Source organism: Pseudoalteromonas sp. H103 (assembly GCF_001469205.1).
In the GTDB taxonomy this organism is placed as follows: domain Bacteria; phylum Pseudomonadota; class Gammaproteobacteria; order Enterobacterales; family Alteromonadaceae; genus Pseudoalteromonas; species Pseudoalteromonas carrageenovora.
Genome location: NZ_LOFG01000007.1, coordinates 1 through 87,065, shown reverse-complemented (window position 1 = coordinate 87,065; position 87,065 = coordinate 1). Strand labels below are relative to the sequence as shown.

Sequence of the window (87,065 nt, the reverse complement as noted above, 5' to 3'; positions counted from 1 at the left end):
TATTCCTATATTCCTATATTCCTATATTCCTATATTCCTATATACAAATTAACTTAAAAAAACCATTGTAAACCCATACTATTTTGCTTTAGCCATTTTGATGATGCTTTAAAATCAGGAAAAAAACGCTCAACATGCTGCCAAAATGCTTTGCTGTGGTTTAGGTGTCGTAAGTGCGCTAACTCGTGAACAATTACATAATCAATAGCATGGTAAGGCGCTCCGATTAAATGCAAATTAAAGGTTAACTCGCGTTTGCTATTACAACTTCCCCACTTTCGCTTATAAATAGCGATTTTTAAACGCATTGGTAACTCTTCGCCCATTTTTTCGCAAAAGTACGCTAAACGCATTTCTATATATGCCGTTAACTGCTCTTTTAGGTATTCTTCAAGAAGTTGTTGATATTTTTGTCGAAGATTTTTAACGCGTGAAGAATGAGTAATGAGCAAATTGTTATCACACTTTATGACCTCTGACTTAACAGCCTGCTTAAATTCAATATTTACAGCTCTATCAAAAATTAAAACTTGCTTATCTCTTAGCGGGGACTGTCTGGTATCAGTAATATAAAGCTGTTTAGTTAATTGGGCTCTTACCCACGCCTGCTTATTAAAAAGCCATTTTTCTATTTGTTTATTACTAACAAACTGAGGGGCATACACAGTCACCTTTTTATTATGTACTTTAATTGCAACCGTTTTTCGTCTGGTGCTTTTTTTTAACTGATACTCAAACACTGTTATTCTCATACACTATTTGCGATGGACAAATCCGTACGCAATTAATAAAACATCGTAAAATGCGCGATTATCTTAATTAAATACACTAACCCATTACTTTACTAAGAATTACCCGATAAAAAATTTAAATAAACCCAAATTTAACCAATCTGGTGCAATAGAAGATCGACATTTAAATAGTTACCACAGACTAAAAAACTATCTTCTGATAAATAAAAGAAAACAGAAAGTAATAAATTCGTTGTTTTAATCAGTTCGTTGAATTAAGAGTTTATTAATTAATTAATTAGATTAAAATAAAAAAATAAAGATTATATTTTGAGCCATTATGTTATCAGCTTTTTTTATCACAGACCAAGACCCTAGCTTAATCATTAATGGCGTTTACGATCCTCTTTTAGTAACTATGTCGTTACTAATTGCTATTTTTGCAGCCTTTTTCACCATTCGGCTTATAGACCTAGCAAAAGAAACTCATTTTCCTAGCTACCAACGCTTGGCAAATATAACCGCTGCTGCTGTTTTTTCAGCTGGTATTTGGAGCATGCACTTTATTGGTATGTTGGCATTTTCGCTGTGTACAAATATAGATTATGATCCAACAATTACACTGCTCTCTTTTATCCCTGCGTTTGTAGCATGTCAGTACGCAGTATCAATGCTTGTTAATAGTAAGGGTAACTTGAAAGTATTATCAATTTGTTCTGTTTTACTCGGGGCTGGTATTGGCACAATGCATTATAGCGGGATGGCTGCAATGGAACTAGCGCCTTTACTTAGGTATGACCCACTCACTTTTGGGTTATCGATTATTGTTGCTGTAGGCCTTTCTTTTATCGCTTTGTACAGCCGCTTTAACCTTGAACGCGTATTCCCTTCGTTATCATCTCTTCAAAATAATTTAGTTAGCGCTATTATTTTAGGCTTTGCAGTAGCGGGGATGCATTATATGGGAATGGCAGCCACCCGATTTGTAGCAACATCCCCACTCGTATACGACGATGTTAACGCAAACGCGGGATTAACCTTTATCGCCATCGCAGTCGCTACTGCAACTATAGCCATTACAAGCGTGGTTGGTGTGATCAATGGTATGGTTCGCTTTCGCATGTTACTAGAAGAAAAATCAGCAGATGAGTCGCGATTAAATGCAATTTTAGGTACCGCTATTGATGGTATTGTTACTATTGACCATGCTGGTATTATTTTAAGTTTTAATGAGTCAGCCAGTAAAATTTTTGGCTGGCAAGAAAACCAAGTTCAAGGCAAAAATGTGAAAATGCTCATGGACGACAACATCGCTAAGCACCACGACGAATACCTCTCAAACGCCCATAATGTTGATTTGGGGAAAGTGATTGGTGTTAACAGAGATGTATATGCAAAGCATATGAACGGCCAAGTATTCCCTATTCGCTTAGGTATTGGCGAGGTAAATCAGCCCGGGCATAACCCGCTTTACGTTGGCTTTATTACCGATTTAACTGAGCAGCGCGCCTTACAAAAGAGCTTAGAAGAGAAAGAGCAAAAATACCGCTCATTAATGGATAACATGCCGGGAGTTGCGTTTAGGTGCAGGTTTGATGACAACTGGACTATGTTATTTATTAGTCCAAATATAATTGAGCTTACAGGTTATAACCCTAATGAGTTTACAGAACATTGTATCGAATTTAATGATTTGGTCTTAAAAGCAGATCAAAAGCATATTATTGATGAAGTCACTCAAGCTGTTGAAACAAAGTCTCAGTATTCTATTGAATATCGAATTAGACACAGAAATGGCAAAATTTTATGGTTGTTAGATAAAGGGAGTATTGATTTTGATTCTCAAGGCAACCCAAAATGGATTGATGGTGTATTAGTTGATATTACTGAGCGCAAAGAATACGAAGAAAACTTAGAGCAAGCTAAATTTAAAGCAGAAGAAGCCGCCCACGCTAAACAGTCTTTTATGGCTAATATGAGTCATGAAATTAGAACACCTATGAACTCAATTATAGGCTTTAGTGATTTGTTAATGGATACGCCGCTAGACCAAGAACAACAAAAGCATTTAGTAACAGTAAATAATGCAGCCCGCTCATTACTCAGACTGCTAAACGAAATTTTAGATTCTGCTAAATTAGAACGCGGAAAGCTGACTATAGAACCTGTGCATTTTAGTTTAAAACCTGTCATAGACAGTATTATTTCTACCTTTTGGCTTGAGGCTAAAAAGAAAGATTTAAACTTAACGCTTAAGATAAAAGACTCTGTAAGTAGCACCTATTACGGCGACCCCGATCGGCTAAGGCAGGTACTCACTAATTTAATTGGCAACGCTATTAAATTTACAGAAAAAGGCTCTGTAACCGTTACTGTTGGAACAACACAAAATCAGCATTTATTTTTTGAGGTACAAGACACGGGTATTGGTATAGCAAAAGATCGTGTTCAAGCCGTATTTCAGCCTTTTGAGCAAGCCGATGGAACCACAACACGCCGATTTGGTGGCACTGGTCTTGGAACAACAATAAGTAAACAATTAGTTGAGCTTATGGGCGGAAGTATTAACCTAGTAAGTGAGTTAGGTAGAGGAACATGTTTTTACTTTTCGCTACCATTGAGCGTAGGTGATGAAAATAAAATAGACTTTTTTGATGGCCTGCATACTCAACTACCTGCACTAAGAGTGCTTGTTGTAGATGATATAGAGCAAAATACAGAGCTACTTTCAATATTACTGTCACGCGATCAACACCTCGTTACCAAAGCATCTAATGGCCTTCAAGCGGTTGAAGTATTCGAGCAGCAAGATTTTGATGTAATATTAATGGATATCCACATGCCTGAGTGTGATGGCATTCAAGCAACACAAAAAATTAGAATAATTGAAAAGCAAAGACAGCTCAAATATACCCCTATCATTGCGCTTACAGCCAGTGTGTTACACCAAGATAAATTAACGGCTAAAAAAGCAGGTATGAATGGCTTTGCCAATAAGCCAGTTGACATAAATCAGCTAAATCAAGAAATAGCCCAAGTGCTTGGCTTGGGTATAGCAAAAGAAATAGTAATTTCACAAAATGACCCTGAATCTCAACACATTGATTTTGACAAAGGTTTAACGCTTTGGGGGTCAAAGTGTAAACAACTTACTGAGATTAAAAAGTTCATTAACAATAACAATGAACATTTTGAAGTGCTGTTCACCGAGAAGCTATCAGATATAAAAGATGTACACAGCCTAATACACACACTTAAAGGGGTTGCAGGTAATTTAGGTTTAACAACTTTAATGAAGTTATTAGCATCCCTAGAGCAACAACAAACTGATGAGCTATTAATTAGTACCCTCGAAGATATTAAAAATGAGCTCGCTGTTATTTCTAAGCTGCTTGATAATAACGATTGCTCAGAGCCTGAAAAACCTCAAAGCAACACAGATGAAAATACACTCAGCACCACTGAAATAGAAACTTTGTGTAAAACATTGAGTCAAGATGCACAAAATGCTGAACTAAATGATGATCTGCTTGCCAAATTACAGTGTAACGTACCGGCAAACTTGCAAGATGAAGTTAATGAAATCGTTGATGCATTTGACGATTTTGATTTTGATAGTGCGCAAACAAAGCTTGAAAGCTTACTTAAAAACCTAACAAAAAAATGAGTATTTAAATAATGGATTTTTCTACAGATAGGCCTCGTATATTAATTGTTGACGATGAGCCTGCAAATCTAAAAGTGATGCGTGAAGTGTTAGGTAATAAGTACAGAATGTCGTTTGCTAAATCTGGCGATGCTGCGCTCGCTTTACTTGAAAAAGAACTCCCTAAACTTATATTGCTCGATATTATGATGCCAGATATGAATGGCTTTGAAGTATGTCAAAAAGTTAAAGCAAACCCAAAAACATCACACATCCCTATTATTTTTGTAACCGCTCTTGGTGATGAAAGCGATGAGTTTAAAGGTTTTGAATTAGGCGCTGTAGATTACATAACAAAACCTATAAGCCCCGCAATAGTAAGAGCCCGCGTTAAAACACATTTATCACTCGTTCAAGCTGAGCAGCTTAAACAAGCACATGTTGATTTAGTACATCGTTTAGGCCGTGCTGCAGAGTACAAAGATACAGATACTGGCGAGCATATCGTGCGCATGAGCCAGTACAGTAAAGTACTCGCTTTAGCATTAGGTATGGACGAGTCTGAGGCCGAGCTGTTACGCCAAGCAGCCCCTATGCACGATGTAGGTAAGATCGGCATACCCGACGCCATTTTATTAAAGCCTGGGCGCTTAACCAGTGATGAGTTTGAGCACATGAAACAGCATGCTGTAATAGGTGCAAAAATTCTTGCCAATTCGTCATCTCCACTTTTACAACTCGCGCACACACTTGCTATAGAGCATCACGAAAAATGGGACGGTACAGGTTACCCTCATGGCATCAAAGGTGAAGATATATCAGTTGAAGGACGTATTATAGCTATTGCTGATGTATTTGATGCCCTCACATCAAAACGCCCTTATAAAGAAGCATGGAGCGTAGAAAAAACCATCGAGCATTTAAAATCTCAAGCAGGTAGTCACTTCGATCCTAATTTGATCAATTTATTTATTGAAAAGCTTGATGATATTATTGCGATTAAAGAGGCAAGCCAAGAATTAAGCTAATTACCCTTGGCACTATGAGAGCCTAACTCAACATTATTATAAATACGCTTAATACAGCTATAATCATGAGAAGTAATTTCATGGCTATTATTACTGTCGTCTTTAAAATACATAGAGAAAGTAACACCGTGATCAGCTAGTACCGTTTTTATTTGTAACTGCTCAAAGTGCTTTAACCACGCTATAAATTGCTCTGCGTTTACAGCAAAAGCAATTCCTTTGCTGTACCCCTCTCGTTCAAACAATGCTAAACGCGCGGTTTTGTTTTCATCTTCGAGTGTTAAAGGCCCTTTGCCATCTTCATTCCAAAATGCCAGTTCAGGTACAACATAAAAGCCTAATACATGTTCGTACCATTTTATTGCCGCTTGTAAGTTATTTACATTTAAATGGCAATGATCGATCCCTTCAAGTAGAGGTGTAGCCATGTTATTGGCCTATCTCAGACTTGAGCTGCTCTAAAAAAGCATGCATGTATTGTGTACGCCTTTGTGCCTCGGCTTTTGCAGAAGGTGTGTTCATACTTTTTGCAATATGCAGTAGTTTTATAAAAAAGTGATCAAGCGTATATTTTTTATCATCGGCTTCACGTTTAATACAAAAAGGGTCATTTGGGTTATACAGTAATCGGTTAATCGAACCACCCACTTTCATACACCGACTGACACCAATTGCACCTAATGCATCCATTCTGTCTGCATCTTGCACTATTTGCGCTTCTACGGTTTTAATTGCAATGTTGGCACTAAAACTATGCGCTGCAATCGCATGGTGAATATCATCAAACAGCGACTCGTCGTAATTAATTGATTTTAAAAACTCAATCGCTTTATTGGCAGCCATCGTAGAGGCTCTTGCGCGATCCGGGTGATTTTTAGCAACTGCCACGCAATCGTGCATCCAAGCTGCAGGTAACACAACATGCATATTTGCCTGTTCGGCATTACATAGCTGCACAGCAACACGTACAACCCGTTCAATATGTGTAATATCGTGGGCAACATCAGCATGAATTAATGATGTTATAAACGTCCTACATTTTGAATTAAGTATTTCTAAATCGGGGTTTAAAGTTACATCGGGCACGTTAACATTCCAAAAACTAATTAATATCTGATTTATCCGTACTTTACCGTGCTTTATGCCCCCCTTGCAAAACATTCATTGTATGTTGAGCCCTGCTTGACTAAAATACAGCGCTTATTTATTACTACTGAGAAGCCTTATGTCATCTGCCGTTTACCTACAAGCTGGTCGCGAAAAATCATTAAAAAGAAAGCACCCTTGGCTATTTTCAAAAGCCATCAAAAAAATTAAAGGTAAACCGGGTCTGGGCGACACAGTTACTATTCACGATAATGAAGGTAAGTTTTTAGCAACCGCAGCTTATAGCCCTCACTCTCAAATAAGAGCGCGTGTATGGAGCTTTGACGAAAAAGAAGTAATCGACCAACACTTTTTTGAACGCCGCTTACGCAGAGCACTTGATGCACGCGAACACGTTATTTCTGAAGGCGGCTTAACAGGCTTTAGGTTGTGTGCCGCAGAGTCTGACTATTTACCAGGTGTAACCATAGATAAGTTTGATAACGTATTAGTATGCCAATTACTAAGCGCGGGTGCTGAGCGCCATAAAGGTGAAATAGTCGGCGCACTTATGGCTATTTTCCCAGGCGCTAGTATTTATGAGCGCTCAGATGTAGATGTACGTACCAAAGAAGGCCTTGAGCCAATCAAAGGCGTACTTTGGGGCAGCGAGCCTAAAGAGCCCGTACTTATTGAAGAAAACGGTTTAAAACTTGAAGTTGATATTATCGAAGGTCATAAAACCGGTTTTTATTTAGATCAACGCGATAGCCGTGCCGCCCTTGAGCGTTTTGCAAAAGATAAAACCGTGCTTAACTGTTTTAGCTACACAGGTACATTTTCGTTATACGCGCTACGTGGTGGCTGTACTCACGTTACAAATGTTGATGTATCTCAGCCAGCGCTTGATACTGCAAAGCGTAATGTAGAACATAACAATTTAGACTTAAATAAAGTCGATTTTGTGAAACAAGATGTATTTAAGCTATTGCGCCAATACCGCGATGAAGGCAAGCAGTTTGATACTATTGTGATGGATCCGCCAAAATTTGCAGACAACAAAGCGCAGCTAACCGGTGCGTGCCGTGGTTATAAAGATATAAACATGATTGCTATGCAAATATTAAAACCAGGCGGCACGTTATTAACGTTCTCGTGCTCGGGTTTAATGGAGCAAAACTTGTTTCAAAAAGTTGTGGCTGATGCAGCACTTGACGCAGGAAAGGAGCTGTTAATTATGGAGCGATTAAATCAAGCAGCCGACCACCCTATCGCTGGTAGCTACCCTGAAGGCTTTTACTTAAAAGGCTTAATTTGTAAGGTGTATTAAATAGCGCTTTAAAACGGCGTTAGTGGATTGCTTAAATCCACTAACGTTTTTTGTTTAGACGCCTAGTTTAGTTAATTAAACTGAACAATCTTCAAACCGGCAGTAATAGTGCCATCATCTTCCTTACTAGCGCGAATAACCTTTGCAGTGGCATTAAGCGAAGCAATACTAGGATGGGTAGATTCAATATTTACTTGTAGTAAAGTGTCTAACTCAAGCAAGTCATCTAAATGTAGCGATAACCCCGTTGCACTCAAATCTACACACTCTGCGGTATAATTTAACCCTGCTATAGGCTCTATAGTAGTTAAATTTGCAGGCGTGTTCACCTGCATACGTCTAAAATCTCGCTTATCGTCAGTAAACATAGGTTACCTCTAAACAACCGTGTTAATTTCTTCCAACAAAGCACCCATAGAAAATGGCTTTACAACATATGCGTCGCAGCCAGCGTCAAAGCCCGCTTGTTTTTCAGATGGGGACTCAAGGCCCGATACCATAACAACAGGAATATTTTTTGTCTCAGGGGTGTGCTTAAGCATTCGACACGTATCATAGCCATCAAGGCCAGGCATACATACATCTAGCAAAATTATATCAGGCGGATTAGCAATCGCTGATGCAAGACAGCTTTGCCCTGAATCTGCGTAGCTTACGTCAAATTTCGAAGTCAGTGCTGTTTTAAGCATTTCATAATTGAAATACTCGTCATCTACCACTAATAATCGCTTTGTTTTATGTTCAACCGATGAGGACATAACTATGTCGCTTCCTTCTCAAAACAAAAATAAATCCCTCTATTAAGGTACTAAGCTTAATAGAAAATGCAAGTTTTATTCTATCTCTTTTATCGCATTTATAACCCGCTTCGCAGATATTGGGTAAGGCGTGCCTAGCGTTTGTGCAAACAACGAGACCCGTAACTCTTGTTGCATCCAAAAGATAGTCGTTACCTCATCAGGTATTGGCAGTCCTTTAGGTGTTTTATTTACTAACTTTTTGTATTCTTGCGCTACTTTTTCTAGTTCTAAAACACATAAGCGATCTCTGTTAGGATCTACCGGAAGTTTTTCTAAACGCTTCTGAATCGCTTTTAAATACCGTATTAAGTCTGTTATTTTGTCTGCGCCATGAGCACTTACAAATCCTTTAAAAATAAGCGACTCAAGCTGAGATTTAATATCACCATGCGCTGTGATCATCGTTAAATCTACGCGGCCTTTCATTTTTTTATGAAGGCTATGTGCAATACTCAATACTTGCTCTACTTGTGTGGCAATTAATACCACTGCATCACCGAGCTCACCGCGTATTTGTTCTTTTACCGCTTCAAACGCCTGTTCGTCACGTATATCGCCATGCTTAACAAGCAAGCTATCAACCCCTGCGGCAATACAGTCATCAATTAAATCTGCAATTTTACCAAATGGATTAAAGTACAAACCAAGTTTGGCTTTATTAGGTAAGTTTTGTTGTAAATACTTAATTGGCGAAGGCACGTTTAATAAAACTAACCTGCGCAGGCCTTTTTGATGAGCCTGCTGCGCTTTTACTTCACTATCAAATAACTCAACTGCAGCAGCTGATTTTTTATCCACCAGCGCTGGGTATGCTTTTATCTCGTATTGGCCTTGCTTTTTAACGTACGAGGCTGGTAACTTGCCAAAATCCCATTGCGTTAAGTCTGTTTTTTCAATACCTTTGTCAGCTACTTTTGATAGTGTATCGGTTACTTTACCTTGCAGCTGCGCTTTTAGTTTGGCTAAATCAAGACCACGCGCAAGTAGCTTGTCGTGCTCATCGCGCACCTCAAATTGTAGTCGTAAGTGTGGAGCAAGTGCGCTTAAGTCCCACGCTTGTGCATCTACTCTTACGCCCGTCATTCTGAGTAATCGGGTAGTAAGCGCCTCTATTAGGCTGCCTTGTAGTGGCTCAATTGCCGCAAGCACTGCATCAGCATAATTAGGTGCAGGTACAAAATTACGGCGTAGCGATTTAGGAAGCGATTTAATTAAACCGCTAATTAATTCGTGTCTAAAAGCGGGTATATGCCAATCAAAGCCACTCTCTTGTACTTGGTTTAATAGCGCAACAGGTATTTGCACTGCAACACCATCAACGGCTTGGCCCGGGTCAAAATGATAAGTAAGCGGTAAAATAATGTTGTCTTGTTGCCACGTATCTGGGTAATCAAACTCAGTAATATTACTTGCACCGTGCTGCATAAGCTCTTCACGGCTCATATGTAAGTAGTGTTTATTTTGCTGCTTTTGAGTTTTATACCACTTTAAAAACGCCGCACGGTTATTAATTTCTTTCGGTATTTTTTTATCGTAAAACTCATACAGAGTTTGCTCATCAACTAAAATGTCACGGCGTCGAGATTTATGCTCAAGTACTTGTATGTCTTCTATCAGCTCACGGTTAAATGCTAAAAACTGCTCATTTAAGCCCAGCTCTTGCTCAACAAGTGCAGTACGTATAAATAGCTCACGGCTCACTTTTGGATCAATATTGCTATAAACACAGCGGCGTTTATTAACAACTAATAAACCATAAAGAGTTTGCTGCTCAAACGCGATAACCGCACCTGGCTTTTTCTCCCAATGAGGCTCTGAATAGCTACGTTTAACTAAGTGCTGAGCAAGTGGCTCTACCCAAGTAATGTCTATTTTTGCATTAATACGCGCGTATAATTTACTGGTTTCTACCAGCTCCGCCGACATCATCCATTTAGGACTCTTTTTAAATAAACCTGAGCCCGGAAAAATATGGAACTGACTATTACGCGCACCTTTGTAAATTTGTTTTTCGTCTTTAAAGCCAATATGGCTTAGCATGCCGCTTAATAACGCTTTGTGCACTAACTCGCCATCAGCCGCTTGACTGGTGGCTTTCATGCCCATTTCATTACATACAGTGCTAATTTGATAAACAATGTCTTGCCACTCACGAAGACGCATATAGGCTAAAAAGTCTTTTTGGCATAACTTTCTAAATTGACTATTGGTCAGCTCGCTTTGCTGTTCTTCTAAGTAATTCCACAGGTTTAAAAATGCAATAAAGTCAGAATCTGGAGCGTCAAAGCGGCCATGTTTTTCATTTGCTGCAGCGCGTTTTTCTTGTGGGCGTTCTCGAGGATCTTGAATAGATAACGCCGCGACAATAATTATTACTTCGCGAAGTGCACCAAGTTTATGCGCTGTTAGTACCATTTTTGCTAAACGAGGGTCAACGGGTAAGCGGCTGAGCTCTCGACCAGATTGTGTGAGACTCGTTTTATCACGATTTTTTGCAGGTTTTATCGCTTGTAGCTCTTCAAGTAGCGTTAAACCATCGTTGATATTACGGCTATCGGGTGCTTGAACGAACGGAAACTCACTCATATCACCAAGACCAAGTGCTAACATTTGCAAAATAACAGACGCTAGATTAGTACGTAGTATCTCTGGGTCGGTAAACTCTGGGCGCGATAAAAAATCATCCTCAGAGTACAAACGAATACAAATACCTGCCTCAACACGTCCACAACGCCCCATACGCTGATTTGCACTGGCTTGTGAAACTGGTTCAATAGGTAAGCGCTGTACTTTAGTACGGTAGCTATAACGGCTAATTCGCGCAGTACCTGGGTCTATTACATAACGAATACCCGGCACGGTTAACGAGGTTTCGGCAACGTTGGTGGCTAAAATAATATGACGACGTGAATGCGGTGCAAAAATACGGTTTTGTTCAGCGTTAGACAAACGTGAATAAAGCGGTAAAACATCGGTGTGTTTTAAATTACGCTTGCTAAGTGCATCGGCAGTATCACGTATTTCACGCTCACCGTTTAAAAATATGAGTATATCGCCGGGGCCTTCTGCGCAAAGTTCATCAACCGCATCAAAAATACCTTGTAGCTGATCGCCCTCGGCTTCCATGTCATCTTTTTTAATATCAGAGATTGGGTTGTAACGCACATCAACAGGGAAAGTACGACCAGATACTTCAATAATAGGTGCATCATTAAAATGCTTTGAAAAGCGCTCAGGGTCGATGGTTGCAGAAGTAATAATAACTTTTAAATCAGGGCGTTTTGGCAGTAAGTTTTTTAAATACCCTAAAATAAAGTCAATGTTTAAACTGCGCTCATGCGCTTCATCAATAATAATGGTGTCATATTGATTTAAAAAACGGTCTTGTTGTATTTCAGCAAGCAAAATACCGTCTGTCATCAGTTTTATGTAAGTGTTATTAGAAACCTGATCGCTAAAACGAATTTTAAAACCAACTTGTTGGCCAAGTTCGCATTTCATTTCCTCAGCAATTCGATTAGCAACACTTCGCGCAGCTAAACGCCTAGGTTGAGTATGGCCAATAAAGCCATCAACCCCACGGCCAAGCTCTAAACACATTTTAGGTATTTGTGTTGTTTTACCTGAACCGGTTTCGCCAGCAATAATAACAACTTGGTTGTTTGCTATGGCGTCTTTAATTACATCCTTTTTTTGACTTACCGGTAATTGCTCTGGGTAAGTCACTTTAGGCAAACCAGCAAGACGTTTTTCGCGGTTTTCTTGGCTACGGGTAATATCGGCCGCTATTTTTTCAATGGCATTGGCTTGTTTGTTTTCATTACTTATTTTTTTTACGCCGTGTAGGCGCTTTTTAAAAATAAATTGATCTTTTTTTAAGCACGTTTTTAGCTCGCCAAACAACTGACCTAGGTTTACCACCCGCACACCTTATAAAATTAATAAAAGAGCGTTAATTGTATCAAACTAAACGCGCTGGGTTAATGCTACAAAGTGCATAACTATAGACTTAATAAGTTATTCGTCGTTAAAAATACCCACGTAAGTTGCTTGGGTGTTCGATTTACTGGCGCGATACATACCTGAGGTATTAAATGGCAAACTAATATTGCCTTTGGCATCTACAATAATCACCCCACCCGTACCACCTATGGGTGCAAGCACTTGATTAATAACTTCATCACCCGCTTGTGCAATGGTTTTATTTTGGTATTTAACACGCGCACATATATCACTCGCTACGTTGTATCGAATAAAGTATTCACCATGCCCCGTTGCCGATACTGCACACGATTCGTTTTCAGCAAATGTACCTGCACCAATTACGGGGGCATCGCCTATACGGCCAAACCGTTTAGCTGTCATGCCGCCCGTAGATGTACCCGCGGCTAAATTGCCGTTTTTATCAAGTGCAACAGCGCCAACAGTGCCCATTTTATATTCTGTAGGAAGTGCTTTATGTGCTGCTTGGTAATTTTTGCTAGTTGCCTTGGCTTTATCTAGTTTTTGTTTGGCTTTTAAAAGTGCTTCATAGCGATGCTCAGTATCAAATATATTATTTTCGATAAGCTCAATACCCTGCTCTTTGGCAAACTCTTCAGCGCCTTGACCGCTAAGCATTACATGTACTGAGTTATCCATTACTAAGCGCGCTAACTGAATTGGACTTTCTATGTGCTTAATACCCGCAACAGCGCCCGCTTCACGATTTCGTCCATCCATTATTGACGCATCTAGTTCGTGGTTACCATCGTAAGTATAAACAGCACCTCGCCCTGCATTAAAATAAGGTGATTGCTCCAGTACTTCTATCGCAGTAGTTATTGCATCTAAGCTCTCACCGCCCTTTTCAAGTACCGCATAACCGGCTTCTACAGCTTCACTTAATTTAGCTCTGTAGGCTTTTTCTTGCGCGGGCGTAAATTTTGCTTTTTCAATTGTGCCCGCACCACCATGAATCGCAATAGCAAACGGCGCTTGCTCGCTCAAAGCACTATTACTTAGGGTTAAACACGCACTGGCAATAATTGATAATACTAATATTTTTTTCATGGTGATCTCTTTTTGTATTAAGTGTTAAAAACAATGTGAATGGTTACAACGGAGATTTCAACTAATGTACGTTTAATGGCATAAAAAAAGCGCCTTAAGGCGCTTTTTAAAATTTAACGTGTTTGTAATTAAGCTTGTTTAGCTTTTAAACGCGCTAAACGTGCTACTTGGTGAGTAGACGTTAAGAAAGAGTAGATAGGTGCTAGGTAACCACGCTTACGAAGCTCTAAGAAGTCAGCATCGCTTAACTCGTTTAGCTTTTTCTCATCGATAAGGTAAATACCGTTGATGTCTTTTTTCTCGCCTTTAATATCTACTGTTAGCGTTTGCGCTATTAGTAGTTCTTTGTCAGCGAGGAATTTAGTGAACGCTTCAGTTACTTGAGAAAATTCAATAAACGATACTAGCGCTTCTTTACGACGTTTTAGGTAATCAGTTTCCTCACCATTTTCAAATAAAGCATTACCCTCTTCTTCACCAACCAGTGAGCTTGCTTCGTCAATTACGATACCGTATTGATCTTGATCTGGGTGTTTAACTAAGCCAAGTGGGTAACGAGTAGACGCCATAGGTGCAAATGCAGCAGTCCATTTACCGTCTTCTACAAAAAGGTTTTCGCCTGGCTCTAGGCCAAACATAGCTACTGCTTGAAAAGTGCCAGCTTCGTTATTTTTAACGAATGACATAGGGAACTCATTTGCTACGCGTGCAAACTCATGTGCAACTACAGGCACTAAATGTTGAGTTTTCATAAATTCTACGTTGATGCCGTTTTGAATTTTAGTGTTGGCATGTTTTTCGTTGTGTAAAGGCTGTACTTGTTGCTCCGCCATGTTACTGCTCCGTTATTTTTAATTTATATATTTCATTGTTAATGCCTTTAGGCTAATGCTTTTGAAGTAAAAAAGGAAGGGAAACTTTTATGACAACCGTCATGAAAAAATAAAATATAACTAAATCTGTGCGTTGCTAAAAAACGTACAGCTAAAACTTATAAAATACGATTAAAAACAACACACTGAGCGAGCACTTTTCATACAGTAAAAGTAAAACCATTAACATTGGTTAACAGTAATATGGCAGCTTTATGCTTTGCACTGTATTAAATTTAGGCAAATAAAAAGGCAGCTTAAATAAGCTGCCTTTTCTGGGTAGTTTAAAGCACTTAAATTAAGGTGCCCAATATACCTCAATATTAATGCTTGGGTGGTTAAGTACAGCGCGAAGAGGCATATCATTTACCTCCCCCCCTGCTTTTGCTTGCTTATAAACAGCGAGTTTTTCTTCACCGCTTATCAGTAGCTTAACCACTTTAGAATTTGCTATTGCATTTAACGTAAGAGTCATACGCTCGGTAATACTACCGGTTACGTCACTTTGTATTGCGTTAATTGCACATACTGTTTGCTCAGTTGTTAAACCGTGCTCTAAACCTTCTGCGTGTGGAAATAAAGACGCAGTGTGACCATCAGGGCCCATACCTAATATAGTTACATCATATGGCGCCTTTAAAGCACTATAAGCGGCTTCACATACTTGTGTGCCCTCTTTTGCAGTAGCGGCAGAGTTTTTCATTGTAATGAAGTTTGCTGCACTGCCATAGTTTTGAAGTAACGTGCTATTTATAAATGCTTCGTTACTTTTTTCATGGTTTGGCTCAACCCAGCGCTCATCAACCATGGCAACATCAACGTTTTGCCAATCTAAATCAAGAGTTGATAAATGCTTATACGCAGGTGCCGGTGACGAGCCGCCAGAAACCATGAGCACTGCACGGCCATCATTTTTAATACCATCACGTAATGATTGCTCAAGTGTTGCTGATAACTCAGCAGTTAACGCGTCTTTATTATCAAAAAACTTTTCAACAATAGTTGCCATAACTTATACCTTATCGCCGGTGTTAAACCATACATGGTTGTTTTCAGCCAATAATTCATCAGCATCATCAGGACCCCAGCTACCAGCACGGTAAAGCGCAGGTTTGCCTTTGTCTTGCCAGCGGTCAATAATTGGATCAATCCACTTCCAGGCTTGACGAACTTCATCTCGGTGAATAAATAACGACGGGTTATTTGCAGCCGCATCAAGCATTAAACGCTTGTATGCATCTGAGTGGAAACCATTGCTGTAAGCTTGAGAAAGCTCAATGTTCATTGTTACCGGCTCTAGTTGCATTTCAAGATTATCAAGACGCTTAGACATAAGCGTTAATTGAATCGTCTCTTCAGGTTGCAAGCGAATAACAAGGCGGTTTGGCTCAATATTACCTACGTTATCTTCGTAAATATTGTGAGATACTTTTTTGTATTCAACCACAATCTCAGCACAGCGCTTAGCCATACGTTTACCTGTACGAAGGTAAAAAGGAACACCAGCCCAACGCCAGTTATCAATGTGAGCACGAATAGCAACAAAGGTTTCTGTTTTACTTGAACCTTCATTTAGCTCTTCTAAGTAACCCGGTACAATTTTACCGTTTAGGTCGCCTGGTACGTATTGACCGCGTACAATATTGCTATCAACATCGCCATCTAATAGCGGACGAAGTGCTTCTAACACTTTTAGTTTTTCGTTACGAATACTGTTAGCGTTAAGCTTATTAGGCGATTCCATTGCCACTAAACAAAGTAGCTGTAACAAGTGGTTTTGTACCATGTCACGCAGTGCACCGGCTTTATCGTAAAAACCAGCACGGCTTTCAAGGCCTACAGTTTCAGATAAACTAATTTGAATATTATCAATAGATTTAGCATCCCACATATTTTCAAATAATGAGTTTGAAAAGCGTAATGCCATTAAATTTTGAACCGTTTCTTTACCTAAGTAATGGTCAATACGGAAGATTTGCTCTTCATCAAAAAACTCTGCAATTTTACCATTAATAGCTTCAGCTGAATCGCCGCAGTAACCAATTGGCTTTTCAACAACGACACGAGACGTTGGGGTAATTAAGCCTTTAGTTGATAAGATTTCACAACATGTGCCGTACACAGCCGGTGGAAGTGATAAGTAAAATACGCGAGATTTAGTGCTATCGTGCTCATCTAAAATACCTTTTAGCACGTCCCAGTTATCGTCTGCTTCAGTTACGTTACTGACTACTGGCACTAAAAATGTAGAAAATGCTTTCCAGTCTTTAGCGTTAAATTCGCCTTTGCTTAAAAATTCTTGTAGTGCTTTGTGCGCTGTTTCTACGTATTCGGCACGTTTAGCTTCTTCACGTACTGTTGGTAGGATACGTGAGCCTTCAGGTAAGTTACCTTCTTGATATGCTCTGTACATTGCAGGTAGCAATTTGCGTAACGCAAGGTCACCACCGCCCCCAAAAATTATAATATCAAAAGGATTAAGCATAGTTACTCTCTACGTTGTGATACCCAATGCATTTGTCTGCGCGGGTATGCCTATTTATTGCTAGATTAGGTGGCTCTTATAGCGTGATTGTATAACAGCCTGCTGAATTGTTGTGTTGTACGGACTTTTTATTATTTTAATTTTCGCTTGTTAAATGAGCCTTAGGGGTCCTGTATTTCCTCTCACAAAAATACAGACCCTAAGAACTCCAGCGCTACCCGTTCAAAGGTACTCGGTTTGCTTATCTTGAGATAAGCTAAATTGTTACTGCGTACGATGCTGCTTGTAGTACGCCATTAATCCGTTTGTTGAGCTATCGTGTGCGTGCTTAACGCTATCATCGGTAAGCTCGCTTTCAATTTTAGATGCTAAACCTTTACCTAGTTCAACACCCCATTGATCAAACGAACAAATTTCTAAAATTATGCCTTGGCAAAATATCTTGTGCTCATACAGAGCTATTAATCTACCCACTGTTTTTGCATCTACAGTGTCTAACAGCATAGACGTAGTTGGGCGATTACCCTTATGAATTTTATGATTTAATAATTCATCAATTTGCGCCTGCGATTTACCCTTAGCGGTTAAATCTGCTGTCACTTGTTTTGCATCTACACCACTCATCATCGCTTCTGTTTGCGCTAAAAAGTTAGATAGTAAAATATCATGGTGTTTATCAACATTTACTTGTGGCTTAACAGATGCAATAAAATCAGCAGGTACAATTACATTACCTTGGTGCAAACATTGATAAAATGCGTGCTGTCCGTTAATCCCTGTCATGCCCCAAATAATTGGCACTGTTGTATATGGTACGGTTTCACCTGCAAAATTAACATGCTTACCATTACTTTCCATTTCACCTTGTTGCAAATACGCAGGCAACATATGAAGCGCTTGGTCGTAAGGTAAAATAGCTTGTGCTGTATACCCTAAAAAGCTGGTATTCCAAACACTAAGCAACGCCATTATAAGTGGTATATTTTGTTCAAAAGGAGCCGATTTAAAGTGCTCGTCTACTTCAAAAGCACCTTCTAAAATGGCTTCAAAAGCGTCATAACCTAAATATAAAGCAATGGGTAAGCCTATCGCACTCCAAAGTGAAAAGCGACCACCGACCCAATCCCACATAGTGAATACGTTTTCATCCGCGATACCAAAAGCGGCTGTTTTTTCTAAATTTGTACTTACCGCAACAAAATGCTTAGCAATAGTGCTGTCATCTTTTGCTGTTTGTAAAAACCAATCAACGGCTGTTTTAGCGTTTGTCATGGTTTCTGAGGTAGTAAATGTTTTTGACGAAATAACAAATAATGTTGTTTCAGGGTCAATTGCCTTTAATACCGATGAAATTTGTACGCCATCTGCATTTGATACGTAATGTACGTTTAGAGTATCGTCAGCAAGCGCTTTTAGCGCCTCTGTTGCCATTTGCGGACCCAAGTTTGAGCCGCCAACACCAATACTTACCACGTCTTTTACTGCTTTACCTGTGTAACCTAACCACTGGCCACTACGAACTTTTTCAACAAATACTTTAATTTTTGCTAATTCGTCATCTACTGCTTGTGTTACGTTTTCGCCATCAACCACTAACGGTGTATGCGCACGATTACGTAATGCAGTGTGAAGCACTGAGCGATCTTCAGTAATATTTATTTTTTCGCCGCTGAACATTTTATCGCGCCATGAAGCAATATCACACTCTTTAGCAAGTGACATTAAGTTGGCAAAAACGTCGTTATCAATAAGTTGTTTAGAGTAATCGAATAATACGCCTGGTATTTGAGTCGAAAATTGAGAAAAGCGTGTGTCATCTTGTGCAAATAACGTTTTAAGATGTGTTTGTTTCATCTTTGCAGCATTTAGCGATAATGCTTGCCAACTTGCTAATTGCGTTCGGTTAGACATGTAAGTACCCTCTAATTCTTTCAATCAATTGATTTTAAAATGCTTTTTATAAAAGCAAAACTCTTATTACTGCTTTTTCATACTAAAATTAAACGTCAATAGTATAACTAAAAATGCAAAAAAAGTGCTGTTTTTATAATTTAAGGTGCAGATGATAACGCAATTTTTAGCTTTTGACACCGGTATCATAAAAATTTTATAAATTAATTATCCCTTAATTTTAAAGGCACTGATATAGCTTAAACCCAAAAAATGAAATATTAATGACTTTTAACGGGTGATTGTATAATTATCTAATAAGTATGCATAAATAAAAAAGTCGGCCCTAAAGCCGACTTATTATTAACCGCTGCTGTTAATTGCTCAGTGCCAAGCCACCATTTAAGTTATAAACGGTTTTATACCCTAGTTGCATTAAGTTGTTAGCCGCTATTTTTGAGCGGTTTCCGCTTCGGCACAATAAAATGTATGTATTGTTTTTATTGAGCTGGCCTTCAAATACCGCATTGGCCATTCTGCTAAGAGGTATATTTAACGTGTTTGCATTGGGAGTGTTAAACAAGTGAGCTACGTTGGTAGCACCGTGTTCGTATGGTTCTCGTGTATCAATTAAATAGGTGCTATCCGTGCTAAGCATTGCTTTTGCATCTTTAAAACTCAGTTGTTGCGTATCAATTTCTGGCAGCGCGTTTACATAACCACATAACTGGGTGTTATTAACTTGTTTTAGTGCATCGTATTGCTGCTTTTGCAATGCAAACTCATCAATTGAAATATCGTTATTTTTTAAAGCACTTAATAAAGGTGTTTGCTTTTGCTGTACAGCCCAGTTCATAGCAAAACACTGTTGGTAGTCGTGCCCTGAACAAATAATACTCTTATTAGTTAGCTGCTTGCTTAATGTTAAAATAGACTGCGCCATAGCTTTAGCATCGCCCCCTTTAAGCGATGTGTTGCCAAGCCCCGCAGGTAAAATTAAATCGCCACAAAAACAGTACCGCGTTTCACCCGCGCTATTTTTTAGTAAATAACTGACGCTGTCTTTGCTGTGCCCTGGTGTTGCTACTTTTTCAAGCACGTCATTTGTTAGTGTTATTGTTGCTAGGTTTATAGGCCAACCAAGCGCATCAACTTCACCTTTTACAACTCTATGAGCTAATACACTCGTTAGTAGCAGTGTTGCAGACTCTCGCTCTTGATGCTTATGAGTATTAAGTACCGCAGCCACCTTTAAGTTTTGAGTATTCGCTATTTTTTCAAATCGAGGAATTAGCTCAATAATTGGGTCGATAATAACTGCGTGCTTATCGTCGCTCACATACAACCAACTACACGCGCCCTGATGCCTAAATTGAGTTAATCCCAGTGCGCACACTTCTTGTTGTGGTGTAGTACTGTCAGACACGATTAAACAGTTTGCTTGCAGTATTTGTTTTAAAGCACGAATACGCTCACAAGCATAAGTTATATCTTGCTGCGTGGCTGCTGGGCCAAACGAGAGCCTAATTGCATTTTCGCTTTGCCATTTACTTGCGCCCATTGCATCAAGTACAAAGCTTTGCGCAGCACCTGTACTACACGCAGATCCCCCACTTACACGAATACCTGCCGCGTCAAACAAATCAATCACTTCTTTTGACGTTAAATCGTTTACAGCAAAGTTTAATGTTGTTGGCACTGAATGCTCAAAACTATGATTAAACGTTATATCGCCAAATGTATTTTTTAATGCTTCGTGTAACTCACTGCGATAGCTATTTAATGTATCTAATGATTTAAAAGTATCGTCGGTTTTATCGAGTAATAAGCTAAAAAGCTTATTTAACCCAGCAATACCTGGCAGGTTTTCGGTGCCTGATCGCATACCGCTTTCTTGCCCGCCACCGGCTATAAATGGCGTGTAAGCACTGCCACTTTTAATGTAAAGTAGGCCAATTCCTTTAGGTGCATAAAGTTTATGCCCAGAAAACGGCGCGTAATCTATCGTTGTATCGCTAAGCGCAAGCGCTTGCTTACCAAGAGCTTGAACGCAATCAACCATCCACGATACATTGTTGTTACGGCTGCGAATTGTTTGCTCAATTGCTGCTAAATCTTGATACACGCCAGTTTCGTTATTAACCGCCATTGTGCAGATCATCAATGCGTTATTGATATGCTTTGCAATAAAATCTAAATCTAAAATACCGTTACTATCTACCGGAATAGCAAGCACTTGGGCGTTTATTTCAAGTACGTTATTCCAGTGTTTTAATGTATTTGGTACGGCTTTGTGCTCTGTAGCACCATATAGCAATACTGGGTTTTTAATAGTGTGTTTTTTAGCATTGATAAGCGTAGATACCACCGCTGTTTGAATGCCTTCTGTAGCACCTGAGGTAAACAAAATATCGCCATTTTTAGCACCAATGACGGCGCGAGCTTTATCGCGTGTTTGCTCTAATAAGTGTTTAGCTTGAATACCACTAATATGCGGGCTAGAAGGATTACCAAAACATATTTGCATAGTATGGGACACCACATCAGCAATGCATGGCAACACTGGGGTCGTTGCATTTGCATCAAGGTAAACTTGTTTTAGTGGTTCATCGGGCAATAAAAACTCAGACATTAAAAAACGCACCTTTATTACTAAAAAATATATCTTATTACCAATAGTACATAAATTTATGGGTAATGAGTAATAACTCTTTAGCAACTTAGGTGCGTTTACTATTCTTTTTTATACTAAAAATCTGTTTGTAGCGTTATTCTGCCAGCTCTTTGGTTATTTCTTCATGTGTTGATGACCACGCATTTATTAACGCTTTTACAAGCGATGCTAATGGAATGGCAAAAAATACGCCCCAAAAACCCCACAAGCCACCAAAAAATAACACTGCAACAATTATAAATACTGGGTTTAAGTCAACCGCTTCCGAAAACAACAGCGGCACTAATACATTGCCATCGAGTGCCTGGATGATCCCGTAAATTATTAAAATGGTCCAAAACTGCGTTTCAAGGCCAAATTGAAACAATGCCACAGCGGCAACCGGGATCGTTACAAGCGCGGCACCAATAAATGGAATTAATACCGAAAAGCCAACTAGCACACCTAAAAGTGCCGCATAACGTAAATCTAAAACAGTAAACGCTATAAACGACACACCACCAACAATTAAAATTTCAAACACTTTACCGCGAATGTAGTTCATTATTTGCTGATTCATTTCATTCCAAACCTGCAAAATTAAACGTCGTTGCTGTGGTATAAGTTTAGCGGCGCTACCTGTTAGCTCTAACTTATCTTTAAGCATAAAAAACACCAGTAACGGCACAAGTACCAAATAGATAAGCCAAGCCACAACATCTTTTAACGACGTAAGCGAAAACGATAAAACCACTTGGCCAAACTCAATTATTTTGTCTTCAACGGTTGCCACAATAGCCTGTACTTGTTCAATATTAATTAAACTTGGGTATCGCTCAGGTAATGCAATTAAGTACGACTTACCTTGCTCTAGCATATGCGGGGTTTCTTGCACTAAGTTACTGGTTTGTTTCCAAAGCACTGGCCCAATAACTAAAATAAGAGTCAGCATAATGCTTATAAAAATTAGCATTACTATAACTGTAGCGCCAAAGCGCTTTACACCAAAGCGCTCTAAATGCACTACCGGCCAATCAAGTAAATAAGCAATTACCAATGCCACTAGTACCGGCACAATTAACGAACCAAAAAAGTAAAGTAAAGCAACTGAGGCTAATAATAAAAATAATAAGGTAACCGAATGAGGATCCGAGAACTTCCTTTCGTACCATGCTTTTACGTATTCAAACATGTAATGGCTCCACTAATAACAACCCACGTTGTTTATCAAAATTGTAACGGTAAGCATTTTTTTGCAAAAAACGTTCTATGTCGTTCGCACTTTCGCCTTTATTTATACTAAAAATAATGCACTGTTTTGATGACTCCGCACTTTTTAGCGCAAGTTTAAACTGCACAAATTGCTGCGGACATTTAAACTTTTTTAAATCGCGCTCTAACATAACGCCTCTACTCGCGTAGTAAATGAATAATAAGTCGCATATTGTCGGTCAATATACTTATAAAGCATGAACAGCAGTAACTTTTTCTTAAAACAATTCATGCAATAGTTTATCCTTATGAAATAGTTAGCAGTAAGGATAAGTTAATGTCTGGAACGCATAATAAAGCGCATCTACCAAGTAATCCAACACTCAAAGAGATTAATTGGTTTAAAAAACAGATTAATTGGGGGGAGCTACCGCCTTTTTATCATTTAGTTGCGTCTTCTGTTAGTGAATCAGAGGGAGTGTTAGAACACGGATTTGATAACGCTGTAAAAAACTTACTCGATAAACGTAATTGGAACTTAGACTTACTTGATGGTTACGAAGATAACTTTGGTGAAATACACACAAAACACAAACCACGCATAGCACTGCACCAAGTATTTACCGATAGAGGTTTTGAGCTGTGGGCTCAGCCTTATGCAAAAGATGTTATTGTTGATCAATACATTAAAGATAACCGTTTTATGGAATTTAGAGTGTGGGACCCACATTCAATGAAAAACCTAATAAGAATAAACCAACTCCATAAATTTATAGGTTTTTATTTTGAACGCGGTGACAAAGCCGATAAAGCACTTATTTTACATGCACATAAAGTGGTACATAAAATTATTACTTTTTTACAGCGCGAATTGAACGTTGTAAAGCTTGATGGAGTCACAATAAAAGAACTCTACCAATTGTGCGAAAAAGACAGCCGCGCAAGCAGTGACGAAATAGATATTGCCAAAATTGCCATTGGCGAACCAATAAACAAGGAATAAAATGCAGCTAAAATCAGCATTTATCACTTTATGTAGCGCCGCACTCACATTTAGCTTATTAGTGAGCGAGCCTTTAAAGGCACAAACTAACTTTACGCTTCCTGACTTAGGAACATCCGCATTACAAGCACTGCCACTTGAAAAAGAGCAAGCCATTGGCGAAGTCATGATGATGCAGATACGCGGCTCGTCGCCGGTTATAAACGACCCCGTGCTTGACGAATACCTAACAACTATTGGCCGAAAGCTAGTCGCTAATGCTAACGATGTACGTTTTCCGTTTTCGTTTTTTTGGATTAATAACTCAGAAATAAACGCCTTTGCATTTTATGGTGGACATGTAGGTGTGCACACAGGGTTAATAGCGCAAGCCGATAACGAAAGCCAATTTGCATCTGTACTTGGGCACGAAATTGCCCACGTAACACAGCGCCATTTAGCACGCAGAATTCAACAACAACAAGATAATAGCGCAATGACAATTGCCGGAATGATCGCCGGTATATTAGCAACCGTTGTAGCTCCGGATGCAGGTATTGCTATTATTTCAGCAAGCCAAACACAATCTGCGTTTAGCCAACTAACGCATAGCCGCTCGGCAGAGCAAGAAGCCGACCGTATTGGCATGCAAACACTTAACAACGCAGGCTTTGATGCACGCGCATCAAGTGAATTTTTAACAAAGCTCGCCGCACAAATTCGTTACAAATATAAGCCACCTGCATTTTTGCTGACTCACCCGTTACCTGAAAGCCGTGTATCAGATGTGCGTTTACGCGCCGAGCAATACCCTAAGCGCCATATAAACCCAAGTCTTGAGTTTAATTTAGCCAAAAGCCGCGTGCTTGCACGCTACGATAACAAACCTGAAAAAGCTGAAGACTTATTTAGAAAACTACTACGCGAAAATAACTACAGCAATACAGCCCTTAAGTACGGTTTAGCTATAAGTTTACTCGATCAAGATAAGTTAGACGAAGCGGCGCCAATCCTTGATGAGTTATTAAAAAACGATCCTAAAAATTTATTTTATATCGACACCCATACAGATTTACTAATAGCGCAAAAAAAGGCTGATGAAGCCGTTAAGTTTTTAGCCGATTTAAATCAATACCGCCCTAATAACCAAGTTATTACCCTTAACTACGCAAATGCAGCACTTGAAGCTGAGCAATATGAGCTTGCCGAAAACACGCTTAAAAGCTTTTTACTAGAAAAGCCAAACCATAACTTAGGTAAACAATTACTTGCTGATGCGTATAAAAAGCAAGACAAACTTGCTGCCTACCACGAAGCAAACGCCGATGTACTATCGCAATATGGCGCATATATTAAAGCCGCAGACGAAGTACAAAAAGCACTTAACTTTGTGGAGCCTACAGAACTTGTTAAGCAACAACGCTTAAAAGCACTACTTACCCAATACCGACGTTTACAAAAAGAGCTTGCAAGACTTTAAGTCTGCAAGCGCTTGCCCTAAAATAGAGGCAATTCACACTTTGGATACATTTTATGTCTGTTACTATTTATCATAACCCGCGTTGTTCTAAATCACGCGAAACGCTAGCCCTATTACAAAATAACAATGTAGAGCCAAGTATTGTCGAGTATTTAAAAACACCTCTTTCGCATGAGCAAATTACAACGCTTGTAAGCCAGCTTGGTTTTGATTCAGTTCGCCAGCTTATGCGCACTAAAGAAGACGCTTACAAAGCGCTTAACTTAAAAGATGAAAACAGCGAGCAAGCTTTAACCGACGCCATGGTACAAAATCCAAAGCTAATTGAACGCCCTATTGTGGTTAATAACAATAAAGCAGCTATTGGTCGCCCACCAGAAAACGTACTAAGCGTTTTATAATGAGCGAAACCATTGTGGTACTTTACCACTCAAGCCATGGCTCTGTAGAGGCTATGGCTCACGAAATAGCTGAGTCCATTGAGCAACAAGGCGCAACGGCCTTACTGCGTACATTTGTAGCTAAAAATCCGCACGACATTGTTATTTCAAAAGATGAGCTGATAAATTGTGATGGCCTTGCCTTTGGCACGCCCACACGATTTGGCATGATGGCCTCTCAGGCTAAAAGCTTTTGGGAAACCACCAGCGACTTGTGGCTAAAAGGGCAATTAATAGATAAGCCAGCTTGTGTGTTTTCGTCATCAAGCAGTATGCATGGCGGCAATGAAGCCACATTACTTAATTTATCTTTACCACTTTTACACCACGGTATGATGCTACTTGGCGTACCATACGATGTACCTGAGTTACTTGCCACGCAAACGGGTGGCACACCTTATGGCGCAAGCCATGTTGCAGGTATTAGTAATTCAAACACGCTCAGTAAAGACGAAATTAAAATATGCCAAAGCGTTGGTAAACGCCTTACTCACATTGCGAGAAAACTTAAATGAATACCGCTGACAACCCAGCTAAAAAGCCTATTACTATAAAATTTCAGCGCGCTGCACTCTTTGGTTATGTAGGTTTGCTAATTTTAATTCCATTGTGGATGTATTTTGTACCACCTTTAAATGGTAATGCGAGCTTAGTGTCAATCTTTGTGCCCATTATTCCTTTATTACTGCCGTTAAGAGGCATAATTCAAGACAACACCTACACCTATGCGTGGGCTAACTTTATTGTAATGCTTTACTTTATTCACGGGTTAACCATGCTTTGGGCTGCGCCTGATGAGCTTATATGGGTATTGTTAGAACTGATATTTGCATCTTCTATGTTTATTGGTTGTACGTATTATGCAAGGCATCGCGGACAAGAACAGGGGTTAAAAATTCGCAAACTTAAAGAAGAGCTTGCTGAAGAAAAAGCCGCAAACGAGCACGGTAAATAACGCACAAATATCAATCAAGCACCATAAATTAAAAAACGCGCTTAAATTACTTTAAGCGCGTTTTTTATTAACTTTTTAAAAGTGACTAAACCAAATCACTCAAGGCCGCTAGCGCCACTATACTCGCAAGCCCAATTTGAGCCACTAAGCTTAATAACGAAAACCCCCTGAGTACAAACAAACCCCACGGGTGCTTAATGTGCGGATATAACGCGCAGCGTTTTAAACTGGCCGCAAAGAAAAAACAAATCACGGCTATCATGGTTAAACCAAGCGTTAATTCACTTTTAATTGTAATTGCTTCATCAAAAAAGAAGAACAACTGTAATGGAAATAACAACGTAACCACAGCGTGCAACACGTGAACTTTTTTAATTCGGTCAAACTGCCCTTCTGGGGAAAGTTCTTTAATACCAAAATCGCGCTCTAAGCATTTAACTAAGTTATTAGCTTTAATACTTACCGCGAGCCTGTAGCAGCTTAAGCCTTCTTTATTACGAGCTCTAAAATCGTATCCGGCTTTAATTAATAGCACCATCAACGACTCATTTTTAGCGAGTACAGCGTAATGTAATGCTGTGTTTCCTAAGTTATCGACTGCTTTTTTATCTTGCTTTGCGAGTAAGGTTTCTACTACGTTTACAAAACCTTTTTCAGCTGCCCACATAAAAGCCGTTTTATTGTTTTCATCAGCCAGCACACCAGTTGCGCCTTGCTCAATAAAGCGCATAGCCATAGTTTGTTTAGCTGTTTTTTTACGTAAATGAGTAAGTAAGGCTTTTTCAAGCAGCACAACCGAGTCAACATCCGGCGATACTTGAGTTAGTAAGGTAAAGTAGTCTTTCCCAGATGCTACCTTCTCGCTGGCAAGCTCAGAAAGCTTATCTAAATCAGCAATTGATTCTGGTATAAAAGCACTTAAGCGCTCTCTAAAATCAACTTCCTTCCAAAGTGCTAAAGCATCCTCTGCAGAGAGTTTACTTTTATTATTTAACGCATGCTCAATGAGCGTAAAGTAGCGTTTGCTAAATAATAAATCAACTAAGGATAACGGTGTTTTGATGGTGCTTTGCGCGGCAACACTTGCATATTTTTCGAGGCGCTGACATAGCATAAGCACTAAGCTTTCTGGGGTGTATTCATTATCGTAATAATGGCTTTTAACCGCACCAATATAAGCTTGAGCGTCTTCATCATATTCGCAAATATGTTGAAAATAACATTCTTCAAATGGTTCTAGCGGAGTTAACCATGCTAAATAATAAATAGGCGGCAACACGGTGGTGCATACACCATCATCTTCATTTGTAGAACGACAAGCAGGCCAAGCTTCCAAAGCATCTAAAATAAAGGCACCGTTTTGTTCTACAAGTCCTTTAATAAGTAATGGGTATTCCTTTGGCCAAATCAGTACATTTTCCATTAAAACAACACAACTCCAGTGTGGCTTGGGGGTGGTAAGTTATATCAGTTTTTAGCTGACACCACGCTTAATCAAAGTGTCGATATTCTAGCACACCTTTATTTAGCTGCGAGCCTAAAGTTGCTCAATAACATCAATCCTTTACTTGCATATATAAAAACGGCCAACTACATAAGTAATTGGCCGTTTTTGAGGTTGGAGTTGGGCTTAATCAGAGCCAGACACACATTTTATTTGCTTTTTAATTCGCTAATAACTTGCTCCAAACCTACTTCAGAAATACGTTGGATAATCTCTTTTTGTTTAGCACTTAATAACGAGATACCTTCGGCTACAATATCGTAAACTTTCCACTCGTTATTTTTACCTAAACGAAGCTTAAAACTTAAATCGATAGTTGGCGCATTTGGTTCAATAATTTGTGTATTTACCGTAGCATATTCAGAATCGCTTTTAGCATTGTTATGCTCAAATACAACCTGTTGGCCTGTGTATTTCATTAATGCACCAGCGTAAGTGCCTGTTAAATAATGCTCCACTGCATCAATAAAGCGCACTGCTTGTTCGCGCTCGATACCTTTAATGTGCTTTCCAAGTAATTTAAACGACACAAATTTAACATCAATATGCGGCATTAAACGCGTTTCAACAATTTTCGACATTGCTGCCTTACTTGCATTACCTTGCGAATTTACTTTACCAATATCTGCAAATAATGAATTAGCAACAGATTCAAGGAGTCGATCAGGTGCTTCTTGTTGCTGTGCAAAAACCGAACTGCTTATAAATGCAGTAGCAATAAGTAAAAGTTTAATTAGTTTCATGAGTGTTATGTCTGTGTGATTAAGATGACTGTAATTTACGTGATCTACCCCAGTATAAAAAGCATTAAATAGGCAACTTATTAATGCCTAATCAGCACCAATAGAGTAAAGCATTTAAATTCAGTATGTTAACTCATACTGGTTAACAGCCCATAAACAACCGGCATTTTGTCCTTATTGTAATTGTTAACAGGTCGCCCTTATCATTTATTTAATATTTTCAAACAGACAAACATTTGGCACCTATGAAAACGTCACTTAAAACATTTTTTATCTCTTTTGTATTAGTAATATCACTCTTTGGGAAGTCTGCTTTTGCACAATCAGATCATGGTTATGCTGTTGATTTTCTTAAAGGCGAAGGGAACGTTAACGGCGTTAAGCTGGCTTATCAGTATCATGCCCCTGGTATGCAAAACCTAATTGGTGACGCACGCTTTTATTTTGAAACCAGTGCAAACATATGGGAATACCGTCACGGCGATAAAACACAATCTAATGTTGTGTTGGCTATGTCGCCAGTGCTCCAGTTTCCGGCGTTTAGCTTTAACAACACCCCGTTTTATGTGGAGGCAGGCATTGGTGTATCACTTATTGATGAAACTAAATTTGCGGGTAAAAACATTAGCACCCATTACCAGTTTGAAGACCGTATAGGGCTTGTCGCCGACTTTGGTGAAACCAATGTAGCACTGAGAGTCATTCACTATTCAAATGCCGGTTTTAAAGAGCCAAATCCAGGCCTTAATTTTTTAACGTTTTCGGTAGCTAAGCGCTTTTAAGGCTCAAATTGATATGAGTATTTAGATAGTGCTACATCTAAAATTAATATCAATAAGTAATAAATACAAAAAAAGCCCTGAATAATCAGGGCTTTTCAATATTAAAATTTATATTGCGGTATTAACCTACTAACCAGTGCGCCATAAGGGCAATAACAGGCAGCGTAATAAGCGTTCGTAAAATAAATATAACGAACAGCTCAAAAATATTTACCGGTATTTTACTACCTAAAATAAGCGCACCTACCTCAGACATATAAATAAGCTGAGTGACACTCATAGCAGCAATAATAAAGCGCGTTACGTCGCTTTCAATTGTACCAGCCGCCAATATTGACGGTATAAACATATCAGCAAAGCCAACCATAATAGTTTGCGAGGCAGCAGCGGCCTCGGGTACTTGTAGTAGCTCTAAAAATGGCACAAACGGCATACCAAGGTACTGAAATATAGGCGTATGCTCAGCAATAATTAAAGCAAATGTACCTACAGCCATAACCACAGGTAACACACCAAATACCATATCAAGTGCGTTATGTACGCCCTCTTTAATTGTGCCTTTAACGCCTGTTGAGTTATCTGCTTTGGCAAGTGCTACATCAAGTGAATGGCCAAATAAGGTTTTATTACCAGGAATTGTTTCTGCATCTCGGTCGGGCTCACTGCCATCAATAAGTACATCTTTTTTAAAGCGCAGTGGCGGTAAACGAGGCACAATAATAGCGGCAACTATACCCGCTAAACACACAGTGGCGTAAAACGGCGCAAATAAGTACTCAAGCTTTACTTGCCCAAGCACCACTAGACTAAACGTAATTGATACCGCTGAAAACGTAGTACCAATAATTGCAGCTTCACGTTGTGTGTAGTGTTTTTGATCGTACTGCCTAGCCGTCATCAAAATACCCACACTGCCATCACCTAACCACGAAGCGGTACAGTCAACAGCACTTCTACCTGGCACACCAAATACAGGGCGCATCACTTTAGTCATCAAGGTGCCGGCAAGCTCTAACAAGCCAAAATTAATTAATAGCGGTAATAATAAACCCGCTAAGATAAACACCGAAAACAACACAGGGAGTAAATCATTTAATACCAGCGCACCAGTATTAGCAGAAGTAATCATTTCGCTACCCACACTTAAGTGAGTCATTAAAACAAATGCCATACCAAATAAGCGCACAATTAGCCAGGTCCAGCTCACATCAAACAAATGTTTTAACAAAGGCGAGTTACAAATAGCTGCGGGTTTAAACGCTTTAGTAATTACAGAAATAACCCCTGTAATACAAATAATTAAGGTAATAATAGCTTGAGCAGAACCAAACATCATGGTTTGCACAGCTTTAGCCATAACGGCAATAGGAATGGTCATTCCCTGAGAGGTAGAAATCGGTGTCATAAATAAAAACACACCAATTAACGACGGTACTAAAAAAGTAAACCAAGTGCGCCACGTGCAATGTGAACGATGAGGTAACTGAGACATATTTTTTAACCTATAAAAACTACAAAAAGAGCTTAGCGCTCTTTTTGTAGTAAAAATTTATTATTATTTAAATTTTAATGCCGCGCTGAATGAGTGCTGCTTCTAATGCTTGTTGTAAACCATTCATAGTACCTGGCTCAAGCGTTTCACCTTTGTCATCCATCCACGTTAAGCTAGTACCGCCTTCTTTAGTTTTGCTAACTAAAATTTGGTACTGACCTTCATCTATAGGTAACTGAGCAACTTCGTCGCCCCAAATAGAATCCCATACACTGCTTTCTGGCGCTTTATAATCGGCTGTAATTAAACCTGTATCTTGGTTAATTTCAACAATTGTGAACGATAGGCGCTCTAAAAACCCTGAGAATCTGTCAAATACAGCGTCGTACGATTGCTCAGTAACAAGTGCTGCATTGCCTTTATTATCAAAGCCCATTTCTAGTGAAATAATACCTTGGCGTTTACGCATATCAACTTCAAGTTGGCGGTAACGGTAGTCAAACTCGCTCACTACTTGGTTAAGAGCACGCACTTCTAACTGCTGTTTTAATAAGTCAGTTAACGTGTGTTCGCCTTTAAAATCTATAAGCTCTACACGCAAAGAGGCAGTACGTTGGTGCGATTTTTCTTCAATAGTAAATCTGAATTTTTCTAAATCATCATTTACTTCATCGCCCCACCACCAAAAGCTCTCTTCGGTTTTTATAATTGAGTACCAATCGGTTTCAATTGTACCTAGTAGTTTGTCTTCTTTAGTAGCTGCTGCGTTGTTCTCAGCAAGTACTGATTTAATTGTATCCCAAAGAAATTCGTCTAAATCAACAATGCCGTCGTTTTTATCAAAGTAAATACGTGCTTTTTTATCACCTTCTTCAACCCAGCTACCTTTAGCGATAGTAAGCACTTGTGCTGGTGGACGATAATTTGTTGCTTCTGGATTGTTGTCGTATTGACCTACATCCATTTTATAAACTGGGTCTTGAGCTGGTTGAGATAACGACTCAGGTGCTTTTACTGGCTCATGAGTACGGTAATTACGCTCATTATGTGCTTCATTAATAAATACACTACACCCTGATAAACTTACCAATACACTTACTGCAAGTGCTTTTGGGATCCAATACTGCACAGATATTTCTCCTTAGCATACCCTTTAATTGTTTTAACAAGTATATGAGTGGGTGATGCTGATTTGGTTCAGTGTAAAATCAATATTAACTTTACATTTATTATTTGGCTGCCTAATTGCAATAAAGTTCAGCACTTTGAATTAGAAAAAATCTAAGCGCAATTAAGCAAATTTTAGCTATGGTACTTTCCCATGCCAGTAAAAACAAGAAACACCGCACTTTAAAAGCGCTTAATTAGCCCGCATTGTAGTTTAGAGCACTTTTTGTGTTAAACTTCGCCGCCGTGCAACGTATTGTATGTGCATCGGGCTATATCAACTCGGTTGTTATATTTCAAAAAACGTAGGTATTAAACTTCATGACTGCATTTTCAAATCATCAAATTGTTTTAACTGCTATTGGCGAAGATAGGCCGGGAATTGTAAGTGAACTTACGCAACTTGTAAGTGATTGTCATTGCAACATAGTAGATAGCCGAATAGCCATTTTAGGCAGCGAGTTTACCTTTACCATGCTGCTAAGTGGCGACATGTCGGCCATTAGCCGCATAGAGCACACCTTGCCAACTAAAGGCATGGAGCTGGGCCTACTGACCATGATGAAGCGCAGTACAACTCGCCACACCGAAAGTGAATTTTGCGCCGGTTACACGCTCGAATATACAGGGATAGATACCCCTGGCACATTGAGTAAAGTAACGCGCTACTTTGCCGACAACAACATTAGCATTTGCTCTTTAAAGTCAGATACATATGATGAAGAAGTCGATACTAAAATGCGCTGTGAAATTGAATTTAATATTCCGGTTGATGTAGACATTGACCAATTTAAAATTAGTTTTGAAAACCTTTCTCACACACTTAACGTAGATTATATTTTTAAACGTATTCGCTAAGGAGCAAAGCATGAACAAAATTAGCCCACTACAAGCCGGTGATACCGCACCCGCTTTTAGCCTACAAAACCAAAACGACGAAACAGTCACATTAAGCGAGCTGCTAAAAGAGCAACAGGTACTCGTGTACTTTTACCCTAAAGCCTCTACACCGGGGTGTACGGTTCAAGCCGAAAACTTACGTGACCAACAAGCAGAGCTTGCTAAATTTAACACCCGCGTTGTAGGTATTAGCCCAGATCCAATTAAGCGCCTTAAAAACTTCGAAACTAAAAAAGAGCTTAATTTTGATTTACTAGCCGATGAAGATCACGCCATTGCAGAAGCATTTGGCGTATGGGGCTACAAAAAATTTATGGGTAAAGAATACGATGGTATTCACCGCCTTACATTTTTAGTAGGCCAAGATGGTAAAATTAAACACTTATTTGATAAGTTTAAAACCAAAGATCACCATCAAGTGGTGTTGGATTACTTAGCAGCAGAATGAGTTAGCTGTAAGCTGTAAGCTGTAAGCTGTAAGCTGTAAGCTGTAAGCTGTAAGCTGTAAGCTGTAAAAATATACAAAAGCGTTGCTCTAGGGCAACGTTTTTTTGTGTTAACTGCTATATACTTTGTTTAAGTAAAGTATGCTCAAGGTATGAATAGGCAGTCAATAGTTTTGATGTATGAAGTCAAGATTTGACCCCTTTGGGTTTCTCATGCTTTTCTCTATGGATAGGCTTTCTCGATATTCAGCAGCTTCTGCTTTCAGCGTCCAATGAACATCTAAAATACCACTCACTTCTACAGCTTGTTTCACTTCAGATATCGTTGTTTTAAAAAACTCTTTTCTTGAGTTAATCTTATTAACTGAGCATAAGTTGAAACGACGATGAAGTTCTTTTTCCAAAGTTGGTGCGTCCTCACTAAATATCATTGCATGAACATCAAAAGAAAATGGGACAGATGCATCTCCAAGCTCTTTAACACGGTCCATTGGTTCTAACCTTCGAGTCATACCTATTTTAAACACTTCTTCACCAAAACTACCAATGTTACTGATGACATATACATGACCACGTCTAGTTTGTTGTGCCATAGAAATAGCTCTTTGTCCTTTATCCTCAGCTTCTTTTAATTGATTTTCTAAATCAAACAACTTGGCTTCATAGTCAGCTTTTTGTTCATCATTGGCAGCTAAAAGCTCTTCCCTCACTTTTTTTAGCGCTTTTTGAATTAATCGTTCTTCCTTCTCAGCTTCTTTTCTTGCTTTTTCGATATCCCGTAGCGCTTTTTCCTCTTCACGTATCTGTGCCCGAATTTCAGCTTGTTCTTCTCGTTCAATTCTTTTAAGTTCACTGACCGCGACTGCCCACTTAAGCTCTGTTAAACGAGCGTTTAAATACTTTTCATTAATCCGCGCACTACGAAACGGTACGCCATTGTGATTTACTAACGCAAATGCATCTAAAATTTCTTGGTTTATCTTCCCAAAATTGTCGTGTTTTACTTTGGATAATGCACTATCTACTTTGCCGTTAAAAGCATCAACCACAAAATGTATTGCGTATGTTTTTCTATGGTGCTCGACATAATCGCAATCGCCTGCAAAACCATCTTTAACCATTTGGCGGATGTTTTGGCGTATTAATTTTAACTCGGCTCCAGCCTCTTTATGGCTAAATTCATCAGCTAAATCATCTAAAACTGAGTGATTTGGTATTATGTAGTCGTCTTTATAGCCATCGATAGTATTTCGCATAGCTTTAATTGCTTGTTCATAGATATCTGCTTTTTCTTTAGCCTCGTATGCATCACCAGCAATTTCTTTAGCTTGCTGAACTGCAAATGATGTAATTCGATCTGCCTCTTGATTAGCCTCAAGGCGAATTTTCTCAGCTTTTTCTTTTGCTTCTTTAAGCTTTTGGTTCCCTTCGGCTTTATACCCTTTCAGGGTTTCTCTTGTAATAACAGCTTCTAGTTCAATGTCATTCGCTAAATCCATTGCATTTTGTTTTATAGTCTTTGCTTCCAACTCAGCTTCTTCTAGAAGGTCTTTAATATAGTTTTCTACTTGAATAATTGGGCTGTATTTATCAAGTAACTCTTTATTTTTAATTGATGTGTTCTTAATTTCTGCTCTTGACACATCAAGCTTGTCATTCAATGAATCTATATTTTTTTTAGATTGCTGCTTTAGGTTTTTAACCGTGCTGTACCAGCTAAAACAAATGATTAAAACTACAAATGCGAGTATTGAACTAAGAAGTTCCATATCTAAATCCTTTTATTAAATTAACTACAGACCGTATCACAGATTAGCTGTACTTGATAAATGTATAGCAATACAAACCCACTCTTAAAAGCATTTAAAAATAATGGGGTTGGTAGTTTAATAAGAGTTCTCTGTTTAAAATTAAGTGGCTAATTACCAATCTATTTGATAAAAAGATAAAAAAGGGAGAATTTAATTTTGAGTAAGGCAATCAAGTTTAGAGTGTATTTAGTCGCATTGATCATATGTTTTATTGGCTTTATGTTTTCACCAGCGAGTAGCCAGTTTTATACAAACCCGTTTTATATTGGCAGTTTTATTTTTGCAATCGCGCTAATTGTGAATGTTATTAATTACTTTTGCCCAAATTGTAAGAAAAACCAGGTAATGCAATCAGCTACTAGCTATCGCCTGCCAAAAAATAAATGCTATCACTGCGGGGAAGAAATTAATTAGCCTTTACGGATGGCGCTTCGCTTATCCGACCTACGTGTCTAAATAAGCTGGTGTGGTGGTTTATATAAAGAGTGAGTAATGGAGTTGTGGTGTTGGGTTTCGTTTCACTCAACCCAACCTTGTATCTACGTAATATAACTTAACGCCGAGCAGCTTATCGCTTACAGCTAAACACTTACAGCTGCTCTTGCGCTTTAGCTAATCCCTAAATACTTATGTACTTGTATTGATAGGCGCCAGTTTTTGGCAATACAGGTGTCGATTGCGAGTTTAGTTGCTGATACTTTTTGGCTTATTGGTTGTAAGTATACAAGTTTAGGGTTAACACCTGTTTTAGCAAATAATTCTTCAAGCTCTTCTACGTGCTTTTGCATGGCTACTGGGTGTTTAATTTCGTTTGCACGCTTCATGGCGCTGGTAAGTACTTCGTAACCGCCGCGCATGTTTATTTTAGGCGATACAGTAACCCATGTTTGCTCAGGGGCAAGTATTTCAAACGTGCCGCTGGTTTCTATTTGTGTAGTAAAGCCTTGTGCATGTAATAAGTTACATACTGGGTTTAAATCGAACATGCATGGCTCGCCGCCAGTAATTACTACGTGCTTTGCGGTATAGCCACGTGATTTAAATAGCTCGAGTACTTGATCTGCGCTGGCATCGGCCCAGTGATCTGAGTCGGCTTTTTTTTCTACTGTTTCATCAAGTGATACTTTATATACGTTGTCTACATCCCAGGTTTGTTTGGTATCACACCACGAGCAGCCTACAGGGCAACCTTGCAGGCGCAAAAATATTGAGGGTGTGCCAGTAAAACTTGCTTCACCTTGGATGGTTTCAAACACTTCATTAATTTTGTACAAAAGAGATCTCACTTACTACCTAGTAGCCAAATTGCTACTATTAAAGACGAAAAAGCGCTGTGCAAAAATTGTTATTTAAGCTGCGGCCGTGTAGTATATCGCGCCCTGATATAAACCTCTATTAAAACTAAGAGCAAAACAGATATGACGCAAAAAGTAGTTGTTATTTATTCCGGCGGTATGGACTCATTTACCGTATTAAATAAAGCCCTGCAACAAGGCCATGATGTATATGCCCTCTCATTTGACTATGGTCAGCGTCATGTAAAAGAGCTTAAAGTGGCTGCGCAAGTATGTGAAAAGCTTAATGTTCCGCATAAAATTGTGGATATTTCGGCAATTAACCAACTTATTGGTGGCTCATCATTAACTGATGATATTGAAGTACCTGAAGGCCATTACGAAGAAGAGAGCATGAAGAGCACAATTGTGCCAAATCGTAATATGATTTTGCTCTCGCTTGCAGTTGGTTACGCAGTATCACTTAAAGCAAGCCAAGTTTATTACGGCGCTCATTCTGGGGATCATGCTATTTACCCCGATTGCCGTCCTGAATTTGTGCAAAAAATGGATGATGTATGTCGTATTGCAAACTACGATGCAGTAGAAATTTTTAGCCCATATTTAAATAACACCAAAATTGATATTTTAACCGATGGTATAAAAATGGGCTTAGACTACAGCCAAACATGGACCTGTTATAACGGCCGTGAAAAAGCCTGTGGAAAATGTGGCGCATGCCAAGAACGTTTAGAAGCCTTTAAGCTTAATAACGTTACTGACCCGTTAGAATACGAATAACGCTTACTAACACACGCGCTAAACGCAAAAAGGCTATCATCTCGATAGCCTTTTTTGTTATTGCTGAAAGTTAAAGCCAACGTTTAACTTTGTTTTTATATTCAGTAAATTCTTCACCAAATAATTTAATAAGCGCTCGCTCCTCCGGAATTATCTGAAAAAGCGTTAAATACACAACAAAGCCAATAATACATAAAAGCGCCCATAGCGAACTCAGCCATATACCCCACCCTGCTAAAATAAACGCAAAGCCAACATACATAGGGTTGCGTGAAATTTTATAAATACCACTGGTTACGAGTTTTGATGCTTGCTCAGGCTTATTGGGGTTTACCGTAGTGCGCGCAAGTTTAAAACTCACCACCCCTGCAATACAAAAAATACAGCCAATGATTACCAGGCTTGCCGCTAAATAGGTAATAAACGCGGTAAAATCAATAACACTATAGTGCGCAATTAACGCCATAATGCCTGCAAAAAATAGCACAACAATAACCGGAGGGATTTTATTATTTAACATAGCAACTCACTGTATTATTTATAAAAATGTAATTAACCTTAACGCTGGTTAAGAGGTTTTCAGTGAAAACAAAGCGAATCTACGCGCCAATAACTAGCCTGCTGCAAGTAAACTCAATGCAATTAACACTCAAAATAACTGCTAGAAATAGGTTTATTATTCACCGTTCAAGTTAATTACTTTAATGGTGACTCTTTAACCATTTAACAACACCTTAAGTGTATAAATGATGAACACGGGGTGATACGCTCAGACAAATAAAGTTACAATTGTCAGGTTTAACCACTCTAAAATGCGGTTATACTTTACACAAATTAAGCGATGAATATAAAAGGAAGTGGTTATGTCAGGCACTACAATGATAGTACTTATTGTGCTTATTTCGGTTGGCTCTGGGGTTATTTACGATATGTATAAAAAACATTTAGAGTTTAAGCATAAAATGCAAGATAACAATCAAGACGCAAACAAACAGCTTGCCGAAGTAAGCGCACAAGTGGTTGCTTTAAAAGAGCGTGTGCAAACGCTTGAGGCCATAGTGACAGACTCAAGCTACACCACTAAAGAAGAAATTAACCGCCTTTAAAAACTATATAAATGGGCGTTTTCTGGCTGCTCTATACCATGAGCAGCTAAAAATCCATCTATAGCTTGCCCGCACCCTTGTGGCGCACGAGAGCTGTCTATTTCAAAGTTTAATTGATTAGCATGTTGCTTACCCATCGAACACAGTGCAACGGTCTTTGGCGAGCGCATAGCAATACTAAGCTCCCCTATTTGCTCAACATTTACATGTTTGCTAAATCGTGCGAATCCTTTGTACTTAAATTGCTCGTTTACGTATTCATTGCTTGTCGCAACAAGGGCTGCAATAAACCCATGTAAAAAGCTATTACTTGACGAGTCAGGCGTTAAAAACGAAATCGTTTTATTATTAAATTCGCTTAATTGGCAGTCGTTACATAACAGTTCAACGGTGTATAAGTGTTGCTCAGCTATTTGCTGATGGCTTTGTAATGTAACGTTTGCACCTGCGAACACAATACGTTTTAGTAACTCATTAACTGATGTTTGTACACAGCTACCTTTTACAAGCTCTGGATTTTTCGCCATAACAGGTAAGTCGTGATGATTATTAAAAGGTGTACTCGTTGCATCGTGTTGCGTTAACTGAAAAAGCTCTCTTACTTCGTGCTCACGCGCTATTTTAAGCGCTAAAAAAGCAGTTTGTATTAGCTCAGAAGTAGGTAAGTTTTCTTCAACAAGCCAGCGCCTACCAAATAATAGTTTTTTAGATTTACTATCACCTGGGTAGCTACTTGTTTTGTAGTTGTCGGGGCTGAGTACTGCCACTTGTAGATAAATTTGTTCATCTTTTTGTGCAGCAAGCACTCTAAAGTGAGCCGAAAAATCAATATTTTCCAGTACTTCATTTACGCTTTTAAGCGTATGCTTGTAGCGTAAAAAATGCTGTGGTACTACCCAGTTACTATTAGCTAATTGCACTAATGGAGCATATGAAATAGGTTGCTCGTAACTGTGTTGCCATTTTTGCTCATCACTGAGTAAGTGATTAATGTGACTCTTTTTATCTGACATAAATAAACCAAATAAACACGCGCATTGCGATATAAACTATGAACATATTACGTCGTCAATGTCGTAATTAGATCACATGTACGCCTCACTTTAAGGCTTTTTTAACTATCACCGAGTCCTTGATAGTCTGTTATAACTTTTTGATAATAAACCGCATCTTTATTGAGCATTTTATTATAATGATTTATTAGCTGCTGCTTATACGCTTTGTGCTGTGCATGATTAAGATTCCACATGCTTTGCCCTGTATTACTAATTTCATTTTGGCTGTTAAAACTAACCTCAATGACCTCATAAAAGCGCTTATTATCGTAAACTATTTGCTCACTTATAAGGCCTAAGCCGAGTGTTTTTAAACCTATTCGCAATTTATAAGTATGATGTACAGGGCATAAAATAAAGCGCACATGCTCAAGGTTATCTAACGCATTATTAGCAATAATTTGCTGCATTAAACTTAACAACAACTCACCGCCAATACCTGCTATTACAACTACTTGGCTTTTATTTTTGGCAATTTCAATTTTGCCTACATCCTGACATAAGACCTGCCACTGCGGTTTTTTATCACAGGTTTTTTGTAATTTATTAATAGATGATAATTGCGCACTTAAGTCGTCCATTAAAGTGGCGACTATATCAACAAATATGACTTGATTTGCAGCTGCACGTTTTAATAATGCCATGCCTAAATAACCATGATCGCAGCAGCAATCCCAAATAATATCGTGATGCTGCGAAATTAATTTATCAATGGCGGTTAGGCGTTTACTGAGCTTCATTTAATCGTTTAATTGTGACGTTTTGTATATCAGTGCTTTTAAGCTTTTATTGCTATCAACTTCAATAAAACGCGCCGTTGGAGCAAGGCGCTCTACAAATTCTATTGCGCCTTGAGTGTGCTCGTTTATTAATGCTTTAAAGTCTTCTTCGCTAAGCTCTGGGCTGTTAGCGCACAATAAAAGTTGAGTTGTATCGCAAAGTAGCTCAGGTAATCTGCGCAATACTTTTTGATAATCTTTGGTAAGAATAAAGCTGCCTTTTTGAAAGCTTGGCGGATCAACAATAATTAAATCAAACGGGGCTGCTTTTTTTAATTTACCAAAAGATTTTAAAATATCATGAGGTAAAAAACTAACGCCGCGCTCAAAACCATTTAACTGATGGTTTTGCTTACCGACTTTAAGTACTCCTTTGCTCATATCCATGTTCATCACATGGTCTGCCCCGCCTTGCATAGCTGCAAGCGAAAACCCGCAGGTATACGAAAACAAGTTAAGTACTTTTGCATGCTTGCTATTAGCAGCAACAAACTCACGGCCGCTTCGCATATCAGGAAATATCCCGGTATTTTGACGGCTTTGCAAATCAACTAAAAACTTAATGCCGTTTTCACTTACAACATGCTGATTAGGCAACTGTCCATAAACCACCGTATTTTGGCTTTGCACGCCAGCACGCTGTTGATATACAAGCGATGAAATAAGCTCAGGTTGATGCTGCTGTGCCCACTGCCAAAGCGTACTGGTGAGCTCGTTTAATGTTTGTTCATCAATTTCGTCGTACGATACTAAAAATAAACTAGGCGGGTAAAAGTCTAAATTAATATGGCTTAGCTCTTCTACGCTGTGGCCTCGCCCGTGAAAAACACGACACAGTTCGTTGTTTAAAATTGGCGCATCTTCAAGCGCTGTAATAAGGGGAGTAAAGTTTGCTGTCATTTTTAATTAATCAACTGTTGTTGTAGTTCGTGTATTTCATCGCGAACTGAGCCCGCTTTTTCAAATTCTAAATCGCTTGCGTAGGCATGCATTTTGGTTTCAAGCTGCTTAATTTGCACCGCAATTTCTTTCGCGCTAAGTACCTTTTTAGACTCTTTACGAATAAATTTAAGGTTATCTTTAGGCGCGGCTTCTTCGCCAACATCCATAATATCGGTGATTTTTTTAATAAGTGCTTGTGGCTCAATTCCGTGCTCAATATTGTAAGCGTGTTGTATTTCGCGTCTACGCTGCGTTTCTTCAATCGCTTTGGCCATTGATTTAGTCACTTTATCGCCATATAAAATAGCACGTCCATCTAGGTGACGTGCAGCACGGCCAATAGTTTGTATAAGTGAGCGTGCTGAGCGTAAAAAGCCTTCTTTATCTGCATCAAGTATGGCAACTAAGGCCACTTCTGGCATATCTAGGCCTTCTCGTAATAAGTTAATGCCTACTAACACATCAAACACACCCGCTCGTAAGTCGCGTATTATTTCTACGCGCTCAACGGTGTCTATGTCTGAGTGAAGGTAACGTACTTTTACGTTATGCTCGCTTAAATAGTCGGTTAAATCCTCAGACATACGTTTAGTAAGTGTTGTTACCAGTACGCGCTCTCCTTTTTCAACACTTTTGTATATTTCTGAGAGTAAATCATCAACCTGATCGCCTACAGGGCGTACTTCTATTAAGGGGTCTAGTAATCCAGTTGGGCGAATAACTTGCTCTGCTACTTCGCCTGCGCTGCGCTCAAGTTCAAAGTCGCCAGGCGTTGCCGATACATAAATAGTTTGCGGGGCAATGGCTTCAAATTCTTCAAACCTAAGTGGGCGGTTATCCATAGCCGATGGCATTCTAAAGCCATATTCAACGAGGTTTTCTTTACGGCTTCTATCGCCTTTATACATAGCGCCAATTTGCGATACGGTAACGTGTGATTCATCAATAATCATTAATGCATCATCAGGCAGGTAATCAAGTAGTGTTGGCGGCGGATCGCCCGGTGTGCGCCCTGACAAGTAGCGGCTGTAGTTTTCTATGCCTGAGCAATAACCAAGTTCGGTCATCATTTCTATATCGTATTGGGTGCGCTGCGCTACGCGCTGCTCTTCTACTAATTTATTTACACTAAGTAACTGCGCTCGACGCTCTTTTAGCTCTTCTTTTATTTTTTCTATGGCGCCAAGAATTTTGTCACGCGGGGTGACGTAGTGTGTTTTAGGGTAAATAGTGGCGCGTACTATGTGTTTTTCAATTGCACCAGTGAGGGGATCAAAAATACTTAGACGTTCTATTTCGTCATCAAACATTTCTACGCGTACAGCAAATGTATCTGATTCAGCGGGAAATATATCAACCACTTCACCGCGCACGCGATACGTACCACGGCCAAAGTCTATATCGTTACGGGTATACTGAATCTCTGCAAGGCGGCGGAGCATATCGCGTTGGTCTACTTTTTCGCCCACTTTTAAAAGCAGCATCATTTTCATGTACGACTGCGGGTCGCCCAAGCCATAAATAGCCGAAACCGAGGCAACAATAATAGTATCACGTCGTTCAAGCAGTGCTTTTGTAGCACTTAAACGCATTTGCTCTATGTGCTCATTGATTGATGCATCTTTTTCTATAAACGTATCACTAGAAACAACATATGCCTCTGGCTGATAATAATCGTAATACGATACAAAGTACTCAACCGCGTTATTAGGAAAAAACTCTTTCATTTCTCCGTACAGCTGCGCAGCCAGTGTTTTGTTATGTGCCATTATTATTGTTGGGCGATTTAAGTCGCTAATAATATTGGCCATAGTAAACGTTTTACCAGTACCTGTAGCGCCTAATAGTGTTTGATGCGCAAGCCCTGCTTCTAAACCTTCTTCAAGTTGTTTAATAGCCGTAGGTTGATCTCCAGCGGGCTTAAACTGTGATACTAGTTGAAAATGATCGCTCAATTGTTGCACTCCTGTAACGATTCGCCGCTTAGCGTGTCTAGCTCTTTCATAAACCATTTGTACGCGACTATAGCTGTAAATAAATTACCTAACGCAGCGCCAATAAATAACCCAAATAAACCGGCTATTTCGTTGCCTACATAAGCAAATGGTACATAAAATATAAATAAACGAATGACACTTAGTACCAACGCATTCATTGGCTTGTGTAATGCATTAAACGATGAATTAGATAATATGATCACCCCTTGTAAGCCATAACTTAGCGGGATTGTATAAATAAACAGTTTAATTACGTCTATAACGGCTTGTTCTTTACCGAACAACTGGCTTATAACACCTGAAAATACAATTAGTAATACGTAAATTGCAAATTGCCATATCATCACGAATTTTAATGTGCCTGTGTAGGCTTCTTTAACGCGGCACAATTTGCCCGCTCCAAAGTTTTGACTGACAAAAGGCGGTAATGTCATAGATAGCGCAAGCACCAATATACTTGCGATAGATTCTATTCTGCTCCCTACTCCAAATGCTGCAACAGCTTCTGGTCCGTGGTGCGCAACCATAGCGGTCATTACGGCCATTGCAACGGGTGTTAGCATGTTTGCACCTGCAGCAGGTAAGCCAATTTTTAATATTTTACGAATTGCGCCTATAACCGTTTGCTTGCCCGCTTTGAGGCTCAACAAACGCTTTTTAAACATTAATATATACAAGATAATAACCACTGCAACGGCCCATGCAATGACACTTGCAATGGCCGCGCCTTCAATACCCATGGCCGGAATAGGCCCAAAACCAAATATAAGTATGGGGTCAAGTACCGCATTTATAAGCCCTGCTCCACCCATTACAATACTCGGTGTTTTTGTATCGCCACTTGCACGTAACACTGAGTTGCCAATCATTGGGGTTATTAAAAACACACTGCCTATAAACCATATGTTCATGTATTCGTGAATAAGTGGAAGTACCTGCGAGCCTGCGCCTAGCAAAGTAAATATAGGGTCAGTTAATGTATAACCAATAAACGAGAGCACAATAACCAGTACAACGCCTACCATTAAAGACACACTGGCATCAAAACGCGCTTCGTCAATTTTGTTACTACCCAGTGCTTTTGCTATTACAGCCGACGTACCAATACCTAAGCCTATCGCTAAACTTATTACGGTAAAAGTAACAGGAAAGGTAAAACTTACTGCAGCAAGTGGCTCGGTGCCTAATAAGCTAATGAAAAAAGTATCTACAATATTAAACATCATTAACGTGATCATGCCGAATATCATCGGGATGGTCATCGTTTTTAATGTAGGTAATATAGGATCGTTTAGTAAATCTGGGCGAGTCGGAGTTTTTGAAATTGCACGCATGAAATAAATAAGCCTCTTTTTACTGAGCTGAACATTTTAAAGCATCAAGGCACTTCAAGCCACGGATTTATCAATACAATTGCCTTAATGAAAGAACTAAACATTCTAAAAAATAGTAAAGGTGAGTTTTTACATCTTTTTGTTAAAATAGAGCCTAAAGCCACTAAAAAACAATTAAAACACATTTTTGTAACTTTTATTACAAACACCGCGCAGTATCTGGTGATTTTTTACACAAAGCCTAGGGTTGATTTATCGTTACGAAAAAAAACCCTCATCGAGTTGCATCCATTCCGCTCCAAATCATAACCAATTGTTTTATAATGAATTAAAAATAATGATTTAAAAGCTTGAAATCGTTGTAGCGCCCTAAAACATTGGTGCCGCTGATGTTCTTAAAGTTTCATAAACAGAGTTATCCACAGAAACCGTGGATAACTCATTCAAACCCGCATTTATAAAGGCTTTGAGAGAGCCACAGTTTTTAATCAGGTCTTACCATTTGTGTATATCTTATATGTGACATTTTTATAGACTCGGCTTAAAAACAATCTTCCGCTAATTTTTACTCTTAACAAAGTTATACTCATGTACAACTATAAACGTTCAATATTAAGCCAAGTTATTGATTGCACTATTTTTGAGCGAGCGTATTAAACGCCCTATTTATACAATTTAACTACTTTGTTATTTACCAATGAAAATATTTAAAAGAATTTAGTTAGAGGCATATTTATAAAAAATAAAACTAGCCATGCAAATAACTGCAAAAAATATCCTGCTATAAAAATGGCTTTTTTATGTTTTTGGGCATCTTTTTAATAACAAGGTACTTTTATGGCGTGTTTAATTTAACCAATTTAATAAATTAAAAACCTAAAGCTTCGATAAAATGCGCAATGATATTATTAAAATCTTTAAAAAATTACTTTAATGGAGCTATAAAACACGCAGATCGAACATAAAAACAACGAATAAACCTCTTTTTTAAATTTATGACTTTTATATGTTGACACTTTGCACCTCCATCATTAATATTTCGCCCCGTTGAAAGGCAAGACGCTTCCCCCTTAGCTCAGTTGGTTAGAGCGACGGACTGTTAATCCGCAGGTCCCCCGTTCGAGTCGGGGAGGGGGAGCCAAGTTTTTCAACCATAAACGATTCCCCCTTAGCTCAGTTGGTTAGAGCGACGGACTGTTAATCCGCAGGTCCCCCGTTCGAGTCGGGGAGGGGGAGCCAAGTTTATGTATATGATGTAGTTCCCCCTTAGCTCAGTTGGTTAGAGCGACGGACTGTTAATCCGCAGGTCCCCCGTTCGAGTCGGGGAGGGGGAGCCAAATCATCATAATATCACTATTTTAGTTCCCCCTTAGCTCAGTTGGTTAGAGCGACGGACTGTTAATCCGCAGGTCCCCCGTTCGAGTCGGGGAGGGGGAGCCAATTCTAAGAATTTCATAGACATCTAAGCTTAATTCCACTACTCTTCTGATTATAACTAAAGCATTAATTAAGTTTTTGATGCGCTGTAACTTAGTTTATTAATCAAGGACTTGATTCCTTCCCTTTTGAATTATTAAAAGACTGAAAACATGGCTGGATTTAAAAAACTTATTTTTATACAAATAATCTCATGGCTATTGTGTGTAGCAGCAGGAAGCTACTTCATATCTATAAGCTTTGACAGTGCAGTAAGTGACGCCCAAAAAAACGCACAAACTACTGTAACTAAGTATATTAATGGCCTCACTTTAGACGAAACCTCTGCTCAAAATGTAAAACAATCAATCGCAGATGGTAACACCTTTTCAAGCTTTACTTTAAGAGACTACCAAGGTGCTGAAATTTTCAGCATAAACTCCCCTACTCGCTTACCTATGTTTGCTGAGTTTGTACAATCTAGTTTTAATTCTGTCCGCCCTCAGTTTGCGATAAACGACGCTGCAGATATAAAAGTTGAGTTTACGCTAAATATCCAACACTTAGCTGAGCAGCTACAAATTTCTTTATTTATCGTGATTGCAATTTCAGCAATTTTGGTAATTATTCCAATTATTTTGATGCAGTCGATTTTTTATCAGTTAAATAAAAATATCAGCACTACTGTTTCGGATATTATCGATATATACATCAACCAAAATCAGGTAGACGAAAACCTAGACACTGCACTTGATAGTTCAAGGCTTAAAACTTTAGGGAAAGATTTAGTACCTAGCTTTAATCGCTTATCGCACTTTCTAAAAACCAAGAGTGAAGATATACAAAGCGCTGCAATGACTATTAAACATGAAGCATATAAAGATGTAATTACCGCCCTTGGTAACAGAAATATGTTTGTTGAGTACTACGAAAAAAACATTGAAAACACCGAGCAAAGTACCTTTGGCTCTTTAGCCATGATCCGCTGTAGCGAATTACAAGCAATTAACCAAAGCCGTGGCTACCAAAAAGGTGATGAATACGTAAAAGGTGTTGCTGATATAATTAAACACATAAGTGGCACCTACACTGGCAGCCAAGTATTTAGATTAAACAGCTCTGACTTTGCTGTTGTATTGCCCCACACTCCTTTAAAAGAAGCCGAGCGTTTTGGTGAAAACCTACAATCGCGCTTTACACAGTACCAACAAAATCAAGAGCTAAGCTCAGTTGCTAATACCGGTGTTGTGGGTTACGAAAAAGGTAAACCATTAGGTGAATTGCTGTCTGTTGTTGATAACGCGATGAGTATGGCGCAATCAAAACAAGTTAACGCATGGCATGTACAACGAGAAACCGATTTAGTAAATAATATAAGCGCAGGATTTGGTAATCAAAACTGGCGTAAGGTTATTAACGAAGTTATTGAATCTAAGCGCGTACATTTAGTAATGCAAAACATTATGCCACTAGGTAAAAGTATTAAAGCGTATGCCGAAGTGCAAGTACGTTTTAAAACCGAAGATAACCAAGTGCTACCAACGGCCTCTTTTTTAGCTATGGCTGAAAAACTTGATATGGCCATTGAGATTGACCGCCTTATTATTGACTCATCACTTGAGAAAGTAAAAAGCCGAAACCTATCTGAAAAGTTTTTTGGCTTAAACGTTACGGCCTCAAGTGCACATAACGACCAATTTGTTATTTGGCTAGAGCGCCGCTTATTAAAAGATACACATATAGCCTCTAAATTAGTATTTGAAGTGAGCGAGTTTGGTCTTCAGCAAAATATTAAAGCCAGTAAGCGTTTTATTGATATGGTGCATCGTGTGGGTGCGCGTGTAACGGTTGAGCGCTTTGGTGTTGGTTTAACATCGTTTAAATTTTTCCGCGATTTAAAACCTGACTTTATTAAAATGGACGCCAGTTATACCCGCGGCCTAGAAGATGACAAAAACAATCAGTACTTCATGCGCTTAATGGTCGATTTAGCGCACCGTATTGGAGTGAGTGTTTTTGCTGAAGGTGTTGAGAGCCAAGAAGAAAAACACATCATTGAAACCTTATGCTTAGACGGCGTTCAAGGTTATTACATAGAAAAACCTAAAGATATCTAACCTCCCCTTCTAAAACAAAAAAAGAGCACATGTTGCTCTTTTTTTGTTTTTAATATTTTATCCTAACCTTAAAATCACATAAATTTTACAGCTTTGTGATCGAAGCGTTATTTTCCGCTGTTTATTTAACTGATAACGACTCGCATATGTTGTTTATCGGGGCAGAAAAAAGGATAATACGCGGGACTTTAATAGCGCGAGGCACACATGACAGAATATGTCTTGTTATTGATTGGAACCGTTCTAGTTAATAACTTTGTATTAGTACAATTTTTAGGCTTATGTCCGTTTATGGGCGTATCAGGTAAGCTTGATACAGCGATAGGTATGTCTTTGGCAACTACGTTTGTGCTTACACTTGCCTCAGTGACGAGCTATTTGGTTAATCAATATATTTTAATCCCGCTAGATATCGAATTTTTACGTACCATGAGCTTTATTTTGGTAATTGCGGTAGTTGTGCAGTTTACTGAAATGGTGGTGCGCAAAACCAGCCCTACACTATATCGTTTATTGGGTATATTTTTACCGCTTATCACTACAAACTGTGCAGTGCTAGGCGTTGCTTTGTTAAATATCAAAGAAGATCACTCATTTTTACAATCAGCAGTGTATGGTTTTGGTGCTGCGGTTGGCTTTTCATTAGTACTTGTATTATTTGCAGCGCTGCGCGAACGCCTTGCTGCTGCTGATGTTCCTACACCTTTTAAAGGTGCCTCTATTGCTATGATAACCGCAGGCTTAATGTCGATGGCGTTTATGGGTTTTACTGGATTAGTGAAGTTTTAATATGACCTTGTTTTATGCCTTGATAGCGCTTGGCTCGCTAGCGCTGATTTTTGGACTCATTTTAGGTTTTGCTGCCATTCGTTTTCGTGTTGAAGGCAACCCTATTGTTGAGCAAATAGATACTATTTTGCCGCAAACTCAATGTGGTCAATGTGGCTACCCTGGCTGTAAGCCTTACGCAGAAGCCATTGCTAATGGTGATGAAATAAATAAATGCCCTCCTGGTGGCGAAGCGACGGTAAAAAAATTGGCTGATTTAATGGGCGTGGAAGCTAAACCGCTTGCTGGCGGAGAACAAGCCGACCCAATTAAAACAGTAGCCTACATTCGAGAAGACGAATGTATTGGCTGTACTAAATGTATTCAAGCATGCCCTGTAGATGCCATTGTAGGTGCTACTCGCCAAATGCACACCGTACTTATTGATGAATGTACTGGGTGTGATTTATGTGTAGAGCCCTGCCCTGTAGATTGTATTGATATGCTGCCGGTTGCCGAAACAAAACAAAACTGGAAATGGCAGTTAGATGCTATTCCTGTTACGCAAATAGATTAGAGGTTTGAGTGGAAAAGTTACTTGAACAAATTAAAAAAGGCACCGTTTGGGCATTTCCTGGCGGCGTGCATCCACCACAGCAAAAAACACTTTCAAATAGTGCCCAAATTGCTCGCTTGCCCCTGCCAGACAAACTGGTAGTCCCGCTTAAGCAACATATTGGCGCTAACGGTAAATTAATCGTTGAGAAAGGCCAACACGTATTAAAAGGTCAACCGCTTACAACACCTGCGGCTAATTGGTCGGTGCCCGTTCATGCTCCAACGTCTGGAACCATTACCGACATTGCACCTATGCCATCTGCACACCCTTCAGCGCTCCCTGAGCTGAGCATTATTATTGAACCTGATGGCAACGATGAGTGGTGTAGTCTTAATCCAGCGATTAACCCTGCTAAGCTTAGCCACGATGAATTAGTAGATATAATTCACCAAGCGGGTATTAGCGGTATGGGCGGTGCGGGCTTTCCTACTTATGTAAAAGCCGATATTAAGCAACCTATCGAGTTTTTAATAGTAAATGCTGTTGAGTGCGAGCCGTATATAACCGCCGATGACGTATTAATGCGTGAGCATGCCAAGCAAGTTGTGCAAGGCATAGAGCTAATGCAGCAAATATTAAACCCAACGCTTTGTATTGTCGGTATTGAAGACAACAAACCCGAAGCCATTGCCGCTATGACACAAGCAGCAGAGCACAATGCTAATATTGTTATTCAAACAGTGCCAACGGTTTACCCTTCAGGTGGTGAAAAACAATTAATAAAACTACTCACCAATCGAGAAGTGCCAAGCAGCGGTATTCCGGCCGACATTGGTATTTTAGTGCATAACACGGGTACTTTATTTGCGGTGCAGCAAGCTGTATACGAAGGTAAACCACTTATTGAACGAGTAATTACCGTAACGGGCAATACTATTCATAAGCCCGGCAATGTGTGGGCATTACTAGGCACTGAAATAAAGCATTTACTTGATTGCCAGGGGTTTTCCCCAGTGCCACAACAACGCGTTGTAATGGGCGGCCCTATGATGGGCTTTACCTTGCCCACTGTACGTATTGGTGTAGTTAAAACGACTAACTGTATTTTAGCCCCTGATCATAAAGAGCTGGCAGAGCCTGGCCCCGAAAAAGCCTGTATACGTTGTAGTGCCTGTGCAGATGCCTGCCCTGCTTCGCTATTACCGCAGCAATTGCAATGGTTTGCCAAGTCAAAAGAGTACGACAAACTACAAGAACATAACTTATTTGATTGTATAGAATGTGGTGCGTGTGCCTACGTGTGCCCAAGTGAAATCCCTCTTGTACAATACTATCGCGTGGCCAAGGTTGAAATTAAAGAACAACAAGCCGAAAAAATTAAAGCAGATAGAGCAAAAGAGCGTTTTGATGCCCGTAAAGAGCGCTTAGAGCGTGAGCAAGAAGAGCGTCAAAACCGCCATAAACGTAAACCGGCCGCTAAGTCTGACGATGAAAAACAAAAAGTAGCAGATGCACTAGCTCGTATTAAAAACAAATCAGATAACGGCGGCGAAAAATCAGCGGTTGCTGCCGCTATTGCACGCGCTAAAGCTAAAAAACAACAAGGCGAGGAGTTAGAGCCGGATAATACTGAAGTAGCAAAAGAGCGCGCACTTCGAAAAGAGCAAGCTCGCAAATATAAAGAGCAAAAGTCACAAACAGATGACTCAGGTGATACTGCACCAGTTGATGATAAAAAATCAGCTGTAGCTGCTGCAATTGCTCGTGCTAAAGCTAAAAAAGCAGCGCAAGCACAAGATGAGCAAGTTAATACTGATGATGCCAATACTGCACCAGTTGATGATAAAAAATCAGCTGTAGCCGCCGCAATTGCTCGTGCCAAAGCTAAAAAAGCAGCGCAAGCACAAGATGAGCAAGTTAATACTGATGATTCCGATACAGCAGCGCCTGTTGATGATAAAAAAGCGGCCGTAGCCGCCGCAATTGCTCGTGCTAAAGCTAAAAAAGCAGCCAAAGCACAAGATGAGCAAACTAACACAGATGATGCCAATACAGCAGCGCCTGTTGATGATAAAAAAGCGGCTGTAGCCGCCGCAATTGCCCGCGCAAAAGCTAAAAAAGCAGCTAAAGCTGCTGAGCAGACTGATCAACCGAATGTGCCAAGTACCAACGAAAAACCAGCCGATAACGTTAAATCTGAAGAGTCACAAACAGACTCTCCAGCAGATAACAAAAAAGCGGCTGTAGCTGCGATTGCCCGTGCAAAAGCTAAAAAAGCGGCAAAAGAGGCACAGCAAACACAAAGCAATGAAGATACTGAGCAAGTGACGACAGCAGAGCCTGAAACGCCAAGCGAAACTAGCCCAGAACAAACCGCCGCCCAAAAGAAAAAAGCCGCAGTGGCCACAGCTATTGCTCGCGCTAAAGCCAAAAAGTTACAAAAAGAAGGAAATGATCAGTCATGAAATTAACCATGGCCAGTTCGCCGCATAATCATAGCCATAAATCGCTAACACGATTAATGCTAACCGTTATTGCTGCGTGTATTCCTGGGCTCATTGCTCAAGTTTTCTTTTTTGGGACTGGTGTACTTATTCAGTTAGTGCTTGCACTTGTTGCTGTAAGCGCATTTGAAGCTGCCATAATGTTAATGCGTAAACGCCCTGTTTGGCCTGCATTGAGTGATGGTAGTGCTTGGCTTACTGGTGTGCTATTAGCACTGAGTATTCCGCCGCTAGCGCCTTGGTGGGTAATTATTATTGGTTGTTTATTTGCCATTGTAATTGTTAAACAGCTTTATGGCGGGCTTGGTTTTAATTTATTTAACCCTGCAATGGCCGCATATGTTCTGCTTTTAGTATCCTTCCCAGTGCAAATGACAGCCTGGCTACCTGTCAGTGATTTAATAAATACGCCGATTGGATTTGTTGATCAATTAAGGCTCATATTTACCGATTTTACGGCCTCAGGTTTTAGCCTAGATCAAATGCGTGCTGGGATTGATGGCCTAACAATGGCGACACCTCTTGATACTGTTAAAACAGATATAGCACACGGTTTAACCGTTACCGAGAGTATGCAAAAGCCACTATTTAATGAATGGGCAGGCCTTGGTTGGATGTGGGTTAATTTAGGGTTTTTAGCGGGTGGTTTATACCTTTTAAAAACCAAAATAATTAACTGGCATATTCCTGTTAGTTTTATTGTAAGTTTAGCGATATGTAGTGCAATAGGTTACATTGCGGCGCCTGGTACAGAGCCTGGTACAGTATTCCACTTATTAAGTGGCGCAACCATGATGGGGGCATTTTTTATTGCCACTGACCCAGTATCTGCTGCAACCACAAATAAAGGTCGCTTAATTTATGGCGCTCTCATTGGCTTATTAGTGTATTTAATTCGTACTTTTGGTGGCTTTCCTGATGCAATCGCATTTAGCGTATTATTGATTAATATTGCTGTGCCGCTTATTGATTACTACACGCAACCACGTACCTATGGCCACGGAGCAGTAAAATGATTATTTCATCAATGGCTAAAAATGGCGCTATTTTAACGGCTTTTGCACTAGTAACAACGGGTTTGGTTGCCTCGATAAACGCACTCACCGCAGATAAAATTGCAGAGCAAGAGCAGCTACAACTTACAGCGCAACTACAAGAAGTACTCGACCCAAAATCGTACGACAACGAACTATCTACAGATTGCGTTATATTTACTGATGAAACGCTTGGTCCATACGCTAATCAAGTTATTTACCGTGCTCGAAAAAATAATAAACCCGTTGCCGTCGTTATTCGCCACGTTACGCCAAATGGTTACAGTGGTGATATTAACTTACTTACAGCCGTTTTAAGTGATGGCTCTATAGCTGGTGTACGCACAACTAAACACGAAGAGACACCCGGCCTTGGTGATAAAGTAGAAGTAAAAAAATCACTGTGGATCACAGCCTTTAATGATTTAACCGTTGATGGCGAAGATGATGCACGCTGGGCAGTTAAAAAAGATGGCGGCCAGTTTGATCAATTCACAGGCGCTACAATCACACCACGTGCAGTTGTAGGCTCTGTTAAAAACGCAGTTTTGTTCGCACAACGCAATTTTGACGATATTTTTGCAGCGCCAAATGCCGAATGTGTAGAGGTAAAAAAATGAGCGAATTAAAAACATTATACAAAGAAGGGGTCTGGGTAAATAACCCTGCCCTTGTTCAGCTTTTAGGGCTATGCCCGTTACTTGCCGTTACCTCAACAGTTACCAATGCACTTGGCTTAGGACTGGCTACTTTATTAGTGCTTGTAGGCTCAAATATTACTGTATCGGTTGTACGTAACTGGGTACCTAAAGATATTCGTATCCCTGTATTTGTAATGATTATTGCAGGCTTTGTAACTATAGTTCAGTTACTTATGAACGCTTACACCTTTGGTTTGTATCAATCGCTTGGCATATTTATTCCGCTTATAGTAACAAACTGCGCCATTATTGGCCGCGCCGAAGCATACGCATCTAAAAACCCTGTGCATTTATCAGCATTCGACGGCCTAATGATGGGCTTAGGTTTTATGGCTGTACTTGTAGTGTTAGGTACAATGCGCGAACTAATAGGCCAAGGCACATTATTCGACGGTGCCGATTTACTATTAGGTCCATGGGCACAAAGCCTGCGCATAGAAGTGTTTAGTTTTGATAACCAGTTTTTACTCGCCATTTTACCGCCTGGTGCTTTTTTAGGGCTTGGCCTACTTATTGCGGCAAAAAATGTAATTGACGCACAAATAAAATCAAAACAAGTAACGCCGCCTGAGGCTGAAAAAGGTCCACGCGCACGTGTTACTAGCTTAACTTAAGGGGAAAACGCATTAACTTATTTAAAAGCTAATGCGTTTTAAGTTGCATGAATAAAGAAAAACGTCATCAAATACTTTCTCGCCTACGCGATGATAATCCACACCCAGAAACCGAGCTTGAATACTCAAGCCCGTTTGAGTTACTTGTAGCAGTCACACTCTCTGCACAAGCCACCGATGTAGGTGTTAATAAAGCCACGCGTAAATTATTTCCGGTTGCTAATACGCCACAAGCCATTTTAGATATTGGCCACGATACACTGCGCGATTATATTAAAACCATTGGGTTATTTAATTCAAAAGCCGCAAACGTGTATAAAATGTGCCAAATACTGGTTGATCAACACAACGGCATTGTTCCCGAAAACCGCGAAGCCTTAGAAGCCCTACCCGGTGTTGGCAGAAAAACCGCAAATGTAGTGCTCAACACAGCTTTCGGCTGGCCGACCATTGCCGTAGACACGCATATTTTTCGTGTTTCAAACCGCACCAAACTTGCTATGGGTAAAGATGTTGTAGCTGTAGAACAAAAGCTTGAAAAGGTTGTACCTAAAGAATTTAAAGTAGATGTACACCACTGGTTAATACTACACGGGCGTTACACCTGCGTAGCGCGTAAACCTAAGTGCGGCAGCTGTATTATTGAAGACTTGTGTGAGTTTAAAGAAAAAACGGACTAACCTCGAATAACTCTATTTTGGGTATTTTGAAAGTTAGACAGCTAATTAATTAGCTGTCTGTCGATTCTACATTATTTATAAATTGAGCCATATTTACTAAACGCTCACCTACAATAAATGCAATGGTGCGTTTAACCCAAGGCGCTTTAATATTTGTGTAGTTTAGTTTAGCTAATACACAGCTTGTGACTATTAAAAGTAGTAGTGATGACACGCTGTAAAACCAAACCATGTGTTGCTCTAGGTGTGCAAATAAGTCAATTTCAAATAGCACATCAAACCCAATAAACACATAAGCCATATAAAAAGGGGCAGACATTAATAACAACTTAGTTAGTTGTAATTTATGTGAGCAAAGGCGGTAAACGTCTTTTTGAAGTTGGCTAATTGGTTTTGCATAATTAACGTTAGCAATATGCACTATTTGGCCGATATTACCTGCAAGGCCAGCAATGGAAAATACACTCAGTATCAACGCAGATATTGAAGGCGCTGAAACACTAAAGTTATTTGCAATATACTGCCCCAATAAAACAATAATAAAAAAGAAGGCTGCGCTTTCAATAATACGTGCCCACTTCATAGTATTAAGCTCTTTCATTTGTTTATTCACTTTTGTTTCGCTCAGCAGTGATTGGTTTATTGTAATGGCCGATTCGTTAACACTATTTTGCTGCTGCCATGTGTTTTTAATGTTATCTAAATTCATTTTAAGCCCCCTGTTTTTCAAATTGATTTTTTAGTGTTTCTTTAATGCGGCCAATTCGCGTAGCGACGTTGGTTTTACTTATGCCTAAACTCGTCGCTATGCTTTGATGGGTTTCGCCTTCTAAATACAGTAATACTATGGCTTTATTTAACTTATCGAGTTTTCCTATAAATTCATAAAGCTGCTTAACGTCTTCGCTTTTATCGTCTTGTGCTGAAAAATCCGCTATATGCACTATGCACTGCTCACTTTCATTGGCTTTATCTTCTCGTTTACTGTCTTTGCGGTAATAGGAAATTGCCACATTAAGCGCGATTCGGTACATCCAAGTAGAAAATTTATAGTCTTTGTTGTAATTGTCATAAGCCAACCACATGGTGGTGAGTATTTCTTGCGCTAGGTCTTGCCGATCATCTTGATTTTGACAGTACGAATTCACAATTTTATAAACAATGCCTTTATGCTGCTCCATTGTCTGCGCAAATAGCGCCTTATTATTAGTAGTCATTCACTGATAAATCCATCGTTTAAATTAATCTCATTACGTATTTGCCTTATCGCAGTTTCATTGTGTTTAATTTCTAATGTATCTGTTTTTAAAAGCGACAAGGTGCAGCGTTATGGCTAATGCAACACAGCCTGTACACATTTATATAAACATTTTAGCTGCACGATAGTACTCACATAATCGTCTTATCTAGTTATTCGCAGTATCTCTGAATTAATCACAACTATTTAAAAAATAATTATTTGAGGGAGTAATAAGCTAAGTAAAAGAGCAAAGCGAGGAGTTAGCTCTTTTCTTCTGCCTGCGATTAAAAGGGGACTCCTAGTTAAAAGATTTTTTTAATATAGCAATAGTTAATATTATTGTATCTCTGGTTATCAAATATGACTCAGGCTAAAGGTGGTAAAAAACATACAACCTGCTATTAATAGTGAATAATAATTTAAGAAGGTTTCTGTGTTAGCGCTGTAAGAAACCACATAACTTCAAGGATGTATTTTGCAAATAATCATTCAAAATTTCAGCCAAATAAGTGGTCATTATTAAATTTAGCTGTTGTGCTTATACTGGCGGGTGCATTTTATTATTTGGGTCAATTTTCTGTATTTCATTCGATTATTTTAAGCCTAATTTGTTTTATTTCATTTTTAACCTTATTAATTTTAAAGCGTTGGAAAGCATATATTAACTATTTAAAAGCAATAGGAGATGAGATAGAGCGAGACAGATTTCACTTAGGTGAACACATAGTATCTATGGTTCCTTACATGAACTTACAAATAACAGTTCATGCACGTGTGGATGAATCAGCTTTATTTATCAAAAAAGCAAATTGTTATATTTCAATTAATCTAAAAGATATTTGCTCATTTGAGCCAACTGAATATTTCGGACGGCCAATCGCGAAAGTAATTTTGGCCGATAATAAAAACTTAACTCCCGCACTCTATGTACCTTGGTCTGAAGAAATGGCGCTAACTCAAAGTAAAGTACATGGGTAAACGCCTTTGTTTGCTTATCATGCCTTAAAGGTATTAAGCGTTACACTCTAAGACGATACTAAGATTTATAGCGGTTTAACTCTGATACTAAGTGCGTACTTTTAAATACCACCAAATTAGAGGCGCCAGTATCACTATTTCAATACCAACATTTAGCCACTGTTTTGCTACCGAGCCATCTAACATAATGCCAATAAGCCTTGCAATTAAAAGCCCTACGAGTAACGAGGACAGTGTTGCCGCTATGCTAGCTTGCCAAGGTGCGAGCTGAAAATGAAATTGCAGTAATAAGCCAAAACCAATAAATAACCCCCACCAAATTCTGCGCTCTACGGCCTTAAAAATATCGTTAGGAACTGGCTTATTGCTTATCAGCTCAGGATTGACAGCTAACACTATGCCAAAAATAATTAATACGGCACCAACAACCCTAAAAATGACTATATTATCCATGATCAATCCCTCAGGCTGGTTGATTGATCAACTGTTTGAGCAATCGATTGCTCAACAAGCTCCTGAGGTAACTCCTTTGCTTGGCTCCACTGCTTTGGCGATTGCCCATACATACGTTTAAATTCTCGGCTAAATTGTGATGAGCTAACATAGCCTACAGACATAGCCGCCGAGCTTACGTTCATACCCGCTGCAATTTTCATCGCGGCGGTATTTAAGCGCATAGATTTAATAAATTGAATCGGCGACATACTCGTCGCATCCTTAAATTTTCGATGCAAAACTGCCCTACTTACGCCAATTTTTGCTGCCATATCGTCTATGGTTATGGTTTCATCTAATCGAGATGCCAAATAATCAATTGAGCGTGCTATGTCGTTTCCTACGCCAAAGGCTTGGTGCACACTATTACCGGCCTGTCCGTTTAATATGGCGTAATATAATTCTCGCAGTCGCCCTTCACCTAAAACCGCAATATCTACAGGGTTGCCTTCAAGTTGCAGCAATCGTAGTAATGAATCGGTAAATGAGTCATCCCATGCTGCGAGTGTAAGCCCTTGCGATTTGGGGCCTGATGCGTGTTTTTTTACACCTTGTGCAGCCATGGTAATAGATAATTCGGTCATCACTTTTGTATCTAGCGATACAATAACGCCTAGCAAGGGGTTCTCAGGTGAAGCCGTGGGTGTACCCGCTTCTACCGGCATAGACATAGGACAGCACATATAATTATTTTCATCGTATATAAAATGCTTACCATCGAGTATGGCTTCTTTAGCGCCACTGACTATAGCAACAATACACGGCTCGTATACCGCAGGTGCACAGCGCATAGCCTGCGTTACTTTAAACAACTGAACACCTTTAATACCCGTTTCTATTAGCCCTTGAGCATAATTTTCATCGCAGTTTACCTCGTTAAAAGACAGGTTGTTTTGTATAAGTTGCTTAATGTGGTGTTTGCTCATTCACCCATACCCTTTAAATATATAATAATTCTAATCTAGCATCGTAGATACACATTCTCAATGCAGCGATACAAATAGGCATATTTTAAAGAGGATATCGCCTAGTTACACCTGGTAGCGAGAGTTATATTACCTAACAAGCACTTTAGAGCAATACGCATAGCCCTGTACTGCATATTTATACTTAACTATTGATAGGAATTTAACTAATGAGCGCAACTAACCCATTTGGCCCTTCTGGCTGGACTCCCGACCAACTCAGTTCTTTAGTTGGTAAATGCTATCTAATAACTGGAGCAAATACAGGCGCAGGCTTTGAAGCAACCCGACTATTACTCGCTAAAGGCGCAAAAGTAGTTATGCTCAATCGTAATCCTTTAAAATCAGATGAAGCTATTGCTAAGTTAAAACAGGAGTTTAGCAATAGTACCGATGTGAGCTTTATAAAAATGGACCTAGCAGAGCTTGCCTCTGTGCGTCATGCAGCCAACGAGGTATTACAAACTGTGCCACACATAGATGCACTTATTTGTAACGGTGCTATTGCGCAGGTCGCGACTCAGCAATTTACTAAAGACGGCTTTGAAAGTCAGTTAGGGGTTAACCACTATGGGCACTTTTTATTGTGTGGTTTACTTTTTAACAAAATAGAGCAATCTAGCGGGCGTATTGTTGTAGTGGCCAGTGAAGGCTACAAAATGGGGCTTAAAACGATTCAATTTGATGACATGAATTGGAATAAAAACTACCACCCAAATAAGACCTACTGCCACAGTAAACTTGCACAAATGATGTTTGCTTATGAGCTGCAAAACAAAATAGCCGCCGCCAATAAGAATGTGCAGGTGTTTGTGTGTCACCCAGGTGCAGCTAATACCTCTCTTATTGGCGATAATGTTAACTTTGCAACCCGATTTACCTGGTCACTAATAGTAAAAATGGGCTTAGCACAATCGGCAGAGCAAGGTGCATACCCTGAGGTTATGTGTGCCACCGAGCATAACCTAAAACAGCGTGCGTATTATGGCCCATCAGGTAGATGGAATTGGAGCGGCCCCGTAGGAATATGCAAACTTGAGCCGTTTGCTTTAGATCAGCCTGTGCTAAGCAAATTATGGGCAGTTACTGAGCAGCACACTGCTTTTAAATGGACAATATAATTGCTAATAGCGAACGTGTGTAGGGTGTAAAAGTAATGAAAAAACCATTAGTAATCGGCCTAATACTTTTACTTTCCCTAACCGGCTGTAAAAGTACCAATAACCTCCCTGTGCAGTATAAACCTAATGATGAGCTGGTAGTACTTGCCCATGAGTTAGGCAGAAGCGATTTGGCAATGCGATATTTTGCCCAGCAGCTTAAACGTGCTCATTATAAAGTATGCAGCCTAAATTACGCCTCTTTAGGGCAAAGTGTTGAGGCTGTATTTATGCAAACAACCACACAAATTAATGCCTGTATTGCTAACGCGAGTAAAGTACATTTTGTAGGCCACTCCCTAGGAGGCTTAGTTATTAGAGCCTACTTGCAAAATAACCCTCGGGTATTTAATGGTAATACACTTGGAAATGTCGTGTTAATTGGCGCGCCTAACAAAGGCAGCGAATTAGCTAATCATTTAAATGGTTCATGGTTAATGCATATAGCCGGAGGTGTAAGCCAATCTCTAATTACAGGCAGTAAGAGTTTGGGCAACACCATAAATGAGCTGGACATTGATTTAGGCGTAATAGCCGGTACTAAAGCATCCCCCCTGACACAGCATTATTTTAAAGGTAAAAACGATGGCTTGGTGTCTGTAGAATCAGCCAAGCTGAGGGCGTGTTGATTTTTGCGGATTGAAATTTGTTCAATCTAGGGGCGATTAAATCGCGGCGCGAGGTTTGTAACCTAGTGGGCTAAGTAAAAACCAAGTAACAAAGAGTTTATCGCCCCTAGGCAGAACCCAAAGGGCAGCGCATGTTTGGCATTTATGCAGCGTTATCGCCTATTTATGGGGAATAACCACACTTCACAGGCTCTGCCTTGCCTAAAAACCAAACACACTGCTGCAAATTCAACCATCAAATACCAACACGCCCTACTAATATGCGTAATTTTATTACCCTTGATGTAAGCCACACGGGAATGCGCTACAGCCAACAAGTAATACAAAACACACTTTATTTTTTGCAAACAGGTACATTTTTATCCCCAACACAAAGAACCACTGCCCTTTATTAACCACCTAACTGCCGCTAATTTTAGGTAAAAAAAGCAAGCCATGCGGCTTGCTTTTACTGCCCGTACAGGCAACACACTCTCAATTTTTACTTTTTAAAAACGGTAGCTAGCACCTAGTGTTATACGACGGTCTGTTAGACCTTGGAAACACAATAATGCACTTTCGTTTACACAAGACTGGCTAATTTCAGACTCAGTAATGTTTACAGCTTCTAAGCCAATATTTAGCTGCTCGTTCACATCGTAGCTAATACTTGCATTAAGCTGTCCACGGTCTTCTTGAACCACAGGGAAACCCCAAGGGAAGCTAGACGTACTACCAAAGTCGTTTGAGCGGTAACCTTCGCGCCATGTGTAACGCATACGCGCTGATAAACCATACTTTTCGTAGTATAGGGTAAAGTTATATGCGTTTTCAGATAGATTTAATAACCCTTGAATTTCGCTTACTTCAATACCAGGTGTACCTGTGCTTGCTGCAAATACATTACTTGCTCTTGAAGTTGCTGTGTTTACTGTTTCACCACCCGAGAACTCTTGAATAGTGTAGTTAGCTAACACACCAAAACCAGAGGCCCAACCTAAGTCTTTCTCAAAGCCTGCAAGGTCATACTGGAACGCAAACTCAATACCTTTTTGAGTTGTTTCGCCGCTGTCGTTAACTTTTGTTTCTGTACCAACACACACACCACGGCCGTTTTCAGGGCCAAATACGTTAATGTCTGCAATTGGATTAAATATGCCGCCGCCTTCACATGGGTCTGTTAAATCGCGGTAACCTGTAACTGGGTCCTCTACTGGCGACGTTAACTGATTAACATGCAATTCTTTACGTGTTTTATGGAATATACCAACACTAAATACACTTGCTTCTGCAAAGTACCATTCTGCCGATAGGTCATATGACAACACTTCTTCAGGTTTTAATGCAGGGTTACCAAACTCAACTTCGTCATTAGGGCTGGTACTATAAGTAACAGAAGTAGATAAGTCATTGTAATCTGGACGACGGATATCTTTACCTACACCAAAGCGTACAAGCACATCTTCTGATACATCAGCTACTAGGTTTAATCGTGGTAAAATAAAGTCATAGTCTGATTCATTAGTAATACGAGTTACAAGCTCATTACCACTGCCATCTTGTGTTATCGAGTTACCAGTAGACTCAACGTCTGTTTGGATGTAACGCACACCAAAGTTACCGCGAATCATTTCGTATTCAAAGTTAGCTTGCGCGTAAAATGCATGCGTAACTTCTTCTATATCAAAAAAGCCTGCAGAGCTTGATGTTGGCGCATTTAATGTTTTGCTTGAACCATGAGCAGTCATGGCGTTTTGTAATGTTTCAAGTACAGCATCAGGGTCTGATGCAACAAGCTCTGGGTCAATTAATAAAAAGTCAGCAATGTATAAAGAACGCCCATCAGCTTCATTAAAGTTATCTGGGCCAGCTACTAATAAATCTGCAAATAAATCACCTGTTGGGCTATCTGCCATTGTTCTTAGGCCAACGCTTGATGTAATTTCGTTTTGCTTACTTTGTGATTTACTGTAACGGTAACCAAAATCAACAGAGGTTATAATTGAATCTGTGTAATAAGTTGAGTCGATACGAAACGCATCTTCTGAGTTTTCAACCGTATCTTGGCCAATATTTACATCACGCAGTACTACGTTTGCAGGGTCTAGTAATTGCTCAACCGTAGGTGCGTATTCTGCCCCTTGTGCAATACCAAAAGCGAGTGCACCGCCTGATAAATCGTACTCAAATGGCACACTATTATCATTGCCGCCACCAGCGTCTAGTGGCGCATTAGGATTAATAAAGTTAAGTGTTGTATTAAAGCTAGGTGTTGTTGTGTCTGAAGATGATGATGCAATTTCAGCACTTACAAACCATTTATCACCTTGCCATTCACCACCTAATCTAAATATATCGCTGTCGGTAACACGCGAGTTTGTATCGCTTGAAAAACGAAGATTTGGATCGTCATCATCGTTATCTAAATTTACAGGAATAACACCACGAAGTGCTGCTTGAATCGAACCCAAGTTAGTTCCGCCAAGTGAGCCTAAGTTAACAGTTTCAAAAGCGTCTGGAACAGAAATATCATTAAGTGCACTTACACCAGAAGCTTGAACACGTGAGCTTTCTTGACGACGCTCTTGATCGTTTACCACCGCGTCAAAATAAAATTTAGTGTTATCGTTTGGTGCCCATTCAATAGTACCTACAAAGTTTTTAGTTTCGTATTCGTAGTTATCATAATCTTGAACAAAAAATTGAATTGGTAAATAGTCAAACGACTGTGCACTGGCTACACCACTATCAGAAGTAATAACGTTATCTCTATCTGCACGTGGGCGAAATGCCGTTACGTCTTGCTCTGCGTAGCTGCCACTTATCAGTACACCAAATTTACCGTAATCATCAGTTTCCCAGTTATCAGCAAACGTACCGGAAAAACGAGGCTGTAAACCACTGTCTGTACTTAGGCTGCTATTTTCGCCTTGTACTCTAATAGTGGCTAATTGCTCACCTAAATGAAGTGGACGAATTGTTTTAAGGTTGATTGTGCCACCCACAGAACCTTCAATGGTTTTAGCCTCTGGAGACTTGATAACTTCCAAACTTGATATAATTGATGCAGAAACATCTTCAAAGCTAATACCACTACGACCTGAGCCAGAGCCCACTGTAGATACCCCGTTTATTTCAGTACGGTTTGCATCTGTACCACGAATTTGTACACCGGTACCCACACCTGCTTGGCGTGTAATTTGTATACCAGTTACGTTTTCTAGTACTTCTGCTAAGTTTTGATCAGGTAGTTTACCAATATCTTCTGATTGGATAATTTCTACTAGGCTGTCTGCCGAACGCTTTTCAGCAAGGGCATTAGTTAATGATTGGCGGATCCCCGAAACTTCAATGACTTCAAGATCATCTTTTGCTTGTGGTTGAGCTTCTTGTGCCTGTGTTGACAAAGAAAAATTCAGTGCAGTGGCAGATATAACCGCCAGAGTAATTTTAGATAACTTGTGACTCATAGTTTTTTTCCTGTGTGTGTGAAATGCTATGTTTAACTCGCTACGCTTATCTTTGGTAAAGCCTTTACTTATTACAAATCATTAACTCAATATTTACACCAAATCACAAAAAGGTCAACCCGCTGGTAAGTTAGATTTTTTCATATTACGCCAAACCTAACTTACCAAATAAAATACAGTCGTTTTTAACAAAAGAAAAGGCAGGTCAAAAAACAATCTAAACACATGTTTTTAAATAAAAATTAGAAAGCTAAAAATATTTAATAGCCACTCGGGAAGGCTTAAACTCTTATTATTAGTAGCCTTAAATAAAATATAAAATAACTATAAAAATCTTTCTGCTCATTAAATAAACGCATAAAATTGGTTAACCAAGCTTGTACATTATCATACAAATCTTTTTATATAACCTCTGTGCAGCTTAAAAATGTACCCTTTCTGCCCGATGAAATTTATATAAATTCTTCTTAGCATAAAGCCATCATTAAAAATTTAAACGTTAAAAGCAGCGCTCATTCAAATAAGCACAATGACCGTCTAGAATCCGCTTGAGATAGGTTTATTACCAAAGTCTAGGGTGTTGAAAATAAAAGACTGTAAAACTTCACTGGTTTAAATCGAGAATATTTAGGGCGTATTTTACAGGGGGGATGCTCAAGCTTAAGTAATGGAGGATAAAAGTGACTTGGTATTGTGATTTACTTATAAGCGCGCGGTAGTTAAAACTAGTTTAAATTGCAGGCATTAAAAAAGGCGGTAAACCGCCTTTTTTAATTTTTTACTTTAGCCATTTACTAAAGCTTAAAACTCATACCTAAGAATAGGCGTGGGCCGTAATCATTTACTTCACCTAAGTTATCTTCCACAAAGAAATCTTGTGATTTAGGTGCACTGAACAAGTTAATTGCTTCAGCTTTGATTCTAAAGTGTTTATTAATTTTATACGATGCGCGCATTTCCCATACACCTACAGCATCAACATAACGTAAGCGTGTGCCATTGCTTGTATAAGGTTGGAAATACTCACTACGGTATTTGTAAATAACTGCAGTATCGAAGTCGCCAATTTGGTAGTAAAGTTGGCTACTAAATACATGCTCAGAAAAACCTGGTACAGAGCCTGCTTCAACTATTCCCTGCGTTAATTGCGTTGTATTACCCTCTAAGTCAGTTGTGAACGTGTCGCCATAAAGACTGTCCTCAAACTCAAAGTCAGTATCTGCGAAGTTATAACCAAACTTTACACCAAGACCGTTGTCCCAACGGTATGAAAACGATGCTTCAAGGCCTACTATTTCGCTTTCATCGTCTGATGTAACAGAGTTAGTAATAGGCAGAGATACACTTTCGCCGTCTATTGTAAATTCTTCTAGAACAGTTTGTTTCTCAAAACCACCTTGAAACTGCTTATAATAAAGGCTTAGCGCTATAATCGAGTCATCATTAGGGTACCATTCAACTGCAGCATCATAGTTCCATGACATTAAAGGTTGAGTTGATGGGTTACCCGAACCATTAACACCAACTAATAAATCAGAAAGTGACGTAGCTGCACCATCTTCATTACTACTTGTTGAAAATTCACGGTTATAGCTTAAATCTGAAGGGTCAGCGCGAGACATACCACGGTAGATACCCGCACGTATTAGTATATCTTCGCTGTAATCAACAACTAGGTTAAAGCTGGGTAGATATTTTGTATAGCTAGAGCCACTTTCTATTTTATCAAGTGTTGTTGGATCTGATACTAGTTCAAGAAATCCTGTGTCTGCATCGGTGCCTACATAGTAATCTGCTCTGAAGCCAACTGATGTTACTTCAGTATCAACTATACGAAGACCAAAGTTACCACGAATAAACTTACCAAACATTTCTGTATCGTAGCTAGCCATTAAATAAGCAGAAGTTGTCTTTTCTGTTACATCAACAGTACCCGTATTTTGGTAATCTACATCTGGGTAGCCAAACTCACCATTGTAATCAGAATCTGTTGCAGCTACTGCTTGAGAAAAACATACATTATCGTAAGTCGCCCAAGAAGAGCCTGTACCACTTGCAATCACGTTACCATCACTATCAACATTAGTTACAATATCGCCATCAGACACGCTAGATAAAAAGCCTGATTCAGGGAAGTCAATTTGACAACCTTGAAGAATTTCAAGTGCAGTATCATCGCCTATTGTGTACTCAACTCTTGAGCCATTACCACCGTTTCCAGTGCCACCAAATTGTATGAAAGAAAGCTCAGATGTTCTGATACCCCCCTCAATTTTAGTGAACATGCCACTATCTAATTCATAATCAAAATCTAAGCGCGCTGATTTTATAACATTTTCGCGAACGTTTTCACGATCTAAGCGTGTTCTTAAGCTATCAGTAAAGTTAGAAATATCTGTAACATCAAAATCAGTTAATGTGAAATGAGGAATTTCATCACCCATATCCCATGTAAAATAGTTACGATCAGATGTTCTGCCACGGTTAGATATTTGCAGCTCTTCACGGTCTGTTTTTGAATAGGCTAAATCAAGGCTCACTGTTAGTCGGTCTGTTACATTATGCTCAATGTTTAAACCGTAGCCTTGGTAATTCTCTTCGCGAGAAAATTGCTCACCCGATGATTCAATTCGCTCTTCACCTTCCCAATGTAAAATACCGCCTACATCGTTAGTAACTAGTGTCGGGCCTGTTACACCTGGCGTTGCACGTTTTTGTAAAAAGATTAGGTCATGACGTGCTTCTTTTTGAGTACGGTCAGATATTTGCGTATCAAAGTTAATATCCCACTCAGCTGACGGTTGGTATTGCAGTGCAAAAAATACAGCGTCACGTTCGTCAGATGTTTCGTTTTGACGGTAACTACGGCTACTTCCAGTCCAGGCGTATGGAGTGCCATCACTTATTGCTTTACCTGTTTCAGGGTCTATATCAGTGTCATAGCCTTGGTTACTACTGCCACTAACTTGATCTTCACAATCACCTGCACTACTGCGGTAAAAACCTTCATTCGTATTAGTTGGGTCATTTAAACATGCCCAAAGCGAAGAACCTGATGGGCTTGAACTTCTGTATTCTGCCTCTGGTTGGCTTATATCTTGTCGTTGAACACCAAATGAAACACCTACCGCTTGGCCGTTATCAAACTCAAACTGATCAACATAGCTAAACGTACCGCGGTAGCCCATATCACTTTGAAGTGAATTATCTACATTACTTTCATCTGGGTTGTAGTTTAATTTTACTTCCCCCGATACTCGCTGCTTACCAAAATCCAATGGTGTTACAGTCTCAAGTGCAATAACACCTGCTACACCGCCCTCTATCATTGATGCGTCTTGCGTTTTATAAATAGCGACTTTTTTAACAAGCTCTGATGGAAATTGTGAAAAGTTTACTGAACGGTCACCACTACCATTAGTCGCTTCACGACCATTGATATGGGTTGCACTTAAAAATGGACCAAGACCACGAATAGTGATCTCTGTTGCACCACCGTTTTCACGGTGCGATGCAGCGCCCGTAATTGATTCTAAGGCTTCACCAATAGATAGTGCAGGTAAATCGCCGATATCTTCTGATGATAAACCATCAACAACCGTAGTTGCTTCTCGCTTTATAGCTATTTGGTCTTGTATTGTTCTACGAGTACCGGTAACACTTATAATTTCTACATCTTCTTCAACTTCTGTCGTTTTTCCCTGCTCTTGTTGTGCACTTGCTGTAAATGCGCAAGAAGTGGCCATACCTGCTATGACCGCTGTTCTTACCCATTTAGCAACAGGCCTTAATGCAAACTGCCCTGTAATAGAATTATTATTCTTTATTGACTTCAACGACATGTTAATTCTCCGCTGGTTGTTGTTGTGTGATTTAAGTGTGTTAGCTTGTTATGCTTTTGTATATTTTATGTGTCCACCGACGTTAATATACTCAAACACTTATACATGATCAACCAATTTAAGATTTTAATATTACCATAAGGTATACCAATTAAAGATAACCTGCATTACCGCCATGTCAGATAGGTTTAAACTGTTATTCATAGGTGTGTTAGTAAAGCACTAAAAGCAAAAAAGCCCCATATGGGGCTTTTTACTTTACTAGAAAGCTATTAATCGTTTTGAATTACCCATGTTGAGCCTGCGCCCACTTGGCTGGTTTGTATGTAATGAAGCCCTTTAGCGCCAGCAACAGCTTGCGCACCTGCTGGATCAGTTTCAATCAACGTACTTGCTACGGTTACATACTCAAGTACCTCTTTATCATTCACTGCTGGGTCTTGATCAATTGCCCCGTCGGTATCGAATGAGCCATTACCGTTAAGGTTTCTAATGGCTACCCAATCATCGCTGTCATCACCTGAAACTCGACTATCCATATAGCCAAAGTTATTGCTAAATACAGAGCTGTCGTGGTTAATTAAATCACAGTCGTATTCAAATGCATGGTCGCTATCTAGCCTATTTGGATAGAATAGCCCTAAAGAAAACGCACTTTCAGGAGTCGGGGCGTCTTCTGCAGCTTCTTCACCTAGGCCATTAGCAATTAGGTTCCCGTTAAAGTTAATAACAAAGGCATTTTTAGTTAAGCCATATAAAACAGGGGCATTTTCTGCGGTTAATTCATCACAATCCCCTGTCGGTGCTTTAGAGCCAATCTCAGTACTAAATACGATGGGTTGCTGTGAGTTTAATACGGTGTTGTTTGTTACCGTTAATGTGAAATCACCCGCAGCGTCTAATACAGATTGGTTACCAGAGTTTGGCACACCGCCATCGGCTTGAGAGAATGGGTTAGCTGTAAATACAATGCCACCCGCTTCTTTGTTGCCAGAGCGAATTCCCGCAATATAGTTATTACTGACAGTATGACCAAGCTGTGTCATCATCACGCCAGCGGGCCTATCACTTGAGCTTTCTATATCAGTGGTGCGAATAACTATGTTGTCTGTAACTGCATTAAAGCCACCATCTTCAAGTGATATACCGCCATTAGCATTTACAATTGTATTGCCTTTTATAGTTGCACCAGACGTTTGCACACGCATTAAACGACGACCCGTTACAAAATTTTCTATCCGGTTGTATTGAATAGTAAAATTTGCGTCGTCAGCGGCGCCTGAGCCTGTTGTACTACCTGCATTAATTAAATATAAACTTGATTGCCCAAAGTTTGGATTGTTACTATCACTAAATAAATTATATTGAATTACGTGATCTGAACTTGAAGATGACATTTTAATCACAGAGCCTTTTTCGGCTACAATTCGATTAGAGAAGGTATTTCTCTCTACTAATGCACTTTGACCTTTTATCATCAGCCAATGGTATTCAGAGTTATTAAGTGTATCTTCTTCTCCATCCATTGTGTTGTGCGAAAAGGTAAAATTATCGCCTTCTGAATAAATAACGGCAGTTTCCTCAGATTCACAAAACTCGCCTGCTTTTGTATCAATGTTTTTAAATGTAAGACCTTCTAAACCAGCGCCATCGACCCCATCAGCCACGTGTACACATAATTCTCCGCTAATTACCGGCACTTGCCCTTCTACTGCTCGCAATGTCACTGCACTAGTGAGTAAAATTGCATCCATATCTGCGAATACACCGGTATTTAAACCGATAACAGAACCATCGGCTAATCCAGAACTAATAGCTCCTAATAATGCTTCAGGGTTGCTCACAGTTTGAGTGTAAATCACACTATCAAGTGATTGGGTTACTGTACTTGTAAAGCCATCATTATCGGTATAAGTAGCTGACACCGAAATAATAGCGCCTGCATAATTAGTTGGTGTAAATGTTTTGCTATTAGTATCTGTAATTTCAACACCGTCGGCGGACCATGTGTATGTTACGTTAGACTCTTCAATACCATTGTTATCTGTGATTTGTGCGCTTAGTTCATTACCCGCTAAGTAAGGAGCAACGCCCATAATCGCAATACTTCCCGCCTCATCAACAGCAACGGCTGAAACAGCAATCGTTTCTTCAGACATATTATCTTCAGAGAAACCATTATCGTCGGTGTAAGTAACTTGAACGGTGAGTTTTTTACCTAGTAATGCTTCTTCAACTACGTAGGTAATTTGCGTTGCATTATTAATAGTTTCACCATCTGCAAACCACTGATAGGCGATAGTGCCTGAAGCCCCATCAGCATCATTAATTTGAGCTGTTAGTGTATTGCCAATTGTAGGTGTACCACTAATTGTTACTTCACCTTGTGTATTTGTTCTATCAACCGCTTGAGTGGGCAATGATGTTGGAGATTCTGAAAATCCGCGGTCATCTTCAAATGTAGCGGAAACAGTGATCACACTTGCAAATTGCGCCTCAGTTAGCAAAAGCGTTGATAGTACTTCATCTGCAATTGCAATATCATCAGCAAACCATTGATAAACAACCGTGTCGCTATCAAAACCATTGTCATCTACAACACTTGCGGTCAATTGCGAACCAACTAACGCATCACCAGAAATAGTCACACTTGCAGGAAACACCATGGCTGCCACATCAGCTGTTGGGTCGGTAATATGAGATTCGTTCACTCCACCATCATCTGTATATAGTCCCTGCGCTGTAATAGGTAAACCTATTTGCTCATCGGTTAACATGAATGATGCGCTATTAGCACCAACAATGGCTTCTCCATCTGCATACCAATAATAAGTAACTTCGCCTGATATACCATCAGGATCGCTCACTGCTACGGTTAATGTTTGCCCACTTGTTGGGGTTCCTGTTAGAGCTATAGAGCCCAAGTTGTTGTCATTGTTGTTTGAATCTGTATCACAACCAACAATTGCTGCTGCAATAGCGCAAAGTGCGAAGTGTTTTAATTTCATGGTGGTTCTCTTTAAGCAAATTTATGGTTCAAATATTTGGCTAATTATTGTGTGTGTTACCAAATAACCCGAAAGTTGTTACCAACTAGTTTCTACTTTAAAACAAATTGTTAACCAACTTGGTAATATAACCATAACAAAATAATTTTTACCAGCAAGTTGACCAATTAATTTACAACAAGAGGACATTTAATTAACCAGTGTAATTTTTATTTAGTGGTCAAATTTCCATCTTTTTAAATATTTATAATTCAATGTGCTCACTTACGTATTTAACGTAAAAATAAGCGCTGAATTGCATAAAGAGAATTTATAGTTGTGGTGGTGTTTACTGACTGTATTTGAGGAAGGTGTTTAAAAATTACTGAGCTTACTGGGGTTTGTAAAAAGTTAAAGTAGGAAGAAAATAACTGTCCTACTTTAACGGAAGAAAGTGTCGCTTTAAGCTAGTGTACTGTTATAAAACTCAACGGGCTCATCAGAGCCCATAGCAACTGGAACTCGTTGATGTAAGCTGCTTGGTGCAATATCTAAAATTCGCTTGCCTCTTGAGGTGGCACTGCCGCCGGCATTTTCCATTAATAATGCAAGTGGATTGGCCTCGTAGAGTAATCTAATTTTGCCGTTTTCATTGCCGGTGCGCTTATCTTGAGGATATAAAAATAAACCTCCGCGACATAATATTCGATGAACATCACCAACCATTGCTGCATTCCAGCGCATTGAGCTTTTTTCAAAGCTCTCGCAGGTATAAAGCAATTTATCAAAGTACACTTGTGTTGGCTCATCCCAGTAGCGGTAATTTGCCATGTTAACCGCAAATTCTCGGCTTTGTTTTGGTACATTTAGCTGTTTATTAGTTAGTAGATATCCGCCATGAGTAGAATCTAACGTATAGCATCGTGTTGGGCCGCCAGTACTCATTACAAGTAATGAAGACGGGCCATATAAAACATAACCTGCGCAAACCTGATTAGTACCTGGTTGCTTAAATTGCTCGTCACTGTCATAAGCAACATCATCTCGTGCTGGGTAAATTGTAAATATGGTACCTATTTGGCCATTCACATCAATATTTGATGAACCATCGAGAGGGTCAAAAGCAACTATAAATTTGCCATCAGGGTGGGCCCCTACTACGTGATCCTCTTCTTCAGATGCTACAGACTTTACTAATGTGTCGTCTATTAATATATCTTTCAAAAGTTGATTAGCAATTACATCTAATTTTTTTTGTACTTCACCCTGAACATTTTCGTTTAACGTTGAACCTAAAACGCCAGCAAGTTCGCCTTGGCTTACTCTAAAAGCAATTTCTTTTGATGTCGCTAAAATAGTACGTATAAGTAAAATAAGGTCGGTTTCTACACCGTCTTCTTTTAATACTGTATTTAATCTTTTCATTAACTGTACCTATTTACACAATTAAGATCAGTAAAGCACTGTTCAAGCCTTGTAACCATACTTTGCTCAGAATGGCGAAGCCATACACGCGGGTCATAGTATTTTTTATTTGGCTTGTCGTCGCCATCAGGATTACCAATTTGACCTTGCAAATAAGCTTGCTTATCTTTGTAGTAATCTAAAATACCGTTCCAACACGCCCACTGTGTATCAGTGTCGATATTCATTTTTACTACGCCATAAGTTAATGATTCTGCAATTTTACTGTATTCAGAGCCACTACCACCATGAAACACAAAGTTAATTGAATTATTAGGCAAGTTGAACTTATCTGATACGTAAGCTTGAGAATCTTTTAAAATACTTGGCGTTAGTACAACATTGCCAGGCTTATACACACCATGAACATTGCCAAACGATGCGGCAATAATAAAGTTAGGGCTAATTTTACTTAATCGCTCATAAGCGAAAGCAACATCTTCGGGTTGCGTATATAAGGCCGAGCTATCTAGGTGGGAGTTATCAACACCATCTTCTTCACCGCCAGTACACCCTAACTCTATCTCAAGCGTCATTCCAATTTTAGCCATACGTGTAAGGTAGCGCTCACATATTTCTATATTTTCCTCAAGAGGCTCTTCTGAAAGGTCAATCATATGCGAACTAAATAGCGGCTTACCGGTTAAAGCAAAATGCCTTTCGCCCTCATCGAGTAAACCATCTATCCAAGGTAATAGCTTTTTAGCAGCATGATCGGTATGCAGCATAACGGGTACTTCGTAATGTGCAGCAACTGCGTGCACATACCTTGCTGCGCTAACTGCGCCAAGTACAGCGCCTTGCTGATCTGGCAACACTAAGCCTTTACCACAAAAAAATTGTGCGCCACCATTAGATAACTGAATGATGACTGGCGAACTCATTTTTTTGGCTGCTTCTAAGGTTGCGTTAATTGAGGTTGTACTTACAACATTAACTGCAGGTAAAGCATATTGGTTAGCACGAGCATGTTCGTATACCGCACTTACTTCGTCACCAACTATTACGCCTGGCAGTATTGCCGGGGCTAAATGTTCCATTGTAGGTTCCTTCTTACTTTATAGCTTCTATACACGAGTCAGTAATTGCTTGCCAGTTTTGCTCTTTAACCCATTCTTTTTTAGCGACCCATGTCCCACCTACTGCAAACACGTTGTTTAAAGATAGGTAGTCCATTTTGTTTTGCTCGCTTACGCCACCAGTTGGGCAAAAACTAACTTCTCTAAAAACACTTGATACAGCAGAAACAAACGACGCACCACCAGCTAGCGATGCCGGGAATAACTTTTGCTCTTTAAACCCATATTCAAGAGCCATTAAAATATCACCTGTGTTTGATACACCTGGTAAAACAGGCACGTTACACTTTGTAAGTGCACTTAATAGTTTAGGAGATACAGCTGGAGTTACAATAAAATCAGAACCTGCATCTATTGCTTGCTGTAAAATAGTTTCGTTTATAACTGTTCCTGCACCAACTTTAAGCTCAGGTACTTGCTCTTTTATAGCTTTTAACGCATCTAAAGATGCTTCTGTTCTTAGCACAACCTCAACCAGGGTAAGACCTGCATTAGCCATAGCTTTAGCAATTTGTACACCTTGCTCTGGGGTATCAGCTTGAATTATAGGTAGCAGTGTTTGCCCTGACATAAGTTCAGAAAAGCGAGTCATAACGTTGTTCCTTTATTTTAAGTAGTGCGGCCGAGGTATGGCGGCCTATAAATTTATTAAATGCCAGCTTTAGCCATAGCAAGCTGAAAAACATCTTTTGGTGCAATTGCGCCAGGTTGTTGAATAACAGCACCGGCTGCTTTAGCACCAAGTTGAACTGCATCAGCGATAGATTTGCCAGATAAACGTGCGCCTAAGTAAACGCCGTTAAATGCATCCCCTGCTGATGTTGTATCAACAACATTAGTAACTGGTATTATTGTGTGACTTTGAAGTGTGTTGTCTAATTGAGTAATAACCGACTCTGGGCCATTTTTAACGATAATTTCGTCTATGTTATATATTTTTAAATATTCAATTACGTCTTCAACACTATGAACATCGTAAAGGGTTGTTAAATCTTCAACGCCAGGCAGTGTTACATCAGCAAGACCAAATGCAAGGTCGTACTGCGTTTTAGTCTCATCAACACTATTCCACAAACGAGCACGGTAATTAGGATCGAATACTATTTTTACGCCAGCACTTTTAAGTTGTTTTACTACACGCCAAAAATCTTCACGTGCGTTTTCGTCAATTACAGCAAGTGAAATGCCTGAAAAGAAAAACATATCACCTTGTGAAAGCTGTTTCACAACGTCTGTATTTAAAAAACTAACTACTTTTTTAGCTGCTGAGTCGCTGCGCCAATAAGTAAAGCTACGCTCTCCAAAAGCATCTGTTTCTATGTAGTACATACCAGGTACTTTGCTATCGTGAGCAAATACAAACTGAGTATCTAGCTGTTCACTTTCAAAGCGCTCTAACATTTTTTTACTTAAGTTATCTTGCCCTAAAGCAGTAACTACTGAGGTCGCTACTTGAGGAAAACTACGCTTTAAATACACGGCAGAATTATAAACATCGCCTGCAAATGATTGGTGTAACGTTGCTGCGCTCATTGCTCTGAGCTCAACCATACACTCACCCATAAAGTAAATATTTTTCATTTGGGAAATTATCCTTTGTAATAAACTGCTATGCGCAGACACAGTCGTGTTGGCATAGCAGTTACTTTCAGATTATTCAGGCTTTTTAAGAGGTTCTATTTTTGGGATCAGTAACCATACTGCTGCCATAGCTATAATGGCAAGAGAAGCACCAATAATAAACGCAGGAGCGTAATTGCCGTCAGCTGTTAAAATTGGTACCAGTGAAGTAAGGCCTACCGCACCCAATTTAGCTGCCATGCCAGAGAAACCAGACAATGTACCCACTGCTTTTTTGCCAAGTAAATCGCTTGGAAGAGTTTGTACGTTACCAATAGCTGTTTGAAAGCCAAATAAGATAACAGCCATAATAAGAACAGCCGTTGTTGGACCGCCTGGGTTTGCCATTGCTAATAACGATGGCAACATAATTAAACAACCTAGGGTAATCGTAAGCTTACGTGTTTTATCTGTATTCCAACCGGCTTTTAAGCGGTTTTGCGCTAATAAACCACCAAACCACGCGCCAAACATTGCGCCAACATAAGGTACCCAACCGTATATACCAATAGATTTAACATCCATTGCATATACTTCGTTTAAGTAAATTGGTATCCAAAATACAAATAGCCACCAAATAGGATCAATCGCTGCAGAGGCAATAATTACACCCCAGCTTTGTTTACGCGATAGTAGCTCTTTAGTCGAAGGATTGTATTCTTCTTCATCTTCGCCAGTGACATCGCCATTATCATCAACACGTCTTTGACCTGTTAAAATATATTCACGCTCTTGTTCGGTGATCCACGGGTGAGCACCTGGTGGCGCTTTAACTAGGATGATCCACGGTACTAGCCATAAAAAGCCCAAAGCACCCACAAATACAAACACCATCTGCCAGCTAAAATACACGGTTAAATAGGCAATTAAAGGAATAGCAATAATGCCACCTATGGCTGCACCAGAGTTAAAAATCCCCTGTGCAAGCGCACGTTCTTTAGTAGGAAACCACTCTGCATTTCCTTTAGCAGCACCGGGCCAGTTACCCGCCTCTGCTACGCCTAAAATAGCGCGGAATATACTTAAGCTTAAAACACCTTGTGCAAAAGCATGAGCCACAGTTGCTAGCGACCACACACCAATTGACAATACAAAACCTAAGCGCGTGCCCACCCAGTCGAATATTTTACCGAAAATGGCTTGACCAAATGCGTAAGCAAATACAAATACAATAGAAATGTTCGCATAGATTTGTTTACGTTCTAATGCCGATTCATCTGGAAACATTTCTTCTACAATATCAGGCCATAAAACACTAAGTGCTTGGCGGTCTATGTAGTTAATAATGGTAGCAAGTGCAATCAGCACTATAACCCACCAGCGTAAGCCTTGAATTTTCATAGGTTAATCCTCAAGAAAGTCTTCACGCGCCGGGCTAAAGGTATCAATTAAAATACCGCCAGTTGGGCAAGTTGCACCATGATCTGCAAATGGTGGAATTAAACAGCTATCACCAGGTTTTAAAATTTTGGTTACGCCATCAATGTTAAAGTGAAACTCACCTTCAACTACATAAGTTACTTGAGAGTGTCTGTGAGCATGGTTATAACCAATAGCTCCTTTTTCAAACCAGATTTTAACGGCCATCAGCTCTTCGTTATATCCAAGCATTTGGCGTTTTAAACCGTTTCCTAAGTCTTCAATTTCGGTTTCGTTACCAAATGAAAAATGTGCGCTTTGCTTTTGCATCCTGTTTACTCCTGATTATTCTTCATCGCATAAACGCCAAGTCGGCCATTTAAGGTGAATGCTTTATTTTGATATGTGAAAGTGTGCTTGCTAGGGTTTGCTTGTGCAGCTTTATTAATCGCAACTAAATAAGATTTGCCCTTAATATCAACATTAACAAGTGTAAGCGTATCTTGTTCGCTGTAGCTAAGTGCCGTTACTCTGCTATTTGCTTCTAGCGTATATTCTTTACTTGGGTTGTACTCGCCATGCGGCTCTAAAATAGATATAAACTTATGCTGTTTAGCGCTATCTACTCGGCGAATAAAACCGTTTTCGTTACGTAAATTAAAGTGCGGGTCGTTTGCGCCTATTTGAGTAAATAAGAACGACTCATCTCCTTTAACTAAACTAGTTTGTGTATAAAAACGTCCGTTATCATTTAACCACGTTACCTTAGCTAGCCCTTGCTCAGGTTTTGCCTGTGCCTTAAGCCATAAATGCTGGTATCCGTTTTTATCACCCAATGCTGATAACTGCTTAGTGTTACCTGTTAATTCAAAACTTGTATCAATTAACTGACCTTTATAATGTAGCGGTAAATCAAGCTGATGTGCTTTATTTGCAGTTACATTAAACATATCTACAGCAATGGTACTGTCAAGCTCTGGCAGGTTAACAAGCGCTAAAGTACGCTCTAACTCAACACCTTTATAAGCTGTTTTTATTTGCCCACTTGATACTGTACCGTATTGATTGGTTTCGAAAAAATTAAGTGTTGGGTGGTTATTATTACCCACTTCAACATTTGCATTAAAGTGCGTGGTTTCATCAACAACAACGGTGTTGTGTGCAACTGTATGCTTTGCATAAGTCTCGTTTTCAGGTAAGTAACGACCACCATATTTAGCTTCTACATTTAAAAAGCGTGCAGCGCCGTAATCAGATACGATTTCATTACCATGATCGTAAAACTGCCATGTAAGCTTATCAAAATGACCATGGCCTAAACCTTGTGCGGCAGGTTTAAATAGCAATGCTTGATCGCCACCTACGTCACTGCGCATAACAACCAAAGCGCCTTGCTTACCATCGTTACCATCACCAAAAGCAACGGATTTAAATACATATGGCTTTTCTTGGCTTTTATCCAAAGCTTGAGCAACTTTTAAGCCATCACCCGTTAAAACAATTTGATTTTGCTTTTTAGCTACATCTAAATAGCCCGCATCATTTGTTAAACCGTAAGCCGCAGTAACCCCTTGCACAAGCTCTATAGTGTCAATACCTTTACTTTTTATGGCATCGTTTATAGGAAAAAACAAACCGTTATAACTAAGCTGAATAGTCGTATCGATTGCTTTTAATAATATGCCATCGCGGTATTCAAATATCTTTCTTTGAGGTTCGTTGTTTTCAATCGCTTTAGCAAACGTTACAAATGGTAATAATGCAAAACGTTGATAGTAAGGCCCTTCATTGTAATAGCCTTGGGGAGAAAACAGCATTTCTAGTTGCTTAACAAAACCACCCTTACCCGACTTTTTTAAATCAAATAATGATTTCTCTACCCACTCTGGCTCGTCTAATACATAACCAGCCATACCAACACCAGCTGTAGCCCATGTCCCATGGTTGTGTACTTTATTAAACGTAGAAGGTTGCCCTTCAGACATAAATAATGAAACCGGGCGCAATAAATCATCTTCGATAGTTTTTATATTCGCAGCGCTTAGCGTGTCATGTACTAGGTCATATGCTTGAATCGTGTATACAAGCCACATAGCTTCATTCAGGCTTTGCCAAAAAAGTTTACCTGGGTTTTGCGATTTCACTTTACGCTTTGGATGTACATCAAGCGTTGGGTATAACTGTGCGTATGCAATTAGCATATCGCGAACATAATTTGCGTATTTTTCATCTTTACTTAGCTGATAAATAACGCCCGCGTTGTACATCAGTTGGTAATTTTTTTTATGGCGTTCATGGGTATAACCACCACCACCATCTTTTGGAACTGGTACAGTGATAGGTTGTGCTATTTGCTCATCTACCTGCGCTTTTAATGACTCAAACGCTGTAGCAAATTGGCTCTCGCTGTTAGTGCTAATAGCTTGACGCATGTGTTGTACATCGTCGTTAGTGATTACCAAATTAGGATGCACAGCATGTGCATTTAAAGATAATAACAAGGCTGCAGTTACGCCGGCTGTTTTAAAATATGTTTTGCTTCGAGATAAATTCATCATTATTACCCCGCCTTATTTAAAACGTTATTATTTTTAATTACAGCAGTATGCGGACCCGCCACTCTTAACTCTTTCACACTTGGAGATTGAGTTGCATTAAATGTATTATTTGAAATTTCTGTTTTAGGCTCACCTACGGTGTGCTCTACTACTACTGGAGCCGATTTAATAAACTTATTGCTTTTGATATTCGTAACCTGAACACCATGTACATAAACACTCGCTTGCTCTTTATTTCGCTTACCTAAGCCTACATTGTTTAATGTGTTGTTGCTCATTTGAAGGTGAGGACCAAAAGTACTTTCATCACTGCCGCCACGATAAAGCTTAAGCAAAGCGCCATCCACATTGTCGAATGTGTTATTTTTTACAATAACGTACTCAGCATTATAAATGCCTAAGTCTTCAATTTCGGTATTTAGGCTAATTACATTACCCGTTACGTTATCGAATGTATTACTTGTTAGCACAACTTCATCAGCCATCGCGCCTTTGCCAGTAACAAAAAAGTGAAATGAATGATTAATATCTAAATGTGTGATTTTAGAGTTATGCATTTCAAAGCGGTAGTTTTCAATCATGCCCCACTTTTTAGTACGCACAACACTATTATTTATCGCATCTGGTGCATTTTCACCGGAAATACTAAGCCCATCGAGCTTTAAGCTACCGCCATCGTGAATTTCAAATAATGTAGAACGTTGAAAAGTAAGCTTAGCTTGGCCTAAATTTTTAGCTTTAATGGTGAGCGCTTTATCAATCTTAACAAGCTTAGACACATCATATTGCCCATTATCAAGCTCTAAAACATCACCTGATTGGGCGTTTTCGATAGCCGTTAATAAAGCACTTGCGCTGGCAGTTACCGTATGAGTTTTGCCTGAGTCAAACTTTACTAAAGCAGGTACTTTTGGATACCAGCTAACACCTGTATCTTCTTTTTTAAGTACTTTTAGACCTCGTTTTGCACCCGCTTTAATGTTAGTAGATTCTGGATAAAGCAAACCATTATCCGCTTTACTTAAAGCGATAGTGTGTGTTTTTACACCATAAGCTAACTCATCGAGTACTTTAGTGTTTGCAACGTTATTACTAAAAGCAATACCGCTTACATCATCAAATGTAGTAAATGGCTGCTGCTTATTTTGGTTAATAATAAGGTTATTTTTCATAACGCTATTTTTAGGTGCAGCACTTCGCTCAGCATCACTGCCGGCAGCAAGTTGTATGTGCTGAACGTTTACAAATGTATTGTTTTCAATGGTTGCGTTTTCTACTTGGTGATAACGATTTATCGATGAATTTGGTACACCGTTCATTACTGTAAAACCACTACCAAAACGGTAACCCGTTAAACCTTCTAAGTAGTTATTTTTAACAATTTGGTCTTTATTAATAACGCGAATACCACCGGTGTGATCTACCCCATTACCCAAGAAAATGTTTTCTTCAATAAGGTTACCGTTACCATGTCGAAGCGTTAACGTACCGCGCGCTTCAAAAAATACGTTATTACGAATAATATTTTTGCCTGACTTAACCGAAATAATTTCTACTTCACCGTTAGTACGCTCAAAATAATTGTTCTCTACTAATGTGTGTGAATCAGTTAATGAGTAATGGCTGGTACCAATGCGAAGTGTTTCGCCACCGTTTGAACCAAATGTAGGGCGGTAACCAAAAAAGTTATTATCAATCTTGTGGTAATTTTGTTGGCTTTGCTCTGTATTTAAACGAACTGCAACAGTAACCCCTTTATTACGCTTACCGACTAAATGACTGTGGTCAAACTGGTTGTGCTGGCCATATAACGCAACCCAGTAATCTGACTCGCGTTTGTCTGGGTTATTGTAATTATCGATTACCACTTGAGTTACGCGTGAGTTATAAGCTAATTTACTTTTATTTTTACGAAATTCAATAACTGCAGAACTTGGTGTATAGCCATTTTTGAATACTAAACCCGAAACCTCTAAGTATTTACCTGCAAGTCTTAGGTTTGATTGTCCAGATAAAATTACTTTGCCGTTTGTTTCTGCGGTTAATAAAATAGGAGAGTTTTGTGTACCTTGGCCTTCAAGTAGGATTTCGAAGTCAGACCATGTACCATTTTTAAGGATTACTTTGTCGCCTGCGACTAAGTTAGAAGAAATATCACTGAAAGCTTGCTTATCATCTACAAAATAATCTTTGGCTGCTAATTGTGTAGATATACAACCAATGAGAACTAAGCTTAGCTTTATTGTGTTAATCAAACGCATAGTTAACTCTTTATATTGTGACTCGAATTAGGCTCTATGAATATTTAAATATGTTTTTACAAAGCAGGCTAAATCTCGTCAATCGATAGTGTGTGTGTGGGCGCTTAAACTATATAGTTAAGCGCCATATGTTGAGTCTTTATTACTTATTTAATTGCTTAAAGTAATCAAAGATCTCTGGTACGTTGCCTTGACCCATGCCCGCATCAAATGCAGCTTGTAGGTTAGCTGATGAACCTTCAGCAATTTTTGATTCAGTGCCTAGGTCTTCAACCATTTGAAGGAAGTAACCTAAATCTTTGTTTGCATTAGCAATAGAAAAACCAAGGTCACTTACATCGTCAACCGCGTAGTTTTTACAAAATTGCATAAATGGTGAGTTTGAAGGACCAGTAGACATAATGTCGAAAAGTTGCTGACGATCAACGCCTGCACGATCGGCTACTGCAAAAGCTTGTGACATTGCACATACAGTTGTCATACCCATAAAGTTATTAATTAACTTAGTAGTATGGCCTGCACCTAGTTCACCAAGGTGGAATACATTTTCGCCTTGATCTTCAAGTACTGGTTTAACTTTATTAAATGTATCAATATCGCCAGCTGCCATGATGTTTAATAGACCATCTTTAGCGTGTGCAGGTGTACGACCAAGCGGAGCATCAATCATGCCTGCGCCTTTAGCTGCTAAATCAGCACCAATTTTTTTAGTAGATGATGGAATAGAAGTACCAAAATCAACTAATACGGCGCCTTCTTTAATACCTGCTAAGATACCGTCTTCTGCGTAAACAATTTTTTCTACAACAGCTGACGTTGTAAGACAAAACATAACAATATCTGAACCTTCAGCTAGCTCTTTTGCAGTGCTTGCTGTTTTTGCGCCTCTAGCAACACATGCTGCAACCGCATCTTTGCTAAGGTCCATAACAATTAGCTCATAGCCTTTGTTTTGTAAATTTTCGGCCATATTGCCGCCCATTAAGCCTAAGCCGATGAAACCGATGACAGGTTTTGACATGAATAACTCCTAAATATGTTGGCGCATACTTTTATGAGTACGAGTAAAAGTTACTCTATAAATAAATACGCTGTGTCTTTTGTTTCAATTTGTAGAGTAGATTTTAGCTTGAGTTATTTTATTAATTAACCTGTGCAAAAATGTAACTCTGATTAATTACCAATACATTGTATTCACTCAAACCAAGCAACTTACCAATTGGTATGCAAAAACTGTATTACCATACATGTTTTTTGTCAACCAATAAGTTAACCACGTAAATATGTATATTTTGCAACCGCTTTAACATGAAAAGTAATTTTAATTAAAATACAATTACTTACACTTAATACGGAGCTTATTTTACTGGTCATTTTTTGTTAGCAATATTGTTACTTTTTTTATACCAATGGGTTGACCAATACTTACCCTTTCATTACCAAAACATATAAAACCTAGTTAACTGACTTTAAGTTTGGTCATTTAAGGTTGCTATTCTTGGTCAATTTTTATTTTAAAGATTGTATTTATGGCTCTTTTAAAACTTCGATTTATATTTAATTTAAGCACACGACTTAGATTACAAAAGCCTTTAAAAAGAATAAAATGTACGCTTATTATATTAAATAACGTGCCAGTAGGTGCGATATAACAGCCGTCACTGTTTGATGAGAATGGTTTAAATACCTCTACAGCAATTTCTGAAGCACTTTTATTTAGTAGCTACTGTTTAGTGAAGGGCTTTAAACTAAAAATAACGAGGGAATTAAAATGCGCTTATTACACACCATGTTACGTGTAGCCGACCTAGATAAGTCGATTGCTTTTTATACACAAGTATTAGGTATGCAGGAGCTACGCCGCTCTCAAAACGAGGAGTATCGTTACACTCTCGCTTTTATTGGTTATGGAAAAGAAGAAAGTAATACCGTTTTAGAGCTTACATATAATTGGGATAAGGATAGCTACGACCTAGGCAATGCTTACGGACATATAGCTATTGAATTTGATGATATTTACAAAGCATGTGATGCGATAAAAGCTGCTGGCGGTAATGTGAGTCGCGAACCAGGCCCTGTAAAAGGCGGCACAACAGAAATTGCCTTTGTTAAAGACCCTGATGGCTATTCAATTGAGCTTATTCAGAAAAAAGAAAATATGAGTGAGTTTTAATAATTTGTTTAAAAGTAAAGGTGCCCTTGGCACCTTTTACCGTAATTGACTATCTTTACTGGCACGACGATTGACGCCATTCAATTTTTTACCCTGAGCTTCGAGTTCGCTTTGGCACGAAACACAATACCTCACCCCGGGCAAAGCTAATCTTCTCGCTTGAGGGATTTTACAATCACATTCATCACAATACTCAGCACTGGCTCCAGATATTAAGTTTTGCCTTGCATATTGCACTGCATCATTGACACTCGCATCAATTTGATCTTGAATTGCGCCATCACGCGCCCAACCACTGGCCATAATTATCTCCTAAAATAGTAATAGGTTAGTTTTATGCTAGCAATGGAATGCTTTATTAGTGCTGAATAAAAAAAGCAGCTAAAAAGCTGCTTTATCATACCGATTATTCAATTTTAAAGGCTGTAGTCAACAACCTCCATACCTAATTTTTCAAGCTCTGGACGAAGTTTTTTAGCATCACCCACGACTAAATAAATCATGTCTTTAGTATTTAAATGTTTTTTAGCCAAGGCGTTAACTTCTTCTTTACTAATAATACTAACAATCTTATTTCTTTCTTTTACAAAGCTAGGTTTTAAATCGAACTCTAATATTTGTGCCAAAAAGCCAAGTTTTGCGTTAGGCGTTTCGTATTTAAGGGCATCTTTTTGGTTAATAGCTTTACGCATAAACATAAGCTCTTCGTCTGTTATGCCATTTTTAGCGTAATTATTAAGCTCATTAGTAAACTCGGTAATAGACGCAGCAGTCGAATCAGCTCTTACTGCTGCAGAGGCTGTAAAACCACCTGATGTTTTATCACCCCAAAAACGTGAACGAGCACCATATGTATAGCCTTTATCCTCTCGAAGGTTTAAGTTAATACGGCTATTAAACGTTCCACCCAAAGCGAAGTTCATTAAATTTGCTTTAAAAAACTCACCTGTAATATCTTCAACCATATCGCGTTTACCGATACGAATTTCTGATTGCGGCGCACCGGGTTTATCTACAAGATAAATTACGTTTGTTTGAACGTTAGGCTCGGTAAAGTCTACATCAAAACTTTGGCCTTTACCTTGCCAGTTAGCAAGTGCTGATTTAACTTTTGGTTCGACAGCAGCTTCACTTAAATCTGACACTATAATGACTTGAGCGCCTTGTGGTTTAAAGTTGGCTTTATAAAAGCTTTTAACATCAGCAAGTGTAATTGCTTCTATACTTTGCACAGTGCCACTGCTAGGCAAAGAAGCTATACTGGTACCATATAGCAACTTGCTATATGTATTTGAGGCTAAATAGCCAGCATCTTTCATTGAATGTTGAATATTTTGAATGCTTTGTTGTTTGTTGCGTTCAAAATCTTCGCTGTTAAATGCTGGTTTAAATAGCTTTTCTTCAACTAATTTTAAAGTTGCATCTAGATTCTTTGTTAAACTAGATACATATATATTGGTATGAGTCTTGTCTGAGTAAATACTAATTTGGCTTCCTAGCTTTTCTAGTGCATTACTCATTTGCTCCGTTGTATAATTTTGTGTGGACTCACTCATAAGTGATGCCGTCATTGACGATAAACCCACTTTACTGCTCTGCTCGTTATAAAAGCCACCCGGTACTTTAATAAATACAGCCGTAGTGGGTGTTTCGGTGCTTTGAGTGCCTAATATTTTAATACCGTTGTCGGTCTTAGTTTGCCAAAGCGCAGGTACGTCTACAGCAGGGTTTACACCCGCTACAGGCTGAACACTTCTATCAAACGTATCAACAGCTCTTCGGGCGACTAGATCATCAGCAGAGGTTGTAGATGGGCCGCCAAAGTCATGCTTTTTAGGAGTGAAATTATCTGGAGCGGCTATAAGCTGAGTTTGCCCTTCTGGAACTACACTCATAATAACTGCTGACTTACCTTTAATGTATTGATTAAATACACGCATAACATCTGCTTTTGTCACACTGTTATAGCGTGAAATTTCAGCCTTAGTTGAGTTTGGATTGCCCGTAAATGTTTCTGATGCGGCAAGTTGAGATACCTTCCCAGATACGCTTTGTAAGCCAAATATTGCACCCGATTCTATTTTTGCTTTTACTTTGTCTAAATCATCTTGTTTAACACCGCGCTTTTCAAATTCAGTAAATGAATCACGTATAATTTTTTCCATATCAGCTAACGTTTTACCTGATGTGGGGTTTGGTAAAGCATAAATACTAATTGAGCATGATAACTCTTGGCATGGGTGATTGGCACTGGCTTGAACTGCAAGTTGAGTCTTTACTAAGTTTTTATAAAGTAATGAGTTATTGCCACCACCTAAAATTTCGGCAAGTATATCTAGTGGTGCTTCATCCTCAGAGCGAGCATAAGTCGTTGGAAAACTCATTGCCAGTAAAGGTAAATGAACTTTATCTTCCATCGATATATATCTATCTGCATCAAGTGTTACTGCTGTTTTTTCAACTTTAGGTATTTCAGGTCCTTTAGGGATTGGTCCAAAATATTTAGTTACTAGTGGCAATATTTCATTGGCACTAATGTCACCACCAATGGTAAGAGTTGCATTATTAGGACCATACCATTTTGAAAAGAATGCTTTTAAATCATTAACATTCACACGATTTAGATCGTCCATAAATCCAATAACAGGCCACGAATACGGATGTCCATCTGGGTACATTGCTTGTGCCATACGCTCACCTAAACGACCATAAGGACGATTATCGATACGTTGACCTCGTTCATTTTTTACAGTTTCTCGTTGTACTTCAAATTTTTCTTGAGTCACAGCATCTAATAAAAAGCCCATTCTGTCAGACTCTAACCACAACATCTTTTCTAACTGATTTACAGGCACTGTTTCAAAGTAATTAGTACGGTCTGAATTAGTCGTACCATTTAAAGTACCACCTGCTTCTGAGATTATTTTAAAGTGCTCTTCGTCTGCAACATTTTCAGATCCTTGAAACATCATATGCTCAAAAAAATGAGCAAAACCTGACTTACCAAGTTCTTCACGAGCAGATCCAACATGATAAGTAACATCAACGTGCACAAGTGGATCTGAATGATCTTCATGCACTATAACTGTTAGACCATTATCAAGTTTATATTTTTTATAAGGTATGTTGATATCGTTAGGATTAGCTTGAACAGATTCTATGAGTGTAACGCCTGGAATTGATACCTCTGCTACTGTATTTTTATCAATTGCTTGGGTTGAGCTATTACAAGCAGCTAACCCTGATGCTAATAATACTGCAAGTGCTATTTTTGAGAGTTTCATTTTTTAGTCCATTTTTAATTAACTCAATGAGTTTAAGGACTAAGTAGACTTACAACAAGTCGTATCGGAATGAGATTGCTATGGTTTTGTAACTAAGTGTAAACACTTAATCTTTACGAGAAGATAAAATTTAGGAGGAAATTTATGGATATCTTAATAACACTTCACTTGCGTATTGAATAAGTAAATGGCGCCTCAAAGAGATTAGTACTCTAATAACGTCGTGCATAGTAGAGTGTGGTGTCACACTGCTAATACATTACTTAAAATAAGTAAGTGGCGTCCCCAAGGGGATTCGAACCCCTGTTACCGCCGTGAAAGGGCGGTGTCCTAGGCCTCTAGACGATGGGGACA

The 87,065-nt window shown here is 39.3% G+C and carries 69 protein-coding genes and 5 tRNA genes; 29 read left to right on the top strand and 45 right to left on the bottom strand.

From position 1 onward, the window contains the following. Positions 1-53: 53 nt before the first annotated feature. Complete coding sequence (locus ATS74_RS06685; RefSeq protein WP_058548155.1) at positions 54-752, bottom strand: M48 family metallopeptidase; 699 nt, start codon at positions 750-752, stop codon at positions 54-56. A 319-nt stretch (positions 753-1,071) separates the two neighbouring features. Here ATS74_RS06685 and ATS74_RS06680 point away from each other — a divergent pair, with 319 nt between their 5' ends. Further along, positions 1,072-4,398, top strand: coding sequence for an MHYT domain-containing protein (locus tag ATS74_RS06680; protein WP_058548154.1), 3,327 nt, complete (start codon positions 1,072-1,074; stop codon positions 4,396-4,398). An 11-nt stretch (positions 4,399-4,409) separates the two neighbouring features. Next, complete coding sequence (locus ATS74_RS06675) at positions 4,410-5,405, top strand: response regulator (protein WP_058548153.1); 996 nt, start codon at positions 4,410-4,412, stop codon at positions 5,403-5,405. Here ATS74_RS06675 and ATS74_RS06670 read toward each other — a convergent pair. Both ATS74_RS06670 and ATS74_RS06665 read right to left on the bottom strand, forming a co-directional pair. Continuing rightward, positions 5,402-5,833: a VOC family protein gene (locus tag ATS74_RS06670; RefSeq protein WP_058548152.1), complete on the bottom strand. Its 432-nt coding sequence runs from the start codon at positions 5,831-5,833 to the stop codon at positions 5,402-5,404. The genes ATS74_RS06675 and ATS74_RS06670 overlap by 4 nt on opposite strands. A gap of 1 nt (position 5,834) precedes the next feature. Further along, positions 5,835-6,566 (bottom strand): HD domain-containing protein, encoded by a 732-nt coding sequence (locus tag ATS74_RS06665; protein ID WP_201023023.1) that lies wholly within the window; start codon positions 6,564-6,566, stop codon positions 5,835-5,837. A 64-nt stretch (positions 6,567-6,630) separates the two neighbouring features. On the opposite strand from ATS74_RS06665, the gene ATS74_RS06660 reads away from it, so the two are divergent. After that, on the top strand, positions 6,631-7,821 hold the full coding sequence (locus ATS74_RS06660; protein WP_058548150.1) for a class I SAM-dependent methyltransferase: 1,191 nt from the start codon (positions 6,631-6,633) through the stop codon (positions 7,819-7,821). A gap of 71 nt (positions 7,822-7,892) precedes the next feature. Here the strand turns inward: ATS74_RS06660 and ATS74_RS06655 are convergent, their stop codons facing one another. From ATS74_RS06655 to ATS74_RS06605, 11 genes are all read right to left on the bottom strand, one after another. Then, a complete protein-coding gene (locus ATS74_RS06655; RefSeq protein ID WP_058548149.1) occupies positions 7,893-8,189 on the bottom strand; it encodes a PilZ domain-containing protein in 297 nt (98 codons plus the stop codon). A 9-nt stretch (positions 8,190-8,198) separates the two neighbouring features. After that, entirely contained in the window at positions 8,199-8,579 is a 381-nt protein-coding gene (locus ATS74_RS06650; RefSeq protein ID WP_058548148.1) for a response regulator, read from the bottom strand. Between the two features lie 75 nt (positions 8,580-8,654). Beyond that, positions 8,655-12,542: an ATP-dependent RNA helicase HrpA gene (gene hrpA / locus ATS74_RS06645; protein WP_058548147.1), complete on the bottom strand. Its 3,888-nt coding sequence runs from the start codon at positions 12,540-12,542 to the stop codon at positions 8,655-8,657. A 96-nt stretch (positions 12,543-12,638) separates the two neighbouring features. Continuing rightward, entirely contained in the window at positions 12,639-13,673 is a 1,035-nt protein-coding gene (locus tag ATS74_RS06640) for an isoaspartyl peptidase/L-asparaginase family protein (protein WP_058548146.1), read from the bottom strand. A gap of 128 nt (positions 13,674-13,801) precedes the next feature. After that, positions 13,802-14,506, bottom strand: a complete 705-nt coding sequence (locus ATS74_RS06635; protein WP_058548145.1) for a SapC family protein — start codon at positions 14,504-14,506, stop codon at positions 13,802-13,804. Positions 14,507-14,843: 337 nt separating this feature from the next. Beyond that, positions 14,844-15,554 (bottom strand): 6-phosphogluconolactonase, encoded by a 711-nt coding sequence (gene pgl / locus ATS74_RS06630; RefSeq protein WP_058548144.1) that lies wholly within the window; start codon positions 15,552-15,554, stop codon positions 14,844-14,846. Between the two features lie 3 nt (positions 15,555-15,557). Continuing rightward, positions 15,558-17,030: a glucose-6-phosphate dehydrogenase gene (gene zwf / locus ATS74_RS06625; RefSeq protein WP_058548143.1), complete on the bottom strand. Its 1,473-nt coding sequence runs from the start codon at positions 17,028-17,030 to the stop codon at positions 15,558-15,560. Between the two features lie 264 nt (positions 17,031-17,294). Then, positions 17,295-18,941: a glucose-6-phosphate isomerase gene (gene pgi, locus ATS74_RS06620; protein WP_058548142.1), complete on the bottom strand. Its 1,647-nt coding sequence runs from the start codon at positions 18,939-18,941 to the stop codon at positions 17,295-17,297. A gap of 355 nt (positions 18,942-19,296) precedes the next feature. Beyond that, positions 19,297-21,552 carry an aminotransferase class V-fold PLP-dependent enzyme gene (locus ATS74_RS06615; RefSeq protein ID WP_058548141.1) on the bottom strand — a complete coding sequence of 752 codons (2,256 nt, stop codon included), beginning with the start codon at positions 21,550-21,552 and terminating at the stop codon, positions 19,297-19,299. 136 nt (positions 21,553-21,688) lie between these two features. Beyond that, positions 21,689-22,765: an AI-2E family transporter gene (locus tag ATS74_RS06610; RefSeq protein WP_058548140.1), complete on the bottom strand. Its 1,077-nt coding sequence runs from the start codon at positions 22,763-22,765 to the stop codon at positions 21,689-21,691. Beyond that, entirely contained in the window at positions 22,758-22,976 is a 219-nt protein-coding gene (locus tag ATS74_RS06605; protein ID WP_058548139.1) for a hypothetical protein, read from the bottom strand. Before ATS74_RS06605 ends, ATS74_RS06610 begins: the two co-directional genes overlap by 8 nt. Before the next feature lie 146 nt (positions 22,977-23,122). Here ATS74_RS06605 and ATS74_RS06600 point away from each other — a divergent pair, with 146 nt between their 5' ends. The 5 genes from ATS74_RS06600 to ATS74_RS06580 are packed head-to-tail and all read left to right on the top strand — an operon-like array spanning position 23,123 to position 26,642. Beyond that, complete coding sequence (locus tag ATS74_RS06600; protein ID WP_058548138.1) at positions 23,123-23,788, top strand: hypothetical protein; 666 nt, start codon at positions 23,123-23,125, stop codon at positions 23,786-23,788. Between the two features lies 1 nt (position 23,789). Continuing rightward, positions 23,790-25,247, top strand: coding sequence for a M48 family metalloprotease (locus ATS74_RS06595; protein WP_058548137.1), 1,458 nt, complete (start codon positions 23,790-23,792; stop codon positions 25,245-25,247). A 53-nt stretch (positions 25,248-25,300) separates the two neighbouring features. Next, the gene (gene arsC, locus ATS74_RS06590; protein WP_058548136.1) at positions 25,301-25,648 is read left to right on the top strand and encodes an arsenate reductase (glutaredoxin); all 348 of its coding nucleotides are present in this window, start codon (positions 25,301-25,303) and stop codon (positions 25,646-25,648) included. After that, on the top strand, positions 25,648-26,202 hold the full coding sequence (wrbA, locus tag ATS74_RS06585; RefSeq protein ID WP_058548135.1) for an NAD(P)H:quinone oxidoreductase: 555 nt from the start codon (positions 25,648-25,650) through the stop codon (positions 26,200-26,202). Before arsC ends, wrbA begins: the two co-directional genes overlap by 1 nt. Next, positions 26,199-26,642 carry a DUF2069 domain-containing protein gene (locus tag ATS74_RS06580; RefSeq protein ID WP_058548134.1) on the top strand — a complete coding sequence of 148 codons (444 nt, stop codon included), beginning with the start codon at positions 26,199-26,201 and terminating at the stop codon, positions 26,640-26,642. Before wrbA ends, ATS74_RS06580 begins: the two co-directional genes overlap by 4 nt. An 85-nt stretch (positions 26,643-26,727) precedes the next feature. Here the strand turns inward: ATS74_RS06580 and ATS74_RS06575 are convergent, their stop codons facing one another. After that, positions 26,728-28,065 carry an ankyrin repeat domain-containing protein gene (locus ATS74_RS06575; protein WP_058548133.1) on the bottom strand — a complete coding sequence of 446 codons (1,338 nt, stop codon included), beginning with the start codon at positions 28,063-28,065 and terminating at the stop codon, positions 26,728-26,730. Positions 28,066-28,295: 230 nt separating this feature from the next. After that, the gene (locus tag ATS74_RS06570; RefSeq protein WP_058548132.1) at positions 28,296-28,889 is read right to left on the bottom strand and encodes an MlaC/ttg2D family ABC transporter substrate-binding protein; all 594 of its coding nucleotides are present in this window, start codon (positions 28,887-28,889) and stop codon (positions 28,296-28,298) included. Positions 28,890-29,134: 245 nt separating this feature from the next. Between ATS74_RS06570 and ATS74_RS06565 the strand changes: the two genes are divergently transcribed. After that, complete coding sequence (locus ATS74_RS06565) at positions 29,135-29,671, top strand: acyloxyacyl hydrolase (protein ID WP_058548131.1); 537 nt, start codon at positions 29,135-29,137, stop codon at positions 29,669-29,671. A gap of 121 nt (positions 29,672-29,792) precedes the next feature. Here the strand turns inward: ATS74_RS06565 and ATS74_RS06560 are convergent, their stop codons facing one another. Together ATS74_RS06560 and bamC are read right to left on the bottom strand one after the other, a co-directional pair. Then, entirely contained in the window at positions 29,793-31,163 is a 1,371-nt protein-coding gene (locus ATS74_RS06560) for a YjiH family protein (RefSeq protein ID WP_058548130.1), read from the bottom strand. Positions 31,164-31,230: 67 nt separating this feature from the next. After that, entirely contained in the window at positions 31,231-32,292 is a 1,062-nt protein-coding gene (gene bamC, locus ATS74_RS06555; protein WP_058548129.1) for an outer membrane protein assembly factor BamC, read from the bottom strand. A gap of 359 nt (positions 32,293-32,651) precedes the next feature. Here bamC and ATS74_RS06550 point away from each other — a divergent pair, with 359 nt between their 5' ends. Continuing rightward, complete coding sequence (locus ATS74_RS06550) at positions 32,652-33,188, top strand: glycine cleavage system protein R (RefSeq protein ID WP_058548128.1); 537 nt, start codon at positions 32,652-32,654, stop codon at positions 33,186-33,188. A 10-nt stretch (positions 33,189-33,198) separates the two neighbouring features. After that, positions 33,199-33,678 carry a thioredoxin-dependent thiol peroxidase gene (bcp, locus tag ATS74_RS06545; protein ID WP_058548127.1) on the top strand — a complete coding sequence of 160 codons (480 nt, stop codon included), beginning with the start codon at positions 33,199-33,201 and terminating at the stop codon, positions 33,676-33,678. A gap of 162 nt (positions 33,679-33,840) precedes the next feature. On the opposite strand, the gene ATS74_RS06540 is transcribed toward bcp, so the two are convergent. Then, entirely contained in the window at positions 33,841-35,445 is a 1,605-nt protein-coding gene (locus ATS74_RS06540; protein ID WP_058548126.1) for a DUF4041 domain-containing protein, read from the bottom strand. Between the two features lie 650 nt (positions 35,446-36,095). Then, the gene (queE, locus tag ATS74_RS06530; protein WP_058548124.1) at positions 36,096-36,761 is read right to left on the bottom strand and encodes a 7-carboxy-7-deazaguanine synthase QueE; all 666 of its coding nucleotides are present in this window, start codon (positions 36,759-36,761) and stop codon (positions 36,096-36,098) included. Between the two features lie 144 nt (positions 36,762-36,905). Here queE and queC point away from each other — a divergent pair, with 144 nt between their 5' ends. Then, positions 36,906-37,562: a 7-cyano-7-deazaguanine synthase QueC gene (gene queC, locus ATS74_RS06525; RefSeq protein ID WP_058548123.1), complete on the top strand. Its 657-nt coding sequence runs from the start codon at positions 36,906-36,908 to the stop codon at positions 37,560-37,562. Between the two features lie 70 nt (positions 37,563-37,632). On the opposite strand, the gene ATS74_RS06520 is transcribed toward queC, so the two are convergent. Next, complete coding sequence (locus tag ATS74_RS06520; RefSeq protein WP_058548122.1) at positions 37,633-38,082, bottom strand: methyltransferase family protein; 450 nt, start codon at positions 38,080-38,082, stop codon at positions 37,633-37,635. Between the two features lie 343 nt (positions 38,083-38,425). On the opposite strand from ATS74_RS06520, the gene ATS74_RS06515 reads away from it, so the two are divergent. After that, entirely contained in the window at positions 38,426-38,668 is a 243-nt protein-coding gene (locus ATS74_RS06515; RefSeq protein ID WP_058548121.1) for a hypothetical protein, read from the top strand. Here the strand turns inward: ATS74_RS06515 and ATS74_RS06510 are convergent. From ATS74_RS06510 to ATS74_RS06490, 5 genes are all read right to left on the bottom strand, one after another. Next, a complete protein-coding gene (locus ATS74_RS06510) occupies positions 38,665-39,681 on the bottom strand; it encodes a hypothetical protein (RefSeq protein WP_058548120.1) in 1,017 nt (338 codons plus the stop codon). The genes ATS74_RS06515 and ATS74_RS06510 overlap by 4 nt on opposite strands. Positions 39,682-39,782: 101 nt before the next feature. Beyond that, a complete protein-coding gene (locus ATS74_RS06505; RefSeq protein ID WP_058548119.1) occupies positions 39,783-40,463 on the bottom strand; it encodes a tRNA (adenine(22)-N(1))-methyltransferase in 681 nt (226 codons plus the stop codon). Then, positions 40,464-41,402, bottom strand: a complete 939-nt coding sequence (locus ATS74_RS06500) for a class I SAM-dependent methyltransferase (RefSeq protein WP_058548118.1) — start codon at positions 41,400-41,402, stop codon at positions 40,464-40,466. Positions 41,403-41,404: 2 nt separating this feature from the next. Continuing rightward, positions 41,405-43,399 (bottom strand): excinuclease ABC subunit UvrB, encoded by a 1,995-nt coding sequence (gene uvrB / locus ATS74_RS06495; RefSeq protein WP_058548117.1) that lies wholly within the window; start codon positions 43,397-43,399, stop codon positions 41,405-41,407. Further along, the gene (locus ATS74_RS06490) at positions 43,396-44,775 is read right to left on the bottom strand and encodes an MATE family efflux transporter (RefSeq protein ID WP_058548116.1); all 1,380 of its coding nucleotides are present in this window, start codon (positions 44,773-44,775) and stop codon (positions 43,396-43,398) included. Before ATS74_RS06490 ends, uvrB begins: the two co-directional genes overlap by 4 nt. 1,064 nt (positions 44,776-45,839) lie before the next feature. Between ATS74_RS06490 and ATS74_RS06480 the strand changes: the two genes are divergently transcribed. The 12 genes from ATS74_RS06480 to nth all read left to right on the top strand — a co-directional run bounded on the left by ATS74_RS06480 (position 45,840) and on the right by nth (position 55,168). Then, positions 45,840-45,916: transfer RNA gene (locus tag ATS74_RS06480), tRNA-Asn, on the top strand. A gap of 21 nt (positions 45,917-45,937) precedes the next feature. Continuing rightward, a tRNA-Asn gene (locus tag ATS74_RS06475) sits at positions 45,938-46,014 on the top strand. Positions 46,015-46,035: 21 nt separating this feature from the next. After that, positions 46,036-46,112, top strand: a tRNA-Asn gene (locus ATS74_RS06470). A 26-nt stretch (positions 46,113-46,138) separates the two neighbouring features. Further along, positions 46,139-46,215, top strand: a tRNA-Asn gene (locus tag ATS74_RS06465). Between the two features lie 149 nt (positions 46,216-46,364). Next, positions 46,365-48,308 carry an EAL domain-containing protein gene (locus ATS74_RS06460; RefSeq protein WP_058548114.1) on the top strand — a complete coding sequence of 648 codons (1,944 nt, stop codon included), beginning with the start codon at positions 46,365-46,367 and terminating at the stop codon, positions 48,306-48,308. Between the two features lie 207 nt (positions 48,309-48,515). Further along, a complete protein-coding gene (gene rsxA, locus ATS74_RS06455) occupies positions 48,516-49,097 on the top strand; it encodes an electron transport complex subunit RsxA (protein ID WP_008134172.1) in 582 nt (193 codons plus the stop codon). 1 nt (position 49,098) lies between these two features. Beyond that, positions 49,099-49,653, top strand: a complete 555-nt coding sequence (rsxB, locus tag ATS74_RS06450; protein ID WP_058548113.1) for an electron transport complex subunit RsxB — start codon at positions 49,099-49,101, stop codon at positions 49,651-49,653. An 8-nt stretch (positions 49,654-49,661) separates the two neighbouring features. Further along, positions 49,662-52,100: an electron transport complex subunit RsxC gene (gene rsxC, locus ATS74_RS06445; RefSeq protein WP_058548112.1), complete on the top strand. Its 2,439-nt coding sequence runs from the start codon at positions 49,662-49,664 to the stop codon at positions 52,098-52,100. Beyond that, positions 52,097-53,155 carry an electron transport complex subunit RsxD gene (gene rsxD, locus ATS74_RS06440; protein ID WP_058548111.1) on the top strand — a complete coding sequence of 353 codons (1,059 nt, stop codon included), beginning with the start codon at positions 52,097-52,099 and terminating at the stop codon, positions 53,153-53,155. Before rsxC ends, rsxD begins: the two co-directional genes overlap by 4 nt. Continuing rightward, complete coding sequence (gene rsxG / locus ATS74_RS06435; protein WP_058548110.1) at positions 53,152-53,793, top strand: electron transport complex subunit RsxG; 642 nt, start codon at positions 53,152-53,154, stop codon at positions 53,791-53,793. The genes rsxD and rsxG overlap by 4 nt, the downstream gene beginning before the upstream one ends. Beyond that, positions 53,790-54,488: an electron transport complex subunit E gene (locus ATS74_RS06430; protein ID WP_058548109.1), complete on the top strand. Its 699-nt coding sequence runs from the start codon at positions 53,790-53,792 to the stop codon at positions 54,486-54,488. The genes rsxG and ATS74_RS06430 overlap by 4 nt, the downstream gene beginning before the upstream one ends. A gap of 47 nt (positions 54,489-54,535) precedes the next feature. Continuing rightward, the gene (gene nth / locus ATS74_RS06425) at positions 54,536-55,168 is read left to right on the top strand and encodes an endonuclease III (protein ID WP_058548108.1); all 633 of its coding nucleotides are present in this window, start codon (positions 54,536-54,538) and stop codon (positions 55,166-55,168) included. 49 nt (positions 55,169-55,217) lie between these two features. Here the strand turns inward: nth and ATS74_RS06420 are convergent, their stop codons facing one another. Next, complete coding sequence (locus ATS74_RS06420) at positions 55,218-55,877, bottom strand: hypothetical protein (RefSeq protein WP_058548107.1); 660 nt, start codon at positions 55,875-55,877, stop codon at positions 55,218-55,220. A 1-nt stretch (position 55,878) separates the two neighbouring features. After that, positions 55,879-56,385 carry an RNA polymerase sigma factor gene (locus ATS74_RS06415; protein WP_058548106.1) on the bottom strand — a complete coding sequence of 169 codons (507 nt, stop codon included), beginning with the start codon at positions 56,383-56,385 and terminating at the stop codon, positions 55,879-55,881. Positions 56,386-56,876: 491 nt separating this feature from the next. Here ATS74_RS06415 and ATS74_RS06410 point away from each other — a divergent pair, with 491 nt between their 5' ends. After that, positions 56,877-57,386, top strand: a complete 510-nt coding sequence (locus ATS74_RS06410; RefSeq protein WP_058548105.1) for a hypothetical protein — start codon at positions 56,877-56,879, stop codon at positions 57,384-57,386. 87 nt (positions 57,387-57,473) lie between these two features. Here the strand turns inward: ATS74_RS06410 and ATS74_RS06405 are convergent, their stop codons facing one another. Further along, the gene (locus tag ATS74_RS06405) at positions 57,474-57,839 is read right to left on the bottom strand and encodes a DUF4345 family protein (protein ID WP_058548104.1); all 366 of its coding nucleotides are present in this window, start codon (positions 57,837-57,839) and stop codon (positions 57,474-57,476) included. Positions 57,840-57,841: 2 nt separating this feature from the next. Next, positions 57,842-58,807 (bottom strand): AraC family transcriptional regulator, encoded by a 966-nt coding sequence (locus ATS74_RS06400; protein WP_058548103.1) that lies wholly within the window; start codon positions 58,805-58,807, stop codon positions 57,842-57,844. Between the two features lie 209 nt (positions 58,808-59,016). Between ATS74_RS06400 and ATS74_RS06395 the strand changes: the two genes are divergently transcribed. After that, complete coding sequence (locus tag ATS74_RS06395; protein ID WP_058548102.1) at positions 59,017-59,967, top strand: SDR family oxidoreductase; 951 nt, start codon at positions 59,017-59,019, stop codon at positions 59,965-59,967. 35 nt (positions 59,968-60,002) lie between these two features. Next, positions 60,003-60,635: a DUF7379 domain-containing protein gene (locus tag ATS74_RS06390; protein ID WP_058548101.1), complete on the top strand. Its 633-nt coding sequence runs from the start codon at positions 60,003-60,005 to the stop codon at positions 60,633-60,635. A gap of 488 nt (positions 60,636-61,123) precedes the next feature. Here the strand turns inward: ATS74_RS06390 and ATS74_RS06380 are convergent, their stop codons facing one another. The 12 genes from ATS74_RS06380 to ATS74_RS06325 all read right to left on the bottom strand — a co-directional run bounded on the left by ATS74_RS06380 (position 61,124) and on the right by ATS74_RS06325 (position 82,275). After that, positions 61,124-64,084 (bottom strand): TonB-dependent receptor, encoded by a 2,961-nt coding sequence (locus ATS74_RS06380; protein WP_058548099.1) that lies wholly within the window; start codon positions 64,082-64,084, stop codon positions 61,124-61,126. Positions 64,085-64,878: 794 nt separating this feature from the next. Further along, the gene (locus ATS74_RS06375; protein ID WP_058548098.1) at positions 64,879-67,926 is read right to left on the bottom strand and encodes a TonB-dependent receptor; all 3,048 of its coding nucleotides are present in this window, start codon (positions 67,924-67,926) and stop codon (positions 64,879-64,881) included. A 272-nt stretch (positions 67,927-68,198) separates the two neighbouring features. After that, positions 68,199-70,934, bottom strand: a complete 2,736-nt coding sequence (locus tag ATS74_RS06370; RefSeq protein WP_058548097.1) for a poly(beta-D-mannuronate) lyase — start codon at positions 70,932-70,934, stop codon at positions 68,199-68,201. A gap of 441 nt (positions 70,935-71,375) precedes the next feature. Next, positions 71,376-72,338: a class 1 fructose-bisphosphatase gene (locus tag ATS74_RS06365; RefSeq protein ID WP_058548096.1), complete on the bottom strand. Its 963-nt coding sequence runs from the start codon at positions 72,336-72,338 to the stop codon at positions 71,376-71,378. After that, positions 72,338-73,417 (bottom strand): class II fructose-bisphosphate aldolase, encoded by a 1,080-nt coding sequence (fbaA, locus tag ATS74_RS06360; RefSeq protein WP_058548095.1) that lies wholly within the window; start codon positions 73,415-73,417, stop codon positions 72,338-72,340. The genes ATS74_RS06365 and fbaA overlap by 1 nt, the downstream gene beginning before the upstream one ends. Before the next feature lie 13 nt (positions 73,418-73,430). Next, on the bottom strand, positions 73,431-74,048 hold the full coding sequence (eda, locus tag ATS74_RS06355) for a bifunctional 4-hydroxy-2-oxoglutarate aldolase/2-dehydro-3-deoxy-phosphogluconate aldolase (RefSeq protein WP_058548094.1): 618 nt from the start codon (positions 74,046-74,048) through the stop codon (positions 73,431-73,433). Between the two features lie 56 nt (positions 74,049-74,104). Beyond that, positions 74,105-75,037 (bottom strand): sugar kinase, encoded by a 933-nt coding sequence (locus ATS74_RS06350; protein ID WP_058548093.1) that lies wholly within the window; start codon positions 75,035-75,037, stop codon positions 74,105-74,107. A gap of 72 nt (positions 75,038-75,109) precedes the next feature. Further along, on the bottom strand, positions 75,110-76,417 hold the full coding sequence (locus ATS74_RS06345) for an MFS transporter (protein ID WP_058548092.1): 1,308 nt from the start codon (positions 76,415-76,417) through the stop codon (positions 75,110-75,112). Positions 76,418-76,420: 3 nt separating this feature from the next. Next, complete coding sequence (locus tag ATS74_RS06340) at positions 76,421-76,765, bottom strand: cupin domain-containing protein (protein WP_024609426.1); 345 nt, start codon at positions 76,763-76,765, stop codon at positions 76,421-76,423. 5 nt (positions 76,766-76,770) lie between these two features. Continuing rightward, positions 76,771-78,990 carry a heparinase II/III domain-containing protein gene (locus ATS74_RS06335; protein WP_058548156.1) on the bottom strand — a complete coding sequence of 740 codons (2,220 nt, stop codon included), beginning with the start codon at positions 78,988-78,990 and terminating at the stop codon, positions 76,771-76,773. Between the two features lie 5 nt (positions 78,991-78,995). Beyond that, positions 78,996-81,254, bottom strand: a complete 2,259-nt coding sequence (locus ATS74_RS06330) for a polysaccharide lyase 6 family protein (RefSeq protein ID WP_058548091.1) — start codon at positions 81,252-81,254, stop codon at positions 78,996-78,998. A 142-nt stretch (positions 81,255-81,396) separates the two neighbouring features. Further along, positions 81,397-82,275 (bottom strand): NAD(P)-dependent oxidoreductase, encoded by an 879-nt coding sequence (locus ATS74_RS06325; RefSeq protein ID WP_058548090.1) that lies wholly within the window; start codon positions 82,273-82,275, stop codon positions 81,397-81,399. Positions 82,276-83,025: 750 nt separating this feature from the next. Between ATS74_RS06325 and gloA the strand changes: the two genes are divergently transcribed. Next, positions 83,026-83,427: a lactoylglutathione lyase gene (gloA, locus tag ATS74_RS06320; protein ID WP_058548089.1), complete on the top strand. Its 402-nt coding sequence runs from the start codon at positions 83,026-83,028 to the stop codon at positions 83,425-83,427. 36 nt (positions 83,428-83,463) lie between these two features. Here the strand turns inward: gloA and ATS74_RS06315 are convergent, their stop codons facing one another. From ATS74_RS06315 to ATS74_RS06305, 3 genes are all read right to left on the bottom strand, one after another. Then, positions 83,464-83,730: a DksA/TraR family C4-type zinc finger protein gene (locus tag ATS74_RS06315; protein ID WP_058548088.1), complete on the bottom strand. Its 267-nt coding sequence runs from the start codon at positions 83,728-83,730 to the stop codon at positions 83,464-83,466. 113 nt (positions 83,731-83,843) lie between these two features. Further along, positions 83,844-86,711, bottom strand: a complete 2,868-nt coding sequence (locus tag ATS74_RS06310; protein ID WP_058548087.1) for a M16 family metallopeptidase — start codon at positions 86,709-86,711, stop codon at positions 83,844-83,846. Positions 86,712-86,988: 277 nt separating this feature from the next. Next, positions 86,989-87,064: transfer RNA gene (locus ATS74_RS06305), tRNA-Glu, on the bottom strand. Position 87,065: the final 1 nt, after the last annotated feature.

What these genes read in the sequence shown, in the direction of transcription:
- rsxB (WP_058548113.1), top strand. Translation starts at nt 49,099, where the DNA reads ATGACCTTGTTTTATGCCTTGATAGCGCTTGGCTCGCTAGCGCTGATT.
- pgl (WP_058548144.1), bottom strand. Translation starts at nt 15,554, where the DNA reads ATGGCAACTATTGTTGAAAAGTTTTTTGATAATAAAGACGCGTTAACT.
- gloA (WP_058548089.1), top strand. Translation starts at nt 83,026, where the DNA reads ATGCGCTTATTACACACCATGTTACGTGTAGCCGACCTAGATAAGTCG.
- ATS74_RS06370 (WP_058548097.1), bottom strand. Translation starts at nt 70,934, where the DNA reads ATGAAATTAAAACACTTCGCACTTTGCGCTATTGCAGCAGCAATTGTT.
- arsC (WP_058548136.1), top strand. Translation starts at nt 25,301, where the DNA reads ATGTCTGTTACTATTTATCATAACCCGCGTTGTTCTAAATCACGCGAA.
- wrbA (WP_058548135.1), top strand. Translation starts at nt 25,648, where the DNA reads ATGAGCGAAACCATTGTGGTACTTTACCACTCAAGCCATGGCTCTGTA.
- ATS74_RS06345 (WP_058548092.1), bottom strand. Translation starts at nt 76,417, where the DNA reads ATGAAAATTCAAGGCTTACGCTGGTGGGTTATAGTGCTGATTGCACTT.
- ATS74_RS06350 (WP_058548093.1), bottom strand. Translation starts at nt 75,037, where the DNA reads ATGAAAAATATTTACTTTATGGGTGAGTGTATGGTTGAGCTCAGAGCA.
- bcp (WP_058548127.1), top strand. Translation starts at nt 33,199, where the DNA reads ATGAACAAAATTAGCCCACTACAAGCCGGTGATACCGCACCCGCTTTT.
- pgi (WP_058548142.1), bottom strand. Translation starts at nt 18,941, where the DNA reads ATGTCTAACCGAACGCAATTAGCAAGTTGGCAAGCATTATCGCTAAAT.
- ATS74_RS06410 (WP_058548105.1), top strand. Translation starts at nt 56,877, where the DNA reads ATGTATTTTGCAAATAATCATTCAAAATTTCAGCCAAATAAGTGGTCA.
- rsxG (WP_058548110.1), top strand. Translation starts at nt 53,152, where the DNA reads ATGATTATTTCATCAATGGCTAAAAATGGCGCTATTTTAACGGCTTTT.
- ATS74_RS06505 (WP_058548119.1), bottom strand. Translation starts at nt 40,463, where the DNA reads ATGAAGCTCAGTAAACGCCTAACCGCCATTGATAAATTAATTTCGCAG.
- ATS74_RS06580 (WP_058548134.1), top strand. Translation starts at nt 26,199, where the DNA reads ATGAATACCGCTGACAACCCAGCTAAAAAGCCTATTACTATAAAATTT.
- ATS74_RS06515 (WP_058548121.1), top strand. Translation starts at nt 38,426, where the DNA reads ATGTCAGGCACTACAATGATAGTACTTATTGTGCTTATTTCGGTTGGC.
- ATS74_RS06650 (WP_058548148.1), bottom strand. Translation starts at nt 8,579, where the DNA reads ATGTCCTCATCGGTTGAACATAAAACAAAGCGATTATTAGTGGTAGAT.
- ATS74_RS06380 (WP_058548099.1), bottom strand. Translation starts at nt 64,084, where the DNA reads ATGAGTCACAAGTTATCTAAAATTACTCTGGCGGTTATATCTGCCACT.
- ATS74_RS06635 (WP_058548145.1), bottom strand. Translation starts at nt 14,506, where the DNA reads ATGGCGGAGCAACAAGTACAGCCTTTACACAACGAAAAACATGCCAAC.
- ATS74_RS06520 (WP_058548122.1), bottom strand. Translation starts at nt 38,082, where the DNA reads ATGTTAAATAATAAAATCCCTCCGGTTATTGTTGTGCTATTTTTTGCA.
- ATS74_RS06550 (WP_058548128.1), top strand. Translation starts at nt 32,652, where the DNA reads ATGACTGCATTTTCAAATCATCAAATTGTTTTAACTGCTATTGGCGAA.
- ATS74_RS06365 (WP_058548096.1), bottom strand. Translation starts at nt 72,338, where the DNA reads ATGAAAAGATTAAATACAGTATTAAAAGAAGACGGTGTAGAAACCGAC.
- ATS74_RS06340 (WP_024609426.1), bottom strand. Translation starts at nt 76,765, where the DNA reads ATGCAAAAGCAAAGCGCACATTTTTCATTTGGTAACGAAACCGAAATT.
- ATS74_RS06335 (WP_058548156.1), bottom strand. Translation starts at nt 78,990, where the DNA reads ATGAATTTATCTCGAAGCAAAACATATTTTAAAACAGCCGGCGTAACT.
- ATS74_RS06575 (WP_058548133.1), bottom strand. Translation starts at nt 28,065, where the DNA reads ATGGAAAATGTACTGATTTGGCCAAAGGAATACCCATTACTTATTAAA.
- ATS74_RS06600 (WP_058548138.1), top strand. Translation starts at nt 23,123, where the DNA reads ATGTCTGGAACGCATAATAAAGCGCATCTACCAAGTAATCCAACACTC.
- ATS74_RS06460 (WP_058548114.1), top strand. Translation starts at nt 46,365, where the DNA reads ATGGCTGGATTTAAAAAACTTATTTTTATACAAATAATCTCATGGCTA.
- ATS74_RS06490 (WP_058548116.1), bottom strand. Translation starts at nt 44,775, where the DNA reads ATGCGTGCAATTTCAAAAACTCCGACTCGCCCAGATTTACTAAACGAT.
- ATS74_RS06415 (WP_058548106.1), bottom strand. Translation starts at nt 56,385, where the DNA reads ATGACTACTAATAATAAGGCGCTATTTGCGCAGACAATGGAGCAGCAT.
- ATS74_RS06675 (WP_058548153.1), top strand. Translation starts at nt 4,410, where the DNA reads ATGGATTTTTCTACAGATAGGCCTCGTATATTAATTGTTGACGATGAG.
- ATS74_RS06610 (WP_058548140.1), bottom strand. Translation starts at nt 22,765, where the DNA reads ATGTTTGAATACGTAAAAGCATGGTACGAAAGGAAGTTCTCGGATCCT.
- ATS74_RS06665 (WP_201023023.1), bottom strand. Translation starts at nt 6,566, where the DNA reads ATGTTTTGCAAGGGGGGCATAAAGCACGGTAAAGTACGGATAAATCAG.
- eda (WP_058548094.1), bottom strand. Translation starts at nt 74,048, where the DNA reads ATGACTCGCTTTTCTGAACTTATGTCAGGGCAAACACTGCTACCTATA.
- ATS74_RS06315 (WP_058548088.1), bottom strand. Translation starts at nt 83,730, where the DNA reads ATGGCCAGTGGTTGGGCGCGTGATGGCGCAATTCAAGATCAAATTGAT.
- ATS74_RS06325 (WP_058548090.1), bottom strand. Translation starts at nt 82,275, where the DNA reads ATGTCAAAACCTGTCATCGGTTTCATCGGCTTAGGCTTAATGGGCGGC.
- ATS74_RS06420 (WP_058548107.1), bottom strand. Translation starts at nt 55,877, where the DNA reads ATGAATTTAGATAACATTAAAAACACATGGCAGCAGCAAAATAGTGTT.
- ATS74_RS06685 (WP_058548155.1), bottom strand. Translation starts at nt 752, where the DNA reads ATGAGAATAACAGTGTTTGAGTATCAGTTAAAAAAAAGCACCAGACGA.
- ATS74_RS06405 (WP_058548104.1), bottom strand. Translation starts at nt 57,839, where the DNA reads ATGGATAATATAGTCATTTTTAGGGTTGTTGGTGCCGTATTAATTATT.
- ATS74_RS06375 (WP_058548098.1), bottom strand. Translation starts at nt 67,926, where the DNA reads ATGTCGTTGAAGTCAATAAAGAATAATAATTCTATTACAGGGCAGTTT.
- rsxD (WP_058548111.1), top strand. Translation starts at nt 52,097, where the DNA reads ATGAAATTAACCATGGCCAGTTCGCCGCATAATCATAGCCATAAATCG.
- ATS74_RS06310 (WP_058548087.1), bottom strand. Translation starts at nt 86,711, where the DNA reads ATGAAACTCTCAAAAATAGCACTTGCAGTATTATTAGCATCAGGGTTA.
- nth (WP_058548108.1), top strand. Translation starts at nt 54,536, where the DNA reads ATGAATAAAGAAAAACGTCATCAAATACTTTCTCGCCTACGCGATGAT.
- ATS74_RS06655 (WP_058548149.1), bottom strand. Translation starts at nt 8,189, where the DNA reads ATGTTTACTGACGATAAGCGAGATTTTAGACGTATGCAGGTGAACACG.
- ATS74_RS06570 (WP_058548132.1), bottom strand. Translation starts at nt 28,889, where the DNA reads ATGAAACTAATTAAACTTTTACTTATTGCTACTGCATTTATAAGCAGT.
- ATS74_RS06400 (WP_058548103.1), bottom strand. Translation starts at nt 58,807, where the DNA reads ATGAGCAAACACCACATTAAGCAACTTATACAAAACAACCTGTCTTTT.
- ATS74_RS06430 (WP_058548109.1), top strand. Translation starts at nt 53,790, where the DNA reads ATGAGCGAATTAAAAACATTATACAAAGAAGGGGTCTGGGTAAATAAC.
- ATS74_RS06565 (WP_058548131.1), top strand. Translation starts at nt 29,135, where the DNA reads ATGAAAACGTCACTTAAAACATTTTTTATCTCTTTTGTATTAGTAATA.
- ATS74_RS06660 (WP_058548150.1), top strand. Translation starts at nt 6,631, where the DNA reads ATGTCATCTGCCGTTTACCTACAAGCTGGTCGCGAAAAATCATTAAAA.
- ATS74_RS06510 (WP_058548120.1), bottom strand. Translation starts at nt 39,681, where the DNA reads ATGTCAGATAAAAAGAGTCACATTAATCACTTACTCAGTGATGAGCAA.
- ATS74_RS06670 (WP_058548152.1), bottom strand. Translation starts at nt 5,833, where the DNA reads ATGGCTACACCTCTACTTGAAGGGATCGATCATTGCCATTTAAATGTA.
- ATS74_RS06395 (WP_058548102.1), top strand. Translation starts at nt 59,017, where the DNA reads ATGAGCGCAACTAACCCATTTGGCCCTTCTGGCTGGACTCCCGACCAA.
- ATS74_RS06615 (WP_058548141.1), bottom strand. Translation starts at nt 21,552, where the DNA reads ATGTCTGAGTTTTTATTGCCCGATGAACCACTAAAACAAGTTTACCTT.
- ATS74_RS06500 (WP_058548118.1), bottom strand. Translation starts at nt 41,402, where the DNA reads ATGACAGCAAACTTTACTCCCCTTATTACAGCGCTTGAAGATGCGCCA.
- fbaA (WP_058548095.1), bottom strand. Translation starts at nt 73,417, where the DNA reads ATGGAACATTTAGCCCCGGCAATACTGCCAGGCGTAATAGTTGGTGAC.
- ATS74_RS06605 (WP_058548139.1), bottom strand. Translation starts at nt 22,976, where the DNA reads ATGTTAGAGCGCGATTTAAAAAAGTTTAAATGTCCGCAGCAATTTGTG.
- queC (WP_058548123.1), top strand. Translation starts at nt 36,906, where the DNA reads ATGACGCAAAAAGTAGTTGTTATTTATTCCGGCGGTATGGACTCATTT.
- ATS74_RS06640 (WP_058548146.1), bottom strand. Translation starts at nt 13,673, where the DNA reads ATGAAAAAAATATTAGTATTATCAATTATTGCCAGTGCGTGTTTAACC.
- ATS74_RS06595 (WP_058548137.1), top strand. Translation starts at nt 23,790, where the DNA reads ATGCAGCTAAAATCAGCATTTATCACTTTATGTAGCGCCGCACTCACA.
- ATS74_RS06390 (WP_058548101.1), top strand. Translation starts at nt 60,003, where the DNA reads ATGAAAAAACCATTAGTAATCGGCCTAATACTTTTACTTTCCCTAACC.
- rsxA (WP_008134172.1), top strand. Translation starts at nt 48,516, where the DNA reads ATGACAGAATATGTCTTGTTATTGATTGGAACCGTTCTAGTTAATAAC.
- ATS74_RS06540 (WP_058548126.1), bottom strand. Translation starts at nt 35,445, where the DNA reads ATGGAACTTCTTAGTTCAATACTCGCATTTGTAGTTTTAATCATTTGT.
- zwf (WP_058548143.1), bottom strand. Translation starts at nt 17,030, where the DNA reads ATGCTTAATCCTTTTGATATTATAATTTTTGGGGGCGGTGGTGACCTT.
- ATS74_RS06330 (WP_058548091.1), bottom strand. Translation starts at nt 81,254, where the DNA reads ATGCGTTTGATTAACACAATAAAGCTAAGCTTAGTTCTCATTGGTTGT.
- ATS74_RS06680 (WP_058548154.1), top strand. Translation starts at nt 1,072, where the DNA reads ATGTTATCAGCTTTTTTTATCACAGACCAAGACCCTAGCTTAATCATT.
- ATS74_RS06560 (WP_058548130.1), bottom strand. Translation starts at nt 31,163, where the DNA reads ATGTCTCAGTTACCTCATCGTTCACATTGCACGTGGCGCACTTGGTTT.